We start from the raw sequence: 113,583 nt of genomic DNA on the forward strand, positions 1-113,583 counted from the left end.
ACGCGCCAACGCCGCGCTGCAGCAGGTCACGGCCCCCGACTTCCCCGCCGACTGGAATGCGCTGGCAGCCGTCCTGGACGTGGCCACCGAGCGCCTGGGACGCGCGTGGGGCGTGGTCAGCCACCTCAACGCCGTGGCCGACACGCCGGCGCTGCGCGCCGCCTACAACGCCATGCTGCCGCGCGTCACGGACTTCTGGACCCGCCTGGGCGCCGACGAGCGGCTCTACGCCAAATACAAGGCCATCGATGCGACACGGCTCAACGCGGCGCAGCGGCGTGCACGCGACAACGCCCTGCGCGATTTCGTGCTCGGCGGCGCCGAGCTGCAAGGCGAGGCCAAGGCACGCTTTGCCGCCATCCAGGAGCGCCTGGCCGAGCTGACGCAAAAATTCAGCGAAAACGTGCTCGACGCCACCGACGCCTACCACGACGACGTCACCGACGCGGAGCTGGCCGGGGTGCCCGAGGACGTGCGCGCCGCCACGCGCAAAGCTGCCCAGGACGCCGGCCACGATGGCCACCGCCTGAGCCTCAAACTGCCCGTCTATCTGCCGGTGATGCAGTTTGCGCACGACCGTGCGCTGCGCGAGCGCCTCTACCGCGCTTACGGCACGCGCGCCAGCGACCAGGCCGAAGGCGATGCCACACGTTTTGACAACAGCGCCATCCTGCGCGAGATCCTGGCGCTGCGCGCCGAGGAAGCGCGCTTGCTGGGCTACCCCAGCTTTGCCCACGTGTCGCTGGTGCCCAAGATGGCCGAGTCGCCCGAGCAGGTGCTGGGGTTTTTGCGCGATCTGGCGCGCCGCGCCCGCCCCTACGCCGAGCGCGACGTGGCCGACATGCGGGCGTTTGCGCGCGACGCCCTGGGGCTGGACGACCCGCAGCCCTGGGACTGGCCCTACATCGCCGAGCGGTTGCGCCAGGCACGCTATGCCTACAGCGAACAAGAGGTCAAGCCCTATTTCCCGCTGCCTCGCGTGCTCCACGGGTTGTTTCGCATCATCGAGACGCTGTTCGAGGTGCGCATCCGCCCCGACCACGCGCCGGTGTGGCATCCGTCGGTCTCGTTCTACCGCATCGAGCGCGACGGCCGACTGATCGGCCAGTTCTACCTCGACCCCTCGGCACGCGCGGGCAAGCGCGGTGGGGCGTGGATGGACGATGTGCGCGGGCGTTGGCGCCGACCGGACACGGCGGACGTGCAAACGCCGGTGGCCCATTTGGTGTGCAACTTTGCCGAGGGCGTGGACGGCAAGCCGGCCCTGCTCACGCACGACGACGTGATCACCCTGTTCCACGAATGCGGCCACGGCCTGCACCACCTGCTGACCCAGGTCGACGAGCACGACGTGGCTGGCATCAGCGGCGTGGAGTGGGACGCGGTCGAGCTGCCCAGCCAGTTCATGGAAAACTTTTGCTGGGAATGGTCGGTGCTGCAAGGCTTGACCGCGCACGTGGACACGGGCGAGCCGCTGCCGCGCGCGCTGTTTGACAAGATGCAGGCGGCGCGCCACTTCCAAAGCGGGTTGCAGCTGTTGCGCCAGGTGGAATACGCGCTGTTCGATATGCGATTGCACCTGGAAGGCGCCCCCAACGGGGACGTCATGGCCCTGCTGCAACAGGTGCGCGACGAGGTGGCCGTGCTGCAGCCGCCCGCCTGGCACCGCATGCCCCATAGCTTTAGCCACATTTTTGCGGGCGGCTATGCGGCGGGGTATTACAGCTACCTGTGGGCCGAGGTGCTCAGCGCCGACGCCTACGCCGCCTTCGAAGAAGCCGCCGCCCAGCGCGGCACGCCGCTGGATGTGGAAGTGGGGCGGCGCTACCGGCAGCAGATCCTGGAAGTGGGTGGCAGCCGGCCGGCGCTGGCGTCGTTTCGCGCCTTTCGCGGCCGCGACCCGCAGATCGACGCCCTGCTGCGCCACCAGGGCATGGCCTAACACGTTACGCCTCAGGGTGCGCAGGCGCCATCAAAACGTGATGGTGCGCACCCCCTCGGGCGTGCCCAGCAGGCACACGTGCGCGCGCTGGTGGGCAAAAACGCCGACGGTCACCACACCCGGCCAGTCGTTGACCATGCTTTCAAACGCGGGCGGGTCGCTGATCTGCAAGCCCGTAACGTCCAGGATGTGCTGGCCATTGTCCGTGACCAGTGGCGCCCCATCGCGCAAGCGCACGCGCGCCTGCGCGCCCAGCGCCGCAAACTGACGGATGAGGCGCTGCGTGGCCATCGGGATCACCTCCACCGGCAGTGGAAAGCGCCCCAGCGTGCCCACCCACTTGGACTGATCGGCGATGCACACAAAGCGCCGCGCCTGCGCGGCAACGATCTTTTCCCGCGTCAAGGCCGCTCCGCCGCCTTTGATCATGTAGCCACGCGGGTCGATTTCGTCGGCACCGTCGATATAGACCGCCAAGTCCCCGACGTCGTTGGCATCGAACACCGGGATGCCGTGTGCGCGCAGGCGCTGCGTCGACGCCTCGGAGCTGGACACCGCGCCTGCGATGCGCTCGCGCATGCCCGCCAGCGCATCGATGAAGCAGTTGACCGTCGAACCAGTGCCCACCCCGATGATCTGGCCGGGCTCGACGTAGTCCAGGGCGGCACGGCCCACCAGGGCCTTGAGTTCGTCTTGGGACATGACCGGGGTGGCAGGCGTGGTGCTCATCGTGTGGATTCCAGGCTCGGGCGTGGTGGATGGCGATGCGACAATCGGCAGTTTCGGCCCCCAGCCGACACCACCGACCTCTGCGACGCTTGGATTATCCAATGGCCTGGATCCCTTATGCACCGGCGCGTGCCCTGCTTTTTCGCCTCGATGCCGAAGCGGCGCACGAGTGGACGCTGCGCACCCTGGAGCATCTGCAACACTCGGCACTGGTCGGTTTGATACGGCAGCCGCGCATCGACGACCCGGTCGAACTCGCGGGTCTGCGCTTTCCCAACCGCGTGGGGCTGGCCGCCGGGCTGGACAAGAACGCGCGCTGCATCGACGCCTGGGCCGTGATGGGTTTTGGCTTCGTCGAAGTGGGCACGGTCACCCCGCGGCCGCAGCCGGGCAATCCCCGCCCACGGCTGTTTCGCCTGCCGCAGGCGCAGGCGCTCATCAACCGCTTCGGCTTCAACAACGAGGGGCTCGACGCCTTCGTCGAGCACGTGCGCCGCTCCCACGTGCACCAGGCGGCACCGGGCACGCAGCCGTTGGTGCTGGGGCTCAACATTGGCAAAAACGCCAGCACGCCCATCGAGCGCGCCACCGACGACTACCTGCTCGGCTTGGAAGGGGTGTACCCCCACGCGGACTATGTCACGGTCAACATCTCCAGCCCCAACACGCAGCATCTGCGGCAGCTCCAGGGCGATGCCGCGCTGGACGGGCTGTTGCAGGCGCTGGCGCAGCGGCGCGCGCAATTGGCCGACCGCTTGGGGGTGCGGCGGCCGATCTTCGTCAAAATCGCGCCCGACCTGGACGATGACCAGATCGCCGTCATCGCCGACGCCCTGCAGCGGCATAGCATGGACGGCGTGATCGCCACCAACACGACGCTGGCACGCGACGCGGTGCAGGGCCTGCCCCACGCGCAAGAGGCCGGGGGGCTGTCCGGCCAGCCGCTGGCCGCGGCCAGCAACCGGGTGATTGCCGCGCTGCGCGCGCGCCTGGGCCCAGGCTTTCCGATCATCGGCGTGGGCGGGGTGATGGACGAGGCCTCGGCACGGGCCAAGCTGGCGGCCGGGGCCGATCTCGTGCAGCTCTACACGGGCCTGATCTACCGCGGCCCGGCCCTGGTGCCCGCTGTGGCCCGGGCGCTGCGCGACAGCCGGAGGGTCGCCGCATGATCGACACCAGCGTGGCCTTGGCCTTCTTTGGCGCGGCGGTGCTGCTGGCGCTCAGCCCCGGGCCGGACAATCTGTTTGTGCTGATGCAGTCGGCCACACATGGCCGGCGCGCCGGCTTGCTGGTGACGCTGGGCCTGTGCACCGGGCTGCTGGGCCACACCGCAGCCGTCGCGCTTGGCCTGGCAGCGGTTCTGGCCGCCTCTCCATGGGCATTTGGGGTCCTCAAACTGCTGGGCGCCGCCTACCTGCTGTATCTGGCCTGGGGTGCCTGGCGCGCACCCGCAGGCCCCATCGACGCGGCGCGCGTGCCGCCGCTGCAACCGTTGGCGGCCTACGGGCGCGGCATCGTCATGAACCTGACCAACCCCAAAGTGGCGCTGTTCTTTTTGGCGTTTTTGCCCCAATTCGCCGATCCGTCGCGGGGCGCCGTTGCGCTGCAGATGCTGCAGCTTGGCGCGCTGTTCATGGTGGCGACGCTGCTGACCTTTGGGTCGTTTGCCGTCTTTGCGGGCTGGATCGGTGCGGCGCTGCGGCGCTCGGCACGGGCGCAACGGTGGCTCAACCGCGCTGCGGCGGTGGTTTTTGCGGGGCTGGCAGCCCGGCTGGCCCTGACGACGCGCTAGGCCAACGCACGCGCCGGTGAGACCAGCACGTCGCAGCGCGACTCCGCCAACACGTGCGCGGTCACGCTGCCCAGCAGCAGCTCTTCGGCGGCGCTTTGCCCGTGCTTGCCAATGACGACGAGGTCGCATTCAAGGCGCTGCACGGCGTGCACGATGCCGGGTGCCGCGTCGCCTTCGTGCAGCAGCGTGGCATAGCGCGTACTCGACCAGCCCTGCTGCCGCGCCAGCGCATGCAAATGGGTCACCGCCTGCTGACGTGCTTTTTCGCGGTACAGGGCAATGGTGTCGTCGTCCACGCCGGCAAAGCGCAGTTTTTCCTCGAACGGCACGGTGTAGGCATGCAGCAGCTCCACCACCGCATGGGGGGCAATGGCATCGACCAGCGCCAGGGCCGGCGCCGACCAGGGCGAAAAGTCCACCGGCACCAGCACGCGGCGATACCCCTGCGTCGCGGGCTGACGCACCACCAGCAGCGGGTTCATCGCCTTGCGCGCCAGGCGTTCGGCCGTGGTGCCCAACAGCACGTGACGCAGCGTGCTGCGGCCGTGGGCGCCCACCACCACCCAGCGCGGCGCGCAGCGTTGCGCCACCTCCACGCTGGTCTGCACCGGATGCCCCTGCACCAGCAGGGGATGGATAAGCCCCTCCAGCGCCGCCTGCAGCCCGTGCACTTCGGCTTGCAGCAACGCCTGGGCGTCGGCGACGATACGCTGCGACGCGCGCTCGACCCCCAGCCATGCCTGCAAGGCCGCCACCCAGTCGGTGGGCAGCACGTGCAGCAACACCAGCGGCAACCCGTGCTCACGCGCCAGGCGGGCGGCGCGCTGCTGCGCCAGGCGCGCGGCGTCGGAAAAATCGGTGGCCACCAGCACCCCGCCGGTGGGCAGCTGCGCGGGAATGGTGGCCAGGTCAACATGGCTCATGGACGAGCTCCTGTAACGGCAGGCGCCGCCGCCAGCACACCCACCAGGTGCTCGGCGGCGTGCAAAGCGGCATCGCGAAACGGCAGATAGATATGCTGCACATCGAGCTGCTGCAGCTCTTGCAGCGCGGCTTCGTCGCGCGCGGTAACGGCAATGGCGCCGGTGTAGCCCGCGCTGCGCAGGCCGTGCACCACGGCACGGATCGACGACGCCAAGGGCAGTGTCACCACCACCCAGCGGGTCGCCTGCAAGGGCAGCGACTCCAGGAAGTCTGGGTTTTCGCCGTCCCCGTAATGCACGGGCAAACGTTCGCGCTTGAGGTCGCGCACGGCTTCCGGGTCGTGGTCGATGCCCGCCACCGTCACCCCCTGGCGGCACAGCTCGCGCAGCAACCGGCTGCCATAGCGCCCCAGGCCAAAGACCAGCACCGCGGCCTCGTCGCTGCGCGGCGGGTGGCGGTCCACCGCCAGCTCCCGGTACGGGCGCCGCCGCTCAAAGATGCCCAGCCACGGCGCCAGCCGCTCGTACAGCGGTTGCGAATACAGAATCATGTACGTGGACAGCGTAATCGTGATCAGCCCCACCAGCGTCGTCAGGCCCAGCGCCCGCACGTCCACGTGCCCCAGGGTAATGCCCATGGCCACGAACACGATCGAGAACTCGCTGATTTGCGCCACCGTCAGGCCTGCCAGGAAGCCGGTGCGCTTGCGATACCCCATGTAGCCCATGATCGCCATCACGATGAGCGGGTTGCCGATGAGCACGAACACCGCCAACACCAGCGCCGGCCACAACTCGTGCCCCAGGGTGGACAGATCCAACTCGGCCCCCAGGTGGATGAAGAAAAACAGCAGCAAAAAGTCCCGCACCCCGCCCAGACGGGCGTTGATCGCCTCACGAAAGTGCGTGGAGGCCAGCGTAAAGCCCGCCACGAACGCACCGGCCTCCATCGAAAACCCGGCCCACGCCCCCAGGGCCGCCAGCCCCACGCCCCAGGCCAGCGCAAAGACCAGCAGCAGTTCTTGCGAGCGGGCCATGACCGCGACCACGCGCGGCAGGACCCAACGCATCAGCACCGCGATCAGCAGCACCGCCAACACGATGCGCCCCACCAGCGACGCCGCCACGGCCCAGCCGCTGCCGGCCACGCCGGACTCGGGCGTGCGCAGCGCGCTCATGGCCATCATGGCCAGCACCACCGCCAGGTCCTGCACGATCAAAAACCCGACGGCGATACGGCCGTGCAGCGAGTCCAGCTCGCGCTTGTCGGTCAACAGCTTGACGATGATGATGGTGCTGGAAAACGTCAAGGCCACCGCCACGTACAGCGCGGTCATCACATCCTTGCCCAGCGCCAGGATCAGGACGAAGCCACCCGCAATCGTGAAGCCAAGCTGCCCCAAGCCGGTGGCCAGCGCCACGGGACCGATGTGGCGCACGTGGTGCCAATCGAGCTTGAGGCCGACGATGAACAGCAGCACCGTCACGCCAATTTGTGCCAACAGCGCCACCTGATCATGGGCCTTGACCCAGCCCAAACCGGCGGGCCCGAGCGCGATGCCCACCACGATATAGGCAATGAGCACCGGCTGGCGCAAGCGCACGAACACGGCGCCCGCGGCAGCGGCCACCAGCAGCAGGATGGCAAATTCGGCAAACGGTGTCATGGCCATGCTGGCCAGTGTGTCACGCGGCGCCAAACGTTCCCGCGTATGCTTGATCTGCATCAACAGGCGAGCGCGCCAGCCACCGCCTCGCCCACGGCCAGTGCACTGGTCAAGCCCGGCGACTCGAACCCCAGCAGGTGCACCAAGCCGGCCCACCCGTGTTCGGCAGGCCCCTCCAGGCGAAAGTCCGGCGCCGGCTCGCCCGGTCCATGGATTTTGGGCCGCACCCCGCTGTAGGCTGGCTGCAGGGCGCCGTCGGGCAGCCCGGGCCAGTAGCGGCGGATGGCGCCGTAAAACACCGCAGCGCGCCGCGCATCCACCGCGTAGTCCAGCTGCTGCGGCGAATCGGCATCCAGCCACTCCAGATCGGGCCCAAAGCGTGCCTGCCCGCCCAGGTCCAGCGTCAGGTGCACGCCCAGCCAGGCGTCCTGCGGCGCCGGATACACCAAGCAGCCAAACGGCGCGCGCCCGGCCAGCGCAAAGTAGCTGCCCTTGGCGTAGCGGGGCTGTGGCCAGTGCCGCGGATCGGGGCCGGCGATCGCACGCGCCACGTGGCACGCCCACAGGCCCGCGGCGTTGACCAGCACATCGGCCTGCAAGGCAAACGCCTCGCCGCGGTCGGTGCGGCCGCGCACGCACCAGCCGCCCTGCGCCTGCGCCCCCAGCGGTTCGGCGGATTCGAACACCGAGCCCAGCGCCACGCTGCCGCCGGCCGCTTCCAGATCGCCCAGCAACGCCTGCATCAAGCCGTGGCTGTCCACGATGCCGGTGCTCGGCGACCACAGCGCCGCGTGGCAGCGCAACGCCGGCTCGCGCGCCTGCGCCTGCGCGCCGGTGAGCATCTGCACCGGCACGCCGTTGGCCTGTGCACGGGCGGCCAGCGACGCCAGCGCCGCCATCGGGTCGGGCTCGGTGGCCACGACCAGCTTGCCACAGCGCCGGTGTCCTATGCCGCGCTCGGCCGCGTAGGCGTAGAGCAGCTCCTTGCCGCGCACACACAGGCGCGCCTTGTGCGAGCCCGGCGTGTAATAAAGACCGGCGTGGATCACTTCGCTGTTGCGCGCGCTCACCCCCGTGCCCACGGTGCGCTCGCGCTCCAGCACCACCACCTCGCGCCCGGCCTGGGCCAGCGCACGCGCCACCGCCAGGCCGATCACGCCCGCCCCGACGACCAGCGCCCCAACCCGCTCCATCTCCGCCGCACTAGCGCCGCAGCGCCCACGCCCCCATCAGCAGCGCCACCGCCAGCGCCACGAAGTTCAAGAACGACCAGTTGGCGATCGTGAGGCCCAGAAACGTCCAGTCGATCGCGGTGCAGTCGCCACTGCCGCGAAAAATCATGGGGATGGCGCGGCGCAGCGGAAAGGACTCGATCATCCCGTAAAAATCGCGCCCGCAGGCCTGGATCTCGGGCGGGAACCACTGCAGCCACGATTGGCGCGCCGCCACGAAGGCGCCCGATGCGGCCACCGCCGCCGTCCCCACGAGCAGCGCGCGCGTTGCTGCGCGCGGCAAGGCCGCGGCCAACCCCGCCAGCAACACCACCCCCAGCAAAGCGTAGCGCTGCACGATGCACATCGGGCATGGCTCCAACCCCACCCCGTGCTGCAGGTACAACCCAAAGCCCAGCAGCCCCAGGCCCCACAGGGCGACCGCCGCGGGCAGCGCGCGCGGGTGCTGCTGCAGCCAGCGCCGCAGGGGCGCGACGGCGGTGTGGTCAGTTGGCATCGGCAAAAGCGCGTTCGATCACAAACTGCCCCGGCGTGCTGGTGTTGCCCTCCATAAAGCCCAGGCGCTCGCACATCGCCTTGAGGTCGCGCAGCATCGCCGGGCTGCCGCAAATCATGACGCGATCGGTCTCTGGGTTCAACGGGGGCAACCCCAACTCGCGCGCCATTTGGCCGCTTTCGACCAGCTGCGGGATGCGCCCCTGGCGCTCGAACGGCTCGCGCGTGACCGTGGGGTAGTAGCGCAACTGCGCGCGCACCATCTCGCCCAGGAACTCATGCTGGGGCAGCTCGTGCGTGATGTAGTCGCGATAGGCCAGCTCGGCCACCTGGCGCACGCCATGCACCAGCACCACCTGCTCGAACCGCTCGTACGTCGCCGGGTCGCGGATGATGCTCATGAACGGTGCCAGCCCCGTGCCCGTGCCGAACAGGTACAGGTGCTTGCCGGGCAACAGGTAGTCCACGACCAGCGTGCCGGTGGGCTTGTGCCCCACGATGACGGTGTCCCCCGGCTGAATGTGCTGCAAGCGGCTGGTCAGCGGGCCATCGGGCACCTTGATGCTGAGGAACTCCAGGTGCTCCTCGTAGTTGGCCGACACGATGCTGTAGGCGCGCAGCAGCGGCTTGCCGTTTTCCAGCCGCAGCCCGATCATGGTGAACTGGCCGTTGAGAAAACGCAGACCCGGGTTGCGTGTGGTGGTGAAGGAAAACAGCCGATCGGTCCAGTGGTGAACCGTCAGGACGCGCTCTTCGTCAAATGCACTCATGATCAGGTGTTGGAAAATCGGGACACAGCAGGGTAGCGCCCTGGCGGGCACCGCGGCTTGACCTGCCGCAAACCCTGGCCACCCAGGGGATGATCGGGTCGGTTACAGTCCGTGGCCGCGCCGGGTGGCGACCCGGACATGGGACAAACGCCAATGCTATCAAAGCGCTTATGCCATCGTGGGTGACCGCTTATCACCACAGGGCATGAAGCGCGCCTTCCACACAGGAGAACCCCACCATGGCACGCACCGTCCGCTGCATCAAACTCGGCGTCGAGGCCGAGGGCCTTGACTTCCCGCCCTACCCCGGCGAACTGGGCAAGCGCATCTACGAAAACGTCAGCAAACAGGCGTGGCAGGACTGGCTGCGCCACCAGACCATGCTGGTCAATGAAAACCGGCTCAACCTGGCCGATGCCCGTGCGCGCCAGTACCTGGCGCGGCAGATGGAAAAGCACTTCTTCGGCGAAGGCGCCGACGTCGCCGCCGGCTACGTGCCCCCAACCCAGGGGTGACATGGCCGACGCCGTGGTCGAGTGGCTGCCCGATGGCACGCCACACAGCCCCCGCTTTGGCGACATCTTTCGCAGCCGCGGCGCCGACGGGCAAGGCGGGCTGGCACAGGCGCGCCACGTCTTTTTGCGCGGCTGCGGCCTGCTGCCCACCGCGTCGGCTCCGCCTGCGTGGGCCGATCAGACACGCTGGCACATCCTGGAAAACGGCTTTGGCCTGGGCCTGAATTTTTTGGCCACCTGGCACGCCTGGCGCCACGACCCCCACGCCCCCACCGAGCTGTTTTACACCGCCACCGAGGCCTACCCCGCCCACGCCGACGATGTGCGCCGCAGCGCAGCGCCCTTTGCCGAGCTGCAGCCCCTGGCACACGCCCTGGCCGAGCGCTGGACCGGATTGCTGCCTGGCGTGTACCGCTGGACCTGGCGCGACGACGCGCCCGGCGGCCCGCCGCGGCACCTGCGGCTGACGCTGTGCATCGGCGACGCCGCGCGCTGGCTGCCCACGCTCGATGTGGCGGTCGACAGCGTGTTTCTGGATGGCTTTGACCCGGCGCGCAACCCCGCCATGTGGTCGCCGGAGGTGCTGCGCGCCGTGGCACGCCTGTGCCGACGCGGGTCCCGTCTGGCCACCTGGACCGTGGCGCGCACGGTGCGCGATGGCCTGGCCGAGGTGGGCTTTCAGGTCGAAAAAGCCCCTGGTCTGCCCCCCAAACGCCACTGCCTGCGTGCGGTCTACGATCCGGCCTGGACGCCCCGGACCACGCTGCGCACAGGTGCGCCAACCCCAACCCGGCCGGCGCCGGCGCGCGCGGTCGTCATCGGCGCGGGGCTGGCCGGTTCGGCGGCTGCATGGAGCCTGGCCACGCGTGGCTGGCACGTCACGGTGCTGGAGGCGGGCGCCGCGCCCGCTGCCGGTGCCTCGGGCCTGCCGGTGGGGCTGGTGGCCCCGCACGTATCCCCGGATGACGCGCCACTTTCCCGGCTGAGCCGCGCAGGGCTGGCATGCACGCTGGAGCGTGCCCGTGCCCTGCTGCAACCGGGGCGGGACTGGGCGCCCAGCGGGGTGCTCGAACACCGCGTGGAAGGCAAGAAGCGCGCGTTGCCGCACAGCGCCGACTGGCAGACCCACGGCGCGGCCTGGAGCGCCATCGCCGAACCCAGCCGCCTTGCCGCCGCCGGCTTGCCCCCCGACGCGCCGGCGCTGTGGCACGCCTGCGCGGGCTGGCTGCGGCCGCAGCGCCTGGTCTGCGCACAATTGGACCACCCGCACATCGACCTTGTGAGCGGTGTTGCGCTGGCGCGGCTGGCGCGTTCAGCGGACGGTACGGGCTGGGCCGCCTACGACACCGACGGCCGTCTGCTGGCCCTGGCCCCGGTCGTGGTGGTGTGTGCGGGGTTCGATACCCTGGCGCTGCTGCGCACCGCAGGCCATGCAGACCTGCCGCTGCACGCGTTGCGCGGCCAAGTGGCCTGGGGTCCCGTGGCCGCGCTGCCGCCGCCGGTGCGCGCGACATTGCCGCCGTTTCCCGTCAACGGCCACGGCTCGCTCATCGCAGGCGTGCCCGGCCCGGACGGTGCCAGGCACTGGTGCATGGGGTCCACCTTCGTGCGCGGCAGCACCGACCTCCGCGTGCAGACCGCCGACCATGCCGCCAACCTCGACAAGCTGCGCCGGCTGCTGCCCCATGCCGCCGCTGCCCTGGCCCCGTGCTGGCCACAAGCGCAGGCGTGGGCCGGCGTGCGCGCCACCCTGCCCGACCGGTTGCCCGCCGTGGGCGCGCTGGACCCCCAGCGGCTGCCCGGCCTGTGCGTGATCACGGGGCTGGGCGCGCGCGGGCTGACCCTGTCGGCCCTGTGCGGCGAGGTGCTGGCTGCCGAGCTGCTTGGCGAGCCCTGGCCGCTGGAATCCGCACTTGCCCAACGGTTGCAGGCGCGGCGTTTTGCCGAGCGGCCGACCACCGCCACACAGCCAACCTGAGCGGCGCTGCCCGCTCTCCCCCCGGAGGACGCCCCGTCAGTCGCCGTAGCGCACCATCACGTACTGCCCCGGCGCCGGCCCCAGGTCGGGGTCGGCGCGCGGGGTGCGCGCCGGCACCTCGCCGCTGGAGTGCTGGCGCAACCACTCGGCCCACGACGGCCACCAGCTCCCGTCGCGGCGTGGCGCGGCGGCCAGCCATTCATCCGGGCAGCGCCACGGCTGCTCGGGCGGCGTGGTCAGCAGGTGGTGGTAGCGCCCCGGATGGCCGGGCTCCGACACGATCCCGGCATTGTGCCCGCCGTTGGTCAGCGCAAACGTCACCTCGGCCGACACCAGGTGGTGGATCTTGTAGACCGAGCGCCACGGCGCCACGTGGTCTTTGACCGTGCCCACGGCAAACACCGGCACGCGGATGTCGCGCAGGGCGATCGGCTGCGCTTCGAACAGAAAGCGCCCTTCGGCCAAATCGTTGTTCAGGTAGCAGCGGCGCAGATACTGGCTGTGCATCACGGCCGGCAAGCGCGTCACGTCGGCGTTCCACGCCATCAGGTCATTGCCAATCTCGTCCTCACCCAGGAGCCAGCGCCGCGTCTGGCTCGACCAGACCAACTCGCGCGAGTGCAAAAACTGAAACGACCCCGCCATCTGCTGCCCGGTCAGGTAGCCGCGCGCGGCCATCATGTCCTCCAGCAAGCGCACCTGGGCCTCGTCGATCAGAATGCCAAGCTCGCCCGGTTCCTTGAAGTCCGTCTCGGCCGCCAGCAGCGTCAGGCTCGCCAGCACGCCCGCGTCCGCGGCGCCTTGCGATCGCTGGCAACCCAGCCGCGCATCCCCGCCGCTGAGCGCGGCCGCGGCAATGGCGGCAAACGTGCCGCCCAGGCAGTAGCCCATCAGGTGCACCGGCGCGTCGGTGGCGCAGCGCACGTGGTCCAACGCGGCCAGCACGCCATCGCGCACGTAGTCGTCCATGCCCAGCAGGGCATCGCTCTCGTCGGGGTTTTTCCACGACACGATGTAGACCGTATGCCCCTGTCCGACCAACCAACGCACCAGCGAGTTGTGCGGCGACAGGTCCAGGATGTAGTACTTCATGATGCACGAGGGGATGATGAGCACCGCCTCGCGCGCCACCGTGGTCGTGGTCGGCGCGTACTGGATCAACTCGATCAGCGCATTGCGCAACACCACCTGCCCCGGTGTGGTCGCCAGGCCGCGGCCCGGCACCAGCTGCGGGTCGAAGCGCCGCGGCGGCTCCCCCCAACCCAGCCGCCACTGCACATCCTCCAGGGCCTGGCCCCACCCTTTCCAGAGCGACTGGCCGCCGGTCTCGACGGCGCGCTGCAGCGCCTGCGGGTTGCTCCACAGCGCATTGCTGGGCGCCCACAGATCCAGCATTTGGCGCCCGTAAAAACGCATCTGCTCGCGGCTGTGCGGGCGCATGCCCCGCAGCGCGGCGGCCTGCTGCCACCAGCGCTCCACCGCCTTGCCCGCCGTGGCGTACGAGCGCCACGGCCACTGCTGCCAGGCGGGGTGGGCATAGCGCACGTCTTCGCGCAGCGCCTGCTCCAACGGCGCATCCGCTTGCACCGGCGCCGACGCGTCCGCCTGCGCGCCTGCGCCTGCGGGCAGCCCGCCCCACGCCATGCCGCGCGTCATGGCCTGCACGGTATCGAGCCACCAGGTCTGCCCCTCCTGCAGCGCCTGGCGCGCTAGGCGCCACTGCGACCCCGGCGAGCTCCACAGGTGCAGCGCCCAATCCGTGGCCGCCAGCACCAGCGAAATCGGCGACACCCCGCTCCACCACTGTGCCAACAGCACCGAGGCCTGGCGGTCCAGCGCTTCGGCGGCGTCGTCCTGCCGACGGTGCGGCTCATGGGACCGCGCGGCAGCGTTGGCGCCCGCCTGTGGTGGGGTCGAGGAACGGGTCGAAGCGGTCATGGCAGGTTCCAATGGGCGGGAGGCGGGTAGCCAGCTGGGGACTGGGGGACTGGCGCTTGACGGGATGGTGATCCCGGGTTACCAGCACATGGGATCAGCATAGTCCAGCAATGGCAACAGGGTGATGACGCACATCAAGGATCGTCCAACCCCCAGCGCCTACAATCACGGCCATCACGATACGCGCCCTGCGCTGCGGCGGGCCCCGGAGGCCCGGAAAGACTTTGCGCCATGACACACGTTGTTACCGAAGCCTGCATCGCCTGCAAATACACCGATTGCGTGGACGTCTGCCCCGTGGACTGTTTTCGGGAGGGGCCCAATTTTCTGGCCATCGACCCGGATGAGTGCATCGACTGCGCGGTTTGCATCCCAGAGTGCCCGGTCGGTGCCATTTATGCCGAAGAAGACGTGCCACGTGACCAGCAGCACATGATCGCGCTCAATGCCGAGCTGGCCAAGTTGCCGACGTGGAAGACCATCACCAAGCGCAAGGCCCCGCTGCCCGAGGCCGAGCAGTACAAGGATGTGACGGGCAAGCTGCACCTGCTCAAGCGCTGAGCGGCGTGCCTGCCCGCGCCCAGCCCATCCCCGCGCGGCCATGAACACCGACCGTCTGATCCGCACCGACGTCGTCGTGATCGGCGCTGGACCGGTCGGGTTGTACCAAGCGTTCCAGCTGGGCCTGCAGGAACTCGCCGTCCACGTGGTGGACGGCCTGGCGCACGCCGGTGGGCAGTGCGCGGAGCTCTATCCCCACAAACCGATTTACGACCTGCCGGGTATCCCCGTGTGCAGCGGCGAGGAGCTCACCCACCGGCTGCTGCGCCAGCTCGAACCCTTGCGCGTGCCGCTGCATTTGGGCCAGATCGTCACCACCCTGCGGCGGCTTGCGGCCGAAGATGGCATGTCAGCGTCACCCCGGTTTCGGCTGGAAACCGACGGCGGCCTGGCGTTTGCGTGCGACGCCATCGTGATTGCGGCGGGCGTTGGCGCCTTTTTGCCGCGCAAGGTGCCTGTCCCCGGCCTGGAGGCATGGGAAGGCCGTCAGGTGCACTACCACGACGTCCCGCCCGAGACCTGGGTCGGCCAGCGCATCGTCGTCATGGGGGGCACCGAGGCCGCCGCCCGCCTGGCCTTGCGTCTGGCCGACCACGGCAGCAGCGACGTCACACTGCTGCACCGCAGTGACCGTTTTGCCCTCGACGAGGCGCTCGACGCGGAACTGCAATCGGCCATCGGCGCCGGCTGGATACGCCTGTGCCTGGGCCAGCCGGTACAGGCCCTTGCCAGCGACGATGGCCGGCTGGAGGCGCTGGAGATCGCCACCGCCGACGATCGGCGGCTGTCGCTGCCGCTGGACCTGTTGATGCCGCGCCTGGGCCTCAACCCGCGCCTGGGCCCCATTGCCGCGTGGGGCTTGGCGCTGGAACGCAAGCACCTGGTGGTGGACACCGAAGGCTTTCGCACCTCCGAGCCGGGCATACACGCGGTGGGCGATGTCAACACCTACCCGGGCAAACGCAAACTCATCGTGTGCGGGTTCCACGAGGCGACGCTGGCGGCCTTCGCCATCGCGCAATGGCTGCGCCCGCACGAGCGCGTGGTGCTGGAGTACACCACCACCAGCACACGGCTGCAGCGGCTGCTGGGCGTGGATCAGTCCGAAGCGGGCAACAAGCGCATCGGCACCGGCGCGTAACCGTGGTTGAGCGGGCCGCTGCCGTGGCCCGTGCGCACGTGCACGCCCGCGGCGATCGCCCCACGCACCCAGCCATGCGCGGATTGCACGGCTTCCTCCAACGTCTGGCCCAGCGCCAAAAACGACGCAATGGCCGACGAGAGGGTGCAGCCCGTCCCGTGGACGTTATCGCTGGCGATGCGCTCGCCACGCAGGCGCGTCCAGTAGGCCGGTGGCTCGCCGCGTATGGCCAGCAGGTCGGTCACCATCTCGCCGGGCAAATGCCCGCCCTTGACCAGCACCGCCGCTGCCCCGCGCTGCAACAAGTCGGCCGCGGCCGCCTCCAACTCGTCGGCGCTTGCCAGCGCGCGACCCAGCAACAGGGCCGCCTCGTCCAGGTTGGGGGTGACCAGCGTTGCGCGGGGAAACAACTGCGCCACCAGGCGCTCGATCGTCTCTTGCTCGATCAAGGTGTCGCCGCTGGTGGCCACCATCACGGGGTCCAACACCACATTCGGCAACCGGTAAGTGTCGATGGCCCAGGCTACGGCATCGACGATATCGGGCGCGTGCAGCATGCCGATCTTGACCGCGTCCACGCCGATGTCCTCGACCACGGCGGCGATTTGCTCTTTCAAAAACCCTGCCGGTACCGGCTGGATGGCGCGCACCCCTTGGGTATTTTGCGCCGTCAGCGCGGTGATGGCCGTCATGCCGTAGCAGCCCAGGGCGGCCATGGTTTTGAGGTCGGCCTGGATACCGGCGCCGCCGCCGGAATCACTACCGGCGATTGTGAGCACGCGCGCGTAGCGCCACGCGGTCGGGTGAGCGAGATCGTTCAGGTGCGACATGCGTGACATTATCCGCCGCCACTGCATGTCTGTGACGCGGCGCGCGCGTGCACGGGTTTTCCCTGGGGTACCATCCCACCCATGACGACACGAGAACCCGTGCTGATTTTGGGGGCGGGCCTGATGGGCCGGTTGCTGGGTGTCACGCTGGCGCAGTCGGGCTACCCGGTGCAGCTCGTGGACGCCGCCGCCGACGCCCAGCAGGCGGGGGGTGCGGCGCGCATCGCGGCGGCCATGTTGGCGCCGCTGGCGGAATCGGCCGTGACCGAACCCAACGTCGTGGCCATGGGACGCTACGCCCTGCCACGCTGGCGCGCCCTGTGCGCGGGGCTGGCCCAGCCGGTGTACTTTCAGCAAAACGGCACGCTGATCGTGTGGCACCGCCAAGACGCGCGCGAGGCCGTGCGCTTCGAGGCGCTGCTGCGCCGCACCACGGCGCACATCCCCGAACTGCCCGCACCGCAGGCACTGGACGCAACCGCCCTGGCCGAAGTCGAGCCCGCCGTCGCCGGCCGCTTTGCGCAGGGCCTGTATCTGCCGGACGAAGGCCAACTCGACAACCGCCAATTGCTCGACGCCCTGCTGGCCACGCTGCATGGCCTGGGTGCCGCGGTGCGCTGGGGCTGCGCCATGACGCTGGCGCAGGCGCTGTCCTGGCAGCGGGAGCACCCGCACGGCTGGGTGCTGGACTGTCGCGGCCTGGGGGCACGTGCCGACTGGACGGCCCATGCGGCGCACGCCCCTCACCCCGGCACAGCAAGGGCACGCGGGCCGCTGCGCGGCGTGCGCGGCGAAGTGGTGCGGCTGCACGCGCCCGATGTCACGCTGCGGCGACCCACGCGGCTGTTGCATCCGCGCTACCCCATCTACATCGCCCCCAAGCCGGACCACCTGTTCGTCATCGGCGCGACCGAAATCGAGTCCGACGACCTCTCCCCGGCCAGCGTGCGCTCCACGCTGGAGCTGCTCAGCGCCGCCTACGCCGTCCACCCCGGCTTTGCCGAGGCGCGCGTGCTGGAGCTGTGCAGCCAATGCCGTCCCACGCTACCGGACAATTTGCCGGCCGTCGTCGAGCCCGCGCCCAGGGTGCTGCAAATCAACGGGCTGTACCGGCACGGCTTCATGATCTCGCCTGCCCTGCACGACGCCGTCATCGAGTACATGAACACACAACAAACCACCTTGGCCGACCGCCTGGGCCTGGCTTTTGTGCGCCACGACACCCGCGACCCCGCCCCGTGCACAGCATGAACATTTTCATCAACGCCCAGCCGGTGCAACTGCCCGACGGCGCCTGCGTGGCCGATGCCGTCGCACATGCCAGCGCCCAACACCCGCCGGGCGTTCCCGTGGCCGTGGCCGTCAACCTGCAATTCGTGCCGCGCGCACAATACGCCCATACCCCGCTGCACGAGGGCGATCGCGTCGAAATCATCGCCCCCATCACCGGCGGCTGACCGCACCATGACCGCTACCACGCCCACCCCAGTCGCCACCGCCGACCCGCTGATCCTCTACGGCGAGGCCTTTGGCAGCCGCCTGATGCTGGGTACCGCTCGCTACCCCTCGCCCGCGGTGCTCGAACAGGCGGTCCACCGCGCCCGCCCTTGCATGTTGACCGCCTCGCTGCGGCGCCAGGGCGCGCTGGGCGCCGATGCCTCGCAGGGCTTTTGGGCGCTGCTGCAACGGCTGGCGGTGCCGGTGCTGCCCAACACCGCCGGCTGCCACAGCGTGCAAGAGGCGGTCACCACCGCCGAGATGGCGCGCGAGGTGTTTGGCACCGACTGGATCAAGCTCGAGCTCATCGGCGACGACTACACCCTGCAGCCCGACACGCTGCAACTCCCCGTGGCGGCCGACCTGCTCATCAAGCGCGGGTTCAAAGTCCTGCCCTACTGCACCGACGACCTGGTGCTGTGCCAGCGCCTGCTCGACGTGGGCTGCCAAGCCGTCATGCCGTGGGCGGCCCCCATCGGCACGGGGTTGGGCCCGGTCAACCCGCACGCGCTGCGCACGTTGCGCGAGCGGCTGCCCGAGACACCGCTGATCGTGGATGCGGGCCTGGGATTGCCCTCGCACGCCTGCCAGGTGCTGGAATGGGGGTTGGATGCCGTGCTGCTCAACACCGCGGTCGCCCTGGCGCAAGACCCGGTGGCCATGGCGGGTGCCTTCGCCGATGCCGTGGCCGCAGGGCGCGCCGCCTACCGGGCCGGCGCCATTGCACCCCAAACCACCGCACAGCCCAGCACACCGGTGCTGGGCACGCCCTTTTGGCACCAAGCCTGAACACCCATATGCCATCCCTGCCGCCGCTGCGCGTTCCAGAAGCCGCCGTCGACGCCCTGGTGGCCGCCCACACCGACCTGCGCATCGAGCGCGATGCGGACCCTAATGCGCAACCCGCCGACGGTTCGGTTTATGCCGTGGCGTATGCAGCCGCGCGCCGGTTGGGCTTCGTCGCCGCCGATGCCGCCGTGGTCGCCTCGGCATGGGTGCGGCGCGCCGCGCGTGTTGGCTTCGACCCCCGCGATTGGCCGGATGACGCCACCGGCGACTTTGGCCTGACACGCCACCCGCAACCCTTTGCCCCCTGCCCCAGCGCGTTGGGCCTCTACGCCGTGCTGCCCAGCGCCGACTGGGTGGCGCGCATGGCCGCGGCGGGTGTGCCCACGTTGCAGCTGCGCTTCAAACACGACGATCCCGCGCGCATCCACGCCGAGGTCAGCGCCGCCGTGCGCGCGGTGCAGGGCACGTCCGCGCGGCTGTTCATCAACGACCACTGGCGTGCCGCCCTCGATGCGGGGGCCTACGGCGTACACCTGGGACAGGAGGACCTGTCCACCCTGACGCCGGAGGACATCCACACCCTGCGCACCAGCGGCCTGCGGCTGGGCATCAGCACGCACGGCTACGCCGAAATGGTGCGCGCCTGGCAACTGGGCCCCAGCTACCTGGCCTTGGGCGCGATCTACCCCACCACGCTCAAAGCCATGCCCACCGCGCCGCAAGGGCCGGGTCGCCTGCGCATGTACGCCCGCTTGGCGCACGGGTTGCCCACCGTCGCCATCGGCGGCATCGGGCTGGAGCAGCTGCCCGAGGTGGCCAGCAGCGGCGTGGGAGCGTTCGCCGTGGTGCGCGCCATCATCGGCGCCGGAGACCCGCAAGCGGCAGCGCGCGAGCTGATGACCGCATGGGCACGGCTGCGCCCCCAAGGCCAGACGCCGCCCAACGATCCGCTATAATAGAGGTCTGTTCCCCGATAGCTCAGTCGGTAGAGCGCCGGACTGTTAATCCGTAGGTCCCTGGTTCGAGCCCAGGTCGGGGAGCCACATCCATCAAGCACTGAAGCCCACCTTGGTGGGCTTTTTTGCTTTCCGGGCCATTTTTGGCTGCAGCAAGACCTCGGAGAGGCTGGCCCGCTGGGCCGGCTGCAGCCATTGCAAGTCGGTGAGCGTGCGGGCGCGATCGGGCAGGGGCGCCGCACGCGATCTCGGCCGGTGGCCTCGAGGCGCCAAGGCTGCGGCGGTTGTAGAGGGTCTGCACGGATGGATCAGTCCGCATGCCAGTTGACAAGCTGCAAGCCCGGCACACGCGAGAATTCGCTGACGTTGCGCGTGACCAGGGTGGCCTGATGCCTGACAGCGGTGGCCGCGATCAGCGTGTCGTGCGGACCGATGGGGGCTCCAGAGGCCTCGAGCGTGGCTCGTATGCGCGCGGCACAGGCGGCGCATTCGCTGTCAAACGGCAGAATCTGCACAGGGCGCAGAAACTGGCTCAACGCCTGCCGCCGCGGCTCGGCCGCGGCGGCAGGGAGCCTGAGCAGGCCATAGTGCAGTTCGTACTCGACGATGGACGGAATGGCCACATCACCCGGCCGTAGCGCCAGAAGGCCCGACACGACGCGCGGGTCACCCCGGAAGTAGTCGCTGACGGTGTTGGTGTCGAGGACCACCATGGCTCAAAAGCCCTCGCGGGGAACATCCGCCGCAGCCGCCTCCGGGGGCTGCAGTCGCAGTGGGAAGTCTGGAAACCGCCCGGCCAACGCCCGGCACTGCGGGCTGTCGCATCCCGGACGATCTGGTAGCACCCTCGCGCCAGCACTACCTGCTCGCGCGCAGCGATCCGCGCGGGTGCTCCGATGGGCTGAAGATCAAGTGCGAATCGGGGCAGAGCGTGACAACCACGTTCGCCAAGGACTGCTGCAAGCGCGACGACGTCGCGCGCATGGCTCTGTGCGACGCGGCCACGGTGCTGGCGCAGTTGCCAGCCGCCTTCGAGCACTTCAACGAGGCGCATCCGCACTCGTCCTCGAACATGCGTTCACCCAGAGAGTTCTGGTGGCATCAGGCCGCTCAGGCGCGCCCGTCACCCGTGGTGGGCGCGGCGTTACGTTGCGACTGGAGCGGGTGCGGGGGCTCTGGGGCCAGCATCACCTGATGCCTGCGCTAGAATATGACCAGAATGGTTAGTTTTGGAGGCCGCTATGCGCACTTGGCAGATTCAAGAAGCCAAAGCCCATTTGTCCGAACTGGTGCGGGAGACGGAAAGCGCCGGCCCACAGGAGATCACGTGGCATGGAAGGGTCGTGGCAGTCGTGCTGTCCAAGGCCGAATACGAACGGCTGACCGGTACCGGACAATCGCTGGTTGAATTCATGCGCCGTTCCCCGTTGTTTGGCAGCGATGACATCGATCTCACGCGCGATGCCAGCCCCACCCGTGAGGTGTCGCTTTGAGCTACCTGATCGACACCAATGTGCTGTCAGAACTGCGCAAACGTGAGCCGCACGCCAAGGTCGCGCAGTGGTTTGCCAAGCGCCCGGCCAGTACCCTGTACCTGAGCGTGCTGACGCTCGGTGAGCTACGCAAAGGCATCGACGCACTGCCAGAAACGGCCCGTAAACTGGCGCTGCTTGATTGGCTGGAAGCCGAGTTGCCGAGGTTTTTCGCGGGCCGGATTCTTGCGGTTGATGCCAAGGTTGCTGATCGATGGGGCCGCTTGGTGGCGCAGGCTGGCCGACCCTTGCCTGCCATCGACAGTCTGCTGGCCGCCACGGCTTTGACCCATGGACTGACGCTGATCACGCGCAACCTCAAGGATTTTCAGCACCCGGATTTGGTGGTGTTTGATCCCTGGTCAGAGTAAATGACGCATCCCGGACGATCATACAGCACCCTCGCGCCATGGTTACTTGCTCGCGCGCAGCGTTCTGGCTGAATTTTTGGGCCCGCGCCGCAGCAGCAAGGCTGTCTGGTACCGGGAGTCCTACGCATGATCGCACGACTGCACATCCCGGTACGGCGCAAACCACCCCAGCCCCGCCGAGGTGCCTTGGCGCGGGCGGTATTCGCATCCGATGTCGCCTTGATAGCCCAGCGCGTCGATTTGCGCAAACAGCCAGGGGTAGTTCACCTCGCCGCTGTCGGGTTCGTGCCGATGCGGCACGCCGCCGATTTGCAGATGCCCCACCCCGCCGATGTGGCGCTGCAGGCGTGTCCACAGGTCGCCTTCCATGATCTGGCAGTGGTACAGGTCCATTTGCACCTTCAGGTTGGGGTGACCGACCTCGGCGACGATGTCGTGCGCCTGCTGCTGAAAATGCAGGAAGTAGCCGGGCATGTCGCGTGTGTTGATCGGTTCGATCAACACCGTGATGCCGTGCGGGGCGAGCTGCTCCACGGCGTGGCGCAGATTGGCCACGTAGGTGCGGTGCATGGCGGCGCGGTCCGCACCGGCGGGCGCGATACCCGCCATGACGTGCAGGCGCCGACATCCCGTGGCCAAGGCGTACGGCAGGGCCTGCTGGACGCTGGCGGCAAACTCAGCCTCGCGCCCGGGCAGCGCGGCCAGCCCGCGCTCGCCGGCCGCCCAGTCGCCCGGGGGGAGATTGAACAGCGCCTGGCGCAAGCCGTTGTCGCGCAGCCGCTGGGCAATGGTCTGCGGCGCATGGTCGTACGGGAACAGAAACTCGACCGCCCGAAACCCATCGGCCGCCGCAGCAGCAAATCGGTCCAGAAAGTCGTGCTCGGTGTACATCAGGGACAGGTTGGCGGCGAACTGGGGCATGGCGCGGCGGTCATGGGTAGGATGGAAGGGCGGCGAAGGCGCACCGTGTCGGCAACGGCCGATTGTCACGCGGCCGCCAGCGCGGCAAACCCGGCCGCCTCGAGCAGCTGGCGCGTGTACGGATCGCGCGGCGCGCGCAGCACCTGCTCGGCGGGGCCGGCTTCGACCACCGCGCCGCCGCGCAGCACCAGGACGTCGTGCGCCATGGCCCAGACCACCTCCACGTCGTGCGTGATGAGCAGGTAGGCCAACCCCCGCTCGCGCTGCAGGCGTTGCAGCAGCTCGATGATCTGGCGCTGGACGGTGACGTCGAGCGCGCTGGTGGGCTCGTCGAGCACCAGCAGCCGCGGCTGCACGATGAGCGCGCGCGCAATGGCGATGCGCTGGCGCTGCCCGCCCGAAAATTCGTGCGGATAGCGTTGCAACCAGGCGGCGATGTCGGCATCGGACATGCCCTGCGGCAGCAGCCCCACCTCCCGCAACGTGGCCACGACGCGGTCGCGGCGCTCGCGCAGCGGCAGGTCGGGGGCGTGCACGCGCAGGCCCTCGCCCACGATTTGCTCCACCGTCAACCGTGGCGACAGCGAAGAAAACGGATCCTGAAACACCACCTGCACGTCGCGCCGCAACGCGCGGTCGGCCGCCCCACCCTGCCAGGCACGCCCCATGACGCGCAGCCGACCTTCGGCCGGCAGCAGCCCCAGTGCCGCCAGCGCCAGGGTGGACTTGCCCGAGCCCGACTCCCCCACCACGCCCAGCGTGCGCCCGGGCGCCACCTGCGCCGTGACGTCCTGCACCGCGCAAAACGCACCGGAGCGAAACCACCCGCGCCAGCCCGGTCGCGGGATGCGGTAGGCCACGCGCACCCGTTCCAGCGACAGCACGGCAGGCGCATTCGGCGGCGCTGTGGCGCTGTGCGCATCCGACAGGCCATCGCGTGTGGGGCGGCTGTCCAACAGGCGGCGGGTGTAGGGATGCGCGGGTTGCCGAAAAACCGTGGCCACGGCCCCGGACTCGACCACCCGCCCGCGCTCCATCACCACCACCCGGTCGGCAAAACGCCGCACCAGGTTCAAGTCGTGCGTGATGAGCAGCACCGCCAACCCCAGCCGGCGCTGCAAATCGTCGAGCAGCGCCAGAATCTGCAGGCGCAGGCTGGCATCCAGGGCGGTGGTGGGTTCATCGGCGATCAGCAATCGCGGCTCACCCGCCAGGGCCATCGCGATCATGGCGCGCTGGCGCTGCCCACCGCTGAGCTGATGCGGGTACTGGCGGGCCCGCCGCGGCGCGTCGTCGATGCCCACCTGGGCCAGCCACTGCTGCGCCCGCGCCCACGCTTCACGCGGCAACAGCGCGCGCTTGAGGCGCAGCACCTCGGCAATCTGCTCGCCCACCGGGTAGAGGGGGTTGAGCGCCGTCATCGGCTCCTGAAACACGTAGGCCACCGCGTCGCCACGCAAGCCGCGCAGCGCGCGCTCGGGCAGGGTCAACAGCGACTGTCCGTCGAAGCGCACCTCGCCCTGCACCTGCGCGTCGGGCAGCAACCGCAGCAGGCTCAGCGCCGTCACGGTTTTGCCGGAGCCGGATTCGCCCACCAGGGCCACCTTCTCGCCGGGGGCGACGTCAAAGTCCACCCCGTGCACGACGGGCTGATTGCCCCAGGCAATGCGCAGACCGCGCACGCTCAGCAGCGGTGGGGTGCGGTCGTCCATCAGTCCGCCTTTCGGGGGTCGAGCGCGTCGCGCAGCGCGTCACCCATGAAGGTCAGCAGCAACAGCGTGAGCACCAACACGCCAAAGGTGGCCAGCGAAATCCACCAGGCGTCGATGTTGCTTTTGCCCTGCGCCAGCAATTCACCCAGGCTGGGCGTGCCCGGCGGCACCCCCAGTCCCAGAAAGTCGAGTGAGGTCAGCGCCAAAATCGCCGCGCTCATGCGAAACGGCAAAAACGTCACCACCGGCGTCAGGCTGTTGGGCAGCACATGCCGCCAGATGATGGCCCAGTGGCTCAGCCCCAGGGCGCGCGCCGCCCGCACGTAGTCCAGTTGGCGGTTGCGCAAGCATTCGGCGCGCACGTAGTCGGCCAAGCCCATCCAGCCAAACAAGCTGAGCAACACCAGCAACAGCGCCACGCTGGGTGCAAAGACCGCGCTGAAGATGATGAGCAGGTACAGCTCGGGCATCGAGCCCCAGATTTCGATGAGGCGCTGCAACGTCAGATCTAGGCGCCCCCCAAAGTAGCCCTGCACCGCGCCCGCCAGCACCCCCAGCACCACGCCGATGGCGGTCAGCGCCAGGCCAAACAAGACGCTGACGCGAAAGCCGTAGATCAGCTGCGCCAGCAGGTCACGCCCCCGGTCGTCCGTGCCCAGCCAGTTGGCCGCAGAAGGCGGCGATGGGTGCGGGTCGGTGGCGTAGTAGTTGATCGTCTTGGGCCCGTAGGGGTTGGGTGGATACAGGGCCCAGTTGCCCCCAGCGGACAAGCGTTCGCGAATGAACGGGTCAAGGTAGTCGGTGGGTGTTTCGAAATCGCCACCGAACGTGGTTTCCGGATAGTCGTGCAGCAGTGGCCAGTACGAGCGGCCTTCGTAGTGGACCACCAGCGGCCGGTCGTTGGACAACACCTCGGCCAGCAGGCTGAGCACCACCAGGGCGACGAACAGGACCAAACTCCAAAACCCCAGCCGGTTGCGCACAAAGCGCCGCCAGGCGCGCCGCGCCGGGCTGGGGCTGGGCGTCCAGTGCGGCGCGGCGTCAGTCGAACTTGACACGGGGATCCACCCACACGTAGCACAAATCGCTGATCAGCTTGGTCACCAGTCCGATCAGCGTGAACAAAAACAGCGTGCCCATGACCACCGGATAGTCGCGCCGGATCACGCTCTCGTAGCTGAGCAGCCCCAGGCCGTCGAGCGAAAACAGCGTCTCAATCAGCAGGCTGCCGGTAAAAAACGCACCGATGAAGGCTGCGGGAAAGCCCGTGACGATCGGGATCAGCGCGTTGCGCATCACGTGCTTCCACAGCACCTGGCGCTCGCCAAGCCCCTTGGCGCGCGCCACCAGGACGTATTGCTTGCGGATCTCTTCCAAAAACGCATTTTTGGTGAGCATGGCGGTCACGGCAAAGCTGCCCAGCACCATCGACAGCACCGGCAGCGTGATGTGCCACAGGTAGTCCACGATGCGTGCCCCCCACGACAGTTCGGCCCAGTTGTCGCTGACCAGCCCGCGCAGCGGAAACCACTGCAACTGCCCACCAAAGATGACCAACAGCGCCACCCCGAGCACGAAGCCGGGGATTGCATACGCCACCAAAACGATGAGCGTGGTCACCAGATCGAAGCGCGAGCCCGCCCGCACCGCCTTGGCCACCCCCAGCGGCACGGCCACCCCGTAGCTGATCACAAAGGTCCACAGCCCCAGGCTCATGGAAACCGGCAGTTTGTCCCAGATGAGCTGGGCCACCGGCTTGTTCTGGAAGAAGCTTTGCCCCAGATCGAAACGGGCGAATTGCCCCAGCATCTGCCAAAACCGCTCGTGCGCGGGTTTGTCAAAGCCATAGAGCGCTTTGATTTGCTCCAGCCGCTGCGGATCGACACCCTGCGCGCCACGGTAGGCCGAGCCGCCCCCTTCCGCCCCGTGACCCAGGCCCGCCCGCGCCTCGGCCAGGTACTGCTCCACCGGCCCACCGGGCACGAACTGGATCACCACGAAGGTGAGCAACAACACCCCGAACAGCGTGGGGATCATGAGCAACAGCCGCTTGAGGATATAGGTCCACATCGGTGCATCTCCATCACCGCGACGCCAGCGGGGCTGGGCGTGCCCACCAGGTTTCGATGGCCCAGCCCTCGCCGCCGGCGTACGGCGGCATCTCGGCTGGCCGCTGCAGCCGCCACGCGTTGTAGGCCATGCGGTGCGTGGGCGCCGACCACTGCGGAATCAGCACGTGGCTGTGCGCGATCACGCGCTCCAGCGCACGGCAGGCGGCCAAAAACGCGGGCTCGGTGTCAGCCTGCACCATGCGCGTGATCAGATCGTCCACCGCCGGGTTGGCGATGCCGGTGAAGTTGCCGGAATCCTCGGTGCGTGCCGCGGCGCTGCCAAACAGGTCGGCGTACTCCGCCCCCGGGCTGTGCGTGCCCTGGAACGCCAGCGAAATGATGTCGAAGTCGAAGGTGCGCAGACGCTGCTGGTAAAGCGCAAAGTCCACCGGCCGAAAGCGCAGCTCCACCCCGATGCGCGCAAGGTTGCGCGCCCACGGCGCGACCACGCGGGCGCCGGCTTCGTTGCTGTCCAGATACTCCAGCACCAGCGGCTGGCCCTGGGCGTTGCGCAGCGCGCCGTCGCGGTAGGTCCAGCCCGCCTCGCGCAGCAACGCCTGCGCGCGCTTGAGGTTGTCGCGCAAACGCTCCGGCGTGCCCGCCACCGGCGGCTCGGCCATGGGTCCAAACACCGCGGGCGGCACCTGATCGCGCCAGGGCTGCAGCAAGGCGCGTTGCGCGGCATCCGGCTCACCCTCGGCCGCGCAGGCCGTGTTGCCGAACAGCCCGCGCACACGCTGGTAGCTGCCGTAGAACAAGCGCTGGTTCATCCACTCGAAATCCAACGCCAGCCCCAGCGCCTGCCGCACGCGGATGTCGTCGAGCGGCGCGCGACGGGTGTTGAGCACATAGCTCTGAAACCCGGTGGGCAGCCGGTGGCGGAATTCGCCTTTGACCAGCTCGCCACGGTCGAAGCGTTTGCCGTTGACGCGCCGCGCCCAGTCGCCAGCCGAGAAAAAGCGCATCAGGTCGAACTCGCCAGCCTTGAGCGCCTCCAGCCGCGCGGTGTTGTCCTTGTAGATCTTGACCGTGATGCGGTCGAAGTTGAACGTGCCGCGCCGCACCGGCAGATCGCGTGCCCAATACTGCGGGTCGCGCACGTAGGTGATGTCTTTGCCGAACTTGACAGGCCCGATGCGGTAGGGGCCGCTGCCGATCGGGATGTCGGTGACCACCTGATCGAAGGTCTTGCGCTGGCCGGTCTTGGGGTCAACGGTGTTGCCCCACTCGCGACTGAAAATGGGCAGCCCACCCACGATCAAGGGCAACTCGCGGTTGGGCTGGCGAAAGCGAAAACGCACCGTGCGCTCGTCGAGCACGTCCACACCGGCCACGTCGGCCAGGATGGTCTTGTACGCCGGCGACGTGTGTGGGCCCGTCAGGGTCTCGAAGGTGTGGCGCACATCCGCGGCCAGCACCGGCTTGCCGTCGTGAAAGCGCGCCTGGCGCCGCAGCCGAAAGGTGGCGCTCAAGCGGTCGGGGGCGACCTCGACATCCTCTGCCAACAGACCGTACGCGGCGCCCACCTCATCGGCAGCGCCCACCAGGAGGCTGTCGAACATCAGGTCCGCCAAATAGGCCGGCGCGCTGCCGCGCAGCGTAAACGGGTTGTATTTGTCGAAGGTGGAGGTGCGCAGGCTGCTGACCAAGCGTAACTCACCCCCCTTGGGGGCATCCGGGTTGACGTAGGCAAAGTGCGCAAACCCCGGCGGGTACTGCAGCCGCCCCCACAAGGCGTAGCCGTGCGCGGCCCAGGCCAGCGGGGGCAGCACCAGCGCTGCCGCCACCCACGCGCCCCGCAGCAGGTCGCGCCACCCGGCCCGGCCGCTGTGGCGGCCCGCGCGGTGGCGGGCGAGCAGTGGGCCGGAGGCAAGTCGGGGGACGTGCATGCGACAATTCTGCAGGATTTTCTGCTACCGAGGAGCGACACCCATGGGTTTTCTGGCCGGCAAAAAACTGCTCATCACCGGCGTACTGTCCAACCGCTCGATCGCCTACGGCATCGCGCGCGCCTGTCGGGCGCAGGGCGCCGAACTTGCCTTCAGCTACGTCGGCGAGCGGTTCAAGGACCGCATCACCGAATTCGCGGCCGAGTTTGGCTCCAACCTGGTGTTCGAGTGCGACGTCAGCGATGACGCGCAGATCGAGCGGTTGTTTCGCGATCTATCGGCGCATTGGCCCACGTTCGACGGCTTCGTGCACAGCATCGGTTACGCGCCGCGCGAGGCGATCGCCGGCGACTTTCTGGATGGCTTGAGCCGCGAAGGCTTTCGCGTCGCGCACGACATCAGCGCCTACAGCTTCCCGGCCATGGCCAAGGCGGCGCGCCCGTACCTCAACGACAACGCTGCACTGCTGACACTGACCTACCTGGGCAGCATGCGCATGGTGCCGGCCTACAACACCATGGGGCTGGCCAAAGCCAGCCTGGAGGCCAGCGTGCGCTACCTGGCCGAATCACTGGGCAGCCAGCGCCGCGGCTGGCGGGTCAACGCCATCTCGGCTGGGCCCATCAAGACGCTGGCCGCCAGCGGCATCAAGGGCTTCGGCAAAATCCTCGGCGTCGTCGAACACAACGCCCCGATCCGCCGCAACGTCACCATCGACGACGTGGGCAACACCGCGGCCTTTTTGCTCAGCGACCTGGCAGCCGGCATCAGCGCCGAGATCGTGTACGTGGACGGCGGCTTTAGCCACGTGATGGGCGGCATCGCCAGCGACGACGCCGGTGCCTGAATCGGGCCCGGGTGGTGCGCCGGCGCCGCACCGGCGCGGCGTGCGTCACTTCAGATTGCCCAGATAGGCCGCCACGGCCTCGAGCTCCAGGTCGCTCAGGCGGTGCGACATGACGCGCATGATGGCGTTGTCGCGCGCCCCGCTGCCCTGCTTGAACGCCTGCACCTGCCGCATGATGTATTGCGGGTGCTGCCCCGCCAGCCGCGGCAACTCGGTCGTACCAGCGGCGCCGGGGCCGTGGCAGGTGGCACATGGCGGCAGGCCGGTGTGGCGGTTGCCGCGCTCGTACACGAAGCGGCCCACGGATAGCAGCAGCTCGTCGCCACTGGGCGTGTGCCCGGGCTTCTGGCGTGCGTAGTATTCGGCCACCGCCTCGATGTCGCTGGGGCTCAGGCCCTTGACTTTCTCGCTCATCGCGGTGCTTTTGCGCTCGCCGCTGGCAAAGGCGTGCAACTGGCGCGCCAGGTACTGCGCGTTCTGGCCGGCCAGACGCGGGAAGTTCGGCGCCACGCTCTGCCCGCAGGGGCCGTGGCAGACCGCGCAGCGGTCACGCGCGACCACCTCGCCAACCACCAACGGATCGGTGGACTGGGCCTGCACCCCCCACGCCGCCATGCCGATACCCAGCGCCGCGATCGTGCGCTGCAGCGCCGTCTGCCAGGACTTGTTCATGCCTTCCTCCAAGATGGATGCCTGGGTCACCAACGACCCGTCGTGCACCATCCTAGGGAAACCCCATAGCGAGACCTTGACGCGCGTCAACGTCGCTTCATTGGCATGCAGCGATGCGCGAATGCACGCCGGCGCGCGCAGCACCCGGCGTGCCGGCGCTCAGCGCCGCGTGGGCGGCAAGTCGGTGCAGCTGCCGTGCGCGGCTTCGGCTGCCATGCCGATGCTTTCGCCCAGGGTCGGGTGCGGGTGGATGGTGCGGCCGATGTCCACGGCATCAGCGCCCATCTCGATCGCCAGCGCAATCTCGCCGATCATGTCGCCGGCGTGGGTGCCGACGATGCCGCCGCCCACGATGCGGTGCGTGGCCTCGTCGAACAGCAGCTTGGTAAAGCCTTCGTCGCGCCCGTTGGCGATGGCGCGCCCGGAGGCACCCCACGGGAACAAGCCTTTTGTCACCGCGATGCCCTGCGCGCGCGCCTGGTCTTCGGTCAAACCGACCCAGGCGATCTCGGGGTCGGTGTAGGCCACGCTGGGGATGACCCGCGCATCGAACGCACGGCGCGCCAGGGCGGCATCGCCCAGCAACTCGCCCGCCGCCACCTCGGCCGCCACATGAGCCTCGTGCACCGCTTTGTGCGCCAGCATCGGCTGGCCGACGATGTCACCGATGGCAAAGATGTGCGCGACGTTGGTGCGCATCTGCACGTCCACCGGGATGAACCCCCGCTCGTTGACCGCCACACCGGCGTGCTCGGCGCCAATCTTGCGGCCGTTGGGCGCGCGCCCAACCGCCTGCAACACCAGGTCGTACAGGCCTTCGGCCTGGCTGCCATCGGCCCCTTCGAAACGCACGCGGATGCCGTCGGCCGTCGCTTCGGCCCCCACGGTGCGCGTGCGCAAGCGGATGTGGTCGAAGCGGTGCGCGTTCATTTTTTGCCAGACCTTGACCAGGTCGCGGTCGGCGCCGGTCATGAGCCCGTCGAGCATCTCGACGACCTCGAGCCGTGCCCCCAGGGTCGAGTACACGGTGCCCATCTCCAGCCCGATGATGCCGCCGCCGATGATGAGCATGCGCTGGGGCACGCGCGCCAGCGCCAGGGCCCCGGTGCTGTCGATGATGCGCTCGTCCTGCGGCAAAAACGGCAAGCGCACCGCCTGCGAGCCCGCGGCGATGATCGCCTTGCGAAACGCCACGACCTGGCGCCGACCGGTCTTGTCCTGGCCAGGACCGGTGGTTTCCTCGACCGCCACGTGCTGCGGTCCGACGAACGCACCGTAGCCGCGCAACACCGTCACCTTGCGCATCTTGGCCATGGCGGCCAGCCCGCCGGCGAGCTTGCCCACGACCTGGTCTTTGTGCGCGCGCAAGCGGTCGAGATCGACCGTGGGCGCCCCGAAGGTCACGCCAGCGTCGGCCAGGTGGCGCGCCTCGTCGATGACCGCGGCCACGTGCAGCAGCGCCTTGGACGGAATGCACCCGACGTTGAGGCAGACGCCACCCAACGCCGGGTAGCGCTCCACCAGCACGACCTTGAGCCCGAGGTCCGCCGCGCGAAACGCGGCCGAATAGCCGCCGGGGCCACCACCGAGCACCAGCACATCACACGCCAGGTCGGCGCCGCCCGCGTAGGCTGTGGCCGTGGCCGCCGCAGACCCACTGGCGCCCGCCGCCGCGCCGGGCGTCGCGGGCGCGGATGGGGCTGCGGCATCCGCGGTGGCGGCCCCGCCTGCGGCAGGGGTCGCAGCCGCCGCGGGTTCGGCCGGCCGCGGCGCGGCAGCGGTGGGGGCGTCGGCCGCCTCGAGCACGGCGATCAACGACCCTTCGCTGACCTTGTCGCCCAGTTGCACCTTGAGCTCGCGCACCACCCCGGCGTGGCTCGACGGAATCTCCATCGACGCCTTGTCCGACTCCACCGTGATCAGCGACTGATCCACCTGCACCGCATCGCCCGGCTTGACCAGCAGCTCAATCACCGCCACATCTTTGAAGTCCCCAATGTCCGGGACCCGAATCTCGATCGTGCCCATGCCGGCAGCCCTTTCACAGCAGGATGCGGCGGAAGTCCGCCAACAGTTGCGCCAAATAGGCGTTGAAGCGGGCAGCCGCCGCCCCGTCGATGACGCGGTGGTCCCAGGTCAGCGACAGCGGCAACATCAGGCGCGGCGTGAACTCCTTGCCGTTCCACACCGGCTCCCAGCGCGACTTGCACACGCCCAGGATCGCCACCTCGGGCGCGTTGATGATGGGCGTGAAGTAGCGCCCGCCGATGCCGCCCAGGCTGGAAATCGTGAAGGTCGCACCGCTCATGTCGGCCGGCGCCAATTTGCCCTCGCGCGCCTTGGCGGCGAGCTCGGCCATTTCGCGGCTGATCTGCAAGATGCCTTTTTGGTCCGCGCTTTTGATGACCGGCACCACCAGCCCATTGGGCGTATCGGCCGCAAAGCCAATGTTCCAGTAGCGCTTGTAGATCAACGCATCGCCACCCGAGGCCATGTCCAGCGAGCTGTTGAACTCGGGGAATTTCTGCAGCGCCGCCACGCACGCCTTGACCAGGAACGCCAGCATCGTGACCTTGACGCCGCTTTTGGCGTGCTCCTCGTTGAGCTGGACGCGAAACGCCTCGAGCTCGGTGACATCGGCATCGTCGTGGTTGGTGACCGCCGGGATCATCGCCGCGTTGCGCATCAGGTTGGCGCCGCTGATCTTTTTGATGCGGCTGAGCTCGCGCCGCTCGATGGGGCCGAACTTGGCAAAGTCCACCGTCGGCCAGGGGATGAGACCCAGCGCCGCGCCGTCGCCCGCCGCCGGCGCCGCCGGGGCTTTGGCCGCCTGGGCGCGGGTTTGCACCTCGCCCGCCATGACGGCACGGGTGAAGGCCTGCACGTCCTCCAGGGTGATGCGGCCCTTGGGGCCGGTGCCGCGCACCTCGGCCAACGGCACGCCCAGCTCGCGCGCAACCTTGCGCACGCTTGGCGAGGCATGCGGCAGGCCCAGCGGCGGGCGCGTGGGATCATGCGCGGCAGCGGCTGCGGGCACCGACGGCGCGGCAGCGGGCACCGCCGCAGTCGCGGGCGGTGGTGGCGCGGGGACGGCCACCGTGGCCAGCGACGCAGGCGCAGATGCAGACACGGGCAGCACGGGGGCCACGGCCACCTGGGGTGTCACCACGGCAGGCGCCGGCGCGGCGGGCGCCGGCTGTCCCCCAACCGATGCTGGCGCGGCGGCGGACGCCTGCGCCTCGGTCTCCAGCAGCGCCACCACCGAGCCCTCGCTGACCTTGTCGCCCAGTTGCACCTTGAGCTCGCGCACCACCCCGGCGTGGCTCGACGGAATCTCCATCGACGCCTTGTCCGACTCCACCGTGATCAGTGACTGATCCACCTGCACCGCATCGCCCGGCTTGACCAGCAGCTCAATCACCGCCACATCTTTGAAGTCCCCAATGTCCGGGACCTTGACTTCCACCAATGCCATGTCGTGCTCCCGAATCACGCGTACAAGGGGTTGGGCTTATCGGTGTCGATGCCGTATTTGGCAATCGCTTCGGCCACGCGCGCGGCAGGCACGCTGCCCTCTTCGGCCAGCGCCTTGAGCGCGGCCACCGCAATGTAGTGGCGGTCCACCTCGAAGTGGCGGCGCAGGCGGTAGCGAAAATCGCTGCGCCCAAAACCGTCCGTGCCCAGCACCTTGTAGGTGCGTCCCTTGGGCAGGAAGGGGCGGATTTGCTCGGCAAACGCCTTGACATAATCGGTGGACGCGACCACCGGCCCGGGATGGTCGCCCAGTTGCTGCGCCACGAACGGCACGCGCGGCGTCTCGGTCGGGTGCAGCAGGTTCCAGCGTTCGCAGTCCTGACCGTCGCGCGCCAGCTCCGTGAAGCTCGGGCAGCTCCAGACGTTGGCCGCCACCCCCCAGTCCTGCGCCAGCAGGGTTTGCGCCGCCAGGCTCTCGCGCAGGATGGCGCCGCTGCCCAGCAGCTGCACGCGCGGCGTGAGCTTGGGCCCCTCGCGCAGCAAATACATGCCGCGGATGATCTGCTCTTCCGTGCCCGGCGTCAGACCCGGCTGGGGGTAGTTTTCGTTGAGCAGCGTGATGTAGAAGAACACGTTGTCCTGCTGCTCCACCATGCGCTTGAGGCCGTGGTGCAGGATCACCGCCACTTCGTGCGCGAACGTGGGGTCGTAGCTGACGCAGTTGGGGATGGTGGCCGCGATCATGTGGCTGTGGCCGTCTTCGTGCTGCAAGCCCTCGCCGTTGAGCGTGGTGCGTCCGCTGGTGCCCCCGAGCAAAAAGCCGCGCGCCTGCATATCCCCGGCCGCCCAGGCCAGATCGCCAAAGCGCTGGAAGCCAAACATCGAGTAGTAAATGAAGAACGGGATCATGATGCGGTTGTTCGTCGAGTACGACGTCGCCGCGGCGATCCACGAACTCATCCCACCGGCCTCGTTGATGCCCTCCTGCAGGATCTGGCCGGCCTGGTCCTCCTTGTAGTACATGACCTGGTCCTTGTCGACCGGGGTGTAGAGCTGGCCCTTGGGGTTGTAGATGCCGATCTGGCGAAACAACCCCTCCATGCCAAAGGTGCGCGCCTCGTCCACGAGGATGGGCACGACGCGCGGGCCCAGCGCCTGGTCACGCAGCAACTGGGTCAAAAAGCGCACATAGGCCTGCGTGGTGCTGATTTCGCGCCCCTCAGGCGTGGGCTCGAGCACGGCCTTGAAGGTTTGCAGCGAGGGCACCGTGAACTGCTCGTCGCTGCGCACACGCCGGCGCGGCAAATAGCCGCCCAGGGCCTTGCGCCGCTCGTGCAGGTAGCGCATCTCGGGCGTGTCGTCGGCCGGCTTGTAAAACGGGATCTTGGGCAGCTCGCTGTCCGGGATCGGGATGTTGAAGCGGTCGCGGAAGTAGCGGATGTCCTCGTCCGAGAGCTTCTTGGTCTGGTGCGCGGTGTTCTTGCCCTCCCCCGCGCGGCCCATGCCGTAGCCCTTGACGGTTTTGACCAGAATGACCGTGGGCTGGCCCTTGTGGTGGTAGGCGCGGTGAAACGCCGCATACACCTTGCGCGCATCGTGGCCGCCACGGCGCAGGGCCCAGATTTCCTCGTCGCTCATCTTGGCCACCAGCTCCAGCGCCTTGGGGTGGCGGCCAAAGAAGTGCTTGCGCACGTAAGCGCCATCGTTGGCCTTGAACGCCTGGTAGTCGCCGTCGAGCGTCTCCATCATGATGCGGCGCAGCACCCCTTCCTTGTCGCGCGCCAGCAACGGGTCCCAGTTGCTGCCCCACAGCAGCTTGATGACGTTCCAGCCCGCCCCGCGAAAATCGCCTTCGAGCTCCTGGATGATCTTGCCGTTGCCGCGCACCGGGCCGTCCAGGCGCTGCAGGTTGCAGTTGACGACGAAGATCAGGTTGTCCAGCCCTTCGCGCGCGGCCAGGCCGATGGCGCCCATGCTCTCGGGCTCGTCCATCTCGCCATCGCCGCAAAACACCCACACCTTGCGCCGGGCCGTGTCGGCAATGCCGCGCGCGTGCAGGTATTTGAGGAAGCGCGCCTGGTAGATGCCCATGATCGGGCCCAGCCCCATGCTGACCGTTGGAAACTGCCAAAACTCGGGCATCAGCTTCGGATGGGGGTAGCTGGACAGCCCCTTGCCCTCGACCTCCTGGCGGAAGTTGAGCAGCTGCTCTTCGGTGATGCGCCCTTCCAGGTAGGCGCGGGCGTAAATGCCCGGCGCACTGTGCCCCTGGATGTAGAGCAGGTCGCCGCCGTGGGTGCCCCCCTGGTCGGTGTCGTCGGCGTGCCAGAAGTGGTTGAAGCCGCACGCCAGCAGGTGCGCCAGCGACTGAAACGAGCTGATATGTCCGCCCAACTCGCTGCCGTCCGGGGCGTGCAGCCGGTTGGCCTTGACCACCATCGCCATGGCGTTCCAGCGCATGTAGGCACGCAGCCGCCCTTCCAGCTCCAGGTTGCCGGGGCTGCGCTCTTCCTCATCCGGCTCGATGGTGTTGACGTAGCCGGTGGTGGCGGAAAACGGCAGGTCGATGCTGTGTTCGCGTGCTTCTTCCAGCAGTTGTTCGAGCAGGAAGTGCGCGCGCTCGGCACCCTCGCGCTCGATGACGGCGTCGAGCGCATCGAGCCACTCGCGCGTTTCTTGCGGATCGGCATCCGGCGCCACCAGCGCGGAAATCGGCGGAACGTCTTGGGACATGGTGTCGTCTCCTCAAAAGCCCAGCAACAGCGTACGGCGCGAGCGCGCCGTTGTCCACGAAGTGTCGCACGAAAATCGCCAATTTCCAAACTATGGTTTTTATTTTTATATTGTGAAATTTTTGTACCGCGCGCGTTCGCGCACGCTCGCCCCGCCGTTCACAATGCTAGGGTTTGCCCTAAACTGTCGTGCCATGGTCCAACCCCACAGCACCGACGCCGAACGCGCACCCCTGCGCTGGTGGCGCGCGCCACGGCTGTGGTGGCGCCAGTGGTGGGACCGCTTGCCCCCGCACCGCCAGGATCGCTTGGCGGTGCTCGGGCCGGTGCTGTCGGTGCTGCTTTTTCTGACGGCGATCTTTTCGGCGCTGGGCTACTTCAGCCAACAGGAGGCCGACCGCGAGCAAGAAGCCGTCGTGCGCGACACCGAGTACGCGCAACAGCGCTTGCGCCTGCGGCTGCTGGAGCGGCAGGAAAAGCTCATGCGCATGGCACGCGACATCGCCAACCGCTCGATCGAAGAAACGGAGTTCGTCTTCCAGGCCGAGGAGCTGGTGGCGCAAAACCCCGACGTGCTGGCGGTGCACTGGATCGGGCCGTACCGCGAGGTGGTCACCGGCTACACCGCCCCGGGAGCGCCAGCGCATGCCCACCGCCGCGCGGGCGAGACGCTGCCGCCCAACACCACCGGTGGTGCGTTTGACCTGGCGCGCGACCTGCACCAGCCGATCTACTCACGGCCACTGCCCTGGCCCGACGGGGGCAGCACGCTCATGGTGCTGATCCCGTTCGAGGACCAGCGCCGCTTTGGTGGTGCCGTGATGGCCGAGTACGACATTGCCGGTTTGCTGCGCTATGGCGTGCCGGCGGAGGTGTTGGCGCGCTACGCCGTCACGCTGGTCGGCGAGGATGGCACGCTGTACGCGGGCACCCCCCTCAAACCGTTGACGACGCCGCTGTCGCGCCTGCCGTGGGCGCCGCGCCCGCAGCGCCACGAACTGCCCGTTTCCCCGATCGGCAACAGCCTGCTGATCCGCGCCGAGGGCTTGCGTGCCGACCGTGACTGGGGCAGCGAAGCGCTGTTTTGGATCGTGGGGGCGATGAGCGTGGCCACCATCTGGATGCTGCTGGGCAACATGCGCCACACACGCCGGCGTCTGCAAGCGCAACGCGCCCTGGTGGCCGAGACCAACTTCCGCCGCGCCATGGAAAACTCGATGCTCACCGGCATGCGGGCGCTGGACATGGAGGGGCGCATCACCTACGTCAACCGCGCTTTTTGCGACATGACCGGCTGGAGCGAGGAGGAGCTCATCGGCGCCAGCGCCCCCTTCCCCTACTGGCCGGAGCACGAACACGACACCCTCATGGCGCGGCTGCAGGACGAAATCGCAGGCCGCAACACCCCGGGCGGCTTCGAGGTGCCGGTCAAGCGCAAAAACGGCAGCATCTTCTACGCGCGCATGTACGTCTCGCCGCTGATCGACGCGCAGGGTCGCCAGACCGGCTGGATGACGTCGATGACCGACATCACCGAGCCCAAGCGCATCCGCGAAGAGCTCAGCGCCTCGTACGACCGTTTTGCCACCGTGCTCGACAGCCTGGATGAGGCGATCTCGGTCGCGCCGCTGCACAGCCACGAGCTGTTGTTTGCCAACCGCATGTACCGCAACTGGTTTGGCGAAGGCTCTGCCGGCCACGAGCGGATGTTGGAGCTGTGCGCCTCGGTGCCCGTGCTGCCGCCGCAGGACCACCACGACCAGGTCGACAGCCTCATGGGGCTGCCTGCCGACGCGCTGGTGGAGGCGGTGGCCGAGCATGCGCAAATCCTGGTGCCCGAACTGGGCAAATGGCTGGAGGTGCGCACCCGCTACCTGACCTGGGTGGACGGGCGGCTGGTGCAAATGCTCATCGCCACCGACATCACCGCGCGCCACCAGGCCGAAGAACAAGCGGCCCTGCAAGCGGAGCGCGCCGAAACCGCCAGCCGCCTCATCACGATGGGCGAGATGGCCTCCAGCGTGGCGCACGAACTCAACCAACCGCTGACCGCGATCAGCAACTACGCCAGCGGCATGATCAGCCGGTTGCAAAAGGGGCACATCAGCCCGCAGGACTTGCTGGGCGCGCTGGAGAAAACCGCCCGCCAGGCGCAACGCGCCGGCCAAATCATCCAGCGCATCCGCGCGTTCGTCAAAAAGAGCGAGCCCAACCCCACGCTGTCGGACGTGGCGCAGATGGTGAGCAACGCCACCGAACTCGCCGACATCGAACTGCGCCGCCACATGGTGCGTCTCAACACCTACGTGGCGGCGCGTCTGCCACGCCTGATGGTGGACCCGATTTTGATCGAGCAAGTGCTCATCAACCTGCTCAAAAACGGCGGTGAATCGATCCAGCAGGCGCAACGTCCGCCGGGTCAGCGGCACATCGAGCTGCAGGTGGTGCCGCGCACGGTCGACGGCCGCCCCGGGGTGGAGTTCACCGTACGCGACAGCGGCGGGGGCATCCCCCAGGAGCGCCTCGACCGCATCTACGAAGCCTTCTACAGCACCAAGAGCGAGGGCATGGGCATCGGCCTCAAGCTGTGCCGCTCCATCATCGAGTCGCACCACGGCCGGCTGGTGGCGCGCAACCTCTACAATGGCGACGCGATTGTCGGCTGCGAATTCTCGTTCTGGATTCCGGAGCCGCCGCCCGAGGCGTCCGCTCCGCTTGCCCCCCGATCAACCGAAACGCAGACGACGCCTGAAGGAACATGATGAGCCTGACGCCCAAACGCGCAACCGTGTACGTGGTCGATGACGATGAAGCCGTGCGCGACTCGCTGCAATGGCTGCTGGAGGGGCGGGACTACCGCGTGCGCTGTTTCGAATCGGCCGAAGCCTTCCTGGCCCGCTACGACCCGCGCGAAGTGGCCTGCCTGATTGCCGACATCCGCATGGGTGGCATGAGTGGCATGGAACTGCAACAGCGGCTGCTCGAGCGCCACTCACCGCTGCCCATTTGCTTCATCACGGGCCATGGCGACGTGCCCATGGCGGTGGAGTCGATGAAAAAAGGCGCGATCGACTTCATCCAAAAGCCGTTCGACGAAGCGCTACTGCTGGCGCTGGTCGAAAAGATGGTCGACATTGCGCATGAGGCCTTTGCCGTGCACCAGCAAGCGGCCACGCGCGAAGCGCTGCTGGCCAAGCTCACCACGCGCGAGTCGCAGGTGCTCGAGCGCATCGTCGCCGGGCGGCTCAACAAGCAAATCGCCGACGATCTGGGCATCAGCATCAAGACGGTGGAAGCCCACCGCGCCAACATCATGGAAAAGCTGGGCGCCAACACGGTGGCCGACCTGCTCAAAATCGCCCTTGCCCCCACCCCCACGAAAGTCTGATTCATGGCAGCCCAACTCATCGACGGCGCGGCGCTGTCGCGCCTGTGGCGCGCGCGCCTGAGCGAACGTGTGACGGCGCTCAAAGCGCGCGGCACCCTGCCCGGGCTTGCGGTCATCCTGGTTGGCGACAACCCCGCCAGCCAGGTCTACGTCCGCAACAAGGTCAAAGCCTGCCAGGAGGTGGGCATCCACTCCGTGCTGGAGACCTACCCCGCCAGCCTGACCGAAGACGCGCTGCTGGCGCGCGTGCGTGCCCTCAACGCCGACCCCGCGATCCACGGCATCCTGGTGCAGCTGCCGCTGCCGGCGCACATCGATGCGCAGCGCGTCATCGAGACCATCGCCCCTGAAAAAGACGTCGATGGCTTTCACGTCGCCAACGCCGGCGCCCTGATGGTGGGGCGGCCTGGCTTTTGGCCCTGCACCCCCTACGGTTGCATGAAAATGTTGGAGCACATCGGCTGCGACCCGTGCGGCAAGCACGCCGTGGTCATCGGGCGCAGCAACATCGTCGGCAAGCCCATGGCGCTGATGCTGCTGCAGGCCAACGCCACGGTCACCATCTGCCACAGCGCCACCGCGGATTTGGCGCACCACACCCGCCAGGCCGACATCGTCGTGGCGGCAGTGGGCAAACGCAACGTGTTGACGGCCGACATGGTCAAGCCGGGCGCCGTGGTCATCGACGTCGGCATGAACCGCGACGAGGCGGGCAAGCTGTGCGGCGACGTGGACTTCGAGGGGGTGCGTCAGGTGGCCGGGTGGATCACCCCGGTGCCCGGGGGCGTGGGCCCCATGACGATCACGATGCTGCTGCTCAACACGGTGGAAGCGGCCGAGCGCGCCGCGCGCTGAGCCGCCCCGACAGCGGGCGGCTGGCCGCCTAGCCGCGCCGCGCGGTCAGCCACCACAGGCTGCGCAGCGCGCACAGCCACTGCAGCGCCACCAAAACGCTGCCGATGCCGTGCCACAGCGCCAGGCTGGCGCCGGTTTGGCGGGCGGTCAGGATGCGCTGGGCCACGCCAAACTCCTGCACCAAACCGGCCAGCGCCCCCAGCAACAGCCACGGCAGCAAGGCCCAGCTCGCATCGCCCGCGGCGCCACGCCCGCGCTGCGCCCGCCCCCACAGCAGCAACAGCAACGCCGCCCCCACCGCCACATACGACTGCACCTGAAACAAGCGCGCCGCCATGCCACCGGCCACCGCCGGGTTGTTGAAGTGCTGAAACAGCAGCGGCACGGCCACGAAGCTCAGCCCCGTGGTCAGGCCCCACCACAGGGCCGCCACCAACACCGGCCAGCGATCACGCCACGCCATGCGCCACCTGCCCGCGTTGCGCCAACGGGTTCATTCGTAGCGCACGGCCACGATCTCGTAGCGCCGCACGCCGTTGGGGGCCTGCACCTCGGCCACGTCGCCCTCTTCCTTGCCGATGAGGGCACGCGCAATCGGGCTGGAGACGTTGATCAGCCCGAGCTTCAGGTCGGCCTCGTCCTCCCCGACGATCTGGTAGGTGACGGTCTCGCCGGTGGCTTCGTCCTCCAGCTCCACGGTGGCGCCAAACACCACCTTGCCGCCGGCATCGAGTTGCGCCGGATCGATGATCTGGGCCGCGGCGAGCTTGCCCTCGATTTCCTTGATGCGCCCCTCGATGAAGCCCTGGCGGTCTTTGGCGGCGTCGTATTCGGCGTTTTCGCTCAGGTCGCCTTGCGCACGCGCCTCGGCGATGGCCTGGATCACGGCCGGGCGCTCGACGGTTTTGAGGCGATGCAGCTCCTCCTTGAGCTTGTCGGCACCGCGTTTGGTCAACGGAATGGTCGGCATGGCTGTTTGTCCCACAAAAGCAAACCGCCGAGCGTTGCCGGTCGGCGGTGTCGAATCGGGCGCAATGATAACCGGTTTGCCCGCGGTGGCCTACGGCGGCCGCCATGGGGTTTGCCCGCGGCGGCCATGCCGCATCACGCCAACTGGGCGTGCAACTCGGCCAGTGCGTACACCGGCAGTTCGTCCATGACCTTCATGCCCTCGACCGCGGCCTCGGCACCAAAGAGGGTGGTGAACGTCGTGACGCGGTGTGCCAGGGACGCCACGCGGATGTAGCGCGAGTCGGCGATGGCGTTGCGGCGCTCCTCCACCGTGTTGATGACCATGGCGATGTCGCCGTTTTTGATCATGTCCACGATGTTGGGCCGGCCCTCGGTGACCTTGTTGACCACGGTGCAGGCGATGCCAGCGGCCTGGATCGCGGCGGCGGTGCCGCGCGTGGCCACGAGTTCGAAGCCCATGGCCGCCAGGTCACGCGCGATGGCCACCACGCGCTGCTTGTCGCCGGGCTTGACCGACAAAAAGATCTTGCGCACCGGGTCGCTGGGGCGTGGCAGGCGCACGCCGGCGGCCAATTGGCTCTTGACGAAGGCCTCGCCAAAGCTGCGGCCCACGCCCATGACCTCGCCAGTGGATTTCATCTCCGGCCCCAGGATGGTGTCCACCCCCGGGAACTTGACGAACGGGAACACCGCCTCCTTGACGCTGAAGTACGGCGGCGTGACCTCGCGGCTGACGCCCTGCTGCGCCAGGGTCTGACCGGCCATGCAGCGCGCCGCGACCTTGGCCAGCTGGATCCCGGTGGCCTTGGAGACAAAGGGCACGGTGCGGCTGGCGCGCGGGTTGACCTCCAGCACATAGATGACATCACGCTTGACGCCGCCTTCTTCCACCTCCTGGATCGCAAACTGCACGTTCATCAGGCCCACGACCTGCAGCGCCTCGGCCAGCGCCGCGGTCTGGCGCTTGATCTCGGCCACGGTGGCCGCCGACAGGTAGTACGGCGACAGCGAACACGCCGAGTCCCCCGAGTGCACACCGGCTTGCTCGATGTGCTCCATCACGCCGCCGATGAGCACCTGGCCCGCCGCGTCGCGGATGCAGTCCACATCGCACTCGATGGCGTCGTTGAGGAAGCGGTCCAGCAACACGGGGGAGTCGTTGCTGACCTTGACCGCTTCGCGCATGTAGCGCTCCAGGTCGCGCGGCTCGTGCACGATTTCCATCGCGCGCCCACCCAGCACATAGCTGGGGCGCACGACCAGCGGGTAGCCGAGCTCGGCCGCCTTGTCCATCGCTTCGGCCTCGGTGCGGGCGGTGGCGTTGGGCGGCTGCTTCAGGCCCAGCTGGTGCAGCATGCGCTGGAAGCGCTCGCGGTCCTCGGCGGCGTCGATCATGTCGGGCGAGGTGCCGATGATGGGCACCCCGGCACGCTCCAGCCCCAGCGCGAGCTTGAGCGGCGTTTGACCGCCGTACTGCACGATCACGCCCTCGGGCTGTTCGACGGCCACGATCTCGAGCACGTCCTCCAGCGTCAGCGGCTCGAAGTAGAGCCGGTCGCTGGTGTCGTAGTCGGTGGAGACGGTCTCGGGGTTGCAGTTGACCATGATGGTCTCGTAGCCGTCCTCACGCAGCGCCAGCGCCGCGTGCACGCAGCAGTAGTCGAACTCGATCCCCTGGCCGATGCGGTTGGGCCCGCCACCCAGCACGATGATCTTGCGCCGCTGGCTGGGCTGTGCCTCGCACTCCTGCTCGTAGGTGGAGTACAGGTAGGCGGTGGTGGTGGCAAATTCGGCCGCGCAGGTGTCCACGCGCTTGTAGACCGGGCGGATGCCCAACGCGTGGCGGCGCGCGCGCACCGCCTGTTCGGTGGTGGCCAGCAGCTTGGCCAGGCGCCGGTCCGAGAAGCCCTTGCGCTTGAGCGTGCGCAGCGTCGCCACATCCAGCGCCTGCAGCGCTTGCGCCCCGTGGGCGGCGGTGTGGCGGTCCAGCGCCAGCTCGATCTGCACGATCTCCTGAATCTGCACCAGGAACCACTTGTCGATCTTGGTGAAGTGGTGCACCTCGTCGAGCGACCAGCCGGCCGCAAACGCATCGCCCACGTACCAAATGCGCTCCGGCCCCGGCTCACCCAGCTCGCGCTCGAGGGTCTCGCGGTCCTGGGTCTTTTCGTTCATGCCATCGACGCCGACCTCCAGCCCGCGCAGCGCCTTCTGAAAGCTCTCCTGGAAGGTGCGGCCGATCGCCATCACCTCGCCCACCGACTTCATTTGCGTGGTCAGGCGGTCGTTGGCCTGCGGGAATTTCTCGAACGCAAAGCGCGGGATCTTGGTGACCACGTAGTCGATGGTCGGCTCGAACGACGCCGGCGTGGCGCCGCCGGTGATGTCGTTGCGCAGTTCATCGAGCGTGTAGCCCACAGCCAGCTTGGCCGCCACCTTGGCAATCGGAAAGCCCGTGGCCTTGGACGCCAGTGCTGAGGAGCGGCTCACGCGCGGGTTCATCTCGATGACGATCATGCGCCCGTCGGCCGGGTTGATCGCGAACTGCACGTTGGAGCCACCGGTGTCCACCCCGATTTCGCGCAGCACGGCGATGGAGGCGTCGCGCATGCGCTGGTACTCCTTGTCGGTCAGCGTCTGCGCCGGCGCCACCGTGATCGAGTCGCCGGTGTGCACCCCCATGGGGTCGAGGTTTTCGATCGAGCAAACGATGATGCAGTTGTCGGCCTTGTCGCGCACCACCTCCATCTCGAATTCTTTCCAGCCGACCAGGGACTCCTCGATCAGCAGCTCGGACGTCGGCGAGGCTTCCAGCCCGCGCTTGCAGATGGTCTCGAACTCCTCCGGGTTGTAGGCGATGCCACCGCCCGTGCCGCCGAGCGTGAAGCTGGGGCGGATCACGCAGGGAAAGCCCACCGTGCGCTGCACCGCCCAGGCCTCTTCCATGCTGTGCGCGATGCCCGAGCGCGCCGACTCCAGCCCGATGCGCGTCATCGCCTCCTTGAATTTTTGGCGATCTTCGGCCTTGTCGATGGCCTCGGGGCGCGCGCCGATGAGTTCGCAGCCGTAACGCTGCAGCACGCCGTGGCGCCAGAGGTCCAGCGCGCAGTTGAGTGCGGTTTGCCCCCCCATGGTGGGCAGGATGGCGTCGGGGCGCTCCTTGGCGATGATCTTTTCGACCGTCTGCCAGGTGATCGGCTCGATGTAGATCGCATCGGCCGTGGCCGGGTCGGTCATGATCGTCGCCGGGTTGCTGTTGATCAGGACGACGCGGTAACCCTCCTCGCGCAGGGCCTTGCAGGCTTGCACGCCGGAGTAGTCGAATTCACACGCCTGGCCAATGACGATGGGGCCGGCGCCAATGATGAGGATGCTGTGGAGGTCGGTGCGCTTGGGCATGGCATCACTTTCCGGCAGCGGCCATGAGGGCCGTGAAGCGGTCGAACAGGTAGGCGATGTCGTGCGGCCCGGGGCTGGCCTCAGGGTGTCCCTGGAAGCCAAACGCGGGCCGGTCGGTGCGGGCAATGCCTTGCAGCGTGCCGTCGAACAGGCTCACGTGGGTGGCGCGCAGCGTTGGCGGCAGGCTGGCCGCATCGACGGCAAAGCCGTGGTTTTGGCTGGTGATGCTCACGCGGCCCGTGTCCAGGTCCTTGACCGGGTGGTTGGCGCCGTGGTGGCCAAACTTCATCTTGAAGGTGCGCGCGCCGCTGGCCAGGGCCATGATCTGGTGGCCCAGGCAAATGCCAAAGGTGGGCACACCACGCTCGATGAGGGTGGCCGCGGCGGCGATGGCGTAGTCGCATGGCTGCGGGTCACCGGGCCCGTTGGAGAGGAACACGCCATCCGGCTGCAGCGCCAGCACGTCGGCCGCGGGCGTCTGCGCGGGCACCACGGTGATGCGGCAGCCACGCTCGGCCAGCATGCGCAGGATGTTGTACTTGACGCCAAAGTCGTAGGCCACGACGTGAAACCGGGGCTGCGTCAGCTGGCCGTAGCCACGGCCGCCATCGGCACGCGCCAGGCGCCACTCGGTCTGCGTCCATTCGTAGGGCGCGCGGGTGGTGACCACGCGCGCCAGATCCAACCCGGCCATGCTGGGGGCGGCCTGCGCGGCAGCCACCGCCTGCGCGCGCACCGTGTCGGTGAGCGCGTCGCCCTCGCGCAGGGCCACGATGGCACCGTTTTGCGCGCCTTTTTCGCGCAGGTGGCGCGTCAGCGCCCGGGTGTCGAGCCCGGCAATGGCGACGATGCCCTCGCGGCGCAGGTACTCGCCCAGGGACTGATCGGCGCGGAAGTTGGCGTGGAGCTGGGGCAGGTCTTTGATGATCAGGCCGGCAGCCTGGATGGCGCCGGATTCGACGTCCTCGTCGTTGACCCCAACGTTGCCAATGTGCGGATACGTGAGGGTCACGATCTGCTGGCGGTAGCTGGGGTCGGTGAGGATTTCCTGATAGCCGGTCAGCGCGGTGTTGAACACCACTTCACCGACGGTCTGGCCGGTCGAACCGATGGCCACACCTTCAAAGACCGTGCCGTCTGCGAGCGCGAGGATGGCGGGTGCGAAGACGGGAAACACGGACACTCTCCAGGAAGGTTTGGACGCGCCCGTGCTGGCCCGGTCCCGTCCGCCGCAGCGCCCACCAGCCAACGCCAAGCGGCGCGCGACCAGGGGGCTCGCAGGACAGTCACCGAGTGGTACGGACGGTCTGGGTAAACCTTGGGATTATAGCCCGCCCGCTGCGGCTGCCGCGCTGGCGTGCAGGCAGATGGCCGCCGCCGCGGCGACGTTGAGCGACTCTTCGCCACCGGGCTGGATGATGCGCACCGTCTGCGCCGCCTGCGCCATCAGCGCCGGGTGCACGCCCTGCCCTTCGTGCCCCAGCAGCCACGCGCACGGCCAGGGCAGCCGCGCGGTGTGCAGCCAGTCGCCCTGGTGCGAGCTGGTGGCGATCAGCGGCACCTGCAGCGCCGCCAACGCCGCGGCGTCCAGCCCTTCGATGAGCGAGAGCCCAAAGTGCGCCCCCATGCCCGCGCGCAGCACCTTGGGCGACCACAGGGCCGCCGTGCCGCGCAGCGCCAGCACCTGCCGAAAGCCAAAGGCTGCCGCGCTGCGCAAAATCGAACCCACGTTGCCGGGGTCCTGCAGCCGGTCGAGCACCACCGTCGGCACGCCCGCCTGCACACCCCCAACGGCGGGCAGCGCCACCAGACACGCGATGGGTGCCGGGGACTCCAGCGTGCTGAGCTGCGCCATCAGCGCCTCGCTCAGCGTCCACACCGGCACCTCGGGCGCCAGGCCGGCGTCGCGCTGCCACGCCTGCACCAGTGCTTGCGCAGCCGGGCTGGCCACCACCACCTGCGGCTGCCAGCCGCGCGCCAGCAACGCCCGGCACAGATGGTCGCCCTCGACCCAAACCACCCCTTCGCGCCGGTACGCGCTGCCGTCGTGCACCAGGCGGCGCAAGCGCTTGACGCGCGGGTTGTCGCGCGAGGCGATAGGGGGCGCCTCGGGGGCTCGGTTCATGCCGCCTCCCTCGCTGGTGCGCGCTGGGCCGCGGCCACAGGCGCAAAACTGCGCCGGTGCCACGGCGTGGGCCCGTGGGTGCGCAGCGCCTGCACATGCTGCGCCGTCCCGTAGCCACGGTGGCGGTCGAAACCGTACGCGGGATAGGCCGCGTGGGCCTCGTCCATCAGGCGATCGCGCGTGACTTTGGCAAGGATCGAGGCCGCCGCGATCGCGGCCACGGTCGCGTCGCCCCGCACCACCGCCTCGGCGCGCACGTCCAACACCGGTAGGCGGTTGCCGTCCACCAGCACCAGCGATGGGCGCAGGCGCAACCCCGCCACGGCGCGCTGCATGGCCAGCAGCGTCGCCTGCAGGATGTTGAGACGGTCGATCTCCTCCACACTGGCCACGCCCACCCCCACGCACAGCGCGCGGGCGCGGATCGCGTCGTACAGCCGTTCGCGGCGCGCGGCGCTAAGCGCCTTGGAGTCGGTGACCCCTTCGATCGGATCCTGATCGTCGAGGATCACCGCCGCCGCCACCACCGGCCCGGCCAAGGGGCCGCGACCGGCCTCATCCACCCCCGCGATCAGCCCCTCGCCGCCCCAGTCGAAGGCATACTGGTGCGCCGCTGCGGCGCCCGTCAGGGGCGCGCCGGTGCGTCGGGTGGTGCGCGTGCGCATCATGCCCCCTGTGCGCGCCCAGCCGTGCGCGCCGTCGTGCGCTCGAGCAGCGGCGCAATGGCCTGCACCGCCAGCGCCGCCGTGTCGCGCCGCAGCGCCGCATGCATCGCGTCAAAGCGCGCCAGCACGCGCGCACGCCGCGCTTGGGCTGCCGCGTCGTCGGCCAGCCACGCCAAGGTCTCGCACGCCAGTGCTTGCGGGCTGGCGGCCTCCTGCAACAACTCGGGCACCAGGCGCTCGCCCGCCAGGATGTTGGGCAGGCCCACCCAAGGCTGGCGCATCTTGCGCCGGGTGATCCGCCAGGACAGCCAGTGCATGTGGTAGGCGATGACCATCGGTCGCTTGAACAGGGCGGCTTCGAGCGTGGCGGTGCCGCTGGCCACCAGCACGGCGTCGCAGGCCGTCAGCACCGTGTGCGACGCCCCCCGCACCACCGTGATCCACGCCGCCACCGGGCTGGCGGCCACGCGCGCGCGGATCTCGGTCTCCAGCGCCGGCACGGCCGGCAGCACAAAGCGCAGCGCCGGCCGTTCGCGCAGCATGAGCGCGGCCGCCGCCAAAAAGCGTGGCAACAGGTGCTCGACCTCGGCACGCCGGCTGCCGGGCAGCAGCGCCACCACGGTGGTCGCCTCGTCCAGCCCCAAGCGCGTGCGCGCCGCGGCCCGGTTGGGGCGCTCGGGCACCAGCGCCGCCAGAGGGTGCCCGACGTACGTGGCGGCAATGCCGTGTTCGGCCAGCAAGGCCGGCTCGAACGGAAAGAGGCACAGCACGTGGTCGCAGGCACGCCGGATCAGCGCCACGCGCTCGGGGCGCCAGGCCCAAATGGCCGGCGCGACGAATTGCACGGTGGGTATGCCCGCCGCGCGCAGGTCGGCTTGCAGCGCAAGGTTGAAGTCGGGGGCGTCGATCCCGATGAACAGCGCGGGCGGCTCGGCCAGCAAGCGCTCGCGCAGCCGGCGGCGGATGCCGACGATCGCGCGGTAATGCCGCAGCACCTCCACATACCCGCGCACGGCCAGGGTGTCGCTGGGCCACCAGGCGTCCAGGCCTTGCTCGCGCAGGGCATGGCCACCGATGCCGCAGGCCTGCAGACCCGGCCAGGCCTGGCGCAAGCCGCGCAGCAGCTGCGCCCCCAGCCAGTCGCCAGACGCCTCGCCCGCCACCAGGGCCACGCGTGGCGCGCTCGCCGCCGCGGTCGGGGACATCGGGGTCGTCAGGACCATGGGCGCTCAGCGCACGATGCCGCGTTCGGGATGCACCGTGGTCAGAAACGCGCGCATCAGCGCCACGTCCGCCGCGGCCTGCGGGTACCGGGTGGCCATCGCCTCGATGCGCTCGATGGCTTGCGCCAGCGGCAGACCCTCACGGTAGAGCGCTTTGTGCATGGCTTTGACGGCGGCGATGCGCTCGCTGCCGAAGCCGCGCCGGCGCAACCCCTCGAAGTTCATCGAGCGCGCCCGCGCCGGCTGGCCCTGCGCCATCACGAACGGCGGCACGTCGGCAAACAACAAGGCGCACATGGCGGTCATGGCATGGGCACCGATGCGCACGAACTGGTGCACCACCGTAAAGCCCCCCAATATCGCCCAATCCCCCACCTGCACATGGCCCGCGAGCTGGGCGTTGTTGGCAAAGATGGTGTGGCTGCCCACGATGCAGTCGTGCGCCAGGTGGGTGTAGGCCATCATCCAGTTGTCGTCACCCAGGCGCGTCACGCCCCCCCCCTGCACCGTGCCGACGTGGTAGGTGCTGTATTCGCGGATGGTGTTGCGGTCACCAATGACGAGCTGGCACGGCTCGCCACGGTATTTTTTGTCCTGGTTGGGCAGCCCCAGGCTGACAAAGGGGAAGATGCGGTTGTCGCGTCCAATCGTCGTGTGCCCCTCGATCACGCAGTGGGGCCCCACCGTGGTGCCGGCGCCAATGCGCACGTGCGGGCCCACCAGTGTGTAAGGCCCGATGTCGACATCGGTGTCGAGTTCGGCCTGGGGATCGACCAGGGCCGTCGGGTGGATGCGGGCCATCGCGGCGGCGCCCTCAGGCGATCGAGCGCATGGTGCACATCAGCTCGGCCTCGCAGGCGATCTCATCGCCAACGCGCGCCGTGCCACGGAACTTGAAGATGCCGGCCTTCATGCGCTCCAGCGTCACGTCCATGACGAGCTGGTCGCCGGGCTCCACCGGCCGCTTGAAGCGCGCGCCGTCGATGCCGGCGAAGTAGTACACGGTCTTGTCGTCTGGCGTCACGCCCAGCGTCTCAAACGCCAGCAGCGCCGCCGTCTGCGCCAGCGCCTCCAGCATCAGCACGCCCGGGAATACCGGCCGGTGCGGAAAGTGGCCGGTGAACACCGGTTCGTTGATCGTGACGTTCTTGAGCGCCCGGATGGAAACGCCCTTTTGCACCTCCAACACCCGGTCAACCAGCAAAATCGGGTAGCGGTGCGGCAGTTGCTTGAGAATCTGGTGGATGTCCATCGTCATGGTTGGTGGCGTCGTTCGAGGGCTTTGAGGCGCTCGCGCAAGGCGTGCAGCTGGCGCAGCGTGGCGGCGTTCTTCTCCCAGCTGCGATTGTCGTCGATCGGAAAGATGCCGCTGTAGTGGCCGGGCTGCGTGATCGAGCGCATCACCACCGACGCGGCCGAGATGTGCACGTGGTCGGCCAGCTCCAAATGGCCCAGCACGATCGCCCCACCGCCCAGGGTGCAGTGCGCGCCAATGCGCGCCGAGCCCGCCACGCCCACGCAACCGGCCATGGCGGTGTGGCGGCCCACGCGCACGTTGTGCCCGATCTGGATCAGGTTGTCGAGTTTGACACCGTCTTCGAGCACGGTGTCGCCCAGCGCCCCGCGGTCGATGCAGCAGTTGGCGCCGATTTCGACATCCGCGCCGATGCGCACCGCGCCGAGTTGCTCGATTTTTTCCCAGGCCTTGCCGTGGGCGCCCGGCAGGTCGTACGGGGCGAAGCCAAAACCATCGGCGCCGATGATGGTGCCGCCGTGCACGATGCTGCGCGCGCCCAGGGCGCAATCGAACCCCAGCACGACATGCGCGGCCAGGCGCGCATGGGCGCCGACGCGGGCACGCGCCTCGACCACGCTGTGCGCGCCGATCTCGGCGCCAGCCTCCACCACCGCGCCGTCTTCGATAACAGCGAAGGGGCCGATGGTGGCGTCCGGGTGGACCTGGGCGCCGGGTGCGACCCAAGCACTCGGGTGCACGCCCGCGTGCCGCGGGCGCGGCTGCACGTGGCGCCGCCACCACTGGGTCAGGCGCGCGAAGGTAAGGTACGGGTCGTCGCACGCCCAGGCGGTCCAGCCCACCGCCGGGGGGTGGGGGCGCGCCAGCGCATCGGCCACGCAGTCGGGCGGCACGATCACCACGCCGGCGCGGGAGTGCGCCAGCGCCGCGCGGTAGCGCGGGTGGGCCACGAAAGCCAGCGACTCTTCGTCCGCCTCGGCCAGCGGCGCGATGCGCGTGACCCGGCGCTCCTGCGTGCCATGCAAAACGCCGCCCAGGGCGGCGTGCAAATCGGCCAGGCGTGCGCTCACTTGCTGGCGTTGAGGCCCGAGATCACCTTGTCGGTGATGTCGTGTTTGGGCGCGATGTAGACCGCCTCTTGCAGGATGAGGTCGTACTTTTCGGATTCGGCGATCTGCTTGATGACGCGGTTGGCGCGCTCGATGACGGCCTGCAGCTCTTCGTTGCGGCGCTGCGCGAGGTCCTCCTGGAATTCGCGGCGGCGGCGCTGGAAGTCACGGTCGAGCTCGGCGATTTGGCGCTGCCGCGCCGCACGCTGCGACTCCGACAAGGTGGGGGCGTCTTTTTCGAGCTTTTCGGTGGCCTGGCGCAGCTGCGTGCCCAGCGCGTCGATTTCGCGCTCGCGGCGCGAGAACTCCTGTTCCAGGCGCGCCTGGGCGGCCTTGGCCGCCTGCGAGTCGCGCAGGATGCGCTCGGTGCTCACAAAGCCAATCTTCAAGTCCTGCGCAAGGGCGGCGCTGCTGCCGATGGAGGCGGCAGCACAGGCCGCCACGAGCGCCCAGCGGGCTCCCCAGGTCCGGGTCAGGTATTTCATCAGAAGGCGGTACCGATCTGAAATTGGATGGTTTGCGTCTTGTCACCGGCCTGCTTGCGCACCGGCTTGGCAAACGCGATTCTAAGCGGCCCCACGGGCGAGATCCAGCTGATGCCAATGCCCGCCGAGGCGCGCAGGTCGGTGAGCGTAAATTTTTGATCCGGGGCGTAGACGTTGCCGATGTCGAAGAAGCCGAACATGCGCAGCGTGCGGTCGTTGCCGGCACCGGGGAACGGCGTGATCAGCTCGGTGTTGAGCAGCACCATCTTGGTGCCGCCCAGGTACGCCTTGTCGTTGCTGTTGCTGTTGGTCAGCGCGCTTTGCAAACCCAGGGTGCCCTGCTCGAACCCGCGCACCGACCCCAGCCCGCCACCGTAGAAGTACTTGAACAGCGGCATGGGCTTGCCGCCCAGCCCCTTGCCCCAGCCCGCTTCGGCGTTGAACGCCAGCGTGAACTTGCGGTTGAGCGGGATGTACTGCTGGTACTGGGCGCTGGCCTTGACGTAGCGGGTGTCGCCGGCGACGCCCAGCTCGCCGTTGGCGCGTTTGAGCGTGCCCTGCGTGGGCACCAGCGCGCTGTCGCGCTCGTCGCGCGCCCAGCCGACCGTCAGCGGCACCGACAGCGGCGAGGAGCCAAAATCGCGAATGAAAACGTTGTAGGCCTCCGGCATGCGGTCGCCCGGCTCGATCTTGGTCTTTTCGACGCCGATGCCGAAATAGACGGTGTCGGTTTCGGTAAACGGCACGCCAAAGCGGATGCTCGCCCCGGGCGTGACAAGCCGGTAGTCGCCATCCTGCGCGTCGAGCGGCCGCGTGGTGCGGTAGTACACGTCGAGCGTACGCGAGACGCCGTCATCGGTGAAGTACGGATTGGTCGTGCTCAGCACGAACTGCCGGTTGAACTTGCTCGTGTTGACGTTGAGGCCCAGGTAGTTGCCGGTGCCAAAGACGTTTTCCTGCTGAATACCCGCCAGCAGCGAGAGCTTTTCGGCCTGCGAATAGCCCGCCCCGAGCGTGAGGTTGCCGGTGGGCTTTTCGACCACGGTCAGCACGAGGTCCACCTGATCGGGCGCGCCCGGCACCTCTTGCGTGTCGATGCGCACATCGGTGAAAAAGCCCAGCCGGTCCACGCGGTCGCGCGACAGGCGGATCTTGTCGCTGTCGTACCACGCGGCCTCGAGCTGGCGAAATTCGCGCCGTATGACTTCGTCGCGGGTGCGGTTGTTGCCTTCGATGTGGATGCGGCGCACGTAGGCGCGCCGCGACGGCTGGCCACGCAGCACGACGGTGACGCGGTTGCGCTCGCGGTCGATTTCCGGCACCGCCTCCACGCGCGCAAAGGCGTAGCCAAAAGCGCCGTAGAGGTCGGTGAACGCCTTGACGGTTTCGGCCACCTGCTCGGCGTTGTAGGCCTGCCCGGGCTGGATGCGCACGAGCGACTGGAACTCCGCTTCTTTGCCGAGGAAGTCCCCCTCGAGCCGCACCGCCGACACCGCGTAGCGCTGACCTTCGGTGATGTTGATGGTCAGCGTCAGCGACGACTTGTCGGGCGAGAGCGCCACCTGGGTCGAGTCGATGTTGAATTCGAGGTAGCCGCGCGTCAGGTAGTACGAGCGCAGCGCCTCGAGGTCGGCGTTGAGTTTGGCGCGCGAGTAGCGGTCGCTCTTGGTGTACCAGCTCAGCCAGCCGCCGGTGTCCAGGTCGAACAAATCGAGCAGCGTCTTTTCCGGAAACGCCTGGGCCCCGACGATGCGGATGTCGCGGATCTTGGTCACGTCGCCTTCGACGACGTTGAAGTTGAGGTTGACGCGGTTGCGCTCGATCGGGGTCACGGTGGTGGTGACCTGCACCGCGTACATGCTGCGGTTGAGGTACTGGCGCTTGAGCTCCTGCTCGGCGCGGTCGGCCAGCGCCCGGTCGAACGGGCGGCCCTCGGTCAGCCCGATGTCACGCAGCGCCTTGCGCAGCACCTCGTTGTCGAATTCCTTGACGCCCGTGAAGCTGACGTCGGCCACCGTCGGGCGCTCCTCGACGATGACGACCAACACGTCGCCATCGACCTGCAGCCGCACGTCGGAAAACAGCCCCAAACCGAACAGCGCGCGAATCGCCGCCGCACCCTGCTCGTCGGAATAGGTGTCGCCGACGCGAAACGGCAGCGAGGCGAACACCGTGCCGGGCTCGACCCGCTGCAGGCCCTCGACGCGGATGTCACGAACGGTGAAGGGATCGACGGCCCAAGCGGGCAGCGACGTGACCAACGCTGCCAGCAAGGCGCGGGCGCGCATGCGCCAGGGGCGCTCGTGTGATGGTTTCATGCGATACGGGTCTGCCCGGGGTCAACCGAGCAATCGGGCAAGATCGTTGAAGAGCGCCAGCGTCATCAGGGCCACGAGCAGTGCCACGCCACCCCGCTGCAGCCGCTCCATCCACACCTCGGATGGCGGGCGGCCGACCAGCGCCTCCCAAAGATAATACATCAGGTGCCCCCCGTCCAAGACCGGCAGCGGCAACAGGTTGAGCACCCCAAGGCTGACGCTGACCAGGGCCAGGAAGGACAGAAACGGCAGCCACCCCAAGCGGGCCGACTGGCCTGCATAGTCCGCAATCGTCAGCGGACCGCTGAGGTTGCGCAGCGACGCCTCACCCAGCACCATCTTGCCCAGCATTTGCAGCGACAGCGCCGACACCTCCCAGGTGCGCCGCACGCCCTCGAGCAGCGCATCGAGCGGACCCAGCGCCACCGTCGTCATCGCGGGTGCGGCGCCAATCATCGCGCCGACCCGACCCACCCAGGCGTCGCCTCGCCGCTCGGCGCGCGGCGTGACCTGCACGTCCAGCGTCGCGCCATCGCGCTCGATGCGCCAGCGCTGCGGTGTCGCCCGGCCCTGATCGTCCACGGCAGCGCGGATGCGCGCGCGCAGCTGCTGCGCGTCCACCATCGGCTCGCCGTCCACGGCCAGCACCCGGTCGCCGCTGCGCAGCCCCGCCTCGGCCGCGGCACCGTCGGGCAGCACCTCACCCACCTGGGGCGCGGACCAGGGCGCGACGATGCCGATGCGCTCGAACAAGCGGGCATCGACATCGCTGACCCCCAGCGAGGACAGCGGCAGCACCACTTCGCGCCCCGGGGCCTGCGGGCCATCGGCCAGCCACACCCGCAGGTCCTGCCCATCCAGGGCCGCCTGGGTCAGGCGCCAGCGCAGCTCGTCGAACGAGCGCACGGGCTGCGGATCCTCGGCGGGCATGGCCGCCGCGCTCACCCATTCGCCGCCACGGATGCCGACACGCTCGGCCAGCGAAGCGGGAGTGGGGCTGGCCAGCACCGGCTGCGCCTGCGGCACGCCCCACCAGGCCACGAAGGCGTAGAGCGCCACCGCCAGCACCAGGTTGGCCGCCGGCCCTGCCGCCACGATGGCCGCGCGGCGGCGCAGGGGCTGGGCGTTGAACGCAAGGTGGCGCTGTTCGGGCGCCACCGGCCCCTCGCGCTCATCGAGCATGCGCACATACCCGCCCAGGGGCAGCGCAGCAACCACGAATTCGGTGCCGGCGCGGTTGCGCCAGGTCCACAGCGGCCGGCCAAACCCGATCGAAAACCGCAGCACCGGCACGCCGCAGGCCACCGCCATGCGGTAGTGACCCCACTCGTGCACCGCCACCAAAATGGCGATGGCCAGCAAAAACGACAACACGGTCAACATCACGGTCCTTGGTCGGCGTCACAGCGGCAGGCCAACGCCCGAGGGCCTCAGCGCACCGTCCAGCGGCGCACGTGCTCGGCAGCGCGGGCGCGCGCCTCGCGGTCGATGGCCAGCACATCGTCGAGCGTCGCCGGTTTGGAGGGAGCATACGCCTCCAGCGTTCCGCGGTTGACCGCGTGGATGCGGTCAAAGCGCAGCCGCCCGTCCAAAAACGCCGCCACGGCCACCTCGTTGGCAGCGTTGAGCACGGCGGTCGTGCCGGGCGGCGCCTGCAGCGCCTCCCAGGCCAGAAACAAGCCCGGAAAACGCTGGCGCTGCGGCGGCTCGAAGGTCAGCGCGCCCAGCGTGGCAAAGTCCAGCGGCGCCGCACCGGAGGCGATGCGCTCGGGCCAGCTCAGCCCATAGGCGATGGGCACACGCATGTCGGGCGTGCCCAGCTGCGCCACGATGGAGCGGTCGCGGTACTGCACCATCGAGTGCACAACGCTTTGCGGATGGATGACGACCTCGATGTGTTGCGGCGCAAAGCCAAACAGGTAGTGCGCCTCGATGACCTCGAGCGCCTTGTTCATCATCGTGGCCGAGTCCACCGAGATCTTGCGGCCCATGACCCAATTGGGGTGCGCGCACGCCTCCTCCGGGGTGACGCGGTCCAGCGTCGCGGGATCGCGCTGGCGAAACGGCCCACCCGAGGCCGTGAGCACGATTTTTTCCACGCGCTGCGGCCAGGTGAGCGGGTCCTCGGGCAGCGCCTGGAAAATCGCCGAGTGCTCGCTATCGATGGGCAGCAGGCGCGCCCCACCGGCGCGCACCGCGTCGAGAAACACCTCGCCACCGACGACCAGCGCCTCCTTGTTGGCCAGCAGCAGCCGCTTGCCCGCGCGCGCGGCGGCCAGGCACGGCGCCAAGCCCGCCGCGCCCACGATCGCCGCCATCACCGTGTCCACGTCGGGGTGTGCCGCCACCTCGACCAGCCCGTGCGGCCCGGCCAGGGCCTTGGTGGGCAAGCCGCGCTGGCGCAGTCCCTGCGCCAGCGCCTCGTACTGCGCGGCGCCAATGACGGCCCAGCGCGGCCGAAAGCGCTCGCACAGCGCCAGCAGGGCGTCGACCTGCCGCTCGGCGCTGAGCGCCACGACCTCGAAGCGCTGCGGGTGTTGGCTCACCACGTCCAGCGTGTGGGTGCCGATCGAGCCCGTGGCCCCCAGCACCGCGATGCGCTGACGCGGGGGACGGGGTGCGCGGTCGTAGGGGTGATCCATGCGTCAACCAATTGCAAAAGGTGCGATGCCGCTGCCTGGGATTCCGTCAGGCCAACCACGTGTGCAGCGCCATCACCGCCGGCAGCACCGGCAGCAGCGCGTCGATGCGGTCGAGCACGCCGCCATGCCCGGGCAGCAGCCCGCTGGAATCCTTGACGCCGGCGCTGCGCTTGACGAGCGACTCGAACAAATCCCCGGCGACGCTGGCGGCCGTCAGCAGCAGCAAGGCGGACAGCGCCAGCGGCACGCCCTGGGCCCACAACCGGGGATACAAGCCATCCGCACCCGGGAGCCAAGCGCGCTCCACGGCCGTCCACAGCTGCGCCAGCACCAGCACGGCCAGCGCGCCGCTGAGCGCGCCTTCCCAGCTTTTGCCGGGGCTGATGCGCGGCGCGAGCTTGTGCCGCCCCAACGCTTTGCCGCCGAAGTAGGCGGCGATGTCGGCCACCCACACCAGCAAAAACGCACTGAGCAAGGCGCCCAGGCCGCGCGCGTGCAGGCTGACCAGCGCCCACCATGCAGCCCCCAGCACCAGCGCCCCGAACACCAGCCGCACCATCCGCGGCCAGCGGCCCCAGGCCTCGACCCCTTGGCGCAGGGCCAACACCAGCACCACCGCCCACAGCGCCGTGATGCCCCACCACACCGCCGCGGGCCACGGCGCGTGGCCCCAGCGCCACCACAGCACAACCAGCCCCACGGCCAGCGCCGCCCCGCCGACCCGGGCGGCGCGTGGGCCGGCGCCGTTGAGGCGGCACCACTCCCAGCCGGCGGCCGCCATCAGGGCGCCTGTCACGAGGGCAAAGGGCCACGGGCCGGGATAGACCATCGCGGGCAGCAGCACCAGCAGCAGCAGCACCGCCGTGATCACACGCAAACGCAGCATCGTCGTCCCATCGGGGCGCTGGCAGCGGCTCACGCCACCTGCGCGGCCTGCACCTGTTCGGGCGTGCGCCCAAACCGCCGCTGACGCTGCGTATAGGCAGCCAATGCCCGGTCGAACTCGGCCTCGTCGAAGGCGGGCCACAGCCGGTCGGAGAAATACAGCTCGCTGTAGGCGAGCTGCCACAGCAAAAAGTTGCTGATGCGCTGCTCGCCACCGGTGCGAATGACCAGATCCGGGTCGGACACGTGGGCGAGCGCCAGTGCCCCGGCGAGCGCGGCTTCGGTGATCGGCTCGCCACGCGCGGCCAGCGCCTGCGCGGCCTGGACGATGTCCCAACGCCCGCCGTAGTTGAAGCACACGTTGAGAACCAGCCGCTCGTTGCCCGCCGTGCGCCGCTCGGCTTCAACCATGCCGGTCACCAGTTCCTCGGGTAAGCCGTCGCGCGCGCCCACCACATGCAAGCGCACGCCCGCATCGGCCAGCCGCGGCACCTCGTCCATCAGGGCCTGGATCATCAGCCGCAGGATGGCGCTGACCTCATCGGCGGGACGGCTCCAGTTCTCCGACGAGAACGCAAACACCGTGAGCACGCGCACGCCGCGCTCGGCACTCCAGCCGATGACGCGCCGCAGGGTTTCCATGCCCGCGCGGTGCCCCGCCACCCGTGGCAGCAGCCGCTGCCGCGCCCAGCGCCCGTTGCCATCCATGACGATGGCCACGTGCGCCGGCACCCCGCCTGGGGTAGCGGGGACGGGTTCGCCAGCGGCGGCCGGAGGATGGGCCATGCGCGGCAGCCCCACTCAGATCGCCATGATGTCGGCCTCTTTCGAGGCGACCATCTTGTCCACCTCCGCGATCATGCGGTCGGTGAGTTTTTGGATTTCGTCCTGCGCACGGCGCTCGTCGTCCTCGGAGGCAAGCTTGTCCTTGACCAGGCGCTTGACATGCTCGTTGGCGTCGCGGCGCAGGTTGCGGATCGCCACCTTGGCGTGCTCGCCCTCGGCCTTGACCACCTTGGTGAGTTCTTTGCGGCGCTCCTCGGTCATCGGCGGGATGGGCACGCGAATGAGGTCGCCATGCGAAGCCGGGTTGAGGCCAAGGTCGGACTCACGGATCGCCTTTTCGATCTTGGCGCCCATGCCCTTTTCCCAAGGCGCCACGCCGATGGTGCGCGCATCGAGCAGCGACAGGTTGGCGACCTGGCTGATCGGCACCATCGTGCCATAGTACTCGACCTGCACGGTATCGAGCAGCGCCGGGTTGGCGCGCCCCGTGCGCACCTTGGCCAGGTTCGCGCGCAGCGCCTCCAGCGACTGCTGCATTTTTTGCTCGGCGGTTTTTTTGATCTCGGGAATGCTGCTCATCGGTTGGCCTCTCGTTGTCTCAGACGTGCACGAGCGTGCCCTCGTCTTCGCCCAGCACGACGCGCTTGAGCGCGCCGGGCTTGAAGATGGAGAACACGCGCACCGGCAGGTTCTGGTCGCGGCACAGCGCAAACGCGGTGGCGTCCATGACCTGCAGCTGCCGCACCATGGCTTCGTCGAAGCTGATGCGCTGGTAGCGGGTGGCGTTCGGGTCCTTTTTGGGGTCGGCGGTGTAGACGCCATCCACCTTGGTTGCCTTGAGCACGATCTCGGCCCCGATCTCGGCCCCGCGCAACGCGGCCGCGGTGTCGGTGGTGAAAAAGGGGTTGCCGGTGCCTGCCGCAAACACCACCACCTTACCCTCCTCCAGGTACTGCAGCGCCTTGGGCCGCACATAGGGCTCGACGACCTGGTCGATGGCGATGGCGGACATGACGCGCGCCTTGGTGCCCCCGCGCTCGAGCGCATCGCCAATGGCCAGCGCGTTCATGACGGTGGCCAACATCCCCATGTAGTCGGCCGTCGCGCGGTCCATGCCAACGGCGCCACCGGCAACGCCACGAAACAGGTTGCCGCCACCGATGACGATGGCCACTTGAACCCCCAGGCGGTTGACCTCGGCAACTTCGGCGACGATGCGCTCGATCGTGCCGCGGTGGATGCCAAAGGCCTCCTCACCCATGAGGGCTTCACCGGAGAGCTTCAGAAGAATGCGCTGCAAAGCGGGCATGGCGGGTCTCGCTACCTGGTCGGGGATTGTACGGGCGACCGCATGGGCCGCCGGCGTGGGTTGCAAAAACGGCCGACCCCTGGGCAGGAGCCGGCCGTGTGTCAGGGGCCAAGGCGGGTTAGGCTTTTTGGGCCGCGGCAACCTGCGCCGCCACCTCGGCCGCGAAGTCGTCCTGCTTCTTCTCGATGCCTTCGCCCACCACGTAGAGCGTAAAGCCCTTGACGGTGGTGTTGGCGCCCTTGAGGTACTGGGCCACGGTTTGCTTGCCGTCGGCCGCCTTGACGAACACCTGATCGAGCAGCGAAACCTCCTTGAGGTACTTCTGCACGGCGCCCTCGACCATCTTGGCGACGATGTCGGCCGGCTTGCCCGACTCCGCGGCCTTTTGTTCGGCGATCGAGCGCTCCTTGGCCACCAGCTCGGCCGGCACCTCGGCCGACGACGTGGCCACCGGCTTCATGGCGGCGATGTGCATCGCCACGTCCTTGGCAGCCACCGCGTCACCCTCGAACTCGACCATGACGCCGATGCGCACGCCGTGCAGGTAAGCGGCCAGCTGGCCGCCACCGGCGTAGCGCTTGAAGCGGCGGATGGTCATGTTCTCGCCGATCTTGCCGATCAGGCCCTTGCGCACGTCCTCGACGGTCGGACCAAACCCTTCCATCGACAGCGGCAGCGCCGACAGAGCCGCCACATCCGCCGGGTTGTGCTCGGCAACGAGCTTGGCCAGCGCCTGGCAAAAGCCCGCAAACAGCTCGTTCTTCGAGACGAAATCGGTCTCGCAGTTGACCTCGATGAGCGCACCGGTGTTGCCGTCGATGTGCGAGGCGACCACGCCCTCGGCGGTGATGCGGCTTGCCGCCTTGCCCGCCTTGTTGCCCAGCTTGACACGCAGGATTTCCTCGGCCTTCTCCATGTTGCCGTCGGCCTCGGTCAAGGCCTTTTTGCACTCCATCATGGGGGCGTCGGTTTTGGCGCGGAGTTCCGCGACCATGCTAGCGGTGATAGCAGCCATTGTGTTGCTCCTGTGGGCGGCCACGCCGCCCCAATGTGATCGAAAAAGATGTCCGCTTGGTGACAAAAAAGGGGCACGCAGCCCCTTGCTGGGTCAGGCAGCGGGGGCTTACGCCTCCTCGACCTCGACGAATTCGTCGCCGCCGGCACGCGCCGCCTGCACCACGTTGTCCACGGCGGCGCTGCGCCCTTCCAGCACCGCATCGGCGATGCCGCGGGCGTAGATGGCCACGGCCTTGGCCGAGTCGTCATTGCCCGGAATCACATAGTCGATACCCTCGGGCGAGTGGTTGGTGTCCACGACGCCGATCACCGGGATGCCCAGCTTCTTGGCCTCGGCCACGGCGATCTTGTGGTAGCCCACGTCGATGACGAAGATCGCATCGGGCAGCGCGGTCATGTCCTGGATGCCGCCAATGTCGCGCTCGAGCTTTTCCAGCTCGCGGTTGAACAGCAGCTGCTCCTTCTTGGACATGCTCTCCAGGCCCGCTTCCTTTTGGGCCTGCATGTCCTTGAGGCGCTTGATCGACGACTTGACCGTCTTGAAGTTGGTCAGCATGCCACCGAGCCAACGCTGCTCCACATAGGGCATGCCGGCGCGGCGCGCCTCGGCCGCGACGATGTCGCGCGACTGGCGCTTGGTGCCCACCATCAAAATCGTGCCGCCATTGGCGGTGAGCTGGCGCACGAACTTGCGCGCTTCCTCGAACAGCGGAACCGTCTTTTCGAGGTTGATGATGTGGATCTTGTTGCGATGGCCAAAGATGTAGGGGGCCATCTTGGGGTTCCAGAAGCGCGTCTGGTGCCCGAAGTGGACACCGGCTTCCAGCATTTCACGCATGGAAATCGACATGGTGGTCTTCCGTTCCAAAGGTTGGGTCTAAAGCCGGCCCGCATCGGCACGCACACTGCGCGCGCCAACACCCGGATGGACCGTCTCGCGATTGTTTGGCGCCCAGGCAATGCCTGCCAGCTGGCGCAAAACCTGATGATTATAACGTCGCCGCGGCGCTGAATGAACGCCGCGAGCCGGGACGTTGAGCGGCGCTGTTTCGCGGATGGTCGCCGCCCCCTGGGCGCGCCTATACTGGCCCCATGGAGCGCATCGTACCGGCTCGCACCCCGACGGCGCCTGCATCCGCGCGGCGCTGGCCGCTGCACGGCAGCGCCGCTACGCGCGTGATCGAGCAGTGGGCGGCGGGCTCGCTGGCGCCCCACACGTTGATGCAGCGCGCAGGCCAGGCGGTGGCGCGCCTGGCGCGCGCGTGGCGCCCGCATGCCCGCCACATCCTGGTGGTGGCCGGGGGTGGCAACAACGGCGGTGACGGGTGGCTGGCCGCGGCGCTGTTGCAGCAGCACGTGGCGGGGCTGCCCGGTGCGCGCGTGCAGGTCTGGGCACTGGGCGATACGTCACGTCAGCCGCCCGACGCCCGTTGGGCGCGCGCCCAGGCGTTGGCGGCCGGGGTGGAGGTCATCGGCGCCCCACCGGCCGAAGCGGCGCAGCCCGATGTGGTGATCGACGCGGTGTTTGGCCTGGGGCTGTCGCGCCGGGTGCAGGGTAGCGCCGTGGACGCCGTGCATTGGCTGCACACCTGCGCGGCACCAACCCTGTGCGTGGATCTGCCCAGCGGCCTGGACGCGGACAGCGGACATTGGTGGGTCGAGGCCCCCGCGTCCCCCCCTGCCCCGCGCCTGACCCTGACGCTGCTGACCCTCAAGCCAGGGTTGTTCACCGGACTGGGCCGGGCCTGCGCGGGCGACGCCATCTGGTTCGACGACCTGGGGGTGAGCCCGGCGTTGGCACCGGACGCCTGGCTCACGCTGCCCGGTGGCTGGCCCGATGTGCCAGCACTGCAACGCGCCCACGCCAGCCACAAGGGCCGCCGCGGCGACGTGCTCGTGCTTGGCGGTCAACTGCCCGGCGCCACCGGCGTGGGCATGACCGGTGCCGCCATCTTGGCGGGCCGCGCCGCCCTGCGCGCGGGGGCGGGCCGCGTCTATGTGGGGCTGCTCGATGGCGGCGCGCCCATGCCCGCGCTCGACACCGGGCAGCCCGCGCTGATGCTGCGCACGGCCGAGGCGGCCCTGGCCTCTTCCCTGCCGGAACACGCGGTGGTGGTGGCGGGTTGCGGTGGCGGGCCGGCCATGGCCGCGCTCCTGCCGGCGCTGCTTGCCCGTGCACCGCGGCTGGTGCTCGACGCGGATGCGCTCAACGCGCTGGGCCCTCTGTCCAGCGGCACCGCGCTGCCCGAGGCCTGGGTTCAACGCCGCAAGGCGGGATGGCACACGGTGCTGACGCCCCATCCCCTGGAGGCCGCGCGGCTGCTCGGTTGCGACAGCGCGCGCGTACAGGCCGACCGGTTGGCCGCTGCACGCACGCTGGCCGAGCGACTGGGTGCGACCGTCGCGCTCAAAGGCAGCGGCACCGTGATCGCCGCGCCGGGCACGCCCCCGCTGGTCAACCTCAGTGGGGATGGCCTGCTGGCCAGCGCTGGCACGGGCGATGTGCTCGCCGGGCTCATCGGCGCACGGCTGGCGGCAGCCGACGAGGCAACGCTGGCCAGCGCAGCGGCGCGTGCCGATGCCGTCGCCCAAGCCGTGGCCGCGCATGGCGCGCTGACCGCATCCTGGCGCGGCCATTGGCCACCGACGGCCACCGACCTCCTCCTCTGATGACGTCATCGTGCAGGGGCCATAAGGGTCAGAGCAGACCGCGCACCGTCGCCAGCGGCAGGAACAAGGACAGCGGGGTCTCGGGCAGCGCGATGAACCCGTGGTGCCGGTAGAAGGCTGCGGCCGTCTCGTCCTTGGCATCGACCGTCAGCGCATAGGCGGCGATCTCTGCACGGGCTGCGCGTGCCAGCGCGTCGGCCAGCAGCGCGCCGCCCAGCCCCTGCCCCTGAAAGCCGCGATCGACCGCCAGACGTCCCATGCGCACGGCGGGAACGGTGGGATAGCGCGGCAGCTTCTTGACGGTGCTCGCCGGCAAATCCGCCAACCACAGGCTCGCCGAGGCCAAGGTGTAGTAGCCCGCGATGCGGCCCTCATCGGTGACGGCCACGAAGCAGGCCGCGACGCGGCGGCGCACGTCCTGCGCAACCTGCTCGCGCAGGTAGCGGTTCAGCGCCGGGCTGTCGCAATCGAAGGCTGAGCGGTCGTGCGTGGCGTCCAGCGGCACCACGCGAAACGGCGCCCGGCTCATTCAGCGCGCAGCAGTTTGCGGCGACGCGTGAAGGCGCGCTTGAGCGCCGGGGCCGCGGTGGGCGGCGCCAGCAAGGCCTGGGCGAAGCACTCCTGGTCGGCCACCGACAGCCGGATGGCGGTCGCCTGTTCGATGGCGCGCTGGGCGGCCTCCTGCACGGCCGAGACCACGAAATCGGTCATCGTGCGTCCCTGCAACTCGGCGGCACGCTTGAGCTGCGCGTGCAGATCGGCGCTGATGCGCGCTTCGAGCCGGGCGGTGGTGGTGTGGGCAGCCATGGGACGGTCCTTCTGACGCCAATTGTACGGCAACGTGCCGTACGGAACCTGCCACGATGCTGGCTCGTGGGAGCGCGAGACCGACCTGCGGCAACGACCGGTTGGATGCCAAGGGTCGAGTAGGCGTCGATGGCTGGCGTGGGCGCCGCAGGCGCGCGGCGCTGGCGGCGCCATGCCCATGGCGGCTGGGGATCGGGCTGCGCCCACAACCCGATGCCCCGTTGGCGCGCCTGGATCTCGGCCACGGCATAGCGCCAGCGCTCGACCCATGGCTGCTCGTGGGCATGGGCACGGTAGTGCCATGCCAGCCCCTGTTGCACGAGCCCGAGCGCCACATCCTGCGCATCCGATGCGTCGACCACCCACAGCACGGCCAGTGTGCGCCCGTAGCGGTCGCGCCCACGTGGCACCAGGGTGACGACGCGGCCCGCCAGGCGCGCGCGCAGCGCGTCACGGGCCTGTACGCCATACGGCTGTTCGAGCTCCGGCGCATCGATGGTGGCCAGGCGCACCGTGCGCTGTTGGCCGCTGCCGTCGCGCACGCGCACCGTGTCGCCATCGTGCACCGACACGACCGCGACCTGTTGCGGGGCCGTTGGCGTGGCATCGCGCGCCGGCGCGATGCCCGGCTGCGGCCCACCGCAGGCGGCCAGACCCAACAGCGCGGCCAGGGCCACCGCCCCCAACCAGGCCCCCAGGCGGCGCGCCATGCTCATCAACCGTGGTGCTTGCACGTCCATCGGCCCCCTTCACAGCAATGGGCGCAGCTCCAGCGCCGCGTCCTGCAGCAACGGCAGCAGCTCGCGCGTGATGGCGCCCTCGCGCAGCCGCTGCTGCGACAGCACGGCGTTGAGCGCCGCCACCGTTTGGCCGCGCATGTCGCGCAGCGGCACCGCGACGGCGTGCACCCCGAGTTCGTGCTCCTCGCTGCACACGCAATGGTCTTCCTGGCGGACCTGTTGCAGGATGCGGCGCAGCGCCTGCGGCTCGGTGACGGTGTAGGGCGTCAGGCGTGGCAAGGCCCCGCTGGCCGCGCTGCGCTCGGCCAGCCAGCGCGTCAGCGCCGCGCGCGGCAGGGCGGCCAGCAGCACGCGCCCCGTGGACGTGGCGTGCGCGGGCAAGCGCGCGCCCAGGTGCAGGCCATGCGCCATCCAGCGCCCACGGACGTACGGCGCCGCGGGGTCACCCAGCGATGCACCCTGCCAATCAGGGGCGGTCTGCGCACCCGGCGGCACGCTGCGTGCGATCACGACCACCGCATCGGCATCCAGCACCGCCACCGAAAACGACGCCTGCGCCCGGGCCGCCAGCCGATCCAGCACCGGCTGCACGGTGCGCGGCAGGCGCGCCGACGCCAGGTAACTGCCAGAAAAGCGCAACACCTTGGGTGCGAGCCAAAAGTAGCGCCCGTCGGTTTCGAGGTACCCCAGGTGGGCCAGGGTCAGCAGGTGGCGGCGTGCCGCCGCGCGGGTCAGACCCGCGCGTTGCGCCGCCAGCGTGGCGTTGAGGCGCTGGCGCTCGGTGTCGAAACTCTCCAGCACCGCCAGGCCCTTGGCCAAACCGGCGATGTAGTCGGCAGGTGCGATTGCCATGACGCAACGATAGCCGATTTCGGCCCGGATGCGATTCTCTGCGCGGTATTCGCACCGCTTGCGCGATCATCGCGCATTTGGTCGATGCCGCGGCTGTCCCGCGCTGGGGGGCGTGCCTACGATGGGGGGGGGTCACAACGGCTCCATCCGGAAAGGAAGATCTCCCCCATGCGCACCCAAGTCGTGATCGTCGGCGCCGGTCCCTCCGGCCTGCTCCTGGGCCAGCTGCTGCACAAGGCTGGCATCGACAACGTGATCCTGGAACGCCAAAGCGCCGAGTACGTGCTGGGCCGCATTCGTGCCGGCGTGCTCGAGCAAGTGGCGGTGGACGTGCTGGACGAGGCCGGTATGGGCGAACGCATGCACCGCGAGGGCCTGGTGCACGAAGGTTTCGATCTGCTGTTCCAGGGCCAGCGCCACCGCATCGACCTCAAGCGCCTGACCGGCGGCAAGACGGTGCTCGTCTACGGCCAAACCGAGGTCACGCGCGACCTGATGGCCGCGCGCGCCGCCAGCGGTCAGACCAGCGTGTACGAGGCCCAGCACGTCACCCTGCACGACCACGACAGCGCCCACCCCTGGGTCAGCTACGAAAAGGACGGGCAGACCCACCGCATCGACGCCGACTTCATCGCCGGCTGCGACGGCTTTCACGGGGTGTGCCGGGCCAGCGTGCCGCGCAGCGCCATCACCGAGTACGAAAAGGTCTACCCCTTTGGTTGGTTGGGCCTGCTGGCCGACACCCCGCCCGTGCACGAGGAGCTCATTTACGTCAACAGCCCGCGTGGCTTTGCGCTGTGCTCGATGCGCAGCCGCACGCGCAGCCGCTACTACCTGCAGGTGCCGCTGTCGGATACGTTGGACAACTGGTCGGACCAGGCGTTTTGGGATGAGCTGCGCCGCCGTCTCGACCCCGCCGCGGCGGAGGCACTGGTCACCGGGCCCTCGATCGAAAAGAGCATCGCTCCGCTGCGCAGCTTCGTGAGCGAGCCGATGCGCTTTGGCCGTCTGCTGCTGGCCGGTGACGCGGCGCACATCGTGCCGCCGACGGGCGCCAAGGGCCTGAACCTGGCAGCCACCGACGTGAAGTACCTGGCCGACGCACTCATCGAGCACTACCAGGAACGCTCCGACGCGGGGCTGGACGGGTATTCGCAGCGCTGCCTGCGCCGCATCTGGCGCGCCGAGCGCTTTTCGTGGTGGTTCACCAGCCTCATGCACCGCTTCCCCGGCGAGGGTGAAATCGCGCAGAAATTCCAGGAGGCCGAGCTCGACTACCTGATCCACAGCGAAGCCGGCGCGCGCACCATCGCCGAAAACTACGTCGGCCTGCCGCTGGACTTCGGCGTGCGGCGCGCCTGACGGCCCGCGGGACCGACGCCCCCTGGCGCCGCAGCGCCGCCGGTGACGCGCGGCGGCAACCCCGTGTGCTGGGTGAGCAGCTGGCCTTTGGCGGGCTGACGCGGCTGGGCCGCGGCGGAGGCGGCGCCCGCGCGCGCCTGGGTGCCCGGCGGGGTGGAGTTGGCGCGCCGTGGCGCGCGGTAGCCGCCGTCGGTGAGCGGCTGGTAGGTCGGCACCAGGTGGTGTTTGCCGTTGCCGATCAGGTCGGCGCGGCCCATGGCCTTGAGCGCCTCGCGCAGCAGCGGCCAGTTGTTGGGGTCGTGGTAGCGCAAAAACGCCTTGTGCAAGCGGCGCCGGCGCTCGCCTTTGACCACGTCCACGCGCTCGGTGCGCTCGTCGCGGTGGATGCCCTTGAGGGGATTGAGCCCCGTGTGGTACATGGCAGTAGCCGTCGCCATGGGGCTGGGGTAGAAGGTCTGCACCTGGTCGGCGCGAAAGCCGTTTTTCTTCAGCCACAGCGCCAGGTTCATCATGTCCTCGTCGCTGGTGCCCGGGTGCGCGGCGATGAAGTAGGGGATCAGGTACTGTTCCTTGCCCGCCTCGCGCGAGTACTTCTCGAACATCTGCTTGAAGCGGTCGTAGCTGCCGATGCCGGGCTTCATCATCTTGGACAGCGGCCCTGGCTCGGTGTGCTCCGGCGCGATCTTGAGATAGCCCCCCACGTGGTGCTGGACCAGCTCCTTGACGTACTCGGGCGACCGCACCGCCAGGTCGTAGCGCAGGCCGGAGCCGATCAAAATCTTCTTGACGCCCGGCAACGCACGCGCGCGCCGGTAGATGCGGATGAGCGGGCCGTGGTCGGTGTGCAGGTTGGGGCAGATGCTGGGGTAGACGCAGCTGGGCTTGCGGCAGGCGGCCTCGATCTCCGGGCTTTTGCAGCCCAGGCGGTACATGTTGGCGGTGGGACCACCCAGATCGGAGATGACGCCGGTAAAGCCGGCAACCTTGTCGCGGATCTCCTCGATCTCGCGGATGATCGAGTCCTCCGAGCGGCTCTGGATGATGCGCCCCTCGTGCTCGGTGATCGAGCAGAAGGTGCAGCCGCCAAAACACCCCCGCATGATGTTGACCGAGAAGCGAATCATTTCCCACGCCGGGATTTTGGTCGGTCCGTCGTGGCGGCCGCGCGCATCCGCATACGCCGGATGGGGACTGCGCGCGTAGGGCAGCCCAAACACCCAATCCATTTCGGCGGTGGTCAGCGGAATCGGCGGCGGGTTGATCCAGACATCGCGCGCGGCGGCCCCCTCCCCGTGCGCCTGCACCAGGGCGCGGGCATTGCCCGGGTTGGTCTCCAGGTGCAGCACGCGGCTGGCGTGGGCGTAGAGCACCGGGTCGGCCTTGACCTGCTCGTAACTGGGCAGGCGGATGACGGTGCGCTCGCGCGGTGCACGCAACGCTGCGGCCTTGGGCGCAAGGCGCACCGGCTGTTCCGTGGCGTTGCCCGCCTCCTGGGCGCAGGGCGCGCCGTCCTGCTCGGATGGCATGGCATAGGGGTTGGGGTGCGGCTCCACCCGGCCGGGCCGATCCACGTCGGTGGAGTCGATTTCGAACCAGCCCTCTGGCACGCCGCGGCGCACGAACGCGGTGCCGCGCACGTCGGTGATGGATTCGATGGGTTCGCGCCGCGCCAGCCGGTGCGCGACTTCGACCAGCGCGCGCTCGGCGTTGCCGTAGAGCAGCAGGTCGGCCTTGGCGTCGAGCAAAATGGAACGCCGCACCGTCTCGCTCCAATAGTCGTAGTGGGCAATGCGGCGCAGGCTGGCCTCGATGCCGCCCAGGAGGATGGGCACGTCCCGGTAGGCCTCGCGGCAGCGCTGGCTGTAGACGATCGCCGCCCGGTCCGGCCGCTTGCCCGCCACGCCGCCCGGGGTGTAGGCGTCGTCGGAGCGGATCTTGCGATCGGCCGTGTAGCGGTTGATCATGGAGTCCATGTTGCCCGCGGTCACCCCCCAGAACAGGTTGGGCCGGCCCAGCGCCTTGAACGCCTCGGCGCTGTGCCAGTCCGGCTGGGCGATGATGCCGACGCGAAAGCCCTGCGCCTCCAGCACGCGGCCGATCACGGCCATGCCAAAGCTCGGGTGGTCGACGTAGGCGTCGCCGGTGACGAGGATGACGTCGCACGAATCCCAGCCCAGTGCCTCCATTTCGGCGCGGCTCATGGGCAGGAAGGGCGCGACCCCAAAGCGCTTGGCCCAGTACGGCTTGTAGCTGGTCAGCGGCTTGGCATGGCGCGGGAAGAACGAGACGTCGGCCGGGGCGTTCATGGGTGCAGGCGAGCGCAGGTAAACCGCGCAGTGTACGCCGCACGCAGTGCGCGTGCAGCCGGCAAACGTATCGGCCCCGAACGCCGCGGGGAGACTCGACGCGTTTCAGGCGGCGGCAGCGGGCGCGCCCGGCTCGCGGCGCCGGAACATGCCCCACCCTTCCATGTGCAACACCTTGTCACCGTGCTGGTTGAACAGCTCCCACACGGTGCGCACCAAGCCGACGTCGGGCCGCTTGCTCATGGGGCGCTTGTCGGTGATGGTGTGGCGCAGGTGCAGCTCGTCACCCGGAAAGACGGGTTTGAGCCATTTCAGACTCTCCAGCCCCGGCGATCCCAGGCTCGACGACTCGTGCAAAAAATTCGTCACCATCAACCGCATGGCCAGCGCGCAGGTGTGCCAGCCGCTGGCGCACAACGCGCCGAACACCGAATGGCGCGCGGCTTCGGCGTCCAGGTGAAACGGCTGCGGGTCGAACTGGCGCGCAAACGCCACGATCTCCTCCTCGGTCACACGCACGCTGCCCAGCGCGCGTGTGTCGCCGACGGCAAGGTCTTCCCACCAGATGCGGATGTGGGGGCTGGATGCGGGGTCGATCGCGGTCATCGGGTGTCCTCCTGCCGCAACGCTAACGCAGGCGAACGTGGCCTGCAGTCACCGACCGGACGCCGCCACGCCCCCGGCGGCAAAGGCCTGGCGCAAGGCGCGCGCGGCATCCTGGTGGGCGGTGAGCGCCTCGGGGATGACGCGCCCCATCTTGATGAATTCATGCGTCACGCCGCGGTAGATCTCCAGGTCCACGGCGACGCCGGCCATGCGCAGCGCATCGGCGAGTTGCACGCCCTCGTCCACCAGCGGATCGCACTCGGCCAGGCCGATCCAGGCCGGCGCCACGTCCGTCCAGTCCGGTGCCAGCAGCGGCGCAAAGCGCCAGTCCTCGCGCTGCGCGTCGTCGATGTAATGGCGAAAGAACCATTGGATCGTCTCGGCCTCGAGCACGAACCCGTGGGCAAAGCGCCGGTGCGACGGCGTGTCCTGCCACGCCGAGCAACCGGGATAGAACAACAGCTGCAGCGCCAGAGGCCAGCCAGCGTCGCGCGCCTGCAGCGCGGTCACCACCGCCAGTGTGCCGCCAGCGCTGTCGCCACCCACCGCGATGCGCTGCGCATCCAGCCCCAGCCCGGCGGCCGCTTGACGCAGCCACGCCAGGGCGTCGAAAGCGTCGAGCACGGCGGTGGGAAAGCGGTGCTCCGGCGCCAAGCGATAGTCCAGCGACAGCACGGCGCACTGGGCCAAGTGCGCCAGGTGACGGCACAGCGGCGCGTGGGTGCGCACACTGCCCACCGTAAAACCACCCCCGTGCAAGTACAACAGCACCGGCGGCGGCCCGGCCTCGGCACCCCGGTGCGGCACCACCAGTTCGGCCGCCAACTGCGCCCCGTCCCGGGTGGGGATGGCCAGCGTCTGTACACGCGCCATACGGTGTGGCGCAATGTCGAGCACGTGGGCGCTGGATTCGTAGAACGCGCGCGCCTGCTGCGGCGTGAGCGCGTGCAGCGGTGGCCGCCCCGCGCGCGCGATGCGATCCAGCACGCCGCGCATCGCGGGGGTCAACAACTGGCGAGGATGGGTCGGGGTCATGGGCCAATTGTGGCGTTTGCCGCGGCGTTTGCCGCGGCGCGGCGGTGCGCCCGCTGTCACCGCCGTGCCTGCCAGGCCACGGCGCGGCGCGCTAGAGTATGGCGCCATCCCATCCGGAGAGCGTTGCCATGGCAGAAATCCGCTACCTGACCACCATTCAGATCGAGCACGGTGCGCTGCGGCGGCTGCGCGCCGAATGCGAGCGCGTGGGCATCCGGCGGCCGCTGATCGTGACCGATGCCGGGGTACGCGCCGCCGGCCTGCTGCAGCGGTTGGTGGACGCGCTGGCCGAGGGTGGCCCCACGCTGCCCCACGCGGTGTACGACGGCACACCGTCCAACCCGACCGAAGCCGCCGTGCGCGCCGCGGCGGCGCACTACCACGCCGCGGACTGCGACGGGCTGATTGCCCTGGGTGGCGGCAGCGCCATCGACTGCGCCAAGGGCGTGGCCATCGCCGTCACGCACGACGGGCCGCTCAAGACCTGCGCCACCATCGAGGGAGGCGCACCACGCATCACCGATCGGGTGCCGCCACTCATCGCCGTCCCCACCACCGCCGGCACCGGCAGCGAGGTGGCGCGCGGCGCGATCCTGATCGTCGATGATGGGCGCAAGCTGGGATTTCACAGCTGGCACCTGCTGCCCAAGGCCGCGATCCTGGACCCCGAATTGACCCTGGGCCTGCCGCCGCGGCTGACGGCGGCCACCGGCATGGATGCCATCGCGCACTGCATCGAGACGTTTTTGGCGCCGGCCTTCAACCCGCCGGCCGACGGCATCGCGCTCGACGGGCTGGAGCGCGGCTGGGCGCATATCGAGCGTGCCACCCGCAACGGCCAGGACCGCGAGGCCCGGCTGCAGATGATGAGCGCGAGCATGCAAGGCGCGATGGCCTTTCAAAAAGGGCTGGGCTGCGTGCACTCGCTCAGCCACAGCCTGGGCGGGCTCCATCCAGCCTTGCACCACGGCACGCTCAACGCCGTGTTTTTGCCGGCGGTGATCGCCTTCAACGCCGAGGCCGAGAGCGTGCGGCGCGAGCGTCGGCTGGAGCGCATGGCACGCGCCATGGGCCTGGACGGCCCCGACGCCATCGGCCCGGCGATTCGCGCGCTCAACGCCCGCTTGGGCCTGCCCAGCGGGTTGGCCGAGTTGGGGGTGACGCCGGCATGGTTCGACCGCATCATCGACGGGGCGCTGGCCGACCACTGCCACCAGACCAACCCGCGCCAGGCCACGCGCGAGGATTACCGCGCCATGCTCCAAGCCTCGCTGTAGCCCGGGGGGCAGCGGGCGGCCGTCGCCCGCGTCGCCCGGCTCACAGCGGCTCGACGCGGCCCGGGTCGGGCCGCTGCAACCACTCGGCCCACTCGTCGGCCAGGCGCTGCGCCTCGCGCACCGCGGTCTGCCAGGCCTGCATGCGCTCGGCCAGGCGCTGACCGTAGCGCGGGAAGTCGGTGCGGTCGGGCAGCTTGCCGTTGGGCAGACGCCGCACCCAGTCGGGGTCGGGCGCGAGCACGATGGTGTGCGCCAGCGCGGCCGTGGGCCGATGGCGCCAGCGCAGGCCCTTGTCCAACCAGCCCGGCACGATTTGGCGCTGAAAATGCGGGTACAGCACCAGCCCGTGCTGGGGCCGCCAGCGCAGGTGCAGGTGGTAATCGGTGATGCCACCATCCCAATACGCACCAGGGGGCGCGCCGGGGATGTCGTGCACGGCCTGCAGCACGAACGGGATCGAGCAGCTTGCCTGCAGCGCCGGCATGAAGTTGTCCACGCGCAGGGGCACTTGGCGCGTGCGGTAGTCGCTGGTGTCAAACGGCAGTGGTGCCGCGCCGCCCGGCCCGGCTGCCGGCGCGGAAAACACCACCCGCTCCAGCCAGGCCCCCATGGCGCGCCGGCGCGCCACGTTGGTCAAGAATGCCCCTGCGTAGCCGAGCGGGGTGCGCCAGCGCCCCTCGCGATCGAGCAGGTGGCGCCCGCGGGCGGTCACGATGTGCACGCGCCAGCGTGGATGCTGCAGCACCTGCTCGATACGGCCGCCAAAAAATGCGCGCAAATTGGCGGCAAACGCCGCGCTGACCTGCTGTGCCGAGGGCCGGCTGCGCCCGGGCTCGACCACGTAGTCCTGGGCGATGTAGTCGCGCTCCAGGCGCTCGAATGCGGCCACGCAGTCGTCCAGACAGGCGGTGGCCATGCGCCAGGCGCCGATCGAGGCCCCGACGAGCTGCACCACGTGACCGCCCTGGGGCAGCCAGTGGCCAAACAGAAAGCGGTCCAGCGGGCCCAGAATCAAACCCTTGGGACCACCGGCAGCGCCTGGCACCACGCCCACGTCGGCAGGCTGCAACCCGCGCGTGCGCACGTGGGCCAGCGCCGCCGCTCCGGCGTAAATGCGCAGCGCCCGGGTCATCGCGCGGCCCCGGGGTTGACGACATCCGGATCGACCAGCAGGTCGGGGTCGAGCTGCAGCAGCTCCCCCAGCGCGTCCGGATAGGTGTGGATGAGCATGTCGCGCTGGTTGCCCAGGGCCCACACCCGCGCGCGCCAAGCCGCCAGGTGCACGACCGCCGCCAGCGGATCGGCGGATTCACGGTGCAGGGGGTCGAGATGCTGTTCGATGGCCTGCACCAGCAGGCGCGGCAGCCGCCAGTGTTGCGCCAACGCCGCGCCCACCTCGGCATAGGCATAGCCCAGCGCTTGGTATTCGGCGCCGGCGCGCTCCAGGGCGTACCACGGGCAGGTGCGGTCGAGGTCGCGCATCACCTCGGGCATGACCTGGTGCATGACCAGCTCACCCACCGCGTGCAGCAACGCTGCGGTGAAAGCCACGTTGTCGTCGAGCCGGCGTGGCACGCACACGCGCCGCGCCACCGATGCGGCCACGAAGCTGTAGGACCAAAAACGCTCCAGGTCCATGCCCGGCGGCGCCGGAAAGCGGCTTTGCACCGCCGCCGCCACGACCAGCGCCCGCACCCGGTTGAAGCCCAGCACCATCACGGCATCGCGCGCGCTGTGCACCGGCCGCAACAGCCTAAACAGCGCCGAGTTGGCCTGCCGCAGCAGGCGGGCCACCAGCGCCGGGTCGCGCTCCAGATCGGCCGTGATGCTGTCCAGATCGACGTCGTCGCGCCCAAACGTGGCGATCAGCCGCGCCGCCACCTCGGGCACGACCGGCAACGCGTCGGGGTGCTGTAGCAATGCCTGCAAGCGCATGACCATCAATGCAAAAAGGCCGCGAGCTCGCCCGCGGAGGTCCACTGTTCGGGGTCTTTGTCGAGCACGGTCTCGAGGCTGAGCCCGAGCAAAATCGCCACCACGTCGGGGAAGGTGGCGCGCATCGCCTCGCGGTCCAGGTTCATCTCCTGCGCACGCGCGCGCCACGACGCCATGTGCACGACGCCCGCCAGCGGCTCGTAGATATCGCCCTCGAAGGGGAGCAGCTGGTGCCGCAGGGCGGTGACGATGTTGTCCGGAAAATCCCAGCGCTGTGCAAACGCGGCGCTGACGTCGGCGTAGGTGTAGCCCAGCACGGCGCGTTCGACTTCGGCGCGTTTCATGTCAAAAGGCGAGACCCGCCAGTCGATTTTGGCCACCACGTCGGGCATACCGATGTGCATGACCAGATCGCCCACCGCGTGCACCAGGCCGGCGGTAAAGGCCGCCCCTTCCGGCAGCTTGAGGCTGCGTGCCAGCGGCCGGCAGATCTTGGCGGTGTTGAGGCTGTAGCGCCAAAATTGCTCCAGGTTGACGCCGGGCACGGTACGAAAGCTGCTGCCCAGCGCCACCGCCTGCACGAGCGTGCGCAGGTGGTTGAAGCCGAGCACGGTGATCGCCTCGCCCACCGAGTCGATCTGGCGCGAGAGGCCAAAAAACGCCGAGTTGGCGAGCTTGAGCAGCCGCGCGGTCAGACCCGGATCGGTGGCAATCAAGTCGGCGATGCGCCGCGCGTCCGGGTCGTCCTGGTCCAGCTCGGCCGTGACCTCGGACACCACGCGCGGTATGCTGGGTATCGCCTTGGCCTGTTGGAGCAGTTCATCGAGTGTCATGACAGGCCAATTATCGGTGCCCAACGGCCATCGTGGCGCGCCACGGCCTCAACGCCGCAGCCCCTGCAGTTTGGCAAAGGCCGACGCCATCGCCGTGGGCGCCGGCTCGGCCGCGCGCGGGCGCACCTGGCCCCCGCGCACGCCATGCGCCGCTGCGTAGCCGGCACGGGGCGCCGCCGCGCCAGGCGGTGCATCCAGCCGCATGCTCAGCGCGATGCGCTGGCGCGGCACATCGATCTCCAGCACCTTGACGCGCACGATGTCGCCGGCCTTGACCACCTCGCGCGCATCGGCCACGTAGCGGTTGGCCAGTTCGCTGACATGCACCAGGCCATCCTGGTGCACGCCAATGTCGACGAAAGCGCCAAACTGCGCGACGTTGGTGACCGTGCCTTCCAGCACCATGCCGGGCTTGAGGTCGCGCAGGTCCTGCACCGATTCCTCGAAGCGCGCAACCCGAAAATCCGGCCGCGGATCGCGCCCGGGCTTTTCCAGCTCGGCCAGGATGTCGCGCACCGTCACGGGGCCAAAGCGCTCGTCGGCGAAGGCCTCGGGCTTGAGGGTGCGCAGCACCTCGGCCTTGCCCATCACGGCCTCGATCGGCCGCCCGGCCGCCGCCAGGATGCGCTGCACCACCGGATACGTCTCCGGGTGCACGCCGGTCATGTCCAGCGGGTTGTCCCCGCCGCGGATGCGCAAAAAGCCCGCGCACTGCTCAAAGGTCTTGGGCCCGAGCCCTGTGACCTGCAGCAGTTGTTGCCGGTGGCGAAACGCCCCATGGGTGTCGCGCCAGCGCACCAGCGCCCGCGCCGTGGCGGCCGACAGGCCCGAGACCCGGGCCAGCAGCGGCACGCTGGCGGTGTTGAGATCGACCCCGACGGCGTTGACGCAATCCTCGACCACCGCGTCGAGCGTGCGCGCCAGGGCCGCCTGGTTGACATCGTGCTGGTACTGCCCCACGCCGATGCTCTTGGGGTCGATCTTGACCAGTTCCGCCAACGGGTCTTGCAGCCGCCGTGCGATGCTGACGGCGCCGCGCAGGCTGACGTCGAGGTCGGGCAGTTCCTGCGCCGCGGTCTCGCTGGCACTGTACACCGAGGCACCCGCCTCGCTGACCATCACCTTCTGCGGCACGCGCTGCCCCTCGCGAGCGCGCAGGCGCTGCAGCAGCTCGCCCACCAGCCGGTCGGTTTCGCGGCTGGCGGTGCCATTGCCGATGGCGATCAGCTCCACCCCATGGCGCAGCACCAGGGCCGCCAACGTCGCCAGCGCGCCTTCGACGTCGCGCCGCGGCTCGAAGGGGTACACCGTCGCCGTGTCCACGACCTTGCCGGTGGCGTCCACCACGGCCACCTTGACGCCGGTGCGGATGCCGGGGTCCAGTCCCATCGTCGGGCGCGGACCGGCCGGCGCCGCCAGCAGCAGATCGCGCAAGTTGGCGCCAAACACCTGGATCGCCACCGCCTCGGCGGCCTCGCGCAGACGCGCAAACAGATCGCGCTCGATCGACAGGCTCAATTTGACGCGCCAGGTCCATGCCACGCAGCGGCGCAGCCAATCGTCGGCCGCACGCCCCTGGTGCGACCAGCCCAGCAGCTGCGCCAGCCGCCCCTCGGCCAGCGAGGGCTGACCGGGTTGCGGCTCCTGCGGCTGGGCCAGCCGCAGGTCGAGCACCTCCTGCGCCCGGCCGCGAAACATGGCCAGCGCCCGGTGCGAGGGCACGCGCGCGATCGGCTCGTCATGCTCGAAGTAGTCGCGGAATTTGGCCACCTCGGGGTCGTCGGGGTTGCGGGTCTCGATGCGGCGGCTGCGCAGCACACCCTCGGCCCACAGCCACTCGCGCAGGGGCTGCACGATGGCCGGGTCCTCCGCCCAACGCTCGCTCAGGATGTCGCGCGCGCCGTCGAGCACCGCCGCCACGGTCGTGAAGTCCCCACCACCCTCGTTCGGCGCCGCCTGCACATAGGGTTGGGCGGCCTGGTGGGGATCACGCGTCGGGTCGGCCCACAGCGCATCGGCCAGCGACTCCAGCCCGGCCTCGCGCGCGATCTGGCCCTTGGTGCGGCGCTTGGGTTTGTAGGGCAGGTACAGGTCTTCCAGATCCTGCTTGGTGGCGGCCGCCTCGATGGCCGCGCGCAGCGCTGGCGTGAGCTTGCCCTGCTCCTCGATGCTGCGCAAAACGGCAGCGCGGCGTGCTTCCAGTTCGCGCAGGTACACCAGGCGCTGTTCGAGCTGGCGCAGCTGCGTGTCGTCCAGGCCGCCGGTGGCCTCTTTGCGGTAACGGGCGATGAAGGGGACGGTGGCGCCGCCGTCCAGCAGGTCCACAGCGGCCTGCACCTGGGCGGCGCGCACACCGAGCTCGTCGGCAATGCGGTGCGTGATGGCGCTCATGAGGGGACGTGTCTTGCGAGAGCGGCAGAGTGTGCCACAGCGCGGCCGGCACGCGCTTTGCTTGGCAGCGCGTGAACGTCTCCCATCGTCCGCCCATGAGCCCCACCAGTCTGCCTGTCGACAACTACCTTCCGTACATGCCCGATGTGACGCGCTGTGAGACGTCGCTGCGCGAACTCAACCTGATGTGGCGCTTGATCGAGTCGTCCGCCCGCATGGTCTGCCCCACCGAGGCCCAGGCCATCCTGCCCACCATCGCCGCCACCCGCGCGGGCTTCGACCGGCTCGAGCGCGAGCTGGTTCGCAGTCTGGTGTCCGAAAAAATCGACAACGTGATGGCCGCCATCGGCACACGCGCGGCCTACGTGATCGACATCGTGGTGCGCAACCTGTACGAACGCACCGCGGACGTGGGATTCTTGGCAACGGACCGTGTGCTGTGCGAGTTCGTCGCGGGCCAGACCCGGGACGTGGAGCCCGTGCGCGCGCGCCTGCTGTCGTACCGGCGCAAGTACACCGTCTACGACGAGATCTTGCTGCTCGACGCCAACGGCAACGTGCTGGTGCAAACCGACCCCGCGCACGCCGTCGAAGGCACGCACGATCCGCTGCTCGCCCAAGCGCTGCAGGCCGACGGCTTCGTGCAGGTGTTTCGCGCCACGGATCTGCGCCCGGGCATGGGCCCGAGTTTGATCTACGCGCAGCGCATGCTGCACCCCAGCACACGCCAGCCCGTGGGCGTGCTGTGCCTGGTGTTCGGTTTCGAAGCCGAGATGGCGGGCATCTTCCGGTCACACCGCGATCCGCGGGGACGCTCGATCCTGCTGCTGCTCGACGGCGACGGCACCGTCATCGCGAGTTCGGACGAGCACTGGATCGCGCGTGGCACCCGGGTGCCGACCAACCCGGACGGGGCACCGCGCCTGTTGCTGCATGCTGGCCGCGAGTACCTGGTGCAAACCCGCCGCGCCGCGGGCTATCAAGGGTATCAAGGCCCCCTGGGCTGGCAGGGTCAGGTGATGATTCCCATCGAACTGGCGTTCGCGCGCGACGACGGCAGCCCCCTCGATGCGCTGGATCCCGCCGTCGCCTCGGGCCTGTTGTCGCACGCCCGCAGCTTCAGCCCGCCACTGTTCGAGGTGATCCGTGCCACGGAGTCGATCCGCCGCGTGGTCTGGAACGGCCAGGTCGTCACAGCGGGGCAGGACGTCGACCGCCAAAGGCTCAAGACCATCCTCGATCAAATCAGCGAAACCGGGGCACGCAGCAACACCCTGTTCGCGCAATCGGTGCGTGATCTGTACGAAACCGTGCTGTCGTCCAACCTGCAGCAAATCGGGCTGGTGGCACACCTGGCCGTGGACCTGCTGGACCGCAACCTGTACGAGCGCGCCGATGACTGCCGCTGGTGGGCCCTGACGCCCGAGTTTCGCACCACGCTGGCGCATCCAACGCACCCATCCGGTGCATGGGAATCGGTGGCCTCCATCCTGCGCTACATCCATTCGCTCTACACCGTCTATACCCGCTTGTTCGTGTATGACCGCGACGGGCGGATCCTGCAAGAATCGCGCGACGACGGCTGCGCTGACGCCGTGGGCACGACCGTGGACGCCGAAACCCTGCGGGCGGTGCTGGCATTGCCCGACGAGCAGTCCTACTGGGTCACACCGTTTCGGGTCGATGCGCTGTCCGATGGACACGCGACCTACACCTACCACGCGGCGATCCGCCATCCGGACGACGAGCGGCAGGTGGTCGGCGGCATCGGTATCGTCTTCCACGCCCAGCGGGAATTTCTGGCCATGCTGCACGGGGCGGTGGCCGAACGCCAAGGCGCCCTCGCCTATCTGATCGACCGGCAGGGGCGGGTCATCTCCAGCACCGATCCGCAGCAGCCCGTGGGCTCGGTGCTCGAGGAAGCCAGCCCCTGGCTGGACCTGGCCAACGGCCAAACGGTCAGCCGGGTCGTGCTCTACCGGGGGCAGTACGCCGTGCTGGGGGCATCCGCCTCGGCGGGGTACCGAGAGTTCAAGACCAGCGACGGCTACCGCGACGACATCATCGCCATCGTGGTCGAACCGTTGGGGGAGGTGCGCGACGCCCGCGCCCGCAACAGCGGCCCGCAGGATGACTGGTGGACCCAATCCAGCGGCCGCGGCTGCCACGAATACGCCACGTTCTTCCTCGACGGTGATGTGCTCGCGCTCGATGCCGCCTGTGTGCGCGAAGCCGTACCGGCCGATCGCATGACGGTGGCACCGGCCGGGGCCCACCCCGCCCGCATCGGTCTGATCCCGCCAACCGCCAACATCCGGCTCGATCACTTCATCTGGGTTTACGACCTGGCGCGCCTGCTCAGCCCGACTGCGAGCACGCGCAGCGCGACCGAGGGGCGCCAGATCATCCTGGTCGAGCGTGCGGGCCACCTGTTTGGCCTGCTGGTGGATGAATTGCACGCCGTACCGGAGTTTGGCGCCGATGATTTGATGGAAGCCCCCTTTGGCGGGGCTGGCCGGCAACTGATCAACCGCCTCATACGCGCGCGCGGCGGCCAGGTCTTGATCGCGGTGTTGGACAGCGACCGCCTGCTTGCCGCGACACAGGGCTGAGCACACCGGGGCGCGGGCTCAGGCGCACGAGCGCAGCGCCGCGCGCAGCTGCGCCCCGACCTCGGGCCGGTCGGCAAACGGATCGGGCGGGTTCTCACCCGCGACGATGGCCTGCGCGCGCTGGCCCACCGGGCCCAGGGCGTGCGGGTGGGAGTAAATGTAGAAGCGCTCTTGTTCCAGCGCGTCGAAGACGCGCTGGGCCACCTCGGCGGCCGTGACCTTGCCACTGCTGACCGCCTTTTCGCTCATGGCCTGGCCGATGAGCTGGCTGCGCGTCGGTGCGCCCGCCGCCAACTGGGGGGGCCGGTTGCGCTCGCTGTGGCTGATGCCGGTGGGCACGAAGTACGGGCACAGCACGCTGGCCGAGACCTGGTCGGTCACCAGGCGCAGGTCCTGGTACAGGGTTTCGGTCAGCGCCACCACGGCGTGCTTGCTGACGTTGTAGACCCCCATGTTGGGCGGCGTGAGCAGCCCGGCCATGCTGGCGGTGTTGACGATGTGCCCGCGCCACGCCGGGTCGGCTTGCGCTGCGGCCAGCATCATCGGGGTGAACAGGCGTACGCCATGGATCACGCCCCACAGGTTGACACCCAGCACCCATTGCCAATCCGCCAGGGTGTTTTCCCACACCAGGCCGCCAGCGGCCACGCCGGCGTTGTTGAAGACGAAGTGCGGCGCGCCAAAACGCGCCTGCACCGCAGCGGCCAGCCCCTCCATCTGCGCGGCATCGGCCACGTCCACGCGCTGGGCGAGCACCGCCACGCCCGCCTGCAGCGCCTCGGCACGGGCGCGCTCCAGCGCATCGGGCTGGACATCCACCAGCACCAGGTTCATGCCGCGCCGCATGGCGATGCGCGCGACCTCGAGCCCGAAGCCGGAACCGGCACCGGTGATGACGGCCGTGCGGCCGGCGAATTCGGTCAGCATGCGCTCCTCCCCCCGGTGCGTCAGTCGACGAGCTTGACGAGCTGTTTGCCGACGTTGCGCCCCTTGAGCAAGCCCAAAAAGGCTTCAGGCGCGGCTTCCAGGCCCTGCGCCACGGTTTCGCGCGGGCGGAAGCGCCCGCTGCCCACCAGCTCACCCAGCTCGGCCAGGGCCTGCGGCCAAACCTCCATGTGCTCGCTGACGATGAAGCCCTCGATGCGCATGCGGTTGATGAGAATGAGCGACGGGTTGAGCATCGGCAGCGGCTGGCCGTCGTAGCCGGCGATCATCCCGCACAGCGCCACGCGCGCAAACGCATTGGCGCGCAGCATCACCGCGTCCAGCACCGTGCCGCCCACGTTTTCGAAGTGGCCGTCGATGCCGTTGGGGCACGCCGCCTTGAGCGCGCGCGCCAGCGCGCCCAGGTCCCGGTGCTCGCGGTAATCGATGCAGTCGTCAAACCCCAGCTCGTCGCGCACGTACGCGCACTTGTCGGGACCACCGGCGATGCCAACCACGCGGCAGCCGCGTTGCTTGGCCAACACGCCCACGGCGCTGCCCACCGCGCCTGCGGCCGCGCTGACGGTGATGGTTTGGCCGGCCTTGGGCGCGATGATCTGCGTCAAGCCATACCAGGCGGTCACCCCGGGCATGCCCACCGCGCCCAGGTAGTGGCTGGGCGGGATGCGCGAGACATCGACCTTGCGCAGCATGCCCGGCTGATCCCCATCGACCACGCTGTAGAGCTGCCAGCCGCCCATGCCCACCACCCAGTCGCCGGGCGCGTAGCGGGGGTGGCGGCTTTCCTCCACCTGCCCGACGGTACCGCCGATCATCACCTCGTTGAGGGGTTGCGGCGCGGCGTAGCTCTTGCCCTCGTTCATGCGCCCGCGCATGTAGGGGTCCAGGCTCAGGTAGTGGTGGCGCACCAGCACCTGGCCTTCGGCCAGCGGCGGCGTCTCGGTCTGCACCAAGCGAAAGTTGTCAACGCTGGCCTCGCCCTGGGGGCGGCTGACCAGCAGTATCTGTTTGTTCAGTGGCATGGACAACACTCCTGTGGGCCGGATGGCCCGTGGTCAATCGGTAGGGATGACGCCGGCGTCGGTGGCCGGCGTTTGCAGGTCGCGCACGCCCGCGCCAGGCGTGGGCAGACGGCGCACATAGCGAAACGTGCCGCTGGCGTGCGCGCACAGCCGTCCGGCGGCATCGCGCACCTGGCCCTCGGTAAAGGCCATGGTCGCGGTGCGGTGCAGCAGCCGCGCCCGCGCCACCAGCGGCCCCTGCGCCGCCTGCATGAAGCTGGTTTTCATCTCGATGGTCACGACCCCCATGTCGCGCTGCACGCTGCGCGCGGCATGCGCCATGACCACATCGAGCAGCGTCATGCTGGCACCACCGTGCACCACGCCAAACGAGTTCAAATGCTCAGGTGCGGGGTCGTAGGCGATCTCAGCCTCCCCGTCGTCCCAGCGGCGCAAGCGAAAGCCCAGCAGCTCGACGAAGGGGATGCGGACGCTCAACGGCAGGTCAGCCGCCGGTGACGACACTGACGCCCCCATCCACCGCCAGCCACTGTCCGGTGATGTGTTTGCCTGCGTCGGAGGCAAACAGCACCACCGTGCCCTTGAGGTCTTCGTCGTCCCCTAGGCGGTTGAGGGGCGCGTGCGCGGCCAGCCGTTCTTCGCCCATGGCCTGCAGCGTGCCGCGCGTCATCTTGCTGGGGAAAAACCCCGGGCAAATGGCGTTGACGCGGATGCCGTAGCGCCCCCATTCCGCGGCCAGCGCGCGCGTGAAATTGATCACCGCGCCTTTGGAGGTGTTGTAGGCAATGGTCTTCATGTCCGGCGGGTTGCCGCCCAGGCCGGCGATCGAGGCCACGTTGACGATGCTGCCGCGGCGGCGCGGGATCATGCTGTGCTTGCCCACGTACTGGCTGAGGATGAAGTACCCCCGGATGTTGAGGTTCATCACCTTGTCCCAAGCCTCGAGCGGGTGGTCCTCGGCCGGCGCGCCCCAGGCCGCCCCGGCGTTGTTGACCAGGATGTCGATGTCGCCCAGGCGTTGCAGCGTCTCGGACGCCAGGCGGTGGATGTCCTCCTCGCGCGCGCAGTCGGCGGCGATCCAGCGTGCGTCGATCCCTTGGGACTGCAGCCGTGCCGTGGCCTCCTCCAGTTCGTCGGCCTTGCGCGCGCTCAGCATGACCTTGGCGCCCGCCTCGCCCAGCGCCTGCGCCAGCTGCAGGCCCAGGCCACGCGAGCCGCCGGTGACCAGGGCCACACGGCCGCTGAGGTCGAACAATTGTTGAACGGTGCGGGTCATCGTCGCGGTCTCCTCTTGTGTGGGGGTCAGAAAGCCTCTTCGGCCATGTCGGCGCAGGTGCGGTCGCGCGTGCGCACCACCCGCAGCCACGCCTCGATCTTGGGCAGTTCGTAATGGAAAAAGTACCGGCACGCCTGCAGCCGCCCGGCGTGGGCCGCACCATCCCGGGCAGCGGCGGCCAGCGCCACGTCCAGCCAGATCCACGCCAGCACCGTGTGCCCAAACGCCTGCATATAGGGCACGGCATTGGCCAGCGCCGCCACCGGGTCGCCATCGGCCCAGGCCGCGCGCGTGGCCGCCAGCACCGCGTCCCACGCCGCCGCCAGCGCCTCGGCGTGTGCTGCCAGTGCCGGCACGGCACGCGCGCGCTCGGCGGTGGCGGCGATGCGCTCGCCCAGCAGCCGCGTGCCGCGCCCGTCTTCCATCAGCACCTTGCGCCCCAGCAGGTCCAGCGCCTGGATGCCGTGCGTGCCTTCGTGGATCATGTTGAGGCGGTTGTCGCGCCAGTACTGCTCGACCGGAAAGTCGCGCGTGTAGCCGTAGCCGCCGTGCACCTGGATGGCCAGGCTGTTGGCCTCCAGGCACCATTCGCTCGGCCAGCTCTTGGCAATCGGCGTGAGCACCTCCAGCAGCAGCCGCGCGTCGTCGGCCGTGGCGGCCTCACCCGTGCGCTGCTCGTCCACCAGGCGCGCGCAATACAGCTCCAGGGCCAGCGCGCCTTCGCAGTAGGCTTTTTGGGCCAGCAGCATGCGCTTGACGTCGGCGTGCTCGATGATGCGCACCGGCGGTTGCGCCGGATCCTTGCCGTGGGGCCCCAGCGGCCGGCCCTGCAAGCGCGTGCGGGCGTAATCCAAACTGGCCAAATAGCCCGCCATGCCGAGCATGGTCGCGGCCATGCCCACGCCGATGCGGGCCTCGTTCATCATGTGGAACATGTAGCGCAGGCCCTGCCCCGGCTCGCCCACACGGTAGCCGATGGCCCCGGCGCCTTGGCCATCGAGCCCGGCGCCCAACCCCGGTGCGCTGACCGGATAGCGGCCCTCGCCGAAATTGAGCAGGGTGTTGGTGGTGCCGCGCCAGCCGCACTTGTGGTTGAGGCCGGCCAGCGCCACGTCGTTGCGCTGTCCGCACAACTGGCCATCCGGCGTGACCAGTTTTTTGGGCACGATGAACAGCGAAATCCCCTTGACGCCGGGCGGCAGCCGGCCGTCCGGGCCGGGGATTTTGGCCAGCACCAGGTGGACGATGTTTTCGGTGAGCTCGTGCTCGCCGGCCGAAATCCACATCTTGTTGCCGCGCAGCCGGTAGCGCGGCCCCAGCGGGTCGGCCTCGTAGCCCTCACCGTCGGGGACGGCGCGCGTGGCGATGTCGCTCAGGCTCGAGCCAGCCTGCGGCTCGCTCAGGCACATGGTGCCGGAAAACCGCCCGGCAAATTCGGGCAGGGCAAACGCGCGCTGCTGCGCCTCGGTGCCGTGGGCCATGAGCAGGTTGGCGTTGCCCACGGTCAGCATGCCGGCGCCGATGCTGACCGAGGCGGCGGCGAAAAAGGCGTTGCCCGCGGCCTCCACGGTGTAGGGCAACTGCATGCCGCCGACGGCGTAGTCCTGCGCGGCGCTCAACATGCCGCTGGCGGCGTAGGCCTTCCAGGCCTCGTGCGTGGCCGCGGGCAGGATCACGCGCTCGCCATCGAAGCGCGGCTCCTCCGTATCCACCAGCCGGTTGAACGGTGCGTATTTGTCGCGCGCGATGCGCTCACAGGTGTCGAGCACCGCGTCGAACGTCTCGCGCGTGTGGTCGGCATAGCGCGCCCGGCTGCACAGGGTCTGCGCCTGCAGCCACTCGTAGAGCAAGAAGTCGATGGCCGCGCGCAGTCCCTGGGCCATGTCAAAGCACCTCGAACACGCCCGCGGCGCCCATGCCGCCGCCGATGCACATGGTCACGCACACGCGCTTGGCGCCGCGCCGTTTGCCCTCGATGAGCGCGTGGCCGGTCAGGCGCTGCCCGGACACGCCGTAGGGGTGGCCGATGGCGATGGCGCCGCCGTTGACGTTGAGCCGATCGGCCGGGATGCCCAGGCGGTCGCGGCAGTAGATCACCTGCACCGCAAACGCCTCGTTGAGCTCCCACAGGTCGATATCGTCCACCGTCAGCCCCAGGCGCTGCAACACCTTGGGCACGGCAAACACCGGGCCGATGCCCATTTCGTCGGGCTCACAGCCGGCCACGGCAAAGCCCAAAAAGCGTCCCAGTGGCTGCAGCCCCTTGCGCTCGGCCACCTTTTCGTCCATCACCACACAGGCGCCCGCGCCATCCGAGAACTGGCTGGCGTTGCCCGCTGCGATCACCCCGCCCGGCAGCGCCGGCTTGATGTTGGCGATCGCCTCTTTGGTCGTGCCTTCGCGCAGGCCCTCGTCGCGGGTGACGGTCACTTCGCGCGTGATCAGGCCACGCTGCGCGTCGTACACCCCGGCCGTGACGGTGATCGGCACGATCTCGTCATCGAACTTGCCCGCCGCAGCCGCCGCGCACGCCTTTTGCTGGCTGGCCGCGCCGTACTCGTCCATGGCGTCGCGCGTGATGCCGTAGCGCTTGGCCACTTGCTCGGCGGTTTGCAGCATGGTCCAGTAAATCTCCGGCTTGCGCGCCGCCAGCGCGGGGTCGAACATCATGTGCTTGTTCATCTCGTTTTGCACGCACGAGATGCTCTCGACACCGCCAGCGACGTAGATCTCGCCCTCGCCGGCCATGATGCGCTGCGCCGCCAGGGCGATGGTCTGCAGCCCCGAGGAACAGAAACGGTTGACGGTCAGGCCCGACACGGTCACCGGGCAGCCGGCGGCCAGCGCGATTTGGCGCGCGATGTTCATCCCGGTGGCGCCTTCGGGGTTGGCGCAGCCCATGATCACGTCTTCGACCTCGGCCGGGTCGAGGCGCGCGCGCTCGATGGCGGCGCGCACCACGTGTCCGCCCAGGGTCGCCCCGTGGGTCATGTTGAACGAGCCTTTCCAGCTCTTGGCCAGCGGCGTGCGGGCGGTGGAAACGATGACGGCGTTGCTCATATTCGGTTCTCCGGTGATGTCGGCTCGCCTCAGACGGCTGCGAAACCCTTGCCCTCGGCGACCAGGCGGGCGATCAGCGGCGCGGGCTGCCAGAAGTTCGCATCGTCGTGCGGGTTCTTGGCAAAGCGCTTCATGGCCTGCATGACGTTGAACAGGCCATACTGCTCGGCGTAGTGCATGGGACCACCACGCCAGGCCGGGAAGCCGTAGCCGGTCAGGTAAACCATGTCGATGTCGCTGGCGCGCACAGCGATCTTTTCTTCCAGGATGTGCGCGCCTTCGTTGACCAGCGCAAACACCAAGCGCTGCACGATCTCCTCGTCGCTGATCTGGCGCGGGGTGATGCCCAGCTCTTTGCGGTAGTCCGCGATCATCTGGTTGACCACCGGGCTGGGGATGGCGTCGCGCTTGCCCGGTTGGTAGTCGTACCAGCCCGCGCCGGTCTTCTGGCCAAAGCGCCCCATCTCGCACAGCCGGTCGGCGACCTTGCTGTAGCGCAGGTGCGGTTTTTCCACGTAACGGCGCTTGCGGATGTACCAGCCCACGTCGTTGCCGGCGAGATCGCCCATGCGAAACGGTCCCATGGCAAAGCCGAACTTCTCGATCGCGCGGTCCACCTGCTCAGGCGTGCAGCCCTCCTCCAGCAGGAAGCCGGCCTGGCGGCTGTACTGCTCGATCATGCGGTTGCCGATGAAGCCGTCGCACACCCCGGAGACGACGCAGGTCTTTTTGATCTTCTTGCCCAGGGCCATCACGGTGGCCAACACGTCCTTGGCCGTGGCCGCACCGCGCACCACTTCCAGCAGCTTCATCACATTCGCGGGGCTGAAGAAGTGGGTGCCGATGACGTCCTGCGGCCGCTTGGTGAACGACGCGATCTTGTTGACGTCCAGCGTCGAGGTGTTGGTGGCCAGGATGGCACCGGGCTTCATGACGGCGTCGAGCCGCTCGAACACCTGGCGTTTGACCTCCATGTCCTCGAACACCGCTTCGATGACGATGTCGGCATCGCGGATGTCGTCGTAGGACAGCGTGGTGCGCAGCAGGCCCAGGCGCTGCTCGGCCTGCTCGGGTTTGAGCTTGCCTTTTTTGACCTGCCCTTCGTACACCGAGCGGATGTGGGCGACGCCGCGGTCGAGCGCCTCTTGCTTGGTCTCCAGGATGGTGACGGGCAGACCGATGTTGAGGAAGTTGATCGAAATGCCGCTGCCCATGGTGCCCGCGCCGATGACGGCCACGGAGCGGATGTCGCGCTGCGGCGTGTCCTCGGGCACGTCGGCGATCTTGCTCGTGGCACGCTCGGCCACGAAGATGTGGCGCAGCGCGATGCACACCGGTGTGTTCATGAGGTTGACGAAGGTTTCGCGCTCGAACGCCATCCCGTCGTCAAACCGCTTGGTGGTGGCAGCCTGCACCGCGTCGATGCACTTGAGCGGCGCCGGGTAGTGCTTGGCCTGCGCGCCCACCATGTTGCGCGCGAACTGGAAGTAGGCGTCGCCCTGCGGATGCCGGCACGGCAGGTGACGCACCAGCGGCAGCGGGCTGCCATCGGCGTGGCGCTCGGCCACCTCGCGCGCCAGCGCCAAGGCCTCGTCGAGCAGGGTTTGCGCCGATTGGGCCATGCGATCGAACAGCTTTTGCCCCGGCAGCGCCGCCAACAGCTCGCTAGGCACCGGCTCGCCGCTGACGATCATGTTGAGCGCCGCCTCCACCCCAATGACGCGCGGCAGGCGCTGCGTGCCGCCCGCGCCGGGGATCAGGCCGAGCTTGACCTCGGGCAGCGCCACCTTGGTGCCGGGCGCCGCGATGCGGTAATGCGCGCCCAGCGCCAGCTCCAGGCCGCCCCCCATGCAGACGCTGTGGATGGCCGCCACCACCGGCTTGGCCGAATGCTCGACCGCCAAAATGACGCTCAGCAGATTGGGGTCCTGGTAGGCCTTGGGCGACCCAAACTCCTTGATGTCGGCGCCGCCGGAAAACGCCTTGCCCGCGCCCGTCAGCACGATCGCGCGCACCGCGGGATCGTCGTTGGCCCGGTCCAGCCCCTGCGCGATCGCCTGCCGGGTGGACAGCCCCAGCCCGTTGACGGGCGGGTTGTCCAGGGTGATGACGGCCACGTCGCCGTGGACCTGGTAATGAGCGGTCATGGTGCCTCCTCGAAAACGATGACGGACAAAACTGAACGATCGTTCGGTTTTGCGGAAATTCTAGGCCGCAAAGCGCGCTTTGCCCACGGTCAAGTGTCGCGCGTTTGTCTGTCGCACGGGGTCAGCCGACTTCCAGCCACTCCCTGCGCACGTAGGGGTTGGCCTGCAGCACTTCGGGCGTGCCGTCGAAAACGATGCTGCCGTGCCCCATCACCAGCGCGCGATCGGACACCGTCAGCGCGATGGTGAGCTTTTGCTCGATCAACAGCACCGACACCCCTTTGGCCTTGAGCGCACGCAGGTAATCGGCCACCTGCTCGACGATCTTGGGCGCCAGACCCTCGGTGGGCTCGTCGATGATGATGAGATCCGGGTCGCCCATGAGCGTGCGGCACAGCGTCAGCATCTGCTGCTCCCCGCCCGACATCACGCCGGCTTCGGTGTGCTGGCGCTCCTTGAGGCGTGGGAACAGCGCGTACATGTCGTCGAAGCTCCAGCGCCCCCCCTTGCCCGATGCTTTCTGCCCCAGCATCAGGTTTTGGTGCACGGTCAGCTTGGGGAAGATGTCGCGGCTTTCCGGCACGTAGCCGATGCCCAGGTGCGCCACCTCGTAGGGCTTGAGGCCGGTGATGCGCTGGCCCTTCCAGCGGATGTCCCCTTCGGCGTCGACCAGGCCCATGATGGCCTTGGCCGTGGTGGAGCGCCCCGAGCCGTTGCGGCCGAGCAGGGCCACGATCTCGCCCGGGGCAACCTTGAAGTGCACCCCGTGCAGCACGTGGCTTTTGCCATAGAAAGCGTGGAGGTTGTCGATTTCAAGCATGGGCAAGTCCGAGCAATGGGCCAGCTCCGGTGGGTCAATGCGCGGCTTCGGCGGCCTGCTGCTCGGCCAGCACCGAGCCGAGATAGGCCTCCTGCACGCGGGGGTTGTTCTTGACCGCCTCGGGCGTGTCAAAGGCAATCACCTCGCCGTAGACGACAACGGCAATGCGATCGGCCAACCCAAACACCACCCCCATGTCGTGCTCCACGGTCAGCAGCGTCTTGCCCACGGTCACCTCGCGGATGAGCTCGATGAAACGCCGGGTCTCGCTCTTGCTCATGCCCGCGGTGGGCTCGTCGAGCAAGATGACGTTGGCGCCGCCGGCGATCGTGATGCCGATTTCGAGCGCGCGCTGCTCGGCGTAGGTCAGGTTCATCGCCAACACGTCGCGCTTTTTGTGCAGACCGATGCGGTCGAGCAAGGCCTCGGCGCGTTCGTTGGCGTCTTCCAGGTCGGCCAAAAACTTCAGGAAGGTGTAGCGATAGCCCAGGCTCCACAGCACGCCGCAGCGCAGGTTTTCGAACACGCTGAGCTTGGGGAAGATGTTGGTGATCTGAAAGCTGCGGCTGAGTCCCAGGCGATTGATTTCGAACGGCTTTTTGCCATCGATGCGCTGCCCGTTGAGCCAAATTTCGCCGCTGGAGGGCGCAAAGCGCCCGCTGATCAGGTTGAACAGCGTCGATTTGCCGGCGCCGTTGGGTCCGATGACCGCAACGCGTTCGCCCGGCTGCACCACCAAGTTGGCGCCGCGGATGATTTCGGTCTTGCCAAAGCGCTTCCAGACGTCGCGCAACGCCAGCGCAGGGGTCGTTGCCGAGGGGGTGTCGTGCATATCAGGCCATCTCCCGCCGTTTGATTTCCTTTTCGATGTCGACCTGGATCTCGCTCCAGTGTTCGCGGAAGCGCCGCCGCGCCACCTCGAACAAACCGATGCCGGTCAGCATCACGAATGCGCACCCAAACCAGCTCTCGGCCGCGTGTGCATTCAGCGTCACCCCCAGGTATTGCATTTGCGAACCGATCGCCGCGTTGAGCTGCAGGTGGTAGACCATCTCGACGATGCCGCCAGCCCCCAGCAGCGCCACCAGCGCGGTGCCCGCCAGGGCCAAATAGCTGACCCAGAGTTCGCGCAGCCGCCCAAACGCCGCCACCCGCAGGTTCATCATGATCAGGCTGGCGATGCCACCGGGCGCGTACATGACCATGAACAGGAACACCAACCCCAGGTACAGCAACCAGGCCTTGGTGAGCTCGGACAACAACACCAGCGCCAGCACCATCAACACGCCGCCGATGACCGGCCCGAAGAAAAACGTCGCGCCGCCCAGAAAGGTGAACAGCAGGTAAGCACCCGAGCGCAGCGGTCCGACCACCTCGGCCGTGACGATTTCGAACTGAATCGCGCCCAGCCCACCGGCCACGCCGGCAAAGAAGCCCGAAATCATGAACGCCAGGTAGCGCACCACTTGCGTGTTGTAGCCGATGAACTCCACCCGCTCGGGGTTGTCGCGCACCGCGTTGAGGATGCGCCCCAGCGGCGTGCGCGTAAAGGCGTACATCGCCGCCACGCACACAAAGGTGTAGACCGCGATCAGGTAGTACACCTGCACCGCCGGCCCGAACGTGATGCCCAACACCGGCTCACCGACGACACGGTTGGCACTGATGCCCGCCTCGCCACCGAAGAAATCGGAAAACATCAGCGACATCGCAAACACCAGCTCGCCCACGCCCAGCGTGATCATGGCAAAGGGCGTGCCGGCCTTCTTGGTCGTCACGTAACCAAAAAGCACGGCAAACGCAAAGCCCGCCAACCCGCCCACCAGTGGGATGAGCGACACCGGCAGCCACAGTGCGCCCGCCGACACCTTGAGCAGGGTGTGGATGGCCACATACGAGCCCAGGCCGCTGTAGACCGCGTGGCCAAAGCTCAGCATGCCCCCCTGCCCCAGCAGCATGTTGTACGACAGGCAGGCGATGATGGCGATGCCCATCTGCGCCAGCATGCTGATCGACAGGTTGCTGGTGAACAGCTGGGGCGCCACCAGCAACACCAGTGCAAACAGCGTCCAGATGATCCAGCGCCCGACGTTGTAGGGCTTGAACTGGTAGTAGGCCTTGCTCATGGTTGGGTCTTGAGGGGTTCAGTGGTCGCGCGTGCCCAGCAGCCCTTTGGGGCGGAAAATCAGCACCAGCACCAGGAAGAGATAGGGCAGCACCGGTGCCACCTGCGACAGCGTCAGCTTGAGGAAATCGTTGTTGCGCATCGACTCGGACAGCGCCAGCCCCACGCCCTCGAGCAGTGACCCGATGGAGTGGTCCATCGATACCGCAAACGTCTGGATCACGCCGATCAGCAGCGACGCCAAAAACGCACCCGGCAACGACCCCAGCCCGCCGATCACCACCACCGCAAACACCAGCGACCCCAGCGTGGCCGCCATGGCCGGCTCGGTCACAAAGGTGCTGCCGCCGATCACACCGGCCAGCCCGGCCAGGCCCGTGCCGGTGCCGAACACCAGCATGAACACCCGCGGCACGTTGTGGCCGAGCGCTTCCACCATCTGCGGGTGGGTCAGCGCCGCCTGGATCACCAGCCCGACGCGCGTGCGTGTGATCAGCAGCCACAACCCGAGCAGCATCAGCACCGCCACCACCATCATGAACGCCCGCGTGGCCGGAAACGGCGTGCACGCCGCCTGCGCGCACACCTCAGCCGCCGCCCGCCCCCACGCAAGGCCCATGGTGTCGTTGGCATGGTGAATCAGCGTAAACGCCGGTCCCTGCAACACCTCGGGCGGGCGAAAGTCCACCGCCGTGCGCCCCCACACCAGTTGCACCAGCTCCAGCACGACGTAGGACAAACCAAACGTGATGAGCAGCTCCGGCACATGACCAAACGCATGCACCTTGCGCAAGCTGTAGCGCTCGAACAGCGCCCCGGCAACACCCACCAGCACCGGCGCGATGAACAGCGCCGGCCAAAACCCGATCACCCCGGACAGCGCGTACGCGAAATACGCCCCCAGCATGTAAAAGCTCGCGTGAGCGAAGTTGAGCACGCCCATCAGGGAAAAGATGAGCGTCAGCCCGGCGCTGAGCATGAACAGCAGCAGGCCGTAACTGACACCGTTGAGCAGCGAGACGATGACGAATTCCATGGCGGGGGCGTCACGAGGCAGCATCGAACAATCCCGACGGCGGGCGCAGACCCGCCCCATCCGGCGGCCGTCGGTCCAACGGCCGGCCGGATTCGTCGGGGCATGAAAGTGGAAAAGCGCACCACGGGGGCAGCGCCCCCATGCGCATCAGTTGGGCCGCTGCATGTTGCAGCTCGTGGGCGTGCTGGCCACATAGGCCGGGAATTCACGCACCAGCGCAAAGGTCATGCCGGTGTTTTCGACGCTGTAATTGAACTTGGCATCGGTCTTTTGCCAGCGCGACAGGTACAACGGCTGCTGCAGCTGGTGGTCGGTCTTGCGCATCTCGACCTCACCGCTGTAGCTGGTGAACTTCAGGCCCTCCAGCTCCTTGGCAACCTTGACCGGATCGGTCGATTTCGCGCGTGCCATGGCCTCGGAGAGCGAGCGGTAGATGTGGATCACCGAGCCGGTGTAGAAGTCCGCGTTGAATTTCTTTTGGAATTCACGCTGCCACTGCTCGTACTCCCCGCCCATGTGGTAGTGGTTGTACGACACCTGGTACACCTTGCCCTCGGCGTTTGGTCCCAGCGCGGTTGGCGTGCCCGTGACCCCGGCGTAGTACGTGAAGAACTTGCCGCCGTAGCCGCCTTCGTTGGCCGCCTTGACCAGCAGCGCAAGGTCCGAGCCCCAGTTGCCGGTGATCACCGCGTCGGCGCCCGACGCCTTGATCTTGGCGATGTAGGGCGCGAAGTCGCGCACCTGGGCCAGCGGGTGCAGGTCCTCGCCCACGATTTGGATGTCGGGCCGTTTGCGCGCCAGCAGCTCCTTGGCGTATTTGGCGACCTGGTGGCCGTGCGAGTAGTTTTGGTTGAGCAGATAGATCTTTTTGACGTCCGGCTGGTCTTTGATGAAGGTGGTCAGCGCCTCCATCTTCATGGAGGTGTCGGCGTCAAAGCGGAAGTGCCAGTAGTTGCACTTGCTGTTGGTGAAGTCCGGGTCCACCGCCGAGTGGTTGAGGAAGATCACCTCTTTGCCCGGGTTGCGCGCGTTGTGGCGCGCAACCGCCTCGATCAGCGCGCCAGCCACCGACGAGCCATTGCCCTGCGTGATGTAGCGGATGCCCTGGTCGATGGCCGACTGCAGCGCCGTCAGGCTCTCGGCCGGGCTGAGCTTGTTGTCAAACGGCACCACTTCCCATTTGACCCCGGCCAGGTTGTATTTGTTGGGGCCGCTGAACTTCTCGCCGAAAAACTGGAAGCTGCGCACCTGGTTCGAGCCCACGGGCGCCATCAAGCCCGACAGCGGATCGATCCACGCGATCTTGACGGTCTGCCCCGCCAGCGGCGCGTTGGCGGCTGCCTGGGCCTGGTCGCGCTTGGCCTGACGGGCGTTTTGGGCCTGCGCAACGCTGGCCAACGCCAGGCCCATCATGGCGGCCACGGCAACGGTCTTGAATGCGAACTTCATGGGCTTGTCTCCTGTTTGTAGGGATGGGACGGTGTGAGCTTAGCCGTCTGTGACGCCGCCGTATTGAGGGAAACCCCGCAGACTTATCACCTTGGCGACTGTCCTCGGGGTGACAGTTGGCGGCGCCACCCGGCTTACAGACCCGGCAGGCGGTAGTCGGCCAGCATCTCGCGCAGCTTGACTTTTTGCATCTTGCCGGTGGCACCAAGCGGTATCGCATCGACGAAGACGACGTCATCGGGGATTTGCCACTTGGCCAGCTTGCCCTCGTAGAAGGCGAGCAGCTCTTCGCGCGTGACCTCGGCACCGGGCTTTTTGACCACGACGACGATGGGCCGCTCATCCCACTTGGGGTGCTTGACCCCGATGCAGGCGGCCATCATCACGGCCGGATGGGCCATGGCGATGTTTTCGACGTCGATCGAGCTGATCCACTCCCCGCCGGACTTGATGACGTCCTTGCTGCGATCGGTAATCTGCATGTAGCCGTCGGGGTCGATGGTGGCCACGTCACCCGTGGGGAACCACCCGTCCACCAGCGGGCTGGGTTTGTCGCTGTGGTAGTAGTCGCGGATGACCCAGGGGCCACGCACCATGAGCTCGCCCTGGCTTTGACCATCCCAGGGCAGCTCGCGGCCTTCGGCGTCGACGATTTTCATGTCGATGCCGAAAATGGCGCGCCCCTGCTTGAGGCGGATCTTCATTTGCTCGGCCTCGGGTAGGCTCAGGTGCTTGTTCTTGAGCGTGCACAACGTTCCCAATGGGCTGAGCTCGGTCATGCCCCAGGCGTGCAGCACTTCGACACCGTATTTCTCGCGGAACGCGGTGATCATCGCCGGCGGGCACGCCGAGCCACCGATGACCGTGCGCTGCAGCGCCGGCAGCGTCAGCCCGTTGGCGTCCATGTGCGACAGCAGCATCTGCCACACGGTGGGCACGCCGGCGGCCATGGTCACGCCCTCGGCGGCCAGCAGCTCATACACCGACTTGCCGTCGAGCTGTCCACCCGGAAAGACGAGCTTGCAGCCCACGGCCGCCGCAGAGTACGGTATGCCCCAGGCGTTGACGTGGAACATGGGCACCACCGGCAGCACCGCATCGCGCGCGCTCAGGCACATCACATCGGGCAGTGCCGCCGCGTAGGCGTGCAAGATGGTGGACTTGTGGCTGTAGAGCGCCGCCTTCGGGTGGCCGGTGGTGCCGCTCGTGTAGCACATGCTGCTGGCCGTGTCGTCGGAAAAGCGCGGCCAGTCATAGGTGGTGTGGTGGCCGCCGATCCAGGATTCGTAGCTCACCAGGTTGGGCACGGCCCCGTCGGCCGTCAGGCGGGCCAGGTGCTCGTCGTCGCACAGGGCGACCCAGCGCTGCACCGTGGGGCACTTGCCATGGATGGCCTTGATGATCGGCCAAAACGTCATGTCAAACGCCAGCACCCGGTCTTCGGCGTGGTTGACGATCCAGGCGATCTGCTCCGGGATCAAGCGCGGGTTGATGGTGTGCAGCACCCGCCCGGACCCGCTGACCCCAAAATACATCTCGAAATGGCGGTAGCCATTCCAGGCCAGGCTGGCCACGCGCTCGCCCGGCGCCAGCCCCATCGCATCCAGCGCATGGGCCAGCTGACGCGCGCGCTTGGCCGCGTCGCCGTAGGTGGTGCGGTGGATGTCACCTTCGACGCGGCGCGAGACGATTTCGACGTCGCCGTGGTGGCGCGCCGCATGTTCGATCAAATCGGCAATGAGCAGGGGACGATCTTGCATCAGGCCCAGCATGGAACGGCTCTCCTTCGTAGACAGGTCGGCTGCGCCGGTATGGCCCGCCGACTCCGCTAAGCTTACGACTATGGCAAGGCCGCGCCCGTCCCGGCATTGAGGCAAACCCGAGGAATGGCCGGCATTTGTCGCCCACCGGACAGCTCGCCACGTGGCGCTGCGCAACCTCCCCCACCATGACCCTCGACACCCGCACCCCGGCCCGCGTCTTCCTGTCCCAGCAGCCTTGGTTCGGCACGCTCGACGCCGCCACCCGCCAGACCCTGATCGACGCGATGGTCCTGCAGCGCGCCGCGCGCGGCGAGCTGCTGATCCGCCGCGGCACGCCGGTGGACGCGTGGTGGGCGGTGCTCTCCGGCATGGCCAAGCTGCAGACCGAGGGGCCCGATGGTCGGGTGTCGGCCTTTTTGGGCGTGCCCGCCGGCGACTGGTTTGGCGAGGGCACCGTGCTCAAGGGCGGCCACTGGCGCTACGACGTGCTGGCACTGCGCGACACCACGCTCATCGGGCTGCCGCTGCCGCATTTCCAGCAGCTCTACCACAGCAGCCTGGCCTTCAACCACTTCTTGGTGGAGCGGCTCAACCTGCGCCTGGGCCAGGCCATGACGGCCATCGAAGTCGGCCGGCTGCGCTCGCCCGAAGAGCGCGTGGCGCAATATCTGAGCATGTTTTGCGGCTCCGGCGTGCGCCGCATCACCTTGTCGCAGGAGGACCTGGGCCACCTGGCCGGCCTGTCGCGGCAGACCACCAACCGGGTGCTCAAGGCCTTTGAGGCCCAGGGGTGGATTTCGCTGGAATTCAGCCGTGTCGATGTGCTGCAACCCGAAGCGCTGGAAGCCATGCTGAGCCGCCGCGGCTGAGGCCCTGCCCGCGGCAAGGTTGCCCATGCCGCCGCACAATGCGCGGCCATGACCTGCCCCACCCCCGCGCTGACGCTGCAGCCCGCGCGCTATGCGGCGCTGGGTCCCGCATTTGCCTGCCCGGTATCCCCCCAGCCACTGCCCGCGCCGGCCTGGGTCGGCGTCAGCGCGGCTGCCGCGCACCTGCTGGGGCTGCCGGCCGACTGGGCCGACGAAACGCATTTGCACGCGCTCACCGGCAACCGCTTGCTGCCGGGCTCCGAGCCGCTGGCCACCGTCTACAGCGGCCACCAGTTCGGGGCCTGGGCCGGGCAGTTGGGCGACGGGCGCGCGCTGCTGCTGGGTGACCGCGCCGGCCCCGGCGGCGTCTGGGAAGTGCAGCTCAAAGGCAGCGGCTTGACCCCTTTTTCGCGCATGGGCGACGGCCGGGCCGTGCTGCGCAGCTCGATCCGCGAATTTTTGGCCAGCGAGGCCATGCACGCCCTGGGCATTCCCACCACGCGCGCGCTGTGCGTGATCGGCTCGCCGGCGCCGGTGCGGCGCGAAACGCTCGAGACCGCGGCCGTGGTGACGCGGCTGGCGCCCAGCTTCGTGCGGTTTGGGCATTTCGAGCACTTCGCCAGCATCGGTGACCACGCGGCGCTGCGCACCTTGGCAGACTTTGTCATCGACCAGTTTTACCCAGACTGCCGCCGCGCCGATGGCCCGGCCGACCGCCCGCCCTGGCACGATCCGCGGCTCGACGGCCCGCCCGTGCCATGGGCCACCGACGGCTGCGCCAACCCCTACGCCCGGCTGTTGGAGGCGGTCGTGCGCCGCACCGCCACGCTGCTGGCCGCCTGGCAAGCCGTCGGCTTTTGCCACGGTGTGATGAACACCGACAACATGAGCATCCTGGGCCTGACGCTGGATTACGGGCCGTTTCAGTTCCTCGACGCGTTCGATTCGCGCCACATCTGCAACCACTCCGACCTTGGCGGGCGCTACGCCTACGCGCGCCAGCCGCAGATGGCGTACTGGAACCTGCATTGCTTGGCGCAGGCGCTGCTGCCGCTGCTGGACGACAGCGAGCAGGCGCTGGCGGCGTTGCGCCCGTACCGCGAAACGTTTTGGACGGCGCTGCACCGGCGCATGAACGCCAAGCTGGGGTTGGGCGAGCCCCAGCCGGGTGATGCCGACCGGCTCGAAGCGCTGCTGCGGCTGCTGGAGGCGGACCGGGTGGACTATCCGATCTTCTGGCGGCGCCTGACCGACGCGGTCGCCGAGGGTGCGCTGTCGGCCAGCGCAGCGCAGGCGCAGGCGCAGGCGGCGCTGACACCGGTGCGCGATCTCTTTTTGCAGCGCGACGCCTTCGACGCCTGGGCCACCGAGTGGCGTCAGCGCGCCGCGGCAGACGGTGCGGCAGCCGCCGAGGCGCGCATGCGCGCGGCCAACCCACGGGTGGTGCTGCGCAACCACTTGGCCCAGCTTGCCATCGAGCGTGCCCAAGGCGGCGATGCGCGCGGCGTGCAGGAACTGCTGCACGCCATCCAGCATCCATGGGATGAACCCGACGATGCCGCCCTGACCGACTTTCCACCCGCGTGGGCGGCGCAGCTGCACATCAGCTGCTCCTCCTGAGGCAACCACCATGGCATACCCCCTGGCCCCCAGCGATGACGCGTGGCGCGCGCAGTTGCAAGCCAAAATCGCCCGCGGCGAGGCCGAACCGCTGGCCTACGACGTCACGCGCCACGCCGCCACCGAGCGGCCGTTCACCGGCCGCTACGAGTCGTGGTGGCAACCTGGCCGCTACCACTGCGTGGTGTGCGGCAGCCACCTGTTTGACAGCGACACCAAGTTCGATGCCGGCTGCGGCTGGCCCAGCTTTTGGCGCGCGCGACCCGGCGCCATCGTCGAGCGCGAGGACCACAGCCACGGCATGCACCGCACCGAGACGCTGTGCGCGGGGTGCGGTGCGCATCTGGGGTACGTGTTCGACGACGGACCGCCGCCGACGGGGTTGCGCTATTGCATGAATTCCGCCGCCCTGCAGTGGCACCCCGCGTGAGCCACCCACGATAATGCGCCCATGCGTTTGCTGATCGACTTTTTTCCGATCGTCTTGTTTTTCGTCGCCTACAAGTGGCTCGACATCTACGCGGCCACGGGCGTGCTCATGGCCGCCACCGTGGCCCAAATGGGGCTGATTTACGCCATCGACCGCCGTCTGCAGACCCTGCAGAAAGTCACGCTGCTGTTGGTGCTGGTGTTTGGGGCGCTCACGCTGGGCTTGCACGACGAGCGCTTCATCAAATGGAAGCCGACCGTGCTCTATGGCGCCATGGCCCTGGCCCTGGCCGCTGCCCTGTGGGGTTGGAAGAAAAACGTCTTGCAACTGCTGTTGGGCAGCCAGCTGCACCTGCCGGCCGCGGTGTGGTCGCGGCTGACCGTCGCGTGGATTGGCTACTGCCTGTTCATGGCGGCGCTCAACGGCGTGGTGGCGGCCTATTTTTCCACCGACGCCTGGGTGGACTTCAAGCTCTGGGGCTATGTCTTCCCGGTGCTGTTCCTGGTCGGGCAGGGCCTCTACGTTGCGCGGCACCTCAAGGACGACGCACCATGATGAGCCCCTCCCCCACCGCATGGCCCAGCGCCGACGGCATCGAAGCCGCACTGCGCGCGGCATTTGCGCCCACGCGGCTGGAGGTGATCGACGAAAGCGCTGCGCACGCCGGCGCCAACGGTCTGAGCCGGGGCACCCACTTTCGCGTGCGCATCGCCGCCCCTGCGCTGACGGGACTGCCGCGCGTTGCCGCCCATCGGCTTGTGTATGATGCGCTGCAACCCGCCTTTGCGGCCGGGCTGCACGCGCTGGCCATCGAGGTCTTGCGTGACTGACCCGCTGCGTCGCCTAGCGGTTTTTTCTGTCAACCGTCGGATGCTTTTCATGAACACTGTGTTGTCGCGCGCGGCCCTGGCCGTGTGCCTGGCGGCCGGGCTGGCCGCGCCCGCCCTGGCCCAAAACCTCGCCATTGTCAACGGCAAGCCGGTGCCCATGGCCCGCCTCAAAGCGCTGGAGCAGCAGGTGGCGCGCTCCGGGCGGCCGCTGGACGATGCGCTGCGCCAGCAGCTGCGCGAAGAGGCGATCCTGCGCGAAATCTTCATGCAGGAAGCCGACAAACGCGGCCTGCGCAATTCCCCCGAGGTCAAAGCGCAGCTCGAACTGGCCACGCAGACCATCCTCATTCGGGAGCTGTTCGCGGACTACCAGCGCACCCACCCGGTGACCGAGGCCGACCTCAAAGCCGAGTATGACCGCCTCACCGCCACGGCAGGGCAGGAATACCACGCACGCCACATTCTGGTTGGCAGCGAGGACGAGGCCAAGGCCGTCCTGGCCGAGCTGGCCAAAGGCGCGCGCTTCGAAGATCTGGCCAAGCAGCGCTCCAAAGACCCGGGCTCTGGCGCCAACGGCGGCGATTTGGGCTGGGCAACGGCCGACGCTTTCGTGCCCGAGTTCTCGCAAGCCATGGCCAAGCTGGGCAAAGGCGAGGTATCGGCCGCGCCGGTCAAAAGCGCGTTTGGCTGGCACGTGATCCGTGTCGATGACGTGCGCCCGGCGCAATTGCCCGCGCTCGACGAGATCAAGCCGCAGCTGCAGCAGCAAATCCAGCAGCGCCGCCTGGCCGAATACCAGGAAGCGCTGCGCAGCCGCGCCAAGGTGCAGTAAACGGCGTCGCGGGCGTAACCGCCCAGCGTTGCTGGGGCCCGCCCTGAGCCCCAGCCCTGGGTGGCGCCCCAAGCGACGTCGGCGCGTCAGCGTTTGGGGATAGACCCCACCCGGCCGTGCGTTACGGTTGGGCCCCGGGGCCCGGCGGGCTGGCCACGGAGGGGCTATCCTGCCCTGCAGGCAACAACGCCAGCACCGACTGTGCCACCGGGTACAGGCCATACAGCACCGAGATGGCCACGGCCGCCGACGGCTCCACCCCGAGCAAGGCGAGCACGGCCACCGCCGCGGCCTCGCGCGTGCCCCAGCCGCCAAAGCTCACCGGCAGCGTGGCCGACACGAAGATGGGCACGGCCGCCACCGCCAGCGCCGCCCACGGCAAGGCGACGCCGACGGCCTGCGCACCGCAATACAGCGTGGTCACCGACGCCGCTTGCACCGCCACCGAACCGGCCAATTGCTGCGCGCTGTGCCAGCCTGGCCGGTTACTCGCCAGGCTACCCCACCAACGCAGCGAGGGCCGATGCAGCAGACCTCCCCCCACCAGCGCTGGCGTGGCACGCAACGCGGCGTAGGGCAGCAACGCCATCACCAGCGCGGCGATGACGGCCAGTGCGGCCACGGTCCCCGTGCCCCCCACCGCCGCGCCGCCCCACTTCAGTGCCACCGCTGCCCAGCCCGGCGCACCATCGCCCACCAGCTGCGCCGCCAGCGCCAGCGCGCCCAGCAGCACCAGCCCCCACAGGCCGCTGATGCGATCCAAAACGACCGAGACGCCAGCCTCCAACACCGGCATACCCCGGCGGTGCAGCCCCCAGGCCCGCACCATGTCGCCGCCCACCACGGCGCCGGGCAGCACCACGTTGGCCGCCACCCCGCGAAAATACACCGCCAGTGCCCACGGCAGCGGCGCGACGTGACCCAGCCACGCCGCCAGCGCCCGCCAGCGCCAGGCCGATAGCGCATTGGCCAGCGTGCTGCTGAGCAACCCGGCCGCCACCCAGCCTGGGTGGAGCTGGCGCAACACCGTGCCGAGCCGCGCCGGCTCTACCCACGCCACGATGGCGGCCAGCAAGGCCAGTGCGATGGCCGGGCGCGCCAGCCGGCGCCCCTTTGCCGGCCGGCGTGCTGGCGCCTCAGCGGTCATGGCTGACGTTCACCCGCGTCGGGTGCGGGCAGCGCGCGGGTGTGGTATTGCGGCCGCGCGCTGCCCTCGTGGTAGATGCGCACCAACAGCTCGCCGATCAAACCCGCCACGATGAGCTGCACCCCCATCAGCACCATCATCACCCCGGCCAACAGCAGGGGCCGCGCGCCAATATCCTCGCCCGCGAGCTTGACCCCGAGCAGGTACAGCAGGATCAACGCTCCCGGGGCCAGCAACCACAGCCCCAGGCCGCCAAAGGCGTGCAAAGGCCTCTGACGGTAGCGCAGAAAGAACACGATCAGCACCAGGTCCAGGATGACGCGGAAGGTGCGGTCGATGCCGTACTTGGACTGACCCCGCGTGCGCGCGTGGTGACGCACCGGCACCTCGACGATGCGCGCGCCCACCTCACGCGCGAGCGAGGGGATGAAGCGGTGCAGCTCGCCGTAGAGGTGCAGCCGCTCGATGATTTCGCGTCGGTATGCCTTGAGCGCACAGCCATAGTCGTGCAGCCGCACATCGGTGGCCCAGGAGATCAGCCGGTTGGCCAACATCGATGGCAGCCGGCGCGACAGGGCCTTGTCCTGCCGCTGATGCCGCCAGCCGGAAATCATGTCCACGTCCGGGTCGCTTTCCAGCCGCTCGATCAGCGCCGGGATGTCGAGCGGATCGTTTTGCAAATCGCCATCGAGCGTGACGATGTAGCGCCCGCGCGCGCGCTCGAAACCGGCCTGCAGCGCGGTGGACTGACCGTAGTTGCGCGCCAGGGCGACGGGCCGCAACCACGGGCGGGTGCGGGCCAGGTCGGCCAGCAGCGCCGCGCTGCCATCGCGGGAGCCATCGTCGACGCAGATCAGCTCGAACGTCCAGCGCGTCACCCCCAGCGCCTCGCCCACGCGCGCCACCAGGTCGGGCAGGTTTTCCCGTTCGTGATAGACGGGAATGACCACGGAGATGTCGGGCGCTGCCCCCGCGGACGCGGGGTCGGCAGCGGTGGCGTCGTTGAGGACCATGGAGGTGTTGGAGGCCATGCGAAGGGACGTCGAGGAAACACCACGCCCGCACGATGCAGACGTGGACCGGAACCGTCGCCGGCATTGTAGTCAGGGCCCTCTATACTGCGCGCTCGTGCCGCCCCAGGTTGTTGCTGCGGGCGCCCGACCCCTTGCATTTCGTTGGTTTTCCGATCCATGTCCTCCACCCGCATCACGGTCGCCGGCGCTGGTTACGTCGGTCTGGCCAATGCCTTGCTGCTGGCCCAGCACCACCCCGTCACCGTTCTGGACATCGACGCCCGACGGGTGGCCGCGCTGCAGGCGCGCCGGCCCACGGTGCACGACGCCCTGGCCGAGCGCTGGCTGCGCGAGCGCCCCGAGCTGCGCCTCGACGCCACCACCGACGCCGCCCACGCGCTGGCCCAGGCCGACGTGGTCGTCATCGCCACCCCGACCGATTACGACCCCATCACCAACGCCTTCGACACCCGCAGCGTCGAAACCGTCGTCGCGCAGGCGCTGGCGGCCAACGACCACAGCACGCTGGTCATCAAGTCCACGGTGCCGGTGGGCTTTACCGAGCGGCTGCGCGCGCAGCATGGCAGCGATCGCATCGTCTTTTCGCCGGAGTTTTTGCGCGAAGGCCACGCGCTGGAGGACAACCTCGCGCCCAGTCGCATCGTGGTCGGCGACCGCGGCCCGCGCGGCCAGCAGGTGGCGCAGTGGCTGCGGCAAGGTTGCCGTGACCCACAAGCGGTGCCGGTGCTGCTGACCGACCCCACCGAGGCCGAGGCCATCAAGCTGTTTGCCAACACCTACCTGGCCATGCGCGTGGCGTTCTTCAACGAACTCGACACCTACGCCGCCACCCACGGCCTGGACACGCGCCAGATCATCGACGGCGTGTGCCTGGACCCGCGCATCGGCGCCGGCTACAACAACCCCAGCTTTGGCTACGGCGGCTACTGCCTGCCCAAGGACACCAAACAGCTGCTGGCCAATTACCGCGAGGTGCCGCAAAACCTGATTGGCGCCATCGTCGCCGCCAATGCCACGCGCAAAGACTTCATTGCCGACGACGTGCTGCGCCGCCAGCCGCGCACCGTGGGCGTGTACCGCCTGGTCATGAAGCAAGGCTCGGACAACTTCCGCGCCTCGGCCATCCAGGGCGTCATGAAGCGCATCAAGGCCAAGGGCATCCCCGTCATCGTCTACGAACCCGCCTACGAGGGCGAGGAGTTCTTCCACTCCCCCGTGGTGCGCGATTTGGCCGCTTTCAAAGCCCAGGCCGATCTGATCCTGGCCAACCGGCGCCACCCGGACCTCGACGACGTGGCCGACAAGGTGTACACGCGCGACCTCTTTGGGGGTGACGCATGACCCAGCCCCTGCGCGTCTTCATCACCGGCACCGCCGGCTTCATCGGCTTTCATCTGGCGCGGCTGCTGCTCGACGAAGGGCACACCGTGCACGGCTACGACGGCATCACCGACTACTACGACGTGCGCCTGAAGCAGCGGCGCCACGCGCTGCTGCGCGAGTACCCGGCTTTTACCGCCACCGAGGCCATGCTGGAAGACGCGGCGGCCCTGGAAGCGGCGACCCGCGCGGCCCAGCCCGACGTCATCGTGCACCTGGCCGCGCAGGCGGGCGTGCGCTACAGCCTGGAAAACCCGCGCGCCTACATCGACGCCAACCTGGTGGGCACCTTCCACGTGCTCGAGGTCGCCCGCGCGCTGCGGCCGCGCCACCTGCTCATGGCCTCCACCAGCAGCGTCTACGGCGCCAACACCGAGCTGCCCTTTGGCGAGGAGCGAAAAACCGACACCCCGTTGACGCTGTACGCCGCCACCAAAAAAGCCAACGAGGCCATGGCCCACGCCTATGCGCACCTGCACGGCGTGCCCACCACCCTGTTTCGCTTCTTTACCGTCTATGGCCCGTGGGGCCGGCCGGACATGGCGCTGTTCAAGTTCACCCGTGGCATCCTGGAGGGCACGCCGATCGACATCTACAACCACGGCGAGATGTACCGGGACTTCACCTACGTGGACGACCTGGTGCGCGCCATCCGCTTGCTCATCGACGCCGTGCCGAGCGCGCCCAGCGAGCGCCACGCCGCCAGCGGCTGGCAGCCGCTGCAAGGCGACACCCTGAGCCCTGTAGCGCCGTGGCGGGTGGTCAACATCGGCAACTCCGACACAGTGCGCTTGCTCGACTTCGTCGAGGCCATCGAAGCGGAGCTGGGCAAACCCGCGATCCGGAACTTCTTGCCGATGCAAAGTGGCGACGTGCCGGCCACCTGGGCCGACTGCTCGCTGCTCAAGCGCTTGACCGGCTACGCGCCGCAAACGCCGTTTCGCGAGGGGGTGGCGCGGTTCGTGCGCTGGTACCGCGAATACCACGGGGTCTGACACCCCCAACGGCAACGGCCCTGGCCGGCTTGCCGGACAGGGCCGTCACCCAAACGGCCTGGGCATCAGCCGGCCGGGCAGGAGCACCCGGCCTGGCGCCGCGCCTCAATGCACGGTGTGCCCGAACAGGAACTGCCCCGGTGCGCGCACCGGATCGACGTCCACCGGGATCTCGCTCTTGGGCGGGAAGCGCCCTTCGAGGATCAGCTTGGACAGCGGGTTTTCGATGCGCTGCTGGATCGCGCGCTTGAGCGGCCGCGCCCCAAACACCGGGTCGTAACCCACCTTGGCCAGCTCCTCCAGCGCCGCGTCGGTAAACGTCAGCGTCAGGTCCAGCTTGGCCAAGCGCTCCTGCAGCGTGCGCAGCTGGATGCGGGCGATGTTCTTGATGTGCTCGGCCCCCAGCGGGTGGAACACGACCGTCTCGTCGATGCGGTTGAGAAACTCGGGCCGGAAATGCGCCTTGAGCTCTTCCCAGACCGCGTCCTTGATGTCCTCCAGGTCCATACCCTGCGACGCCAGCGTCTGGATGCGCTGCGAGCCGATGTTGGAGGTCATGACGATGACGGTGTTCTTGAAGTCCACCGTGCGCCCCTGGCCGTCGGTCAGGCGCCCGTCGTCGAGCACCTGCAGCAGCACGTTGAAGACGTCCGGGTGGGCCTTTTCCACCTCATCGAGCAGCACCACGCTGTAAGGCTTGCGCCGCACCGCCTCGGTCAGGTAGCCGCCCTCCTCGTAGCCAACATAGCCCGGCGGCGCGCCGATGAGGCGGCTGACCGAGTGCTTTTCCATGAATTCGCTCATGTCGATGCGAATCATGTGCTGCTCGCTGTCGAACAGGAACGCCGCCAGCGCCTTGCACAGCTCGGTCTTGCCCACGCCCGTCGGCCCCAGGAACAGGAAGCTGCCCAGCGGACGGTTGGGGTCGCTCAGCCCCGCGCGCGCACGCCGGATGGCGTTGGAGACGGCGGCGATGGCCTCGTCCTGCCCCACCACGCGCTCGTGCAGCCGCTGCTCCATCTGCAACAGCTTGTCGCGCTCGCCCTGCATCAGCTTGGACACCGGGATGCCCGTGGCGCGCGAGACCACCTCGGCAATTTCCTCCGCGCCCACCTGCGTGCGCAGCAACTTCAAGCCCTTGGCGCCGTCTTTGCCAGCCTCGCGCGCCTGCGCCTCCTGCAGCCGGCGCTCCAGCTCCGGCAGACGGCCGTACTGCAGCTCGGCCACCTTGTTGAAGTCGCCTTTGCGCTTGAGCTCCTCGATCTGGAAGCGGATGCGGTCGATCTCTTCCTTGATCTGGGCCGAGCCCTGCACCTGCGCCTTTTCGGCCTTCCAGATTTCCTCCAGATCGGCGTACTCGCGCTCGAGCTTGGCGATTTCCTCCTCGATGAGCTCGAGCCGCTTGCGCGAGGCCTCGTCGGTTTCCTTGCGCACCGCCTCACGCTCGATCTTGAGCTGGATGAGCCGCCGCTCCAGCCGGTCCATGGCCTCGGGCTTGGAGTCGATTTCCATCTTGATGCGCGCGGCAGCTTCGTCGATCAGGTCGATGGCCTTGTCGGGCAGGAAGCGGTCGGTGATGTAGCGGTGCGACAGTTCGGCCGCGGCAACGATGGCCGGGTCGGTGATCTCCACGCCGTGGTGCAGCTCGTATTTTTCTTGCAGGCCGCGCAGGATGGCGATCGTGGCCTCGACGCTGGGCTCATCGACCAGCACCTTCTGGAAGCGCCGCTCCAGGGCCGCGTCTTTTTCGATGTACTTGCGGTACTCGTCGAGCGTGGTGGCGCCGATGCAGTGCAGCTCGCCGCGCGCCAGCGCCGGCTTGAGCATGTTGCCCGCGTCCATCGCGCCTTCGGCCTTGCCGGCGCCGACCATGGTGTGGATTTCGTCGATGAAGAGGATGATGCGCCCCTCCTCGGCCGCGATTTCCTTGAGCACGGCCTTGAGGCGCTCCTCGAACTCACCGCGGTATTTGGCGCCGGCCAACAGCCCCGCCATGTCCAGCGCCAGCACGCGCTTGTCCTTGAGGGTCTCGGGCACCTCGCCGTTGACGATGCGCTGCGCCAGCCCCTCGACAATGGCGGTCTTGCCGACCCCGGGCTCACCGATAAGCACGGGGTTGTTCTTGCTGCGCCGCTGCAGAATCTGGATGGTGCGGCGGATCTCGTCGTCGCGCCCAATCACAGGGTCGAGCTTGCCCTGCCGGGCGCGCTCGGTGAGGTCGAGCGTGTATTTTTTCAGCGCCTCGCGCTGGCCTTCGGCTTCGGGGCTGGTCACGTTCTGTCCTCCTCGTACGGCATCGATGGCCGCCTGCAAGGCGGCGCGGTTGAGGCCGGCCGCGCGCGCGGCGTCGGCGAATGCGGTCTTGGCGTCAGCCAGGGCAAGCCAGAACAGTTCACTGGCAATGAACTGGTCACCGCGCTTGAGCGCCTCTTTTTCGGCCGCCTGCAGCAGCGTCACCAGGTCGCGGCCGACCTGCACCTGCTCCTGCCCCTGCACCTGGGGCAAGCGCGCCACGGCATCGTCAGCCGCCTTGCGCAACGCAGGCACTTGCACGCCGGCGCGCTGCAACAGCGACGCCGACGGGTCCTGCCGCAGCAGGGCCGTGGCCACGTGCGCCGGCTCGATGTAGGCGTGGTCCTTGGCCAAGGCCAGGGACTGCGCCTCGGCCAGCGCTTCTTGAAACGAAGTGGTGAGTTTGTCAATCCGCATGGATGGCTCCAATGTTCAACTGCCTCTCCATGTGGGGGAGTTTGCCGCGCTTTCAAGCGGGCGGGATTTGACGCTGGTCAACGCCTGAGCCGTCGCAGGGCCCGTGTTCATGATCCAACCGCCAACGGCGCTGGCCGCGCTTCATCGTCAAGCGTTGCGCGCCGCGATGCCCCAGCGCGCCAGCGCCGCGTCGTCGCTGACCCGGGCATCGACCCAGCGCGCGCCGTTGGGCGTGTGCTCTTTTTTCCAAAACGGCGCCTGGGTCTTGAGGTAGTCCATCAAAAACTCGCAGGCCGCAAACGCCTGCCCACGGTGCGCCGAGGTGACCGCCACCAGCACGATCTGATCCTGCGGGCGCAGCGGGCCCACCCGGTGGATCACGCGCACGCCGCGGATGTCGAAGCGCCGCGCCGCCTCGTCGATCATGGCGTCGATGGCACGCTCGGTCATGCCGGGGTAGTGCTCGAGCTCCATCGTTGCCACGGCGTCGCCATCGTTGACGTCGCGCACGGTGCCGACAAAGGCGCACACCGCGCCCACCCCCGCGTCACCGGCCCGCAGCGCCGCCAGCTCCGCGCCGGTGTCAAAGTCGTCGTGCTGAATGACCACGCTGCGGCGCTCGAGTGCCATGGCTCACCCTCCGGTCACGGGCGGGAAAAACGCCACCTCCGCGCCTTCGTGCAGCGGCGTGGATTCATCGGCCATGACCTGGTCCACCGCCATGCGCAGCGCGCGCCCACGCGCCAGCACCTGCGCCCAGGCCCCCCCACGCGCGATGAGCTCGTCGCGCAGCGCACCCAGCGTCGCGGCCGATGTTTGCAGCGTCAGCGCATCGGTGCCAACGGCCTCGCGGATGGCGGCAAAAAAACGGAGCGTGACGTTCATGCAGAGCACAGCGGGACAACAACGCGATGGCGCATCATAGCGCCAGTTGGCGCAGCGTATCCGACGCCGCTGCCCGTCGGCCAGCGGGCGCGCCCCCCTGCATTCAGTCGAGCAGGGCCGCCAGCGGCAGGTAGCGCACCGTGTCGCCACGGGCGATGGCCTGCCCGGCGGGGAGGTCCACCAGGCCGTCGGCCCACGCCATCGAGGTCAGCACGCCCGAGTTCTGGTTGGGAAACAGATCCAACCCCCCGTGCGGGTTGCGGCGCACGCGCAAAAACTCGCGCCGCCGGTCCGGCCGCGGCCAGTCGAAGTGGGCCACCAGCGGCAGCGCCGGCGCAACCTCCGCGGCCACGCGCGCGCCCCCCAGCCGCAGCAAAAACGGCCGCGCCAGCAGCAAAAAGGTGACAAAGCTCGACACCGGGTTGCCCGGCAGCCCGATCACGTGGCAACGCCCCGTGCCCCCCGCGTGTGCCCGGTCGATCCAGCCATGTGCAAAGGGTTTGCCCGGCTTCATCGCGATTTGCCACAGGTCCAGCCCGCCGAGCGCCTGCACCACCGGCTTGACGTGATCCTCCTCGCCCACGGAAACGCCCCCGGTGGTGACGATGACGTCGTGGTCGCGCGCTGCGGCCAGCAGCGCCGCATGGGTGGCCGCGCGGTCGTCCGGGATGGGCGCGAGCACCGAGACCTCGCACCCCAGCCGGCGCAACAGCGGCTCGAGGAAAAAGCGGTTCGAGTTGTAAATGGCTCCGGGTGGCAGGGGCTCGGGCGGCAGGGCCCCGGGTTGGATCAATTCGTCCCCAGTCGAGGCCAGCGCCACCCGGACACGCCGGACCACCGGCAGCGCCGCGCAGCCCACCGAGGCGGCCAAGCCGGCCTCAGCAGCGCTCATGCGCGTGCCAGCCGCCACGACGACCGCGCCCGCACGGATGTCCGACCCGCGCCGCCGCACCCACTGGCCCTCGGCGGGCACGGCCGTCAGCCGCACCCAGCCGTGGCGGCCAGCTTCAGCGTCCGTTGGGGGGGCATCGACCACGATCGCCTCTTCCTGCATCACCACGGCATCAGCGCCGCGCGGTAGGGGCGCGCCGGTAAAAATCCGCGCCACCGTCCCGGGCGCCAGCTCGGCGCCGAAGTGGCCGGCCGCGATGCGCTGCACCACCGGCAGCGGCGCGCCGGCGGCCACGGCGCGCTCGACGTCGGCGCGGCGCACGGCGTAGCCGTCCATTTGGCTGTTGTCAAAGCCGGGCACATCGAGGGCGGACACCAGATCCTGCGCCAGCACCCGGCCGGCGGCCTGCTCGGTGGGCACACGCTCGACCTCCGCGATCGGCGTCAGCCCGCTGAGCAGGCGCTGCAGCGCCTCCTCCAGCGCCATCAGGCCCGGGCGGCTGCCCGGCGCGGCCATGGCAGCCCCCGTGGTCATGGTGCGCGGCTCCCTTCGCTGCACACGGTCTCGATGTAGGCCTTGACGCGCGCCGCGTCGGCGGGCATGACCTGCACGCGCTTGGGCAAGTCCTCGATCCCGGCAAACCGGGCGGGACGCTCGGGTTCGCGGCCCAGCGCCTCGACGATGGTGGCGGCAAATTTGATCGGCAACGCGGTCTCGAGCACGATCATGGGCACGCCGGGCTGCAGGTGCTCGCGCGCCACCTTGACGCCGTCGGCCGTGTGCGGGTCGATCAGCATGCCGTGGCGCTGCCAGACGTCGCGGATGGTGGCGATGCGGTTGGCGTGGGTGCTGCGCCCGCTGACGAACCCGTAGCGCGCCCGTGCCTCGGCAAAGGCCGGGGGCTGCGACAGGTCAAAACGCCCCTGGCGCGCCAGCGCTTCGCCGAACAGACGCTGGGTGGCAGCGGCATCGCGCCCCAGCAGGTCGAAGACGAAGCGCTCGAAATTGCTCGCCTTGCTGATGTCCATCGATGGGCTGGAGGTCTCGTGCGTCTCGGCGCTGCCGCGCACGCGGTAGACACCGGTGCGGAAAAACTCATCGAGCACGTCGTTTTCGTTGGTGGCCACGACCAGGCGCTCGATCGGCAGGCCCATCATGCGTGCGATGTGGCCGGCGCAGACGTTGCCAAAATTGCCGCTGGGCACGGCAAAGCTCACGCGTTGGTCGTCATGCTCGGTGGCCTGGATCCAGCCCGCAACGTAATACACCACCTGCGCCAGCAAACGCGCCCAGTTGATCGAGTTGACCGTGCCGATGCGCCAGCGGCGCTTGAACGCGAGGTCGGCGCTGACCGCCTTGACGATGTCTTGGCAATCGTCGAAGACGCCCTCGATGGCGATGTTGTGGATGTTGGGGTCCTGCAGGCTGTACATCTGCGCCTGCTGAAATGGGCTCATGCGCCCGTGGGGGCTGAGCATGAAGACGCGAATGCCACGCTTGCCGCGCATCGCATATTCGGCGGCGCTGCCGGTGTCGCCACTGGTGGCGCCCAGGATGTTGAGGGTCTCGCCGCGGCGCGCCAGCTCGTACTCGAACAGCTGGCCCAGCAGCTGCATCGCCATGTCCTTGAAGGCCAGCGTCGGGCCATTGGAGAGCCCCTCCAGCCACAAGCCGTCTTCGACGTGGCGCAGCGGCACGATCTCGCCGGTGCCAAACACCTCGGCCGTGTAGGTGCGCCGCAGCAGGGCGCGCAGGTCGTCGGCCGGGATGTCGTCGATGTAGAGCGACAGGATTTGAAACGCCAGCTCGGCGTAGCCCTGCTCATGGTAGGTGCGGCGCAGGCGCGCCAGATCCGCTGCCTCCAGGCGCGGGTAGTGCTCGGGCAGGTACAGGCCCCCGTCGGGCGCCAGGCCCTCGAGCAGGATGTCGCTGAAGCGGCGGCGCTCGGGGTGGCCGCGCGTGGACAGGTAGCGCATCAGGCCAGCTCCTCCTTGCGGATGCGCACGATCGGCGCCAGCACCGTGGGCAACGCCTGGATCGCCGCCAGCGCGCCATTCATCGTGCCTTCGCTGGTGTCGTGCGTGAGGATGATCAGATCGGTCTGGGTGCTGCCCTCGCCGCCCACCTCATCGGCCTCGCGCTGCAGCACCGCGTCGATGCTGATGCCGGCGCGCGCCAGGATGCCGGTGACCTCGGCCAGCACGCCGGCCTGGTCTGCCACACGCAGGCGCAGGTAGTAGCTGGTGACGACCTGCTCCATCGGCACGATGACCAGGTCGCTCATCGCCTGCGGCTGGAAGGCCAGGTGCGGCACGCGGTGCTGCGGATCGGCGGTGTGCAGGCGCGTCACGTCCACCAGGTCGGCGATGACGGCGCTGGCGGTCGGCTCGCTGCCCGCACCCTTGCCGTAATACAGGGTGGTGCCCACCGCGTCGCCCTGCACCACCACCGCGTTCATCGCCCCTTCCACGTTGGCGATGAGCCGCTTGGCGGGCACAAGCGTCGGGTGCACGCGCAATTCCACCCCCCCGGACACGCGCTTGGTGATGCCCAGCAGCTTGATGCGGTAGCCCAGCTGTTCGGCGTAGCGGATATCGGCCGCCTGCAAGCGGGTGATGCCTTCGACATACGCCTTGTCGAACTGCACCGGGATGCCAAAGGCCAGCGCGCTCATCAGCGTGGCCTTGTGCGCGGCGTCGATGCCTTCGATGTCGAAGGTGGGGTCGGCCTCGGCATAGCCCAGGCGCTGCGCCTCGCGCAGCACGGCGTCGAAGTCCAGCCCCTTGTCGCGCATTTCCGACAAGATGAAGTTGGTGGTGCCGTTGATGATGCCGGCCACCCACTCGATGCGGTTGGCGGTCAGCCCCTCGCGCAGCGCTTTGATGATCGGGATGCCGCCGGCCACCGCGGCCTCGAACGCCACCATCACGCCCTTGGCCTGCGCGGCGGCAAAAATCTCGGTGCCGTGCACGGCCAGCAGCGCCTTGTTGGCGGTGACCACGTGCTTGCCGGCCGCGATCGCTTCCAGCACGAGCTGGCGTGCAATGCCATAGCCGCCGATGAGCTCCACCACGATGTCGATGGCCGGGTTGGCGATGACGGCGCGCGCGTCGCTGACGACGCTGGCCGCATCACCGACGATGGCGCGCGCGCGCCCGACGTCGAGATCGGCCACCTGGGTGATCGCAATGCCGCGGCCGGCGCGGCGGCGGATTTCCTCTTGGTTGCGTTGCAGCACACGGTAGACGCCGCTGCCGACGGTGCCAATGCCCAGCAGGCCGACCTGGATCGGTTGGTGTTCGCTCATGGTGTGGGTGGTCCAACGTTGGTAAAAACAGGGTGGGCTCAATCGGTGCCCAAGCGCCGCCGCATGTGGCCCAGAAAGCGTGCGATGCGCCCGATCGCCTCGGCCAAATCGTCCTCATGCGGCAAAAACACCAGGCGGAAGTGGTCCGGCGTCGGGTAATTGAACCCGGTGCCCTGCACGATCAGCACTTTTTCTTCGGCCAGCAAATCGTAGGCAAACTGCTGGTCATCCTCGATCGGGTAGATCTGCGGGTCCAGGCGCGGGAACATGTACAGCGCGGCCTTGGGCTTGACGCAGGTCACGCCCGGGATCTCGGTCAACAGCCGGTGCGCCAGGTCACGCTGGCGGCACAACCGCCCGCCCGGCGCCACCAGGTCGTTGATGCTCTGGTAGCCCCCCAAGGCGGTCTGGATGGCCAGCTGCCCCGGCGTGTTGGCGCACAAGCGCATCGAGGCCAACATGTTGAGACCCTCGATGTAGTCCTTGGCGCGGCGCTTGTCGCCCGAGACGATCATCCACCCGGCGCGGTAGCCGCACGAACGGTAGTTTTTGCTCAAGCCGTTGAAGGTCACAAACAAAATATCGTCCGCCAGCGACGCGATCGAGGTGTGCACATTGCCGTCGTAGAGCACCTTGTCGTAAATCTCGTCGGCAAACACGATCAGCCCGTGCTTGCGCGCCAGCTCGACGATCGCCTGCAGCACCTCGACCGGGTAGAGTGCGCCGGTCGGGTTGTTGGGGTTGATGACGACGATGCCCTTGGTGGCCGGCGTGATCTTGCGCGCCATGTCCTCCAGGTCCGGGATCCAGCCGTTGGCCTCATCGCACAGGTAGTGCACTGGCGTGCCGCCCGACAGCGACACCGACGCCGTCCACAGCGGGTAGTCCGGCGCCGGCACCAAAATCTCGTCGCCAGCGTTGAGCAGCGCGTTCATGCTCATGGTGATGAGCTCGCTGGCGCCGTTGCCCAGGTACACGTCGTCGACCGTGACGCCGGCGATGCGCTTTTCCTGCGTGTAGTGCACGATGGCCTTGCGCGGCGCAAACAGCCCCTTGCTGTCGGTGTAGCCGGCCGCCTGCGGCAGGTTGCGGATCATGTCCTGCACGATCTCATCGGGCGGCTCCAGCCCGAACA

The 113,583-nt window shown here is 68.7% G+C and carries 100 protein-coding genes, 1 tRNA gene and 1 pseudogene (2 of these 102 running past the window's edge); 31 read left to right on the top strand and 71 right to left on the bottom strand.

Going from position 1 to position 113,583, the window contains the following annotated elements:
- Positions 1-1,942: the 3' portion of a M3 family metallopeptidase gene (locus Tther_RS00265; RefSeq protein WP_143899670.1), read on the top strand. It extends 119 nt beyond the left edge of the window; the window shows 1,942 of its 2,061 coding nt (coding positions 120-2,061); its start codon lies beyond the left edge, outside the window; its stop codon occupies positions 1,940-1,942.
- Positions 1,943-1,972: 30 nt separating this feature from the next.
- Here the strand turns inward: Tther_RS00265 and rpiA are convergent, their stop codons facing one another.
- On the bottom strand, positions 1,973-2,671 hold the full coding sequence (gene rpiA / locus Tther_RS00270; RefSeq protein ID WP_246098842.1) for a ribose-5-phosphate isomerase RpiA: 699 nt from the start codon (positions 2,669-2,671) through the stop codon (positions 1,973-1,975).
- 101 nt (positions 2,672-2,772) lie between these two features.
- Between rpiA and Tther_RS00275 the strand changes: the two genes are divergently transcribed.
- Together Tther_RS00275 and Tther_RS00280 are read left to right on the top strand one after the other, a co-directional pair.
- Positions 2,773-3,840: a quinone-dependent dihydroorotate dehydrogenase gene (locus Tther_RS00275; protein ID WP_143899672.1), complete on the top strand. Its 1,068-nt coding sequence runs from the start codon at positions 2,773-2,775 to the stop codon at positions 3,838-3,840.
- Positions 3,837-4,463, top strand: coding sequence for a LysE family translocator (locus Tther_RS00280; protein ID WP_143899674.1), 627 nt, complete (start codon positions 3,837-3,839; stop codon positions 4,461-4,463). Before Tther_RS00275 ends, Tther_RS00280 begins: the two co-directional genes overlap by 4 nt.
- Here Tther_RS00280 and Tther_RS00285 read toward each other — a convergent pair.
- Genes Tther_RS00285 through Tther_RS00305 form a run of 5 tightly spaced genes read right to left on the bottom strand, consistent with a single transcriptional unit; the run spans position 4,460 to position 9,550 of the window.
- Positions 4,460-5,386 carry a universal stress protein gene (locus Tther_RS00285; protein ID WP_143899676.1) on the bottom strand — a complete coding sequence of 309 codons (927 nt, stop codon included), beginning with the start codon at positions 5,384-5,386 and terminating at the stop codon, positions 4,460-4,462. The two genes, Tther_RS00280 and Tther_RS00285, sit on opposite strands and share 4 nt — an antisense overlap.
- Entirely contained in the window at positions 5,383-7,059 is a 1,677-nt protein-coding gene (locus Tther_RS00290) for a cation:proton antiporter (RefSeq protein ID WP_221933985.1), read from the bottom strand. The genes Tther_RS00285 and Tther_RS00290 overlap by 4 nt, the downstream gene beginning before the upstream one ends.
- A gap of 53 nt (positions 7,060-7,112) precedes the next feature.
- Entirely contained in the window at positions 7,113-8,246 is a 1,134-nt protein-coding gene (locus Tther_RS00295) for an NAD(P)/FAD-dependent oxidoreductase (RefSeq protein WP_143899678.1), read from the bottom strand.
- 10 nt (positions 8,247-8,256) lie between these two features.
- Positions 8,257-8,781, bottom strand: a complete 525-nt coding sequence (locus tag Tther_RS00300; protein ID WP_143899680.1) for a disulfide bond formation protein B — start codon at positions 8,779-8,781, stop codon at positions 8,257-8,259.
- Complete coding sequence (locus Tther_RS00305; protein WP_143899682.1) at positions 8,771-9,550, bottom strand: ferredoxin--NADP reductase; 780 nt, start codon at positions 9,548-9,550, stop codon at positions 8,771-8,773. Before Tther_RS00305 ends, Tther_RS00300 begins: the two co-directional genes overlap by 11 nt.
- A gap of 239 nt (positions 9,551-9,789) precedes the next feature.
- Here Tther_RS00305 and Tther_RS00310 point away from each other — a divergent pair, with 239 nt between their 5' ends.
- Positions 9,790-10,065, top strand: a complete 276-nt coding sequence (locus Tther_RS00310) for an oxidative damage protection protein (RefSeq protein ID WP_143899684.1) — start codon at positions 9,790-9,792, stop codon at positions 10,063-10,065.
- A 1-nt stretch (position 10,066) separates the two neighbouring features.
- Positions 10,067-12,043, top strand: coding sequence for a bifunctional tRNA (5-methylaminomethyl-2-thiouridine)(34)-methyltransferase MnmC2/FAD-dependent 5-carboxymethylaminomethyl-2-thiouridine(34) oxidoreductase MnmC1 (gene mnmC / locus Tther_RS00315; protein WP_143899686.1), 1,977 nt, complete (start codon positions 10,067-10,069; stop codon positions 12,041-12,043).
- A 36-nt stretch (positions 12,044-12,079) separates the two neighbouring features.
- Here the strand turns inward: mnmC and Tther_RS00320 are convergent, their stop codons facing one another.
- Complete coding sequence (locus Tther_RS00320; protein WP_143899688.1) at positions 12,080-13,981, bottom strand: PHA/PHB synthase family protein; 1,902 nt, start codon at positions 13,979-13,981, stop codon at positions 12,080-12,082.
- Between the two features lie 231 nt (positions 13,982-14,212).
- Here Tther_RS00320 and fdxA point away from each other — a divergent pair, with 231 nt between their 5' ends.
- Together fdxA and Tther_RS00330 are read left to right on the top strand one after the other, a co-directional pair.
- Positions 14,213-14,542 carry a ferredoxin FdxA gene (gene fdxA / locus Tther_RS00325; RefSeq protein WP_143899690.1) on the top strand — a complete coding sequence of 110 codons (330 nt, stop codon included), beginning with the start codon at positions 14,213-14,215 and terminating at the stop codon, positions 14,540-14,542.
- A 40-nt stretch (positions 14,543-14,582) separates the two neighbouring features.
- Positions 14,583-15,683 carry an NAD(P)/FAD-dependent oxidoreductase gene (locus Tther_RS00330; RefSeq protein ID WP_143899691.1) on the top strand — a complete coding sequence of 367 codons (1,101 nt, stop codon included), beginning with the start codon at positions 14,583-14,585 and terminating at the stop codon, positions 15,681-15,683.
- On the opposite strand, the gene thiD is transcribed toward Tther_RS00330, so the two are convergent.
- The gene (gene thiD / locus Tther_RS00335) at positions 15,641-16,513 is read right to left on the bottom strand and encodes a bifunctional hydroxymethylpyrimidine kinase/phosphomethylpyrimidine kinase (protein ID WP_143899693.1); all 873 of its coding nucleotides are present in this window, start codon (positions 16,511-16,513) and stop codon (positions 15,641-15,643) included. The genes Tther_RS00330 and thiD overlap by 43 nt on opposite strands.
- Positions 16,514-16,594: 81 nt before the next feature.
- Here thiD and Tther_RS00340 point away from each other — a divergent pair, with 81 nt between their 5' ends.
- The 5 genes from Tther_RS00340 (at position 16,595) to Tther_RS00360 (ending at position 19,842) form a co-directional block, all read left to right on the top strand.
- Positions 16,595-17,764 (top strand): FAD-dependent oxidoreductase, encoded by a 1,170-nt coding sequence (locus Tther_RS00340; RefSeq protein ID WP_143899695.1) that lies wholly within the window; start codon positions 16,595-16,597, stop codon positions 17,762-17,764.
- Positions 17,761-17,970 carry a sulfur carrier protein ThiS gene (gene thiS / locus Tther_RS00345; protein WP_143899697.1) on the top strand — a complete coding sequence of 70 codons (210 nt, stop codon included), beginning with the start codon at positions 17,761-17,763 and terminating at the stop codon, positions 17,968-17,970. Before Tther_RS00340 ends, thiS begins: the two co-directional genes overlap by 4 nt.
- Positions 17,971-17,977: 7 nt before the next feature.
- Positions 17,978-18,799 (top strand): thiazole synthase, encoded by an 822-nt coding sequence (locus Tther_RS00350; RefSeq protein ID WP_143899699.1) that lies wholly within the window; start codon positions 17,978-17,980, stop codon positions 18,797-18,799.
- An 8-nt stretch (positions 18,800-18,807) separates the two neighbouring features.
- Positions 18,808-19,755: a thiamine phosphate synthase gene (locus Tther_RS00355; protein ID WP_143899701.1), complete on the top strand. Its 948-nt coding sequence runs from the start codon at positions 18,808-18,810 to the stop codon at positions 19,753-19,755.
- Between the two features lie 11 nt (positions 19,756-19,766).
- Positions 19,767-19,842, top strand: a tRNA-Asn gene (locus Tther_RS00360).
- Between the two features lie 221 nt (positions 19,843-20,063).
- Here the strand turns inward: Tther_RS00360 and Tther_RS00365 are convergent.
- Complete coding sequence (locus Tther_RS00365; RefSeq protein WP_143899703.1) at positions 20,064-20,468, bottom strand: type II toxin-antitoxin system VapC family toxin; 405 nt, start codon at positions 20,466-20,468, stop codon at positions 20,064-20,066.
- 152 nt (positions 20,469-20,620) lie between these two features.
- Here Tther_RS00365 and Tther_RS00370 point away from each other — a divergent pair.
- From Tther_RS00370 to Tther_RS00380, 3 genes and pseudogenes are all read left to right on the top strand, one after another.
- Positions 20,621-20,950 (top strand): annotated as a pseudogene (locus Tther_RS00370) (hypothetical protein); the annotation flags it as partial.
- A gap of 46 nt (positions 20,951-20,996) precedes the next feature.
- Positions 20,997-21,248: a type II toxin-antitoxin system Phd/YefM family antitoxin gene (locus Tther_RS00375; RefSeq protein ID WP_143899705.1), complete on the top strand. Its 252-nt coding sequence runs from the start codon at positions 20,997-20,999 to the stop codon at positions 21,246-21,248.
- Positions 21,245-21,658 (top strand): type II toxin-antitoxin system VapC family toxin, encoded by a 414-nt coding sequence (locus Tther_RS00380; protein ID WP_143899707.1) that lies wholly within the window; start codon positions 21,245-21,247, stop codon positions 21,656-21,658. Before Tther_RS00375 ends, Tther_RS00380 begins: the two co-directional genes overlap by 4 nt.
- Before the next feature lie 120 nt (positions 21,659-21,778).
- Here the strand turns inward: Tther_RS00380 and otnI are convergent, their stop codons facing one another.
- From otnI to Tther_RS00405, 5 genes are all read right to left on the bottom strand, one after another.
- Positions 21,779-22,579 carry a 2-oxo-tetronate isomerase gene (otnI, locus tag Tther_RS00385; RefSeq protein ID WP_143899710.1) on the bottom strand — a complete coding sequence of 267 codons (801 nt, stop codon included), beginning with the start codon at positions 22,577-22,579 and terminating at the stop codon, positions 21,779-21,781.
- Positions 22,580-22,644: 65 nt separating this feature from the next.
- Positions 22,645-24,291 carry an ABC transporter ATP-binding protein gene (locus Tther_RS00390; protein ID WP_143899712.1) on the bottom strand — a complete coding sequence of 549 codons (1,647 nt, stop codon included), beginning with the start codon at positions 24,289-24,291 and terminating at the stop codon, positions 22,645-22,647.
- Positions 24,291-25,349 (bottom strand): ABC transporter permease, encoded by a 1,059-nt coding sequence (locus Tther_RS00395; protein ID WP_143899714.1) that lies wholly within the window; start codon positions 25,347-25,349, stop codon positions 24,291-24,293. Before Tther_RS00395 ends, Tther_RS00390 begins: the two co-directional genes overlap by 1 nt.
- Positions 25,333-26,361, bottom strand: coding sequence for a microcin C ABC transporter permease YejB (locus tag Tther_RS00400; RefSeq protein WP_143899716.1), 1,029 nt, complete (start codon positions 26,359-26,361; stop codon positions 25,333-25,335). The genes Tther_RS00395 and Tther_RS00400 overlap by 17 nt, the downstream gene beginning before the upstream one ends.
- Positions 26,362-26,374: 13 nt before the next feature.
- A complete protein-coding gene (locus tag Tther_RS00405) occupies positions 26,375-28,291 on the bottom strand; it encodes an extracellular solute-binding protein (protein ID WP_143899718.1) in 1,917 nt (638 codons plus the stop codon).
- Positions 28,292-28,334: 43 nt separating this feature from the next.
- Between Tther_RS00405 and fabI the strand changes: the two genes are divergently transcribed.
- On the top strand, positions 28,335-29,138 hold the full coding sequence (gene fabI / locus Tther_RS00410; protein ID WP_143899720.1) for an enoyl-ACP reductase FabI: 804 nt from the start codon (positions 28,335-28,337) through the stop codon (positions 29,136-29,138).
- A gap of 45 nt (positions 29,139-29,183) precedes the next feature.
- On the opposite strand, the gene Tther_RS00415 is transcribed toward fabI, so the two are convergent.
- The 4 genes from Tther_RS00415 to aceE form a co-directional block, all read right to left on the bottom strand.
- Positions 29,184-29,810: a c-type cytochrome gene (locus tag Tther_RS00415; protein WP_185974952.1), complete on the bottom strand. Its 627-nt coding sequence runs from the start codon at positions 29,808-29,810 to the stop codon at positions 29,184-29,186.
- A 159-nt stretch (positions 29,811-29,969) separates the two neighbouring features.
- The gene (gene lpdA, locus Tther_RS00420; protein ID WP_143899725.1) at positions 29,970-31,838 is read right to left on the bottom strand and encodes a dihydrolipoyl dehydrogenase; all 1,869 of its coding nucleotides are present in this window, start codon (positions 31,836-31,838) and stop codon (positions 29,970-29,972) included.
- A 13-nt stretch (positions 31,839-31,851) separates the two neighbouring features.
- Positions 31,852-33,285, bottom strand: a complete 1,434-nt coding sequence (locus Tther_RS00425; RefSeq protein ID WP_143899727.1) for a dihydrolipoyllysine-residue acetyltransferase — start codon at positions 33,283-33,285, stop codon at positions 31,852-31,854.
- Positions 33,286-33,299: 14 nt separating this feature from the next.
- Positions 33,300-36,017, bottom strand: a complete 2,718-nt coding sequence (gene aceE, locus Tther_RS00430; protein ID WP_143899729.1) for a pyruvate dehydrogenase (acetyl-transferring), homodimeric type — start codon at positions 36,015-36,017, stop codon at positions 33,300-33,302.
- 193 nt (positions 36,018-36,210) lie between these two features.
- Here aceE and Tther_RS00435 point away from each other — a divergent pair, with 193 nt between their 5' ends.
- Genes Tther_RS00435 through folD form a run of 3 tightly spaced genes read left to right on the top strand, consistent with a single transcriptional unit; the run spans position 36,211 to position 40,259 of the window.
- The gene (locus Tther_RS00435; protein WP_143899732.1) at positions 36,211-38,778 is read left to right on the top strand and encodes a PAS domain-containing sensor histidine kinase; all 2,568 of its coding nucleotides are present in this window, start codon (positions 36,211-36,213) and stop codon (positions 38,776-38,778) included.
- Entirely contained in the window at positions 38,778-39,404 is a 627-nt protein-coding gene (locus Tther_RS00440) for a response regulator transcription factor (protein WP_143899734.1), read from the top strand. The genes Tther_RS00435 and Tther_RS00440 overlap by 1 nt, the downstream gene beginning before the upstream one ends.
- A 3-nt stretch (positions 39,405-39,407) precedes the next feature.
- Positions 39,408-40,259: a bifunctional methylenetetrahydrofolate dehydrogenase/methenyltetrahydrofolate cyclohydrolase FolD gene (folD, locus tag Tther_RS00445; protein ID WP_143899737.1), complete on the top strand. Its 852-nt coding sequence runs from the start codon at positions 39,408-39,410 to the stop codon at positions 40,257-40,259.
- 28 nt (positions 40,260-40,287) lie between these two features.
- On the opposite strand, the gene Tther_RS00450 is transcribed toward folD, so the two are convergent.
- The 20 genes from Tther_RS00450 to rpsB all read right to left on the bottom strand — a co-directional run bounded on the left by Tther_RS00450 (position 40,288) and on the right by rpsB (position 61,299).
- Complete coding sequence (locus tag Tther_RS00450; protein WP_143899739.1) at positions 40,288-40,722, bottom strand: DUF4149 domain-containing protein; 435 nt, start codon at positions 40,720-40,722, stop codon at positions 40,288-40,290.
- Between the two features lie 30 nt (positions 40,723-40,752).
- Positions 40,753-41,229, bottom strand: coding sequence for a transcription elongation factor GreA (gene greA / locus Tther_RS00455; protein WP_068606326.1), 477 nt, complete (start codon positions 41,227-41,229; stop codon positions 40,753-40,755).
- A gap of 134 nt (positions 41,230-41,363) precedes the next feature.
- Positions 41,364-44,630 carry a carbamoyl-phosphate synthase large subunit gene (gene carB / locus Tther_RS00460; RefSeq protein ID WP_143899741.1) on the bottom strand — a complete coding sequence of 1,089 codons (3,267 nt, stop codon included), beginning with the start codon at positions 44,628-44,630 and terminating at the stop codon, positions 41,364-41,366.
- Positions 44,631-44,634: 4 nt separating this feature from the next.
- On the bottom strand, positions 44,635-45,807 hold the full coding sequence (gene carA / locus Tther_RS00465) for a glutamine-hydrolyzing carbamoyl-phosphate synthase small subunit (protein WP_185974953.1): 1,173 nt from the start codon (positions 45,805-45,807) through the stop codon (positions 44,635-44,637).
- Positions 45,808-45,954: 147 nt separating this feature from the next.
- The gene (locus Tther_RS00470; RefSeq protein ID WP_143899745.1) at positions 45,955-46,755 is read right to left on the bottom strand and encodes a TrmH family RNA methyltransferase; all 801 of its coding nucleotides are present in this window, start codon (positions 46,753-46,755) and stop codon (positions 45,955-45,957) included.
- On the bottom strand, positions 46,752-47,420 hold the full coding sequence (gene rnhB / locus Tther_RS00475) for a ribonuclease HII (protein WP_143899747.1): 669 nt from the start codon (positions 47,418-47,420) through the stop codon (positions 46,752-46,754). The genes Tther_RS00470 and rnhB overlap by 4 nt, the downstream gene beginning before the upstream one ends.
- On the bottom strand, positions 47,420-48,625 hold the full coding sequence (gene lpxB, locus Tther_RS00480) for a lipid-A-disaccharide synthase (RefSeq protein WP_185974954.1): 1,206 nt from the start codon (positions 48,623-48,625) through the stop codon (positions 47,420-47,422). Before lpxB ends, rnhB begins: the two co-directional genes overlap by 1 nt.
- 24 nt (positions 48,626-48,649) lie before the next feature.
- Positions 48,650-49,444 (bottom strand): acyl-ACP--UDP-N-acetylglucosamine O-acyltransferase, encoded by a 795-nt coding sequence (gene lpxA, locus Tther_RS00485; RefSeq protein WP_143899749.1) that lies wholly within the window; start codon positions 49,442-49,444, stop codon positions 48,650-48,652.
- 13 nt (positions 49,445-49,457) lie between these two features.
- A complete protein-coding gene (fabZ, locus tag Tther_RS00490) occupies positions 49,458-49,895 on the bottom strand; it encodes a 3-hydroxyacyl-ACP dehydratase FabZ (RefSeq protein ID WP_143899895.1) in 438 nt (145 codons plus the stop codon).
- A 2-nt stretch (positions 49,896-49,897) separates the two neighbouring features.
- Positions 49,898-50,968, bottom strand: coding sequence for a UDP-3-O-(3-hydroxymyristoyl)glucosamine N-acyltransferase (gene lpxD / locus Tther_RS00495; protein WP_143899750.1), 1,071 nt, complete (start codon positions 50,966-50,968; stop codon positions 49,898-49,900).
- Entirely contained in the window at positions 50,965-51,492 is a 528-nt protein-coding gene (locus Tther_RS00500) for an OmpH/Skp family outer membrane protein (RefSeq protein WP_143899752.1), read from the bottom strand. The genes lpxD and Tther_RS00500 overlap by 4 nt, the downstream gene beginning before the upstream one ends.
- Positions 51,492-53,810, bottom strand: a complete 2,319-nt coding sequence (bamA, locus tag Tther_RS00505) for an outer membrane protein assembly factor BamA (protein ID WP_143899754.1) — start codon at positions 53,808-53,810, stop codon at positions 51,492-51,494. The genes Tther_RS00500 and bamA overlap by 1 nt, the downstream gene beginning before the upstream one ends.
- Positions 53,811-53,831: 21 nt before the next feature.
- Complete coding sequence (gene rseP, locus Tther_RS00510) at positions 53,832-55,196, bottom strand: RIP metalloprotease RseP (protein ID WP_143899756.1); 1,365 nt, start codon at positions 55,194-55,196, stop codon at positions 53,832-53,834.
- 44 nt (positions 55,197-55,240) lie between these two features.
- Positions 55,241-56,452, bottom strand: a complete 1,212-nt coding sequence (locus Tther_RS00515) for a 1-deoxy-D-xylulose-5-phosphate reductoisomerase (RefSeq protein WP_143899758.1) — start codon at positions 56,450-56,452, stop codon at positions 55,241-55,243.
- A gap of 46 nt (positions 56,453-56,498) precedes the next feature.
- A complete protein-coding gene (locus Tther_RS00520; RefSeq protein WP_143899761.1) occupies positions 56,499-57,338 on the bottom strand; it encodes a phosphatidate cytidylyltransferase in 840 nt (279 codons plus the stop codon).
- Between the two features lie 29 nt (positions 57,339-57,367).
- Positions 57,368-58,123, bottom strand: coding sequence for a polyprenyl diphosphate synthase (gene uppS, locus Tther_RS00525; RefSeq protein WP_143899763.1), 756 nt, complete (start codon positions 58,121-58,123; stop codon positions 57,368-57,370).
- A gap of 15 nt (positions 58,124-58,138) precedes the next feature.
- Positions 58,139-58,702, bottom strand: coding sequence for a ribosome recycling factor (frr, locus tag Tther_RS00530; RefSeq protein ID WP_143899766.1), 564 nt, complete (start codon positions 58,700-58,702; stop codon positions 58,139-58,141).
- A 19-nt stretch (positions 58,703-58,721) separates the two neighbouring features.
- Positions 58,722-59,432 carry a UMP kinase gene (pyrH, locus tag Tther_RS00535; RefSeq protein WP_143899768.1) on the bottom strand — a complete coding sequence of 237 codons (711 nt, stop codon included), beginning with the start codon at positions 59,430-59,432 and terminating at the stop codon, positions 58,722-58,724.
- Positions 59,433-59,550: 118 nt separating this feature from the next.
- Positions 59,551-60,447 carry a translation elongation factor Ts gene (gene tsf, locus Tther_RS00540; RefSeq protein WP_143899770.1) on the bottom strand — a complete coding sequence of 299 codons (897 nt, stop codon included), beginning with the start codon at positions 60,445-60,447 and terminating at the stop codon, positions 59,551-59,553.
- 108 nt (positions 60,448-60,555) lie between these two features.
- Positions 60,556-61,299 carry a 30S ribosomal protein S2 gene (rpsB, locus tag Tther_RS00545; protein ID WP_143899773.1) on the bottom strand — a complete coding sequence of 248 codons (744 nt, stop codon included), beginning with the start codon at positions 61,297-61,299 and terminating at the stop codon, positions 60,556-60,558.
- Between the two features lie 242 nt (positions 61,300-61,541).
- On the opposite strand from rpsB, the gene Tther_RS00550 reads away from it, so the two are divergent.
- A complete protein-coding gene (locus Tther_RS00550; RefSeq protein ID WP_143899776.1) occupies positions 61,542-63,119 on the top strand; it encodes an NAD(P)H-hydrate dehydratase in 1,578 nt (525 codons plus the stop codon).
- Positions 63,120-63,147: 28 nt separating this feature from the next.
- Here the strand turns inward: Tther_RS00550 and Tther_RS00555 are convergent, their stop codons facing one another.
- From Tther_RS00555 to Tther_RS00570, 4 genes are read right to left on the bottom strand one after another with little or no spacing between them, the layout of a single operon-like run.
- A complete protein-coding gene (locus Tther_RS00555) occupies positions 63,148-63,648 on the bottom strand; it encodes a GNAT family N-acetyltransferase (protein ID WP_143899778.1) in 501 nt (166 codons plus the stop codon).
- Complete coding sequence (locus Tther_RS00560) at positions 63,645-63,926, bottom strand: type II toxin-antitoxin system TacA family antitoxin (protein ID WP_143899780.1); 282 nt, start codon at positions 63,924-63,926, stop codon at positions 63,645-63,647. Before Tther_RS00560 ends, Tther_RS00555 begins: the two co-directional genes overlap by 4 nt.
- On the bottom strand, positions 63,827-64,666 hold the full coding sequence (locus Tther_RS00565; RefSeq protein WP_143899782.1) for a thermonuclease family protein: 840 nt from the start codon (positions 64,664-64,666) through the stop codon (positions 63,827-63,829). Before Tther_RS00565 ends, Tther_RS00560 begins: the two co-directional genes overlap by 100 nt.
- 9 nt (positions 64,667-64,675) lie before the next feature.
- Positions 64,676-65,518 carry an IclR family transcriptional regulator domain-containing protein gene (locus Tther_RS00570; RefSeq protein ID WP_143899785.1) on the bottom strand — a complete coding sequence of 281 codons (843 nt, stop codon included), beginning with the start codon at positions 65,516-65,518 and terminating at the stop codon, positions 64,676-64,678.
- Positions 65,519-65,686: 168 nt separating this feature from the next.
- Here Tther_RS00570 and pobA point away from each other — a divergent pair, with 168 nt between their 5' ends.
- Entirely contained in the window at positions 65,687-66,880 is a 1,194-nt protein-coding gene (pobA, locus tag Tther_RS00575; protein WP_143899787.1) for a 4-hydroxybenzoate 3-monooxygenase, read from the top strand.
- Here the strand turns inward: pobA and Tther_RS00580 are convergent.
- The 3 genes from Tther_RS00580 to Tther_RS00590 all read right to left on the bottom strand — a co-directional run bounded on the left by Tther_RS00580 (position 66,838) and on the right by Tther_RS00590 (position 70,827).
- Complete coding sequence (locus tag Tther_RS00580) at positions 66,838-69,186, bottom strand: YgiQ family radical SAM protein (RefSeq protein WP_143899789.1); 2,349 nt, start codon at positions 69,184-69,186, stop codon at positions 66,838-66,840. The genes pobA and Tther_RS00580 overlap by 43 nt on opposite strands.
- A 105-nt stretch (positions 69,187-69,291) precedes the next feature.
- Positions 69,292-69,792 carry a MaoC family dehydratase gene (locus Tther_RS00585; RefSeq protein WP_143899790.1) on the bottom strand — a complete coding sequence of 167 codons (501 nt, stop codon included), beginning with the start codon at positions 69,790-69,792 and terminating at the stop codon, positions 69,292-69,294.
- Between the two features lie 48 nt (positions 69,793-69,840).
- The gene (locus tag Tther_RS00590) at positions 69,841-70,827 is read right to left on the bottom strand and encodes an alpha/beta hydrolase (protein ID WP_246098843.1); all 987 of its coding nucleotides are present in this window, start codon (positions 70,825-70,827) and stop codon (positions 69,841-69,843) included.
- A gap of 128 nt (positions 70,828-70,955) precedes the next feature.
- On the opposite strand from Tther_RS00590, the gene Tther_RS00595 reads away from it, so the two are divergent.
- Positions 70,956-72,104 (top strand): iron-containing alcohol dehydrogenase, encoded by a 1,149-nt coding sequence (locus Tther_RS00595; protein WP_143899792.1) that lies wholly within the window; start codon positions 70,956-70,958, stop codon positions 72,102-72,104.
- Between the two features lie 40 nt (positions 72,105-72,144).
- Here Tther_RS00595 and Tther_RS00600 read toward each other — a convergent pair whose 3' ends face one another.
- From Tther_RS00600 to Tther_RS00615, 4 genes are read right to left on the bottom strand one after another with little or no spacing between them, the layout of a single operon-like run.
- Positions 72,145-73,236, bottom strand: coding sequence for a patatin-like phospholipase family protein (locus tag Tther_RS00600; RefSeq protein WP_143899794.1), 1,092 nt, complete (start codon positions 73,234-73,236; stop codon positions 72,145-72,147).
- Complete coding sequence (locus Tther_RS00605; protein WP_185974955.1) at positions 73,233-74,039, bottom strand: HDOD domain-containing protein; 807 nt, start codon at positions 74,037-74,039, stop codon at positions 73,233-73,235. Before Tther_RS00605 ends, Tther_RS00600 begins: the two co-directional genes overlap by 4 nt.
- A 5-nt stretch (positions 74,040-74,044) precedes the next feature.
- Positions 74,045-74,872, bottom strand: coding sequence for an HDOD domain-containing protein (locus Tther_RS00610; RefSeq protein WP_143899798.1), 828 nt, complete (start codon positions 74,870-74,872; stop codon positions 74,045-74,047).
- 48 nt (positions 74,873-74,920) lie between these two features.
- Positions 74,921-77,263: a Tex family protein gene (locus Tther_RS00615; RefSeq protein ID WP_143899800.1), complete on the bottom strand. Its 2,343-nt coding sequence runs from the start codon at positions 77,261-77,263 to the stop codon at positions 74,921-74,923.
- A gap of 95 nt (positions 77,264-77,358) precedes the next feature.
- On the opposite strand from Tther_RS00615, the gene Tther_RS00620 reads away from it, so the two are divergent.
- On the top strand, positions 77,359-79,875 hold the full coding sequence (locus tag Tther_RS00620) for a chemotaxis protein CheW (protein WP_143899802.1): 2,517 nt from the start codon (positions 77,359-77,361) through the stop codon (positions 79,873-79,875).
- Positions 79,876-79,893: 18 nt separating this feature from the next.
- Here Tther_RS00620 and Tther_RS00625 read toward each other — a convergent pair whose 3' ends face one another.
- The 13 genes from Tther_RS00625 to Tther_RS00685 form a co-directional block, all read right to left on the bottom strand.
- The gene (locus tag Tther_RS00625; protein ID WP_143899805.1) at positions 79,894-80,802 is read right to left on the bottom strand and encodes an SDR family oxidoreductase; all 909 of its coding nucleotides are present in this window, start codon (positions 80,800-80,802) and stop codon (positions 79,894-79,896) included.
- 20 nt (positions 80,803-80,822) lie between these two features.
- Positions 80,823-81,842, bottom strand: a complete 1,020-nt coding sequence (locus Tther_RS00630) for an NADP-dependent oxidoreductase (protein WP_143899807.1) — start codon at positions 81,840-81,842, stop codon at positions 80,823-80,825.
- A gap of 33 nt (positions 81,843-81,875) precedes the next feature.
- On the bottom strand, positions 81,876-82,358 hold the full coding sequence (locus tag Tther_RS00635) for a PaaI family thioesterase (protein ID WP_143899809.1): 483 nt from the start codon (positions 82,356-82,358) through the stop codon (positions 81,876-81,878).
- Positions 82,327-83,118, bottom strand: a complete 792-nt coding sequence (locus tag Tther_RS00640) for an SDR family oxidoreductase (protein ID WP_143899811.1) — start codon at positions 83,116-83,118, stop codon at positions 82,327-82,329. The genes Tther_RS00635 and Tther_RS00640 overlap by 32 nt, the downstream gene beginning before the upstream one ends.
- Positions 83,119-83,144: 26 nt before the next feature.
- The gene (locus tag Tther_RS00645; protein WP_143899813.1) at positions 83,145-85,001 is read right to left on the bottom strand and encodes an acyl-CoA dehydrogenase; all 1,857 of its coding nucleotides are present in this window, start codon (positions 84,999-85,001) and stop codon (positions 83,145-83,147) included.
- A gap of 1 nt (position 85,002) precedes the next feature.
- Entirely contained in the window at positions 85,003-86,178 is a 1,176-nt protein-coding gene (locus tag Tther_RS00650; protein ID WP_143899815.1) for an acetyl-CoA C-acyltransferase, read from the bottom strand.
- 29 nt (positions 86,179-86,207) lie between these two features.
- Entirely contained in the window at positions 86,208-88,325 is a 2,118-nt protein-coding gene (locus Tther_RS00655; protein ID WP_143899817.1) for a 3-hydroxyacyl-CoA dehydrogenase NAD-binding domain-containing protein, read from the bottom strand.
- 121 nt (positions 88,326-88,446) lie between these two features.
- Entirely contained in the window at positions 88,447-89,145 is a 699-nt protein-coding gene (locus Tther_RS00660) for an ABC transporter ATP-binding protein (RefSeq protein WP_143899819.1), read from the bottom strand.
- A 34-nt stretch (positions 89,146-89,179) separates the two neighbouring features.
- Positions 89,180-89,977: an ABC transporter ATP-binding protein gene (locus Tther_RS00665; protein ID WP_143899820.1), complete on the bottom strand. Its 798-nt coding sequence runs from the start codon at positions 89,975-89,977 to the stop codon at positions 89,180-89,182.
- 1 nt (position 89,978) lies between these two features.
- Positions 89,979-91,271, bottom strand: a complete 1,293-nt coding sequence (locus Tther_RS00670) for a branched-chain amino acid ABC transporter permease (RefSeq protein ID WP_143899821.1) — start codon at positions 91,269-91,271, stop codon at positions 89,979-89,981.
- 18 nt (positions 91,272-91,289) lie between these two features.
- Positions 91,290-92,306, bottom strand: coding sequence for a branched-chain amino acid ABC transporter permease (locus Tther_RS00675; RefSeq protein WP_143899899.1), 1,017 nt, complete (start codon positions 92,304-92,306; stop codon positions 91,290-91,292).
- Positions 92,307-92,453: 147 nt separating this feature from the next.
- Entirely contained in the window at positions 92,454-93,755 is a 1,302-nt protein-coding gene (locus Tther_RS00680; RefSeq protein WP_143899822.1) for a branched-chain amino acid ABC transporter substrate-binding protein, read from the bottom strand.
- A gap of 134 nt (positions 93,756-93,889) precedes the next feature.
- The gene (locus tag Tther_RS00685; RefSeq protein ID WP_143899823.1) at positions 93,890-95,527 is read right to left on the bottom strand and encodes a 3-(methylthio)propionyl-CoA ligase; all 1,638 of its coding nucleotides are present in this window, start codon (positions 95,525-95,527) and stop codon (positions 93,890-93,892) included.
- 176 nt (positions 95,528-95,703) lie between these two features.
- Between Tther_RS00685 and Tther_RS00690 the strand changes: the two genes are divergently transcribed.
- Genes Tther_RS00690 through Tther_RS00715 form a run of 6 tightly spaced genes read left to right on the top strand, consistent with a single transcriptional unit; the run spans position 95,704 to position 100,099 of the window.
- Entirely contained in the window at positions 95,704-96,387 is a 684-nt protein-coding gene (locus Tther_RS00690) for a Crp/Fnr family transcriptional regulator (RefSeq protein WP_143899824.1), read from the top strand.
- A gap of 48 nt (positions 96,388-96,435) precedes the next feature.
- Positions 96,436-98,007, top strand: a complete 1,572-nt coding sequence (locus Tther_RS00695) for a protein adenylyltransferase SelO (RefSeq protein WP_143899825.1) — start codon at positions 96,436-96,438, stop codon at positions 98,005-98,007.
- A gap of 10 nt (positions 98,008-98,017) precedes the next feature.
- Positions 98,018-98,437 (top strand): peptide-methionine (R)-S-oxide reductase MsrB, encoded by a 420-nt coding sequence (msrB, locus tag Tther_RS00700; protein WP_143899827.1) that lies wholly within the window; start codon positions 98,018-98,020, stop codon positions 98,435-98,437.
- A gap of 21 nt (positions 98,438-98,458) precedes the next feature.
- Complete coding sequence (locus tag Tther_RS00705) at positions 98,459-98,992, top strand: septation protein A (protein WP_143899829.1); 534 nt, start codon at positions 98,459-98,461, stop codon at positions 98,990-98,992.
- Positions 98,989-99,267, top strand: coding sequence for a BolA family protein (locus Tther_RS00710; RefSeq protein ID WP_185974956.1), 279 nt, complete (start codon positions 98,989-98,991; stop codon positions 99,265-99,267). Before Tther_RS00705 ends, Tther_RS00710 begins: the two co-directional genes overlap by 4 nt.
- A gap of 49 nt (positions 99,268-99,316) precedes the next feature.
- A complete protein-coding gene (locus Tther_RS00715; protein WP_143899831.1) occupies positions 99,317-100,099 on the top strand; it encodes a peptidylprolyl isomerase in 783 nt (260 codons plus the stop codon).
- 121 nt (positions 100,100-100,220) lie between these two features.
- Here Tther_RS00715 and Tther_RS00720 read toward each other — a convergent pair whose 3' ends face one another.
- Positions 100,221-101,246 (bottom strand): lysylphosphatidylglycerol synthase transmembrane domain-containing protein, encoded by a 1,026-nt coding sequence (locus tag Tther_RS00720; RefSeq protein WP_143899833.1) that lies wholly within the window; start codon positions 101,244-101,246, stop codon positions 100,221-100,223.
- A complete protein-coding gene (locus Tther_RS00725; RefSeq protein ID WP_143899903.1) occupies positions 101,243-102,259 on the bottom strand; it encodes a glycosyltransferase family 2 protein in 1,017 nt (338 codons plus the stop codon). Before Tther_RS00725 ends, Tther_RS00720 begins: the two co-directional genes overlap by 4 nt.
- 177 nt (positions 102,260-102,436) lie before the next feature.
- Between Tther_RS00725 and Tther_RS00730 the strand changes: the two genes are divergently transcribed.
- On the top strand, positions 102,437-103,621 hold the full coding sequence (locus tag Tther_RS00730; RefSeq protein WP_143899835.1) for a nucleotide sugar dehydrogenase: 1,185 nt from the start codon (positions 102,437-102,439) through the stop codon (positions 103,619-103,621).
- A complete protein-coding gene (locus Tther_RS00735) occupies positions 103,618-104,655 on the top strand; it encodes an NAD-dependent epimerase/dehydratase family protein (protein WP_143899836.1) in 1,038 nt (345 codons plus the stop codon). The genes Tther_RS00730 and Tther_RS00735 overlap by 4 nt, the downstream gene beginning before the upstream one ends.
- A 105-nt stretch (positions 104,656-104,760) precedes the next feature.
- Here Tther_RS00735 and clpB read toward each other — a convergent pair whose 3' ends face one another.
- From clpB to Tther_RS00770, 7 genes are all read right to left on the bottom strand, one after another.
- Positions 104,761-107,364 carry an ATP-dependent chaperone ClpB gene (clpB, locus tag Tther_RS00740; RefSeq protein WP_143899838.1) on the bottom strand — a complete coding sequence of 868 codons (2,604 nt, stop codon included), beginning with the start codon at positions 107,362-107,364 and terminating at the stop codon, positions 104,761-104,763.
- Between the two features lie 147 nt (positions 107,365-107,511).
- Entirely contained in the window at positions 107,512-107,994 is a 483-nt protein-coding gene (moaE, locus tag Tther_RS00745) for a molybdopterin synthase catalytic subunit MoaE (RefSeq protein ID WP_143899840.1), read from the bottom strand.
- A gap of 3 nt (positions 107,995-107,997) precedes the next feature.
- Positions 107,998-108,249: a molybdopterin converting factor subunit 1 gene (moaD, locus tag Tther_RS00750; RefSeq protein WP_143899842.1), complete on the bottom strand. Its 252-nt coding sequence runs from the start codon at positions 108,247-108,249 to the stop codon at positions 107,998-108,000.
- A 103-nt stretch (positions 108,250-108,352) separates the two neighbouring features.
- Positions 108,353-109,675 carry a molybdopterin molybdotransferase MoeA gene (locus tag Tther_RS00755; protein ID WP_246098844.1) on the bottom strand — a complete coding sequence of 441 codons (1,323 nt, stop codon included), beginning with the start codon at positions 109,673-109,675 and terminating at the stop codon, positions 108,353-108,355.
- Positions 109,672-111,117, bottom strand: a complete 1,446-nt coding sequence (gene thrC / locus Tther_RS00760) for a threonine synthase (protein ID WP_143899844.1) — start codon at positions 111,115-111,117, stop codon at positions 109,672-109,674. The genes Tther_RS00755 and thrC overlap by 4 nt, the downstream gene beginning before the upstream one ends.
- The gene (locus Tther_RS00765; RefSeq protein WP_143899845.1) at positions 111,117-112,448 is read right to left on the bottom strand and encodes a homoserine dehydrogenase; all 1,332 of its coding nucleotides are present in this window, start codon (positions 112,446-112,448) and stop codon (positions 111,117-111,119) included. The genes thrC and Tther_RS00765 overlap by 1 nt, the downstream gene beginning before the upstream one ends.
- 38 nt (positions 112,449-112,486) lie before the next feature.
- A protein-coding gene (locus tag Tther_RS00770; RefSeq protein WP_143899847.1) for a pyridoxal phosphate-dependent aminotransferase crosses the window boundary here: on the bottom strand, positions 112,487-113,583 show its 3' portion. It continues 139 nt past the right edge of the window; only the last 1,097 of its 1,236 coding nucleotides appear in the window; its start codon lies beyond the right edge, outside the window — the gene reads right to left on this strand; the stop codon is at positions 112,487-112,489.

The sequence above is a fragment of the Tepidimonas thermarum genome (genome assembly GCF_007556705.1).
GTDB classification, from domain to species: domain Bacteria; phylum Pseudomonadota; class Gammaproteobacteria; order Burkholderiales; family Burkholderiaceae_C; genus Tepidimonas; species Tepidimonas thermarum.

Bases quoted from the DNA above. Each gene is read 5' to 3' on its own strand.
- rpiA (WP_246098842.1), bottom strand. From the start codon at position 2,671: ATGAGCACCACGCCTGCCACCCCGGTCATGTCCCAAGACGAACTCAAG.
- Tther_RS00275 (WP_143899672.1), top strand. From the start codon at position 2,773: ATGGCCTGGATCCCTTATGCACCGGCGCGTGCCCTGCTTTTTCGCCTC.
- Tther_RS00280 (WP_143899674.1), top strand. From the start codon at position 3,837: ATGATCGACACCAGCGTGGCCTTGGCCTTCTTTGGCGCGGCGGTGCTG.
- Tther_RS00285 (WP_143899676.1), bottom strand. From the start codon at position 5,386: ATGAGCCATGTTGACCTGGCCACCATTCCCGCGCAGCTGCCCACCGGC.
- Tther_RS00290 (WP_221933985.1), bottom strand. From the start codon at position 7,059: ATGGCCATGACACCGTTTGCCGAATTTGCCATCCTGCTGCTGGTGGCC.
- Tther_RS00295 (WP_143899678.1), bottom strand. From the start codon at position 8,246: ATGGAGCGGGTTGGGGCGCTGGTCGTCGGGGCGGGCGTGATCGGCCTG.
- Tther_RS00300 (WP_143899680.1), bottom strand. From the start codon at position 8,781: ATGCCAACTGACCACACCGCCGTCGCGCCCCTGCGGCGCTGGCTGCAG.
- Tther_RS00305 (WP_143899682.1), bottom strand. From the start codon at position 9,550: ATGAGTGCATTTGACGAAGAGCGCGTCCTGACGGTTCACCACTGGACC.
- Tther_RS00310 (WP_143899684.1), top strand. From the start codon at position 9,790: ATGGCACGCACCGTCCGCTGCATCAAACTCGGCGTCGAGGCCGAGGGC.
- mnmC (WP_143899686.1), top strand. From the start codon at position 10,067: ATGGCCGACGCCGTGGTCGAGTGGCTGCCCGATGGCACGCCACACAGC.
- Tther_RS00320 (WP_143899688.1), bottom strand. From the start codon at position 13,981: ATGACCGCTTCGACCCGTTCCTCGACCCCACCACAGGCGGGCGCCAAC.
- fdxA (WP_143899690.1), top strand. From the start codon at position 14,213: ATGACACACGTTGTTACCGAAGCCTGCATCGCCTGCAAATACACCGAT.
- Tther_RS00330 (WP_143899691.1), top strand. From the start codon at position 14,583: ATGAACACCGACCGTCTGATCCGCACCGACGTCGTCGTGATCGGCGCT.
- thiD (WP_143899693.1), bottom strand. From the start codon at position 16,513: ATGTCGCACCTGAACGATCTCGCTCACCCGACCGCGTGGCGCTACGCG.
- Tther_RS00340 (WP_143899695.1), top strand. From the start codon at position 16,595: ATGACGACACGAGAACCCGTGCTGATTTTGGGGGCGGGCCTGATGGGC.
- thiS (WP_143899697.1), top strand. From the start codon at position 17,761: ATGAACATTTTCATCAACGCCCAGCCGGTGCAACTGCCCGACGGCGCC.
- Tther_RS00350 (WP_143899699.1), top strand. From the start codon at position 17,978: ATGACCGCTACCACGCCCACCCCAGTCGCCACCGCCGACCCGCTGATC.
- Tther_RS00355 (WP_143899701.1), top strand. From the start codon at position 18,808: ATGCCATCCCTGCCGCCGCTGCGCGTTCCAGAAGCCGCCGTCGACGCC.
- Tther_RS00365 (WP_143899703.1), bottom strand. From the start codon at position 20,468: ATGGTGGTCCTCGACACCAACACCGTCAGCGACTACTTCCGGGGTGAC.
- Tther_RS00375 (WP_143899705.1), top strand. From the start codon at position 20,997: ATGCGCACTTGGCAGATTCAAGAAGCCAAAGCCCATTTGTCCGAACTG.
- otnI (WP_143899710.1), bottom strand. From the start codon at position 22,579: ATGCCCCAGTTCGCCGCCAACCTGTCCCTGATGTACACCGAGCACGAC.
- Tther_RS00390 (WP_143899712.1), bottom strand. From the start codon at position 24,291: ATGGACGACCGCACCCCACCGCTGCTGAGCGTGCGCGGTCTGCGCATT.
- Tther_RS00400 (WP_143899716.1), bottom strand. From the start codon at position 26,361: ATGTGGACCTATATCCTCAAGCGGCTGTTGCTCATGATCCCCACGCTG.
- Tther_RS00405 (WP_143899718.1), bottom strand. From the start codon at position 28,291: ATGCACGTCCCCCGACTTGCCTCCGGCCCACTGCTCGCCCGCCACCGC.
- fabI (WP_143899720.1), top strand. From the start codon at position 28,335: ATGGGTTTTCTGGCCGGCAAAAAACTGCTCATCACCGGCGTACTGTCC.
- Tther_RS00415 (WP_185974952.1), bottom strand. From the start codon at position 29,810: ATGAACAAGTCCTGGCAGACGGCGCTGCAGCGCACGATCGCGGCGCTG.
- lpdA (WP_143899725.1), bottom strand. From the start codon at position 31,838: ATGGGCACGATCGAGATTCGGGTCCCGGACATTGGGGACTTCAAAGAT.
- Tther_RS00425 (WP_143899727.1), bottom strand. From the start codon at position 33,285: ATGGCATTGGTGGAAGTCAAGGTCCCGGACATTGGGGACTTCAAAGAT.
- aceE (WP_143899729.1), bottom strand. From the start codon at position 36,017: ATGTCCCAAGACGTTCCGCCGATTTCCGCGCTGGTGGCGCCGGATGCC.
- Tther_RS00435 (WP_143899732.1), top strand. From the start codon at position 36,211: ATGGTCCAACCCCACAGCACCGACGCCGAACGCGCACCCCTGCGCTGG.
- Tther_RS00440 (WP_143899734.1), top strand. From the start codon at position 38,778: ATGAGCCTGACGCCCAAACGCGCAACCGTGTACGTGGTCGATGACGAT.
- folD (WP_143899737.1), top strand. From the start codon at position 39,408: ATGGCAGCCCAACTCATCGACGGCGCGGCGCTGTCGCGCCTGTGGCGC.
- Tther_RS00450 (WP_143899739.1), bottom strand. From the start codon at position 40,722: ATGGCGTGGCGTGATCGCTGGCCGGTGTTGGTGGCGGCCCTGTGGTGG.
- greA (WP_068606326.1), bottom strand. From the start codon at position 41,229: ATGCCGACCATTCCGTTGACCAAACGCGGTGCCGACAAGCTCAAGGAG.
- carB (WP_143899741.1), bottom strand. From the start codon at position 44,630: ATGCCCAAGCGCACCGACCTCCACAGCATCCTCATCATTGGCGCCGGC.
- Tther_RS00470 (WP_143899745.1), bottom strand. From the start codon at position 46,755: ATGAACCGAGCCCCCGAGGCGCCCCCTATCGCCTCGCGCGACAACCCG.
- rnhB (WP_143899747.1), bottom strand. From the start codon at position 47,420: ATGCGCACGCGCACCACCCGACGCACCGGCGCGCCCCTGACGGGCGCC.
- lpxB (WP_185974954.1), bottom strand. From the start codon at position 48,625: ATGTCCCCGACCGCGGCGGCGAGCGCGCCACGCGTGGCCCTGGTGGCG.
- lpxA (WP_143899749.1), bottom strand. From the start codon at position 49,444: ATGGCCCGCATCCACCCGACGGCCCTGGTCGATCCCCAGGCCGAACTC.
- fabZ (WP_143899895.1), bottom strand. From the start codon at position 49,895: ATGGACATCCACCAGATTCTCAAGCAACTGCCGCACCGCTACCCGATT.
- Tther_RS00500 (WP_143899752.1), bottom strand. From the start codon at position 51,492: ATGAAATACCTGACCCGGACCTGGGGAGCCCGCTGGGCGCTCGTGGCG.
- bamA (WP_143899754.1), bottom strand. From the start codon at position 53,810: ATGAAACCATCACACGAGCGCCCCTGGCGCATGCGCGCCCGCGCCTTG.
- Tther_RS00515 (WP_143899758.1), bottom strand. From the start codon at position 56,452: ATGGATCACCCCTACGACCGCGCACCCCGTCCCCCGCGTCAGCGCATC.
- Tther_RS00520 (WP_143899761.1), bottom strand. From the start codon at position 57,338: ATGCTGCGTTTGCGTGTGATCACGGCGGTGCTGCTGCTGCTGGTGCTG.
- uppS (WP_143899763.1), bottom strand. From the start codon at position 58,123: ATGGCCCATCCTCCGGCCGCCGCTGGCGAACCCGTCCCCGCTACCCCA.
- frr (WP_143899766.1), bottom strand. From the start codon at position 58,702: ATGAGCAGCATTCCCGAGATCAAAAAAACCGCCGAGCAAAAAATGCAG.
- pyrH (WP_143899768.1), bottom strand. From the start codon at position 59,432: ATGCCCGCTTTGCAGCGCATTCTTCTGAAGCTCTCCGGTGAAGCCCTC.
- tsf (WP_143899770.1), bottom strand. From the start codon at position 60,447: ATGGCTGCTATCACCGCTAGCATGGTCGCGGAACTCCGCGCCAAAACC.
- rpsB (WP_143899773.1), bottom strand. From the start codon at position 61,299: ATGTCGATTTCCATGCGTGAAATGCTGGAAGCCGGTGTCCACTTCGGG.
- Tther_RS00550 (WP_143899776.1), top strand. From the start codon at position 61,542: ATGGAGCGCATCGTACCGGCTCGCACCCCGACGGCGCCTGCATCCGCG.
- Tther_RS00555 (WP_143899778.1), bottom strand. From the start codon at position 63,648: ATGAGCCGGGCGCCGTTTCGCGTGGTGCCGCTGGACGCCACGCACGAC.
- Tther_RS00560 (WP_143899780.1), bottom strand. From the start codon at position 63,926: ATGGCTGCCCACACCACCACCGCCCGGCTCGAAGCGCGCATCAGCGCC.
- Tther_RS00565 (WP_143899782.1), bottom strand. From the start codon at position 64,666: ATGGACGTGCAAGCACCACGGTTGATGAGCATGGCGCGCCGCCTGGGG.
- Tther_RS00570 (WP_143899785.1), bottom strand. From the start codon at position 65,518: ATGGCAATCGCACCTGCCGACTACATCGCCGGTTTGGCCAAGGGCCTG.
- pobA (WP_143899787.1), top strand. From the start codon at position 65,687: ATGCGCACCCAAGTCGTGATCGTCGGCGCCGGTCCCTCCGGCCTGCTC.
- Tther_RS00580 (WP_143899789.1), bottom strand. From the start codon at position 69,186: ATGAACGCCCCGGCCGACGTCTCGTTCTTCCCGCGCCATGCCAAGCCG.
- Tther_RS00585 (WP_143899790.1), bottom strand. From the start codon at position 69,792: ATGACCGCGATCGACCCCGCATCCAGCCCCCACATCCGCATCTGGTGG.
- Tther_RS00590 (WP_246098843.1), bottom strand. From the start codon at position 70,827: ATGACCCCGACCCATCCTCGCCAGTTGTTGACCCCCGCGATGCGCGGC.
- Tther_RS00595 (WP_143899792.1), top strand. From the start codon at position 70,956: ATGGCAGAAATCCGCTACCTGACCACCATTCAGATCGAGCACGGTGCG.
- Tther_RS00600 (WP_143899794.1), bottom strand. From the start codon at position 73,236: ATGACCCGGGCGCTGCGCATTTACGCCGGAGCGGCGGCGCTGGCCCAC.
- Tther_RS00605 (WP_185974955.1), bottom strand. From the start codon at position 74,039: ATGCGCTTGCAGGCATTGCTACAGCACCCCGACGCGTTGCCGGTCGTG.
- Tther_RS00610 (WP_143899798.1), bottom strand. From the start codon at position 74,872: ATGACACTCGATGAACTGCTCCAACAGGCCAAGGCGATACCCAGCATA.
- Tther_RS00615 (WP_143899800.1), bottom strand. From the start codon at position 77,263: ATGAGCGCCATCACGCACCGCATTGCCGACGAGCTCGGTGTGCGCGCC.
- Tther_RS00620 (WP_143899802.1), top strand. From the start codon at position 77,359: ATGAGCCCCACCAGTCTGCCTGTCGACAACTACCTTCCGTACATGCCC.
- Tther_RS00625 (WP_143899805.1), bottom strand. From the start codon at position 80,802: ATGCTGACCGAATTCGCCGGCCGCACGGCCGTCATCACCGGTGCCGGT.
- Tther_RS00630 (WP_143899807.1), bottom strand. From the start codon at position 81,842: ATGCCACTGAACAAACAGATACTGCTGGTCAGCCGCCCCCAGGGCGAG.
- Tther_RS00635 (WP_143899809.1), bottom strand. From the start codon at position 82,358: ATGGGGGCGTCAGTGTCGTCACCGGCGGCTGACCTGCCGTTGAGCGTC.
- Tther_RS00640 (WP_143899811.1), bottom strand. From the start codon at position 83,118: ATGACCCGCACCGTTCAACAATTGTTCGACCTCAGCGGCCGTGTGGCC.
- Tther_RS00645 (WP_143899813.1), bottom strand. From the start codon at position 85,001: ATGGCCCAGGGACTGCGCGCGGCCATCGACTTCTTGCTCTACGAGTGG.
- Tther_RS00650 (WP_143899815.1), bottom strand. From the start codon at position 86,178: ATGAGCAACGCCGTCATCGTTTCCACCGCCCGCACGCCGCTGGCCAAG.
- Tther_RS00655 (WP_143899817.1), bottom strand. From the start codon at position 88,325: ATGACCGCTCATTACCAGGTCCACGGCGACGTGGCCGTCATCACCCTG.
- Tther_RS00660 (WP_143899819.1), bottom strand. From the start codon at position 89,145: ATGCTTGAAATCGACAACCTCCACGCTTTCTATGGCAAAAGCCACGTG.
- Tther_RS00665 (WP_143899820.1), bottom strand. From the start codon at position 89,977: ATGCACGACACCCCCTCGGCAACGACCCCTGCGCTGGCGTTGCGCGAC.
- Tther_RS00670 (WP_143899821.1), bottom strand. From the start codon at position 91,271: ATGAGCAAGGCCTACTACCAGTTCAAGCCCTACAACGTCGGGCGCTGG.
- Tther_RS00675 (WP_143899899.1), bottom strand. From the start codon at position 92,306: ATGGAATTCGTCATCGTCTCGCTGCTCAACGGTGTCAGTTACGGCCTG.
- Tther_RS00680 (WP_143899822.1), bottom strand. From the start codon at position 93,755: ATGAAGTTCGCATTCAAGACCGTTGCCGTGGCCGCCATGATGGGCCTG.
- Tther_RS00685 (WP_143899823.1), bottom strand. From the start codon at position 95,527: ATGCTGGGCCTGATGCAAGATCGTCCCCTGCTCATTGCCGATTTGATC.
- Tther_RS00690 (WP_143899824.1), top strand. From the start codon at position 95,704: ATGACCCTCGACACCCGCACCCCGGCCCGCGTCTTCCTGTCCCAGCAG.
- Tther_RS00695 (WP_143899825.1), top strand. From the start codon at position 96,436: ATGACCTGCCCCACCCCCGCGCTGACGCTGCAGCCCGCGCGCTATGCG.
- msrB (WP_143899827.1), top strand. From the start codon at position 98,018: ATGGCATACCCCCTGGCCCCCAGCGATGACGCGTGGCGCGCGCAGTTG.
- Tther_RS00705 (WP_143899829.1), top strand. From the start codon at position 98,459: ATGCGTTTGCTGATCGACTTTTTTCCGATCGTCTTGTTTTTCGTCGCC.
- Tther_RS00710 (WP_185974956.1), top strand. From the start codon at position 98,989: ATGATGAGCCCCTCCCCCACCGCATGGCCCAGCGCCGACGGCATCGAA.
- Tther_RS00715 (WP_143899831.1), top strand. From the start codon at position 99,317: ATGAACACTGTGTTGTCGCGCGCGGCCCTGGCCGTGTGCCTGGCGGCC.
- Tther_RS00720 (WP_143899833.1), bottom strand. From the start codon at position 101,246: ATGACCGCTGAGGCGCCAGCACGCCGGCCGGCAAAGGGGCGCCGGCTG.
- Tther_RS00725 (WP_143899903.1), bottom strand. From the start codon at position 102,259: ATGGTCCTCAACGACGCCACCGCTGCCGACCCCGCGTCCGCGGGGGCA.
- Tther_RS00730 (WP_143899835.1), top strand. From the start codon at position 102,437: ATGTCCTCCACCCGCATCACGGTCGCCGGCGCTGGTTACGTCGGTCTG.
- Tther_RS00735 (WP_143899836.1), top strand. From the start codon at position 103,618: ATGACCCAGCCCCTGCGCGTCTTCATCACCGGCACCGCCGGCTTCATC.
- clpB (WP_143899838.1), bottom strand. From the start codon at position 107,364: ATGCGGATTGACAAACTCACCACTTCGTTTCAAGAAGCGCTGGCCGAG.
- moaE (WP_143899840.1), bottom strand. From the start codon at position 107,994: ATGGCACTCGAGCGCCGCAGCGTGGTCATTCAGCACGACGACTTTGAC.
- moaD (WP_143899842.1), bottom strand. From the start codon at position 108,249: ATGAACGTCACGCTCCGTTTTTTTGCCGCCATCCGCGAGGCCGTTGGC.
- Tther_RS00755 (WP_246098844.1), bottom strand. From the start codon at position 109,675: ATGACCACGGGGGCTGCCATGGCCGCGCCGGGCAGCCGCCCGGGCCTG.
- thrC (WP_143899844.1), bottom strand. From the start codon at position 111,117: ATGCGCTACCTGTCCACGCGCGGCCACCCCGAGCGCCGCCGCTTCAGC.
- Tther_RS00765 (WP_143899845.1), bottom strand. From the start codon at position 112,448: ATGAGCGAACACCAACCGATCCAGGTCGGCCTGCTGGGCATTGGCACC.